This is a genomic window from Oceanimonas sp. AH20CE76 (assembly GCF_039654065.1).
GTDB classification, from domain to species: Bacteria; Pseudomonadota; Gammaproteobacteria; order Enterobacterales; family Aeromonadaceae; genus Oceanimonas; species Oceanimonas smirnovii.
Genome location: NZ_CP155481.1, coordinates 3,027,672 through 3,143,014, shown reverse-complemented (window position 1 = coordinate 3,143,014; position 115,343 = coordinate 3,027,672). Strand labels below are relative to the sequence as shown.

At 55.4% G+C, this 115,343-nt stretch carries 101 protein-coding genes and 5 tRNA genes (2 of these 106 cut by a window edge); 56 read left to right on the top strand and 50 right to left on the bottom strand.

The annotated features are described in order from the left end of the window. From N2M06_RS15295 to N2M06_RS15275, 5 genes are all read right to left on the bottom strand, one after another. Positions 1-1,099 carry the 5' portion of a glycerate kinase gene (locus tag N2M06_RS15295; RefSeq protein WP_317074957.1) on the bottom strand. The gene continues 170 nt to the left of window position 1, outside the view, so only the first 1,099 of its 1,269 coding nucleotides appear in the window; it begins with the start codon at positions 1,097-1,099; the stop codon falls past the left edge of the window. A gap of 184 nt (positions 1,100-1,283) precedes the next feature. Further along, positions 1,284-2,171, bottom strand: a complete 888-nt coding sequence (locus N2M06_RS15290) for a 2-hydroxy-3-oxopropionate reductase (protein ID WP_346351196.1) — start codon at positions 2,169-2,171, stop codon at positions 1,284-1,286. 36 nt (positions 2,172-2,207) lie between these two features. Continuing rightward, positions 2,208-2,990 (bottom strand): hydroxypyruvate isomerase, encoded by a 783-nt coding sequence (gene hyi, locus N2M06_RS15285; RefSeq protein WP_019934548.1) that lies wholly within the window; start codon positions 2,988-2,990, stop codon positions 2,208-2,210. Between the two features lie 61 nt (positions 2,991-3,051). Beyond that, a complete protein-coding gene (gene gcl / locus N2M06_RS15280; RefSeq protein WP_019934547.1) occupies positions 3,052-4,827 on the bottom strand; it encodes a glyoxylate carboligase in 1,776 nt (591 codons plus the stop codon). A gap of 448 nt (positions 4,828-5,275) precedes the next feature. Continuing rightward, complete coding sequence (locus tag N2M06_RS15275) at positions 5,276-5,455, bottom strand: hypothetical protein (RefSeq protein ID WP_019934546.1); 180 nt, start codon at positions 5,453-5,455, stop codon at positions 5,276-5,278. 14 nt (positions 5,456-5,469) lie between these two features. Between N2M06_RS15275 and N2M06_RS15270 the strand changes: the two genes are divergently transcribed. Together N2M06_RS15270 and N2M06_RS15265 are read left to right on the top strand one after the other, a co-directional pair. Further along, positions 5,470-6,108: a phasin family protein gene (locus tag N2M06_RS15270; RefSeq protein ID WP_346351195.1), complete on the top strand. Its 639-nt coding sequence runs from the start codon at positions 5,470-5,472 to the stop codon at positions 6,106-6,108. A 126-nt stretch (positions 6,109-6,234) separates the two neighbouring features. Further along, positions 6,235-6,717 (top strand): peptidylprolyl isomerase, encoded by a 483-nt coding sequence (locus N2M06_RS15265; RefSeq protein ID WP_019934544.1) that lies wholly within the window; start codon positions 6,235-6,237, stop codon positions 6,715-6,717. 171 nt (positions 6,718-6,888) lie between these two features. On the opposite strand, the gene phaR is transcribed toward N2M06_RS15265, so the two are convergent. Next, positions 6,889-7,404, bottom strand: coding sequence for a polyhydroxyalkanoate synthesis repressor PhaR (phaR, locus tag N2M06_RS15260; RefSeq protein WP_019934543.1), 516 nt, complete (start codon positions 7,402-7,404; stop codon positions 6,889-6,891). A 132-nt stretch (positions 7,405-7,536) separates the two neighbouring features. Further along, entirely contained in the window at positions 7,537-8,889 is a 1,353-nt protein-coding gene (gene gorA / locus N2M06_RS15255; protein ID WP_317074955.1) for a glutathione-disulfide reductase, read from the bottom strand. 215 nt (positions 8,890-9,104) lie between these two features. Here gorA and prlC point away from each other — a divergent pair, with 215 nt between their 5' ends. From prlC to N2M06_RS15235, 4 genes are all read left to right on the top strand, one after another. Further along, positions 9,105-11,147: an oligopeptidase A gene (prlC, locus tag N2M06_RS15250; RefSeq protein ID WP_346351194.1), complete on the top strand. Its 2,043-nt coding sequence runs from the start codon at positions 9,105-9,107 to the stop codon at positions 11,145-11,147. 114 nt (positions 11,148-11,261) lie between these two features. After that, a complete protein-coding gene (locus N2M06_RS15245) occupies positions 11,262-13,664 on the top strand; it encodes an EAL domain-containing protein (RefSeq protein ID WP_346351193.1) in 2,403 nt (800 codons plus the stop codon). Next, on the top strand, positions 13,633-14,391 hold the full coding sequence (locus N2M06_RS15240; RefSeq protein ID WP_346351192.1) for a class I SAM-dependent methyltransferase: 759 nt from the start codon (positions 13,633-13,635) through the stop codon (positions 14,389-14,391). Before N2M06_RS15245 ends, N2M06_RS15240 begins: the two co-directional genes overlap by 32 nt. 73 nt (positions 14,392-14,464) lie before the next feature. Next, positions 14,465-15,328, top strand: coding sequence for an MBL fold metallo-hydrolase (locus N2M06_RS15235; protein ID WP_346351191.1), 864 nt, complete (start codon positions 14,465-14,467; stop codon positions 15,326-15,328). Here N2M06_RS15235 and N2M06_RS15230 read toward each other — a convergent pair. The 4 genes from N2M06_RS15230 to N2M06_RS15215 form a co-directional block, all read right to left on the bottom strand. Continuing rightward, positions 15,325-17,238, bottom strand: coding sequence for a methyl-accepting chemotaxis protein (locus N2M06_RS15230; RefSeq protein ID WP_346351190.1), 1,914 nt, complete (start codon positions 17,236-17,238; stop codon positions 15,325-15,327). The genes N2M06_RS15235 and N2M06_RS15230 overlap by 4 nt on opposite strands. 55 nt (positions 17,239-17,293) lie before the next feature. Beyond that, entirely contained in the window at positions 17,294-18,292 is a 999-nt protein-coding gene (locus N2M06_RS15225; RefSeq protein WP_317074944.1) for a GTP-binding protein, read from the bottom strand. 85 nt (positions 18,293-18,377) lie between these two features. After that, positions 18,378-19,352 carry an MDR family oxidoreductase gene (locus N2M06_RS15220; protein WP_346351189.1) on the bottom strand — a complete coding sequence of 325 codons (975 nt, stop codon included), beginning with the start codon at positions 19,350-19,352 and terminating at the stop codon, positions 18,378-18,380. A 101-nt stretch (positions 19,353-19,453) separates the two neighbouring features. After that, positions 19,454-20,320 carry a carboxylate/amino acid/amine transporter gene (locus tag N2M06_RS15215; RefSeq protein ID WP_346351188.1) on the bottom strand — a complete coding sequence of 289 codons (867 nt, stop codon included), beginning with the start codon at positions 20,318-20,320 and terminating at the stop codon, positions 19,454-19,456. 421 nt (positions 20,321-20,741) lie between these two features. On the opposite strand from N2M06_RS15215, the gene N2M06_RS15210 reads away from it, so the two are divergent. Then, positions 20,742-21,650 carry a LysR family transcriptional regulator gene (locus tag N2M06_RS15210; protein ID WP_346351187.1) on the top strand — a complete coding sequence of 303 codons (909 nt, stop codon included), beginning with the start codon at positions 20,742-20,744 and terminating at the stop codon, positions 21,648-21,650. A gap of 13 nt (positions 21,651-21,663) precedes the next feature. Here N2M06_RS15210 and N2M06_RS15205 read toward each other — a convergent pair whose 3' ends face one another. The 3 genes from N2M06_RS15205 to N2M06_RS15195 all read right to left on the bottom strand — a co-directional run bounded on the left by N2M06_RS15205 (position 21,664) and on the right by N2M06_RS15195 (position 24,219). Further along, positions 21,664-22,104, bottom strand: coding sequence for a universal stress protein (locus N2M06_RS15205; protein ID WP_346351186.1), 441 nt, complete (start codon positions 22,102-22,104; stop codon positions 21,664-21,666). 130 nt (positions 22,105-22,234) lie between these two features. Further along, a complete protein-coding gene (locus N2M06_RS15200; RefSeq protein WP_346351185.1) occupies positions 22,235-23,026 on the bottom strand; it encodes an ion transporter in 792 nt (263 codons plus the stop codon). Between the two features lie 20 nt (positions 23,027-23,046). Further along, on the bottom strand, positions 23,047-24,219 hold the full coding sequence (locus N2M06_RS15195) for a methyltransferase (protein WP_346351184.1): 1,173 nt from the start codon (positions 24,217-24,219) through the stop codon (positions 23,047-23,049). Between the two features lie 92 nt (positions 24,220-24,311). Between N2M06_RS15195 and N2M06_RS15190 the strand changes: the two genes are divergently transcribed. Continuing rightward, positions 24,312-25,484 carry an NAD(P)/FAD-dependent oxidoreductase gene (locus N2M06_RS15190; protein WP_346351183.1) on the top strand — a complete coding sequence of 391 codons (1,173 nt, stop codon included), beginning with the start codon at positions 24,312-24,314 and terminating at the stop codon, positions 25,482-25,484. Between the two features lie 58 nt (positions 25,485-25,542). On the opposite strand, the gene N2M06_RS15185 is transcribed toward N2M06_RS15190, so the two are convergent. Next, positions 25,543-26,421: an aldo/keto reductase gene (locus N2M06_RS15185; protein ID WP_346351182.1), complete on the bottom strand. Its 879-nt coding sequence runs from the start codon at positions 26,419-26,421 to the stop codon at positions 25,543-25,545. A 167-nt stretch (positions 26,422-26,588) separates the two neighbouring features. On the opposite strand from N2M06_RS15185, the gene N2M06_RS15180 reads away from it, so the two are divergent. The 3 genes from N2M06_RS15180 (at position 26,589) to N2M06_RS15170 (ending at position 30,581) form a co-directional block, all read left to right on the top strand. Further along, positions 26,589-26,906, top strand: coding sequence for a hypothetical protein (locus N2M06_RS15180; RefSeq protein WP_019934527.1), 318 nt, complete (start codon positions 26,589-26,591; stop codon positions 26,904-26,906). A 97-nt stretch (positions 26,907-27,003) separates the two neighbouring features. Next, on the top strand, positions 27,004-28,020 hold the full coding sequence (gene dctP / locus N2M06_RS15175) for a TRAP transporter substrate-binding protein DctP (protein ID WP_346351181.1): 1,017 nt from the start codon (positions 27,004-27,006) through the stop codon (positions 28,018-28,020). Beyond that, the gene (locus N2M06_RS15170; RefSeq protein WP_346351180.1) at positions 28,020-30,581 is read left to right on the top strand and encodes a PAS domain S-box protein; all 2,562 of its coding nucleotides are present in this window, start codon (positions 28,020-28,022) and stop codon (positions 30,579-30,581) included. Before dctP ends, N2M06_RS15170 begins: the two co-directional genes overlap by 1 nt. Here the strand turns inward: N2M06_RS15170 and murQ are convergent, their stop codons facing one another. The 7 genes from murQ to gmk form a co-directional block, all read right to left on the bottom strand. Next, positions 30,582-31,490, bottom strand: a complete 909-nt coding sequence (gene murQ, locus N2M06_RS15165; RefSeq protein WP_346351179.1) for an N-acetylmuramic acid 6-phosphate etherase — start codon at positions 31,488-31,490, stop codon at positions 30,582-30,584. 10 nt (positions 31,491-31,500) lie between these two features. Beyond that, the gene (locus N2M06_RS15160; RefSeq protein ID WP_346351178.1) at positions 31,501-32,601 is read right to left on the bottom strand and encodes an anhydro-N-acetylmuramic acid kinase; all 1,101 of its coding nucleotides are present in this window, start codon (positions 32,599-32,601) and stop codon (positions 31,501-31,503) included. A gap of 14 nt (positions 32,602-32,615) precedes the next feature. Continuing rightward, positions 32,616-33,410, bottom strand: coding sequence for a Cof-type HAD-IIB family hydrolase (locus N2M06_RS15155; protein WP_019934522.1), 795 nt, complete (start codon positions 33,408-33,410; stop codon positions 32,616-32,618). A gap of 15 nt (positions 33,411-33,425) precedes the next feature. Next, complete coding sequence (locus N2M06_RS15150) at positions 33,426-34,466, bottom strand: alpha/beta fold hydrolase (protein ID WP_346351177.1); 1,041 nt, start codon at positions 34,464-34,466, stop codon at positions 33,426-33,428. 60 nt (positions 34,467-34,526) lie between these two features. Next, positions 34,527-36,635 carry a bifunctional GTP diphosphokinase/guanosine-3',5'-bis pyrophosphate 3'-pyrophosphohydrolase gene (gene spoT / locus N2M06_RS15145; protein WP_019934520.1) on the bottom strand — a complete coding sequence of 703 codons (2,109 nt, stop codon included), beginning with the start codon at positions 36,633-36,635 and terminating at the stop codon, positions 34,527-34,529. A 90-nt stretch (positions 36,636-36,725) separates the two neighbouring features. Beyond that, positions 36,726-37,001, bottom strand: a complete 276-nt coding sequence (rpoZ, locus tag N2M06_RS15140; protein WP_019934519.1) for a DNA-directed RNA polymerase subunit omega — start codon at positions 36,999-37,001, stop codon at positions 36,726-36,728. 49 nt (positions 37,002-37,050) lie between these two features. After that, positions 37,051-37,680, bottom strand: a complete 630-nt coding sequence (gene gmk / locus N2M06_RS15135; RefSeq protein WP_346351176.1) for a guanylate kinase — start codon at positions 37,678-37,680, stop codon at positions 37,051-37,053. A 318-nt stretch (positions 37,681-37,998) separates the two neighbouring features. On the opposite strand from gmk, the gene N2M06_RS15130 reads away from it, so the two are divergent. Together N2M06_RS15130 and N2M06_RS15125 are read left to right on the top strand one after the other, a co-directional pair. After that, positions 37,999-38,301, top strand: a complete 303-nt coding sequence (locus N2M06_RS15130) for a DUF6482 family protein (protein ID WP_346351175.1) — start codon at positions 37,999-38,001, stop codon at positions 38,299-38,301. A 122-nt stretch (positions 38,302-38,423) separates the two neighbouring features. Continuing rightward, entirely contained in the window at positions 38,424-39,557 is a 1,134-nt protein-coding gene (locus N2M06_RS15125) for a cytochrome P450 (RefSeq protein WP_346351174.1), read from the top strand. A 359-nt stretch (positions 39,558-39,916) separates the two neighbouring features. Here N2M06_RS15125 and N2M06_RS15120 read toward each other — a convergent pair whose 3' ends face one another. From N2M06_RS15120 to N2M06_RS15100, 5 genes are all read right to left on the bottom strand, one after another. Then, a complete protein-coding gene (locus tag N2M06_RS15120; protein ID WP_346351173.1) occupies positions 39,917-43,072 on the bottom strand; it encodes a DEAD/DEAH box helicase in 3,156 nt (1,051 codons plus the stop codon). A gap of 86 nt (positions 43,073-43,158) precedes the next feature. Continuing rightward, the gene (locus tag N2M06_RS15115) at positions 43,159-43,965 is read right to left on the bottom strand and encodes a glycosyltransferase (protein WP_346351172.1); all 807 of its coding nucleotides are present in this window, start codon (positions 43,963-43,965) and stop codon (positions 43,159-43,161) included. A gap of 134 nt (positions 43,966-44,099) precedes the next feature. Beyond that, a complete protein-coding gene (locus tag N2M06_RS15110) occupies positions 44,100-45,959 on the bottom strand; it encodes an LTA synthase family protein (RefSeq protein ID WP_346351171.1) in 1,860 nt (619 codons plus the stop codon). A gap of 99 nt (positions 45,960-46,058) precedes the next feature. Next, positions 46,059-47,372, bottom strand: a complete 1,314-nt coding sequence (locus N2M06_RS15105; RefSeq protein ID WP_346351170.1) for an AAA family ATPase — start codon at positions 47,370-47,372, stop codon at positions 46,059-46,061. Between the two features lie 312 nt (positions 47,373-47,684). Further along, complete coding sequence (locus tag N2M06_RS15100) at positions 47,685-48,548, bottom strand: YicC/YloC family endoribonuclease (protein WP_317074924.1); 864 nt, start codon at positions 48,546-48,548, stop codon at positions 47,685-47,687. 153 nt (positions 48,549-48,701) lie between these two features. Between N2M06_RS15100 and rph the strand changes: the two genes are divergently transcribed. Then, entirely contained in the window at positions 48,702-49,424 is a 723-nt protein-coding gene (gene rph, locus N2M06_RS15095) for a ribonuclease PH (RefSeq protein ID WP_019934513.1), read from the top strand. 46 nt (positions 49,425-49,470) lie between these two features. Continuing rightward, a complete protein-coding gene (gene pyrE, locus N2M06_RS15090; protein WP_317074922.1) occupies positions 49,471-50,112 on the top strand; it encodes an orotate phosphoribosyltransferase in 642 nt (213 codons plus the stop codon). A 52-nt stretch (positions 50,113-50,164) separates the two neighbouring features. On the opposite strand, the gene mscS is transcribed toward pyrE, so the two are convergent. Genes mscS through coaBC form a run of 4 tightly spaced genes read right to left on the bottom strand, consistent with a single transcriptional unit; the run spans position 50,165 to position 53,323 of the window. After that, on the bottom strand, positions 50,165-51,019 hold the full coding sequence (gene mscS / locus N2M06_RS15085; protein WP_317074921.1) for a small-conductance mechanosensitive channel MscS: 855 nt from the start codon (positions 51,017-51,019) through the stop codon (positions 50,165-50,167). A gap of 41 nt (positions 51,020-51,060) precedes the next feature. Further along, positions 51,061-51,660 (bottom strand): nucleoid occlusion factor SlmA, encoded by a 600-nt coding sequence (slmA, locus tag N2M06_RS15080; protein ID WP_019934510.1) that lies wholly within the window; start codon positions 51,658-51,660, stop codon positions 51,061-51,063. 12 nt (positions 51,661-51,672) lie between these two features. After that, complete coding sequence (gene dut, locus N2M06_RS15075) at positions 51,673-52,128, bottom strand: dUTP diphosphatase (RefSeq protein WP_019934509.1); 456 nt, start codon at positions 52,126-52,128, stop codon at positions 51,673-51,675. Further along, positions 52,115-53,323 carry a bifunctional phosphopantothenoylcysteine decarboxylase/phosphopantothenate--cysteine ligase CoaBC gene (gene coaBC, locus N2M06_RS15070; protein WP_346351169.1) on the bottom strand — a complete coding sequence of 403 codons (1,209 nt, stop codon included), beginning with the start codon at positions 53,321-53,323 and terminating at the stop codon, positions 52,115-52,117. The genes dut and coaBC overlap by 14 nt, the downstream gene beginning before the upstream one ends. Positions 53,324-53,439: 116 nt before the next feature. Between coaBC and radC the strand changes: the two genes are divergently transcribed. The 4 genes from radC (at position 53,440) to mutM (ending at position 55,570) form a co-directional block, all read left to right on the top strand. Further along, a complete protein-coding gene (radC, locus tag N2M06_RS15065) occupies positions 53,440-54,114 on the top strand; it encodes a DNA repair protein RadC (protein WP_317074919.1) in 675 nt (224 codons plus the stop codon). 131 nt (positions 54,115-54,245) lie between these two features. Further along, positions 54,246-54,482: a 50S ribosomal protein L28 gene (gene rpmB, locus N2M06_RS15060; protein ID WP_014291125.1), complete on the top strand. Its 237-nt coding sequence runs from the start codon at positions 54,246-54,248 to the stop codon at positions 54,480-54,482. An 11-nt stretch (positions 54,483-54,493) separates the two neighbouring features. Continuing rightward, positions 54,494-54,664 carry a 50S ribosomal protein L33 gene (gene rpmG / locus N2M06_RS15055; protein ID WP_019934506.1) on the top strand — a complete coding sequence of 57 codons (171 nt, stop codon included), beginning with the start codon at positions 54,494-54,496 and terminating at the stop codon, positions 54,662-54,664. Between the two features lie 93 nt (positions 54,665-54,757). Further along, positions 54,758-55,570, top strand: coding sequence for a bifunctional DNA-formamidopyrimidine glycosylase/DNA-(apurinic or apyrimidinic site) lyase (gene mutM, locus N2M06_RS15050; protein WP_019934505.1), 813 nt, complete (start codon positions 54,758-54,760; stop codon positions 55,568-55,570). Between the two features lie 340 nt (positions 55,571-55,910). Here mutM and coaD read toward each other — a convergent pair whose 3' ends face one another. Further along, a complete protein-coding gene (coaD, locus tag N2M06_RS15045; RefSeq protein WP_346351168.1) occupies positions 55,911-56,396 on the bottom strand; it encodes a pantetheine-phosphate adenylyltransferase in 486 nt (161 codons plus the stop codon). Positions 56,397-56,474: 78 nt separating this feature from the next. Between coaD and N2M06_RS15040 the strand changes: the two genes are divergently transcribed. Further along, on the top strand, positions 56,475-57,494 hold the full coding sequence (locus N2M06_RS15040; RefSeq protein WP_346351167.1) for a glycosyltransferase family 9 protein: 1,020 nt from the start codon (positions 56,475-56,477) through the stop codon (positions 57,492-57,494). Here N2M06_RS15040 and N2M06_RS15035 read toward each other — a convergent pair. Together N2M06_RS15035 and N2M06_RS15030 are read right to left on the bottom strand one after the other, a co-directional pair. Further along, a complete protein-coding gene (locus N2M06_RS15035; RefSeq protein ID WP_346351166.1) occupies positions 57,463-58,239 on the bottom strand; it encodes a glycosyltransferase family 2 protein in 777 nt (258 codons plus the stop codon). The genes N2M06_RS15040 and N2M06_RS15035 overlap by 32 nt on opposite strands. After that, positions 58,236-59,297, bottom strand: coding sequence for a glycosyltransferase family 9 protein (locus tag N2M06_RS15030; RefSeq protein WP_346351165.1), 1,062 nt, complete (start codon positions 59,295-59,297; stop codon positions 58,236-58,238). Before N2M06_RS15030 ends, N2M06_RS15035 begins: the two co-directional genes overlap by 4 nt. An 86-nt stretch (positions 59,298-59,383) precedes the next feature. On the opposite strand from N2M06_RS15030, the gene N2M06_RS15025 reads away from it, so the two are divergent. After that, positions 59,384-60,094: a 3-deoxy-D-manno-octulosonic acid kinase gene (locus N2M06_RS15025; protein ID WP_019934500.1), complete on the top strand. Its 711-nt coding sequence runs from the start codon at positions 59,384-59,386 to the stop codon at positions 60,092-60,094. On the opposite strand, the gene waaA is transcribed toward N2M06_RS15025, so the two are convergent. Together waaA and waaF are read right to left on the bottom strand one after the other, a co-directional pair. Next, complete coding sequence (gene waaA / locus N2M06_RS15020) at positions 60,079-61,344, bottom strand: lipid IV(A) 3-deoxy-D-manno-octulosonic acid transferase (protein ID WP_346351164.1); 1,266 nt, start codon at positions 61,342-61,344, stop codon at positions 60,079-60,081. The genes N2M06_RS15025 and waaA overlap by 16 nt on opposite strands. A gap of 2 nt (positions 61,345-61,346) precedes the next feature. Beyond that, positions 61,347-62,378, bottom strand: coding sequence for a lipopolysaccharide heptosyltransferase II (gene waaF, locus N2M06_RS15015; protein ID WP_346351163.1), 1,032 nt, complete (start codon positions 62,376-62,378; stop codon positions 61,347-61,349). A gap of 117 nt (positions 62,379-62,495) precedes the next feature. Here waaF and N2M06_RS15010 point away from each other — a divergent pair, with 117 nt between their 5' ends. The 10 genes from N2M06_RS15010 to pseI all read left to right on the top strand — a co-directional run bounded on the left by N2M06_RS15010 (position 62,496) and on the right by pseI (position 72,457). Beyond that, entirely contained in the window at positions 62,496-63,467 is a 972-nt protein-coding gene (locus N2M06_RS15010; protein WP_346351162.1) for a hypothetical protein, read from the top strand. A 377-nt stretch (positions 63,468-63,844) separates the two neighbouring features. Then, positions 63,845-64,009 carry a hypothetical protein gene (locus N2M06_RS15005; RefSeq protein ID WP_346351161.1) on the top strand — a complete coding sequence of 55 codons (165 nt, stop codon included), beginning with the start codon at positions 63,845-63,847 and terminating at the stop codon, positions 64,007-64,009. A gap of 187 nt (positions 64,010-64,196) precedes the next feature. Continuing rightward, positions 64,197-64,649: a hypothetical protein gene (locus N2M06_RS15000; RefSeq protein ID WP_346351160.1), complete on the top strand. Its 453-nt coding sequence runs from the start codon at positions 64,197-64,199 to the stop codon at positions 64,647-64,649. An 11-nt stretch (positions 64,650-64,660) separates the two neighbouring features. Further along, positions 64,661-65,659, top strand: a complete 999-nt coding sequence (pseB, locus tag N2M06_RS14995) for a UDP-N-acetylglucosamine 4,6-dehydratase (inverting) (protein WP_346351159.1) — start codon at positions 64,661-64,663, stop codon at positions 65,657-65,659. Further along, the gene (gene pseC, locus N2M06_RS14990) at positions 65,659-66,822 is read left to right on the top strand and encodes a UDP-4-amino-4,6-dideoxy-N-acetyl-beta-L-altrosamine transaminase (RefSeq protein ID WP_346351158.1); all 1,164 of its coding nucleotides are present in this window, start codon (positions 65,659-65,661) and stop codon (positions 66,820-66,822) included. Before pseB ends, pseC begins: the two co-directional genes overlap by 1 nt. Next, complete coding sequence (locus N2M06_RS14985; protein WP_346351157.1) at positions 66,812-67,693, top strand: aldo/keto reductase; 882 nt, start codon at positions 66,812-66,814, stop codon at positions 67,691-67,693. Before pseC ends, N2M06_RS14985 begins: the two co-directional genes overlap by 11 nt. Next, entirely contained in the window at positions 67,690-69,717 is a 2,028-nt protein-coding gene (locus N2M06_RS14980) for an aminotransferase class III-fold pyridoxal phosphate-dependent enzyme (RefSeq protein WP_346351156.1), read from the top strand. Before N2M06_RS14985 ends, N2M06_RS14980 begins: the two co-directional genes overlap by 4 nt. Next, positions 69,717-70,820, top strand: a complete 1,104-nt coding sequence (pseG, locus tag N2M06_RS14975) for a UDP-2,4-diacetamido-2,4,6-trideoxy-beta-L-altropyranose hydrolase (protein WP_346351155.1) — start codon at positions 69,717-69,719, stop codon at positions 70,818-70,820. The genes N2M06_RS14980 and pseG overlap by 1 nt, the downstream gene beginning before the upstream one ends. Positions 70,821-70,833: 13 nt before the next feature. Next, positions 70,834-71,391, top strand: coding sequence for a UDP-4-amino-4,6-dideoxy-N-acetyl-beta-L-altrosamine N-acetyltransferase (pseH, locus tag N2M06_RS14970; RefSeq protein ID WP_346351154.1), 558 nt, complete (start codon positions 70,834-70,836; stop codon positions 71,389-71,391). 10 nt (positions 71,392-71,401) lie between these two features. Beyond that, positions 71,402-72,457, top strand: a complete 1,056-nt coding sequence (pseI, locus tag N2M06_RS14965; protein ID WP_346351153.1) for a pseudaminic acid synthase — start codon at positions 71,402-71,404, stop codon at positions 72,455-72,457. A gap of 45 nt (positions 72,458-72,502) precedes the next feature. On the opposite strand, the gene N2M06_RS14960 is transcribed toward pseI, so the two are convergent. Continuing rightward, positions 72,503-73,528, bottom strand: a complete 1,026-nt coding sequence (locus N2M06_RS14960) for a hypothetical protein (protein WP_346351152.1) — start codon at positions 73,526-73,528, stop codon at positions 72,503-72,505. A gap of 98 nt (positions 73,529-73,626) precedes the next feature. After that, positions 73,627-74,580: an ADP-glyceromanno-heptose 6-epimerase gene (gene rfaD / locus N2M06_RS14955; protein WP_346351151.1), complete on the bottom strand. Its 954-nt coding sequence runs from the start codon at positions 74,578-74,580 to the stop codon at positions 73,627-73,629. A 350-nt stretch (positions 74,581-74,930) separates the two neighbouring features. Between rfaD and N2M06_RS14950 the strand changes: the two genes are divergently transcribed. Both N2M06_RS14950 and tdh read left to right on the top strand, forming a co-directional pair. Further along, positions 74,931-76,136, top strand: coding sequence for a glycine C-acetyltransferase (locus N2M06_RS14950; RefSeq protein WP_346351150.1), 1,206 nt, complete (start codon positions 74,931-74,933; stop codon positions 76,134-76,136). Then, positions 76,133-77,158, top strand: a complete 1,026-nt coding sequence (gene tdh, locus N2M06_RS14945) for an L-threonine 3-dehydrogenase (RefSeq protein WP_019934491.1) — start codon at positions 76,133-76,135, stop codon at positions 77,156-77,158. Before N2M06_RS14950 ends, tdh begins: the two co-directional genes overlap by 4 nt. Before the next feature lie 478 nt (positions 77,159-77,636). Here the strand turns inward: tdh and N2M06_RS14940 are convergent, their stop codons facing one another. The 3 genes from N2M06_RS14940 to N2M06_RS14930 all read right to left on the bottom strand — a co-directional run bounded on the left by N2M06_RS14940 (position 77,637) and on the right by N2M06_RS14930 (position 81,932). Then, a complete protein-coding gene (locus N2M06_RS14940) occupies positions 77,637-78,650 on the bottom strand; it encodes an IS110 family transposase (RefSeq protein ID WP_346350953.1) in 1,014 nt (337 codons plus the stop codon). A gap of 199 nt (positions 78,651-78,849) precedes the next feature. Beyond that, on the bottom strand, positions 78,850-79,326 hold the full coding sequence (locus N2M06_RS14935) for an Lrp/AsnC family transcriptional regulator (protein WP_026344760.1): 477 nt from the start codon (positions 79,324-79,326) through the stop codon (positions 78,850-78,852). A 314-nt stretch (positions 79,327-79,640) separates the two neighbouring features. After that, entirely contained in the window at positions 79,641-81,932 is a 2,292-nt protein-coding gene (locus N2M06_RS14930) for an FdhF/YdeP family oxidoreductase (RefSeq protein WP_346351149.1), read from the bottom strand. A 143-nt stretch (positions 81,933-82,075) separates the two neighbouring features. Here N2M06_RS14930 and N2M06_RS14925 point away from each other — a divergent pair, with 143 nt between their 5' ends. Then, positions 82,076-82,978: a LysR family transcriptional regulator gene (locus tag N2M06_RS14925; RefSeq protein ID WP_346351148.1), complete on the top strand. Its 903-nt coding sequence runs from the start codon at positions 82,076-82,078 to the stop codon at positions 82,976-82,978. Positions 82,979-83,036: 58 nt separating this feature from the next. After that, positions 83,037-84,890, top strand: a complete 1,854-nt coding sequence (locus N2M06_RS14920) for a diguanylate cyclase (RefSeq protein WP_346351147.1) — start codon at positions 83,037-83,039, stop codon at positions 84,888-84,890. On the opposite strand, the gene N2M06_RS14915 is transcribed toward N2M06_RS14920, so the two are convergent. Continuing rightward, a protein-coding gene (locus N2M06_RS14915) for an IS3 family transposase (protein ID WP_346351146.1) occupies positions 84,860-86,016 on the bottom strand; the annotation gives its coding sequence in 2 pieces (ribosomal slippage) (positions 84,860-85,749 and positions 85,749-86,016; 1,158 coding nt in all). The genes N2M06_RS14920 and N2M06_RS14915 overlap by 31 nt on opposite strands. A gap of 76 nt (positions 86,017-86,092) precedes the next feature. On the opposite strand from N2M06_RS14915, the gene N2M06_RS14910 reads away from it, so the two are divergent. Continuing rightward, on the top strand, positions 86,093-86,785 hold the full coding sequence (locus tag N2M06_RS14910; protein WP_346351145.1) for an EAL domain-containing protein: 693 nt from the start codon (positions 86,093-86,095) through the stop codon (positions 86,783-86,785). Between the two features lie 58 nt (positions 86,786-86,843). On the opposite strand, the gene pckA is transcribed toward N2M06_RS14910, so the two are convergent. From pckA to hslR, 3 genes are all read right to left on the bottom strand, one after another. Beyond that, entirely contained in the window at positions 86,844-88,457 is a 1,614-nt protein-coding gene (gene pckA, locus N2M06_RS14905) for a phosphoenolpyruvate carboxykinase (ATP) (protein WP_346351144.1), read from the bottom strand. A gap of 303 nt (positions 88,458-88,760) precedes the next feature. After that, positions 88,761-89,624, bottom strand: coding sequence for an Hsp33 family molecular chaperone HslO (gene hslO, locus N2M06_RS14900; RefSeq protein WP_019934485.1), 864 nt, complete (start codon positions 89,622-89,624; stop codon positions 88,761-88,763). Between the two features lie 21 nt (positions 89,625-89,645). Beyond that, positions 89,646-90,038: a ribosome-associated heat shock protein Hsp15 gene (gene hslR, locus N2M06_RS14895; protein WP_019934484.1), complete on the bottom strand. Its 393-nt coding sequence runs from the start codon at positions 90,036-90,038 to the stop codon at positions 89,646-89,648. A gap of 158 nt (positions 90,039-90,196) precedes the next feature. On the opposite strand from hslR, the gene nudE reads away from it, so the two are divergent. Both nudE and cysQ read left to right on the top strand, forming a co-directional pair. Beyond that, on the top strand, positions 90,197-90,754 hold the full coding sequence (nudE, locus tag N2M06_RS14890; RefSeq protein WP_346351143.1) for an ADP compounds hydrolase NudE: 558 nt from the start codon (positions 90,197-90,199) through the stop codon (positions 90,752-90,754). Between the two features lie 2 nt (positions 90,755-90,756). Beyond that, positions 90,757-91,569 carry a 3'(2'),5'-bisphosphate nucleotidase CysQ gene (cysQ, locus tag N2M06_RS14885; RefSeq protein ID WP_019934482.1) on the top strand — a complete coding sequence of 271 codons (813 nt, stop codon included), beginning with the start codon at positions 90,757-90,759 and terminating at the stop codon, positions 91,567-91,569. 132 nt (positions 91,570-91,701) lie between these two features. On the opposite strand, the gene metJ is transcribed toward cysQ, so the two are convergent. Continuing rightward, positions 91,702-92,028 carry a met regulon transcriptional regulator MetJ gene (gene metJ / locus N2M06_RS14880; RefSeq protein ID WP_019934481.1) on the bottom strand — a complete coding sequence of 109 codons (327 nt, stop codon included), beginning with the start codon at positions 92,026-92,028 and terminating at the stop codon, positions 91,702-91,704. 175 nt (positions 92,029-92,203) lie between these two features. On the opposite strand from metJ, the gene metB reads away from it, so the two are divergent. Together metB and metL are read left to right on the top strand one after the other, a co-directional pair. Then, on the top strand, positions 92,204-93,364 hold the full coding sequence (metB, locus tag N2M06_RS14875) for a cystathionine gamma-synthase (protein WP_019934480.1): 1,161 nt from the start codon (positions 92,204-92,206) through the stop codon (positions 93,362-93,364). After that, positions 93,365-95,797, top strand: coding sequence for a bifunctional aspartate kinase/homoserine dehydrogenase II (gene metL / locus N2M06_RS14870; RefSeq protein ID WP_346351142.1), 2,433 nt, complete (start codon positions 93,365-93,367; stop codon positions 95,795-95,797). It abuts the gene before it with no gap. A 61-nt stretch (positions 95,798-95,858) separates the two neighbouring features. Here the strand turns inward: metL and N2M06_RS14865 are convergent, their stop codons facing one another. From N2M06_RS14865 to coaA, 4 genes are all read right to left on the bottom strand, one after another. After that, entirely contained in the window at positions 95,859-97,292 is a 1,434-nt protein-coding gene (locus tag N2M06_RS14865; RefSeq protein WP_019934478.1) for an aspartate ammonia-lyase, read from the bottom strand. Between the two features lie 258 nt (positions 97,293-97,550). After that, on the bottom strand, positions 97,551-97,952 hold the full coding sequence (locus tag N2M06_RS14860; RefSeq protein ID WP_019934477.1) for an NUDIX hydrolase: 402 nt from the start codon (positions 97,950-97,952) through the stop codon (positions 97,551-97,553). Positions 97,953-98,030: 78 nt separating this feature from the next. Beyond that, complete coding sequence (locus N2M06_RS14855) at positions 98,031-98,282, bottom strand: GlsB/YeaQ/YmgE family stress response membrane protein (protein ID WP_019934476.1); 252 nt, start codon at positions 98,280-98,282, stop codon at positions 98,031-98,033. Positions 98,283-98,367: 85 nt separating this feature from the next. After that, on the bottom strand, positions 98,368-99,309 hold the full coding sequence (coaA, locus tag N2M06_RS14850; protein ID WP_019934475.1) for a type I pantothenate kinase: 942 nt from the start codon (positions 99,307-99,309) through the stop codon (positions 98,368-98,370). A 125-nt stretch (positions 99,310-99,434) separates the two neighbouring features. Here coaA and N2M06_RS14845 point away from each other — a divergent pair, with 125 nt between their 5' ends. The 16 genes from N2M06_RS14845 to N2M06_RS14770 form a co-directional block, all read left to right on the top strand. Next, positions 99,435-100,580 carry an RNA-guided endonuclease TnpB family protein gene (locus tag N2M06_RS14845; RefSeq protein WP_346351141.1) on the top strand — a complete coding sequence of 382 codons (1,146 nt, stop codon included), beginning with the start codon at positions 99,435-99,437 and terminating at the stop codon, positions 100,578-100,580. Positions 100,581-100,862: 282 nt separating this feature from the next. Further along, a tRNA-Thr gene (locus tag N2M06_RS14840) sits at positions 100,863-100,938 on the top strand. 10 nt (positions 100,939-100,948) lie between these two features. After that, a tRNA-Tyr gene (locus N2M06_RS14835) sits at positions 100,949-101,033 on the top strand. A gap of 66 nt (positions 101,034-101,099) precedes the next feature. Beyond that, positions 101,100-101,174, top strand: a tRNA-Gly gene (locus tag N2M06_RS14830). A gap of 2 nt (positions 101,175-101,176) precedes the next feature. Then, a tRNA-Thr gene (locus N2M06_RS14825) sits at positions 101,177-101,252 on the top strand. A gap of 98 nt (positions 101,253-101,350) precedes the next feature. Continuing rightward, positions 101,351-102,535 (top strand): elongation factor Tu, encoded by a 1,185-nt coding sequence (gene tuf, locus N2M06_RS14820; protein WP_346351140.1) that lies wholly within the window; start codon positions 101,351-101,353, stop codon positions 102,533-102,535. Positions 102,536-102,587: 52 nt separating this feature from the next. Further along, positions 102,588-102,664 (top strand) — tRNA-Trp (locus N2M06_RS14815). A gap of 65 nt (positions 102,665-102,729) precedes the next feature. Next, complete coding sequence (gene secE / locus N2M06_RS14810; RefSeq protein WP_019934473.1) at positions 102,730-103,101, top strand: preprotein translocase subunit SecE; 372 nt, start codon at positions 102,730-102,732, stop codon at positions 103,099-103,101. Positions 103,102-103,110: 9 nt separating this feature from the next. Beyond that, a complete protein-coding gene (gene nusG, locus N2M06_RS14805; RefSeq protein WP_019934472.1) occupies positions 103,111-103,653 on the top strand; it encodes a transcription termination/antitermination protein NusG in 543 nt (180 codons plus the stop codon). A gap of 129 nt (positions 103,654-103,782) precedes the next feature. Next, positions 103,783-104,211, top strand: coding sequence for a 50S ribosomal protein L11 (gene rplK / locus N2M06_RS14800; protein WP_019934471.1), 429 nt, complete (start codon positions 103,783-103,785; stop codon positions 104,209-104,211). A 4-nt stretch (positions 104,212-104,215) separates the two neighbouring features. Next, positions 104,216-104,911, top strand: coding sequence for a 50S ribosomal protein L1 (rplA, locus tag N2M06_RS14795; protein ID WP_019934470.1), 696 nt, complete (start codon positions 104,216-104,218; stop codon positions 104,909-104,911). 245 nt (positions 104,912-105,156) lie between these two features. Next, a complete protein-coding gene (rplJ, locus tag N2M06_RS14790) occupies positions 105,157-105,660 on the top strand; it encodes a 50S ribosomal protein L10 (protein ID WP_346351139.1) in 504 nt (167 codons plus the stop codon). 54 nt (positions 105,661-105,714) lie between these two features. Further along, on the top strand, positions 105,715-106,083 hold the full coding sequence (gene rplL / locus N2M06_RS14785) for a 50S ribosomal protein L7/L12 (RefSeq protein ID WP_019934468.1): 369 nt from the start codon (positions 105,715-105,717) through the stop codon (positions 106,081-106,083). Positions 106,084-106,306: 223 nt separating this feature from the next. Continuing rightward, positions 106,307-110,335, top strand: coding sequence for a DNA-directed RNA polymerase subunit beta (rpoB, locus tag N2M06_RS14780; protein ID WP_019934467.1), 4,029 nt, complete (start codon positions 106,307-106,309; stop codon positions 110,333-110,335). A gap of 86 nt (positions 110,336-110,421) precedes the next feature. Further along, the gene (gene rpoC, locus N2M06_RS14775; RefSeq protein ID WP_346351138.1) at positions 110,422-114,630 is read left to right on the top strand and encodes a DNA-directed RNA polymerase subunit beta'; all 4,209 of its coding nucleotides are present in this window, start codon (positions 110,422-110,424) and stop codon (positions 114,628-114,630) included. A gap of 170 nt (positions 114,631-114,800) precedes the next feature. Then, positions 114,801-115,343, top strand: partial view of an assimilatory sulfite reductase (NADPH) flavoprotein subunit gene (locus tag N2M06_RS14770; RefSeq protein ID WP_346351137.1) — the 5' portion only. The gene runs 1,263 nt beyond the window's last position; only the first 543 of its 1,806 coding nucleotides appear in the window; the start codon lies at positions 114,801-114,803; its stop codon lies off the right edge, out of view.

Below are 115,343 nucleotides of genomic sequence, written 5' to 3'. Positions count from 1 at the left end.
TCATGGCACCGGCGTTATCTTCCACGCCGTCAATGCCGTCGGTGTCGGCCGCTAGGGCATAGACGCCTGCCTGACCCTTGAGCTCGTTGAACAGGCTCAGCATAAACTCGCTGTTACGACCGCCACGGCCGTTACCCTTGATGGTAACCGTGGTTTCACCGCCGGACAGGATTACACAGGGTGCCTGCAGCGGCTGACCGCACTTGAGGATCTGCTTGGCGATGGCGGCGTGCACCTTGGCCACTTCCCGGGACTCACCTTCAATGCAGTCACCCAGCACCAGCGGTGCCAGACCCTTGGAGCGGGCCAGGTGCGCGGCGGCGTCCAGGGCGTCTTGCGGGGTGGCAATCATGTGGAACTCGGCCTTGCTCAGGCGCTCGTCACCGGGCTTGACGGTTTCGGACTCAGGGCTTTCCAGCCAGGCGCGCACATGAGCACCCACTTCGATGCCGTAGCTGTCGAGAATGGCCAGGGCCTGAGCGGAGGTGGTCGGATCCGCCACGGTGGGGCCGGAAGCGATTACTGTGGGCTCGTCGCCGGGCACGTCTGAGATGCCCAGGGCAATCAGGCGGGCCGGGTAGGCGGCAGCAGCCAGACGGCCACCCTTGATACCGGACAGGTGCTTGCGCACGCAGTTCATTTCATCAATGGCGGCACCGGACTTGAGCAGGGCCTTGTTGATGGCCTGCTTGTCGGACAGGGTCAGACCCGGGGCCGGCAGGCTCAGCAGCGAGGAGCCACCACCGGACAGCAGGCAGATCACCAGATCGTCTTCGCCCAGGCCTTCCACCAGCTCCAGAATGCGGCGGCCCACGCGCTCGCCGGCATCATCCGGCACCGGGTGGGCGGCTTCAATCACTTCAATGCGCTCACAGGGCGCACCGTGGTCGTAGCGGGTCACCACCACGCCGGACAGTTCACCTTCCCAGATAGCGTCGAGCTCGGCGGCCATGGAAGCGGCGGCCTTGCCGGCACCGATGACAACGGCTTTTTGACGAGTATCCTTCGGCAGGTATTCGGCCAGGTTGCCTTTGGGCAGGGCGGCGGCCACGGCGCTGTCGAATAACTGCTGTAACAACTCCTTGGGTTGGATATCCATTGCAATACTCCTGAAAAAACGGCTGTCTTCTTGCGGTTGTTGATTCATTAACAGGGTGGGGCAAACATTCAGCGACCAGTGTCTAACACAAAGCCCCCTGAGTGAAAGTCAGCTTGTCGCCAACGCTTGCCCCGAGGTCTACCAAAGGGCGGCTGAAGCCTCAGGCCGCCCTTTGGTTCAGGACTTATTCGCCCCGAATGTTGTGGTTGGCCAGGTGCTCAAGCGCCTTAACCAGACCGGAGTGATCCCAGCCGGAACCGCCCAGAGCGTTACAGGTGTTGAACAGCTCTTGTGCACCGGCGGTGTTGGGCAGAGAAACACCCAGCTCGCGGGCACCGGACAGGGCCAGGTTCAGGTCTTTCTGGTGCAGGGCAATACGGAAGCCCGGGTCGAAAGTACCTTTAACCATACGCTCGCCGTGCACTTCCAGAATCTTGGAAGAAGCAAAGCCGCCCATCAGGGCCTCACGTACCTTGGCCGGATCGGCACCTGCCTTGGAGGCAAATACCAGGGCTTCGGCAACGGCTTCAATGTTCAGCGCCACGATGATCTGGTTGGCTACCTTGGTGGTCTGACCGTCACCGTTACCGCCTACCAGGGTGATGTTCTTGCCCATGATTTCAAACAGCGGCTTGATCTTGTCGAACACGGCCTGGTCGCCGCCCACCATGATGGTCAGGGTAGCGTTGATGGCGCCCACTTCACCGCCGGATACGGGCGCGTCCAGGAAGTCAGCGCCGGTTTCTTTAACGCGCTTGGCAATTTCCTTGGTGGCGATGGGAGAGATGGAAGACATGTCTACCACTACCTTGCCGGCGGACAGGCCTTCGGCCACACCGTTGGCAGAAAACAGCACGTCTTCTACCTGAGGGGTATCGGGCACCATGGTGATGATCACTTCGGCGGCTTCGGCAACGGCCTTGGGGTTAGGCAGGGCTATACCGTTGTCACCCAGCAGGTCGGCCGGGGCCTTGTTGTAGTGCTCGGAGAAATACAGGGTGTGACCGGCGTTCTGCAGGTTCTGAGCCATGGGCTTGCCCATGATACCGGTACCAATGAAACCAATTTTCATGTTCATCATCCTTTTATCTGAATTAAGTAAAAAACCTTAAACCACGCCGTGAGTTTTCAACCAGCCCAGGCCTTCTTCGGTGGTGGTGGCCGGCTTGTACTCGGCACCAATCCAGCCGTCGTAGCCGGCTTTGTCCAGGAAGGCGAAGATATTGTGGTAGTTCAGTTCGCCGGTGCCCGGCTCGTGACGACCCGGGTTATCAGCCAGCTGAATGTGGTTGATGATGCCCAGGTTCTTCTCCATGGTCGGAATGATGTCACCTTCCATGATCTGCATGTGGTAGATGTCATACTGGAAAGCCAGGTTGTCGGAACCCACTTTCTCGATGATATCCAGCGCCTGCTGCGTGTTGTTCAGGAAAAAACCGGGAATGTCACGGGTGTTGATGGCTTCGGCAATCAGCTTGATGCCGGCCGCTTTCAGTTTTTCGGCAGCGTACTTGAGGTTGGCAACGAAGGTGGCTTCCGCTTCTTCGTAAGCCACACCGGCAGGCTGAATACCGGCCAGGCAGTTCACCTGGGTGTTACCCAGTACCTTGGCGTATTCAATGGCCTTGTCTACGCCGGCCTTGAATTCTTCAACCCGATCCGGGTGACAGGCGATACCGCGCTCGCCACCGTTCCAGTCACCGGCGGGCAGGTTGAACAGTACCTGGGTCAGGCCGTTGGCATCGAGCTTGGCCTTGATTTCATCAGCAGAGAAATCATAAGGGAACAGGTATTCAACACCCTTGAAACCGGCCTTGGCGGCGGCGTCAAAACGATCCAGGAAGTCGACTTCAGTAAACAGCATCGACAGGTTGGCAGCTAATTTCGGCATTGCGATGTCCTTTATTCAGTTGGGGGCAACGTCAGTATGGGGCCCGCAGGCCCCATCACTATCAGTCCAGCAGAGAGATGGCGGTCGGGGCGTCTTCACCCTTCTCAGCCAGCTCTTCGAACTCGTTTACAGCGTCGATTTCAACACCCATGGAGATGTTGGTCACGCGCTCCAGAATCACTTCAACCACGACCGGTACAGAGAACTCGGCCATCAGCTTCTTGGCTTCTTCCAGCGCGGGAGCGATGTCTTCCGGCTTGAATACGCGAATGGCTTTACAGCCCAGACCTTCTACCACGGCTTTGTGGTCCACACCGTACTCGCCCAGTTCCGGCGCGTTGATGTTTTCAAAGGCCAGCTGTACGCAGTAGTCCATGTCGAAGCCGCGCTGAGACTGACGGATCAGACCCAGGTAGGAGTTGTTTACCAGCACGTGAATGTAGGGCAGCTTGAACTGAGCACCTACCGCCAGTTCTTCAATCATGAACTGGAAGTCATAGTCACCGGACAGGGCAACCACGTTGCGGGCCGGATCGGCGGCACACACACCCAGAGCAGCCGGAATGGTCCAGCCCAGAGGACCGGCCTGACCGCAGTTGATCCAGTTACGATCTTTGTACACGTGCAGGAACTGGGCAGCAGCGATCTGAGACAGACCAATGGTAGACACGTAAGTGGTGTCGCGGCCGAAGACCTTGTTCATTTCTTCGTATACACGCTGCGGCTTCACCGGGGTGTTGTCGAAGTGGGTCTTGCGCTGCAGGGTGCGCTTGCGCTCCTGACACTCGGCAACCCAGGCGCTGCGGTCTTTCAGTTTGCCGGCCGCTTTCCACTCTTTGGCGACCTCAACGAACAGCTCGAGAGCGACTTTGGCGTCGGATACGATGCCCAGATCCGGACCGAATACGCGGCCGATCTGAGTGGGTTCGATGTCTACGTGAACGAATTTACGACCCTTGGTGTACACGTCTACAGAGCCGGTGTGACGGTTGGCCCAGCGGTTACCTACACCCAGTACAAAGTCGGACGCCAGCAGGTTGGCGTTACCGTAGCGGTGAGAGGTCTGCAGACCGCACATACCCGCCATCAGCGCGTGGTCGTCGGGAATGGTGCCCCAGCCCATCAGGGTCGGGATAACCGGCACGTTCAGCACTTCGGCGAATTCGGTCAGCAGGGCAGCAGCGTCGGCGTTGATCACACCACCACCGGAAACCAGCAGCGGCTTGTCGGCGTCGTTCAGCATGGTCAGGGCTTTTTCAACCTGAATGCGGGTAGCAGCCGGCTTGTAGGGAGTCATCGGCTGGTAGGCTTCCGGATCGAATTCAATCTCGGCCATCTGCACGTCGAAGGGCAGGTCGATCAGCACGGGACCCGGACGGCCGGAGCGCATGATGTGGAAGGCCTGCTGGAATACACCGGGAACCTGACCCGGCTCCAGCACGGTAACCGCCCACTTGGTAACGGGCTTGGCGATAGACTCGATGTCTACAGCCTGGAAGTCTTCTTTGTGCATGCGTGCACGGGGTGCCTGACCGGTGATGCACAGAATCGGAATGGAGTCGGCAGAAGCAGAGTACAGACCGGTGATCATGTCGGTGCCGGCAGGGCCGGAAGTACCCACACACACACCAATGTTGCCAGCGTTGGCACGGGTGTAACCCTCAGCCATGTGAGAGGCACCTTCAACGTGACGGGCCAGTACGTGATCGATGGAGCCGAGACCCTTCAGAGCGGCGTAGAAGGGGTTGATGGCGGCACCGGGAACGCCAAAGGCTTTATTAACACCTTCCAGCTCCAGGATTTTGGCGGCCGCTTCGATTGCTTTCATTTTAGCCATGATGTGTATCCATTCATCAGAGGTGCTCTCGGCACCATGTTGTTGTAAGTCACTAATACAGTGGTGCACAGACAGGCCTGGTGAGGACCTTAACATCTGCGCAACCCATACCCTGATGATACGAAAAAAAATGTGACGATCAACAAGTTTTGGAAATCATTTTTATAATGTGGAAACGCAAAACGGGAATAAAGATGGGTATCAGACTACAAAAGGCAGGGCAAAGTGTTGTTTTGCTTGTATTAGTACAGAGCGGAAAAGTGCTTTGTTAAGCTGTTGCAAGGACCTCTCAGTTTGTGGAAAAGAGTTTCTTTTCTTTTTATATAGGTTCCCGACGCTGGAGCCGGTCGCGCGGAGCACCCGGATATGCAGCAAGTATAGTACAAAAATGTTGTCACATTGTATTCATTTAGCCTGAACAAATCAGTGATACCTTTGCGCTGCCAAATTATTCTTTATCGCCACTCAGGGTATCCTCAAACAGAAGCATAAATGCACTTTTTTGCGTTGCACAAAAAGAAGCCTTGAAAAATTTTTTGTGCAGTGCAATATTGATGGTGCGCGCCAAATCCGGCCAGAGGTAAAGGGTTTTGCAGGCGTGCGGGCCAAGCAGCCCTTTTTCATTCATCAGGAGACGCCACTATGTCATGGTTTGATTTTGCAAAACTGCAGAAAGCGCAACAGGATAATCTTGCTCTGGTTCAGGAACTGAGCAGCAGCCTGCTGGCGAGTGCCGAAAAGCTGGGCCAGCTGCAGCTGAAAGCCGTTACCGAACTCAGTGCAGCCCAGTTTGACTATGCCGGTAAATTGCTGGCAGTTCGTGACCTCAAGGGTCTGGCCGAGCTGAACCAGGCCACCTTCAGCCCCAGCGGCCTGCTGGATCGTCAGCTGGAAACCAACCGCGAAGTGTTTGGTGTGGTCGCCGGTGCTCAGCAGCAGCTGAATGCTTACGGTGAGCAGCAGTGGGCTGCCGGCAGCCAGCAGGTAGACGAGTGGGTAGAGCAGTTTGCCGCCCACGCTCCGGCCGGCTCTGAAAACACAGTGACTGCCATCAAGCAGGCAGTGAGTCAGGCCAATGAAGCCCGTGAAGGTGCCCAGAAAGCCGCCAAAGACGCTGCCGACATTGCCGATAAGGTGATAAAGCAGGCTGCCGAGCAGTCTGAAAAGGCCGCTCGTCAGGTCGCCGAAGCCACTGAAAAAGGCATCAGTGCCGTTACCGCCGCTGCTGCCAATAATAACAATGCCGCCAAGAACGGCCGTGGTGCTGCCAAGGCAAACTGAAACCAAGAATAAAAACAGAGCTGAAATCTGGACGGCCGGGGTAACCCTGCCGTCTTTTTCTGTTTTATGGGCTTGCAGCGGCTTCTGGTATTATGCGGCGGTTTTTATTTCTTAACAGGACGGACAATGCAAATTGTAAAAGACACGGTAGTGCAGTTTAACTACACCCTGAAGGATGAGCAGGGTGAAGTGATGGACACCAACGAAGGCAAGGCACCGCTGGCGTACCTGCACGGTAACGACAATATGCTGGAAGGGCTGGAAAAAGCGCTGGACGGCAAGAACGAAGGCGACCGTTTCAGTGTGACCCTGCCGCCGGCCGATGCCTATGGTGAGCGGGACGAGAGCCTGATCCAGCGGGTATCCATTCGTCACCTGCAGGGTGCCAAGCGCTGGGAGCCGGGCATGGTGGCCATGGTGCACACCGAGAATGGTCCTCGTCAGGTAGTGGTGGTAAAAGTGGGTCGTTTTATGGCGGATGTGGATTTGAACCATCTGCTGGCCGGCCGCACTCTGACGTTTGATCTTGAGGTTGTTTCGGTGCGCGCCGCCACCGCAGAAGAGCTGGAGCACGGCCACGCTCACGGCGAAGGCGGCCATCAGCACTGAGCTGTATGCGCAGCAGCGCGGTTGCGCTCCGCCGACACGGTCGGCTCCGGCAATCCCAACTGCTGCTTCGTGCAGCTTTCGTATTGTCTGCAGGGTCGTAGGTTGCTGATGAGCGAAGCGAATCGCAACATCAGGCCGGCGACGGAATGTTGAAAGAGAGGCGGCGGGGAATTACTTCTCGCCGTCTTTTTTATCCTTGTCGTGCTGCGCCGGGGAGCCACCAAACAGACCGAACATATTCTGAGTGTTGAAATACAACTGTTGCGACTGCTCTACATACTGGCGCATCATTTCCTGCAGCATGGGCACCTGACCCTGCATAAACTCGCTCCAGGCCTGAGTTGACTGCATGCCGGCCCTGGCCTGCACCTCTATCATTGACTGGATGCTTTCATCCAGATAACTGCCGAGCACGCCCTGAAAGGGACCGTAGAAACGAATGATGTTTCTCAGCATGTCGCTGGAAAAGATGGGGTCGCCGCCGCTTTCCGCTTCCTGAATAATCTGCAGCAAAATACTGCGGGTAATGTCTTCGCCGGTTTTGGCGTCCACCACCTGAAAGGGCTCTTCATCCTGCACCAGCCGGCGAATATCGGCCAGAGTCACGTGGCTGCTGGTGTGGCTGTCATACAGGCGGCGGTTGGGGTATTTCTTGATGGTGCGAATACTGTCCTGGGATTTTGACATGCGACACTGGCCCTGAAAAAAGAATAACGGTCAGTGTATCCCAATCGGGCAGGCCGCTCAATTTGGCGACGATTATGAGCAACAGACGAAAAAAACCGCCTTGCGGCGGTTTTTTATACGCAAGAAAATTCATTACCGCATGGTAACAAACTCCTCGGCAGCTGTTGGGTGAATGGCCACACAGGCGTCAAAGTCGGCCTTGGTGGCACCCATTTTCACTGCTACTGCAAAGCCTTGCAGGATTTCGTCCATGCCAAAGCCGATGCCGTGAATGCCCACTACTTTTTCATCATCGCCGGCGCACACCAGCTTCATTTTACAGGGCTGGCGGTGCTGGGTAACGGCGGTATACATGGCGGTAAAGGAAGAGGTGTATACCTTGACCTTGTCGTCGCCGAAGCGCTCGCGGGCTTGTGGCTCGGTCAGGCCCATGGTGCCGATGGGCGGATGACTGAACACCACTGTGGGCACCAGCTCATAGTCCATTTTGGCGTCGGGCTTGTTGTTGAACAGCCGCTCGGACAGCTGACGGCCGGCTTTTACCGCCACCGGGGTCAGCTCCACATAGCCGATGTTGTCACCCACGGCGTACACGCCCGGGGCTGAGGTGTTCTGGTATTCGTCGACCTTGATGTAACCCTTGTCGTCCAGCTCAACGCCGGCACTTTCAAGGTTGAGGCTGCCGGTGAGCGGACGGCGGCCGATGGCCCAGATCAGGCAGTCGACGGTCAGTGACTCACCGTTCTCCAGCGTCAGGGTCAGGCTGCCGTCACTGTGCTTCTCTACGCTCTGAGGCACGGAGTGAGTGTGCAGTGTGGGGCCGTCTGCCGCCATCACTTCTACCAGGGTGTCGGTGAGCAGCGGATCGAAGTTACGCAGCGGCGCGTGTTTGCGCACCAGCAGATGAGTTTCGCTGCCCAGGCCGTGCAGCACGCCGGCCAGTTCAACGGCAATATAGCCGGCACCCACCACGGCGACGCGTTTGGGCTGCTCAGTCAGCTCAAAAAAGCCGTTGGAATCAATGCCATGCTCGGCACCGGGAATGTGCGGGATAATGGGCTCGCCGCCGGTGGCGATCAGAATATGGTCGGCGGTATATTCCTCGCCGTTCACTTCCACCGTGTTGGCATTTTTGAAGCGGGCAAAGCCCTTGATCACCGTTACCTTGTTGTTGCCCAGCACCCGGTCGTAAGACTGATGAATGCGGCCAATGTAGGCCTGACGGCTTTCTACCAGGGTGCTCCAGCTGTGGCCCTTGAGCTCCACATCAAAGCCGTAATCGGCGGCATACAGTTTAATGGCCTCGGCCACCTGAGCGCCGTGCCACATCACCTTTTTGGGCACACAGCCCACGTTAACGCAGGTTCCGCCCAGATCTTTTGCTTCAATCAGGGCGACCTTTTTGCCATGCATGGCCGCCCGGTTGGCGGAGGCAATACCGCCACTGCCGCCGCCAATGGCGATATAGTCAAAATGCTGTGCCATAAGTTTGCTCCGTGTATGAAGGTTCATTCAAAGCCGTTGGCCGATTGTACCTCAAGTAAGAGTGAGTGCCATGGTCAATAAAACAGCAGTCCGGCGGTCAACTGTCGGACACGAGCAGTAAAGGCTTGAACATTATCGCCATTATCACCATGTTAGAGGGTATTCCCTCGGCTGCCATGGCAGCGCGATGGCCATAACGATAAGAGGTACAGGACATGACAAACCCGCTTCTCACCATGGACGGCCTGCCGCCGTTCAGTCAGATAAAGCCGGAACACGTAAAGCCGGCGGTAGAGCACGCCATTGCCGATTGTAAAAAGCGTGTAGAGGCGGTGCTGTCCCGGGATGAAGCATTCACCTGGGACAACCTGGTGGCCCCGCTGGAAGAGGTCAATGATCACCTCAGCCGCATCTGGTCGCCAGTGAGCCACCTTAACAGCGTGATGAACAACGAGGAGCTGCGTCAGGCCTATGAATCGTGCCTGCCGCTGCTGTCGGAATATCATACCTGGATGGGGCAGCATCAGGGCTTGTTTGAGGCCTACCAGAGCCTGGCCGCGCGCGATAACTTCAAAAAACTGAGCCTGGCCCAGCAAAAGGAAGTGAACAATACCCTGCGTGATTTTCGCCTGTCGGGCATCGCCCTGGAAGCGGAGCAGAAACGCCGCTTCGGCGAAATTCAGTCGCGCCTGTCGGAGCTGTCATCCACCTTTGCCAACCGGGTGCTGGACGCTACTCAGGCCTGGCACAAGCAGGTAACCGACCAGGCCGAGCTGGCGGGCCTGCCCGAGTCGGCACTGGCCGCCGCCGAGGCTCAGGCCAAAGCCCGGGAGCTGGACGGCTGGGTGTTTACCCTCGATATTCCGTCTTATCTGCCGGTCATGATGTATGCCGACAACGCTGCCCTGCGTGAAGAAATGTATTTTGCCTTTACCACCCGGGCGTCGGATCAGGGCCCCAATGCCGGTGAGTTTGATAACACCGCCATCATAGAAGAAACCCTGGCGCTGAAGCAGGAGCTGGCCGAACTGCTGGGCTTTGACAACTACGCTCAGGTGTCACTGGCCACCAAAATGGCAGAAAGTGAGCAGCAGGTGCTGGATTTTCTTGAGCAGCTGGCGGATCGCAGCCATCCGCAGGGCAAGGCCGAACTGGCCGAGTTGCGTGAATTTGCCGAAGCACAATACGGTGTGACCGAACTTAATGCCTGGGATCTCAGCTACTACGGCGAAAAGCTCAAACAGCACAAATACACCATCTCCGATGAAGAGCTGCGCCCTTATTTTCCGGAAAATCGCGTCATTCACGGTTTGTTTGAAACCGTAAAGCGCCTGTTCGGCATCAAGGTAGTGGAGCGCTTCGGCGTGGAAGTGTGGCATGAAGATGTGCGCTTCTTTGATATCTTCGACGACACCGGCGAGCTGCGCGGCAGCTTTTATCTTGACCTTTATGCCCGGGCTAAAAAGCGCGGCGGTGCCTGGATGGACGACTGCATCGGCCGGCGCTACCGGGAAGACGGCACCCTGCAAAAGCCGGTGGCCTACCTCACCTGTAACTTTAACGGCCCGGTAGGGGACAAACCGGCGCTGTTTACTCACAACGAAGTGCTGACCCTGTTCCACGAGTTTGGTCACGGTATTCATCATATGCTGACCAAGGTGGACGTGGCCGGCGTGGCCGGAATTAACGGCGTGGCCTGGGACGCAGTGGAGCTGCCCAGCCAGTTTCTGGAAAACTGGTGCTGGCAGCCCGAGGCGCTGGCCTTTATCTCGGGTCATTACGAAACTCACGAGCCGCTGCCGGCAGACTTGCTGGAGCGCATGCTGGCAGCCCGTAACTACCATTCCGCGCTGATGATGCTGCGTCAGCTGGAGTTCGCCCTGTTCGACTTCCGTTTGCATATGGATAAGAACGCTGCCGGGCCGGGCCGGGTACAGCAAGTGCTGGATGAGGTACGCAGCCAGGTAGCAGTGCTGACGCCACCGGCCTTTAACCGCTTTCAGCATGGTTTTTCCCATATTTTTGCCGGCGGCTATGCGGCGGGCTACTACAGTTACAAGTGGGCTGAAGTGCTGTCGAGCGATGCCTTTTCCCGCTTTGAGGAAGAAGGGGTGTTCTCGGCCAAAACCGGCCGTGATTTTCTGCATGCCGTGCTGGAGCAGGGAGGCTCAAAAGAGCCGATGGAGCTGTTTAAACAGTTCCGCGGCCGCGAGCCCAACATAGACGCCCTGCTGCGTCACTCGGGCATTGCTGCCTGAGCCTGTGACTGACAAGGTGGCTTCGGCCACCTTTTTTATTAATGGCACGGGTGTGGAGCCAACACAGATACAAAGGCAAAATAAACCGAGAACTTTTTACATGAGAATAACGCGATGGAGCATGGGGTTACCTCCTGGTTCAGTCTTTGGTGCATCAGCCAGCTGGTAGAGCAGCGTCTGGCCGATGGTGTGCTGCTGTGCCAACGCCATGGCAGGCACTGGCAGCCGCTGCTGGCGGCCGGAGTCTCCTTGCCGGATGTGTCCCTGTCTGTCTCCGGCAAGCGCCCCTTTCAGCGTCTGAGTTACCCCTTTTGTCGTCAGTTGGGTATGGGGTCCGGACAGTTTCTGTCGCTGTCAGCCCAGTATGATGGTTATGCGCTGTTTCTGCTGCAGCGCCGGCGTCATGTCCGTTTATCCAAAACGGCCTGGCTGGGCTTTTTTGCTTCCGTGTTTACTTATGCCGACCGTGCCAGGCAGGCGGTATCATTGCTGCCGTTATTTGAATATTTTCCGTTGCCTTTGGTGCGGGCCACACCTGATGGCGTGGTGGAATGGACCAACCGGGCGGTAAGGCGTATTGCCGGTGAAAGTACAGATAATATGACGGGCCGCTCGTTGCGGGCGTTCAGCCTGGGGGCCGACTGGCCCGAAACCCGGCGTTTGTATCAGCGGCTGGCAAATGAGCCGGAGCTCGGTATGGCGGTAATGGAAAAGCATTATCTGCATCCCAAGGGTCATCTTTTGCTGGGAGAAACCCAGCTCACTCTGGTGCGCACTGCCGACAATCAGCCGCTGTGCCTGATGGGCACCCTGGCCAGCCTGCGACCCAGAGCAACACCATCCCGCGGCATGAACCTGCGCTTTATTCCTGCGCCGGAGCAGCCGGAAGGGGTCATGATCTGCGATGCCGGTAGTCGTATTGATCAGGTCAGTCCGGCCTTTGAACAGGTCACCGGTTACCAGGAAAAAGACGTGAGAGGCAGCCATCCGTCACTGTTGCGCTCAGGATTGCACAGCCGGGCGTTTTATCGGCAGATGAATCAGGCGTTGCATGAGCAGGGACGCTGGCAGGGGGAAGTGTGGAACCGCCGGCGCTGTGGCCAGATTTACCCCGAGCGGCTCAGCATCAGCGCTCTGCATGGTCCTGAAGGTCCGGCTCACCTTGTGGTGGTATTCAGCGAAATCAAACAGCCTGATGCCACCGAGCAAAATACCCCACCGGAAGACAAGGACACGCTCACCGGCCTGGCCAACCGCGCCAGTTTTCAGCAGCGGCTGGCCCGGTATTGCCGGCTGAATGAGCCGTTTGCGCTGATGATTCTGGATATCAATAATTTCCGTCTGTTCAACAACGCCATTAATCACAGAGTGGGGGACAGAGTGCTGCAGGAAGTGGCTGCACGGCTGCGGGACCGGCTGCGCAGCGGCGACGATCTGGCGCGCATTGGCAATGATGAATTTGCGCTGCTGGTGCCGGGCATAGTACATCCGCGCCAGGCGCGTATTTTTGGCCGTCACTTGCTGAATGCCCTGGCCCGGCCGCTGGCCATGGCCGAGCAACAGCTCTATGTGGACGCCACCATGGGCGGTGCCCTCTGGCCCGGCCTGAACGAGAAAGACGCTGAAAGCCTGCTTCAGCATGCCGAGCAGGCATTGTTTGGTGCCAAGCAAAAACGCGAACCGCTGGCGTTATATGACGACAAGCTTAACCGCAGCCAGAGCCGCCGAATCCGGTTGCAGCACGATCTGACCGAGGCCATACGCCGGGGCGGGCTGCGCCTGCATTATCAGCCGATCGTAGATACCGCCAGCGGCACGGTAACCAAGCTGGAAGCGCTGGTGCGCTGGCATCATGCCGAGCTTGGCCCTATCTCACCCATGGAGTTTGTGCCGGTGGCGGAAGAGTGCGGCATGGTGCAGGCGCTGGGAGACTGGGTGCTGAACCGGGCCTGTGCCGATTTGCACCGCCTTAAACTGGCCGGCCATTCCCTGCATATGGCCATTAACCGTTCCAGCCTGGAGTTTCAGAGTCTGGGGCTGGATGGGGAAGAATGGTTATCCATTATCGAGCGCCACGGTCTGGATCCTCAGCAGATGATTTTTGAAATCACCGAGTCGCTGTTTATGCAGGGCAATGAGCATCATCTGGAGCGTATCGATGCCTTGCGCAAGGCGGGCTGCCGCATTGCCATTGACGACTTCGGCACCGGCTTTTCAGCGCTGAATTATCTGCGTGCCTTTCCCATTGATCTGGTCAAAATCGACAAGAGTTTTATTGACCACCTGCCCGGGAATCGCAAAGATGGCTTGCTGCTGGAAGGGATTTTGCGCATTATCGGCGATCTTGGCATGCAAGTGGTGATTGAAGGCATGGAAACACCGGCTCAGGCCGCCTACCTTTCCACTCAGCCCTGCCATTTTTTGCAGGGCTATCTGATTGCCAGACCCATGCCCCTGCGCGAGCTGCTGACTTTTCTGGAAACCTATGCCGGACACACAATACCCGTTGCAGATTGAACTGCAGGATCCCGCCCTTGAGCCTCAGGCTGCCATGCTGCGTACCCGTTTAAGTGATGTGACCGCTGCCGCTCCCTTTGCCCTGGTGCTGACCGATGGCCGGCTGGAGCTGCGCAAGCTGGACGAGCCCAGACTGGGTGCGGTGTTTGTGGACTTTGTTGAGGGCGCTGCGGCACACAGGCGTAAATTCGGCGGTGGCCGGGGTCAGAGTATTGCCAAGGCGGTGGGGCTCAAGCATGGCCATAACCCGCAAGTGGTAGACGGCACCGCCGGCCTGGGCCGGGATGCCTTTGTGCTGGCCTCCCTGGGCTGCACTCTAACCTTATGCGAGCGCCACCCTGTAGTGCATGCATTACTGGAAGACGGTTTGCGCCGGGCGGCCGCCGATGCCGGCATTGGCCACTGGGTGCGGGAGCGGCTGCAGCTGCTGCCCTTTGGCTGTACGCTTGCCGACATTCAGCAGCAGCCTGATGTGGTCTACCTCGACCCCATGTTTCCTCACAAGAAAAAAGCGGCACTGGTCAAGAAAGAAATGCGAGTGTTTCACTCTCTGGTGGGGGCCGACGAAGACGCCGACAGTCTGCTGACTCCGGCGCTGGCGCTGGCCCGTGCCCGAGTAGTAGTCAAGCGGCCCGATTATGCCGGCTTTCTTGACGAAATGGCCCCTTCTGCGCAAATCAGCAGCAAGAACAACCGCTTTGATTTGTATGTAAAAGCGGCGCTGTGATCATGCAACTGGTGTAATGCTGCACGCTCCTATATATTAGATTTATCTAATTATTTATCGTCAGGAGAACACCATGTCTCAGCCTTGTGTACGTGCTTTTCTGGATCAGGACAGCGAAACCTTCAGCTATGTGATCTATGACCGCAGCGGTGGCCGGGCTGCGGTTATCGATCCTGTGCTCGACTTTAATTATCACTCCGGCCGCACCGCCACCACCACGGCACAGCAGCTGGTGGATTTTGTGCGTGAGCAGAGCCTGACCCTGGAGTGGATTCTGGAAACCCATGCTCATGCGGATCATTTATCGGCAGCGCCGTTTATTCAGCAGCAGCTGGGCGGGCGCATTGCCATTGGTGAGCACATTCGCGACGTGCAGGGCATTTTTCAGCGAGTATTCGGGCTGGAAAAAGAGCTGCTGCCCGACGGCAGCCAGTTTGATTATCTGTTTCATGACGGCGAACAATTCAGTGTGGGTGAGCTGACGGTGCGGGTGATGCATGTGCCCGGGCACACTCCGGCGGACGTAGCTTATGTGGTGAATGAGCAGGCGGTATTTGTGGGCGATACCCTGTTTATGCCCGATGTGGGGACCGCCCGCTGTGACTTTCCCGGCGGCAGCGCAGAGCGCCTGTACCAGTCCGTTCAGCAGCTGCTGGCGCTGCCGGACGGCACCGATATTTATGTGTGTCACGACTATCCCAAGGGCAGGGAGCATGAGTGCCGCACCACGGTAGCACAGCAGAAACAGCACAATATTCATGTGCACGACGGCATCAGTCAGGACGCGTTTGTAACCATGCGCAATGAGCGTGATGCCACCCTGGCGGTGCCCCGGCTGATTGTACCGTCCATTCAGGTGAATATTCGCGCCGGTCATTTGCCCGATCCCGATGAACAGGGCCGCCGTTATCTCAAGGTGCCGCTGAACCGGCTTTAAGCCGGCTCCAGCAGCCGGGTAATGGTTTGTGCCTGATGGCGAATATGGCCGGTTACCTGTTCGGCTCTGTCTGATACAGCCGCTGAGCGGGTTTTCAGCTCATCCATGAGTGCCATAAAGCGGCCCAGCTCGGCAGCCTGGCTGTCGGCATGTTTTGCACCCTGCTCTGCTACCGACGTGGTGGCGCGTGAGGTGTCACTGACCTGCTCGGTTACCTCCAGCAGCGTCTGGGTTTGCCGGTGCTGATCTTCCGCCGCCTGCATCATGCGGTCTATGGTGTTGTTTAATGCTGTGCTGGAATCGCCCAGCCGCTCCATAATGCCGGCAATTTCTTCCAGTGAGCCCTGAGTATGTCCTGATAATTTGCGGACCTCGTCGGCCACCACCGCAAAACCCCGGCCCTGCTCGCCTGCTCTGGCGGCTTCAATGGCCGCATTCAGGGCCAGCAGATTGGTCTGCTCGGCAATCTGGCGAATCACGCCGATAATGGTGGCGGCATCGTCTACCGAGCGGCTCAGGCTGATCAGCGCTTCACGGCCGGTGAGGGCAGCCTGGCGGCTTTCGGCAGCACTGTGAGCCAGCTGCTCAGTTTGCCGGCGGCTGATGCTCATGGCTTCCAGGTTATTGTGGGCGGTATGGGCAATATCGTCGCTGGCACTGCGCATCTGTGCGGCCAGATGGTTAAGTTCATTTACCATGGTCAGACTGCCCTGCAGGGTGCCGTCATTGCTGTGTGCCTGCTGCTGAATATCCTGTACTTCGGCCACCATCCCTTCCAGCGCCGCCGACACCCGCTGCAGCTGGCCGGCCCGCTCCTGCTGCTGATGCTGCAGCAGTGCCTGCAGTCCGTTAACGCTCTGAGCAATCTGGCCCAGTTCGCTGTTGGGATGAGTCACCGGCAGGGGCGTAAGCTCACCCTTGTTCAGCAGCTGAGCAAAGGCATTGCGCAGTTCATTAAGCCGGCGTACCACCAGGCCGCGCTGAAACAGATAGCTGAGCAGGGCAAACAGCAGCAAGGCGGCGCACAGTCCGAGCAATATCAGACTGAGCTGCTGATAGGTCTGCAGGCGTTCTGCTTCACGCGCAGCCACCAGGGTGTCAAGCTGGCTTTCAATCTCGCTCAGGCCGGCACTCAGGGCGGCGGCGGCATCAGCACCCTGCTGCTGACCATCTTGTGTGGTGGCCAGCTCACCGGCATAGCGCTGCAGCAGGCTGTTCAGCTCTCTTTTCGGGCCTTCGCCCATTTCTTCCGGTTCAGGCTGGCGCAGTGCAAATTCGTCTGCTTGCGGAGTGTGATAAATCCCCAGCAAAGGCAGGTCCTGCAATTGTTTATTAAGGTTTTTCAGCTCGTTTAGCTGAAAATCGATACTTTTTCTCAGCTGTTCGTCACCTGTGCTGATATAGCTCTGACGCTGGTGTATCAGGCGGGGCAGGGTTGCCAGCATCTCGGCAATCAAGCCTTGATAGCGGTCAGACAGGCTGTGTGCTGCGCCGGCGTAACGGGCAAGGGCGCGCAGTTGATCGGCCATTTCCTGCTCGGCATGCAGCAGCAGCTGCTGGCTGTTGCCCGCCAGCTTGCCTGCTTCGCGAAAATCCAGAGTAAGTTGCCGTGACAGTGATTGCACTGCCTGATAAGCCGGTTCGCCCGCAGGCAGCCCGGACAAAGCACTGGCCAGGTGATTCAGCTGCTGCTCTGCGGTTGTCAGCAGACTGGCGTCTCCGGTGTTCAGATAAGCAGAAATAGTACGGTATAAATCGATATTGGCATGACGGCGCAATTGCTCCAGACTGCTGCGAGTATTGTTATCCCGAGTAAGCTGGCGGTCGCCCATATAAAAGGAACCCGCCAGCAACAAGGCCAGGACCATCAGTCCCAGGGATGATAATAATGAAAACAGCGAAACTTTCATGCGGACCTTCCTTTGTCAGTCAAGGCCGGCAGAATAAGTCACCGGAGTGACAGTTTTATGAAGCTGGCAGATAGACCACGGCTTTCATCAGCTGCTGGTGTAAATCGTGCATGGCCAGCGGCGAGGCGTCTATCAGCTCAAGCCGGCTTTCCTTTTGCGGAGCCAGCCGGTACATGCTGAGCTGATCGGTCTGGTTAAAGGCCCACCAGCCATCCCGGGTATGCAGCACGGCCTTGAGCCGGGCCACCGGCAGAGCTTCACAGAAGGCTTTGGCTGCGTCCGGATCAAACAGCACATCCGTATGGAAACGCCAGCCCACGGTAAAGTGATCATCTCCCTGGCTGGCGTAACGCCGCCAGGGCTGGCCCCGGGTGAGTTTGGGCTCTGGGGCCGCCACCAGCGGCCGTTGTGCTTTACCGGCATGAGCCTGCGGATGAGCCGCCCGGCGCTCAGTGGCATGAGGCTGCGCCAGCCAGTGCAGATCGATTTGCCCCTGCACTGTTTCCACCAGTGCCTGTGCGGGCCCGGGGCTCTGCTCAATATCCCGGCGCAGCTGTTCCAGCCCGGCCTTGCTGCACAGGTCGGTTTTATTGGCCACCACCACATCGGCCAGAGCCAGTTGATCCTGATAGGTTTCATGGTCGCGGTAACGGGGATCCTGCCACTGACGCGGGTCTATCAGACAAAAGGCCGCCTGCAGGCTGAGCACGTTGCGGTAATGCTCGTTGGTCAGTATGTCCATTACCCGGCTGGGATGGCCCAGGCCGGTGGGCTCAATAAACAGCCGGTCTGGCCTGGCCTTGTGCAGCAGGGCGTTCAGCCCAATCTGAAACGGCAGCCCGGCCACACAGCACAGGCAGCCACCGGGAATTTCCTTAATCATGGCACCCTGCTCCGTCAGCAGAGCACCGTCTATGCCTACCTCACCAAACTCATTCACCAGCACCGCCCAGCGCTCCTGCTTGGGTTTGTTGGCCAGCAGGTGGCGCAGCAGGGTGGTTTTACCGGTGCCGAGAAAGCCCATAATCAGGTGAGTAGGAACAGAAACGGTCATTGCATCATCCATATAGCCTATTTTGTTATATTGTAACAAAAAAGAGCCCAAAGGGCTCTTTAGTATGGCGATGGAAAAACAGGCCTCAGGGCTGGATCACCACCCGGCCGGTGAGCTTGCCCGCCATCATGTCGTGGGCAGCATCGATGGCCTGCTCCAGGGTCAGCTCCGTGACGTCATTCTCGTAATTGACCGGCAGGCTTTCATGCACCCGCTGCCAGGCGGCGATGCGTTTTTCTTTGGGAATATGTACCGAGTTGATGCCAAGCAGCTGTACCCCCCGCAGAATAAAGGGCATGACGGTGGTGTTGAGGGCCACGCCACCGGTCAGGCCGCAGGCGGCCACGGCACCGTACATTTTGGTCTGGCTGAGAATGCGCGCCAGGGTGCGTCCACCCACGGCGTCGATGGCGCCGGCCCAGTGCTGAGACTCCAGCGCCGCCGGCTCCTGATCGAGCTGAATGCGGTCAATAATCTCGTGGGCACCCAGGCTTTTCAGCCAGTCGCTGTGCTCGGGGCGGCCGGTAGAGGCATGCACTTCATAGCCGGCCTTGGCCAGCAGTCGCACCGCAACAGAGCCCACACCGCCGGTGGCACCGGTGACCAGAACAGGACCCTGGTCCGGTTTTACGCCGGCCTGCTCCAGTGCCATCACCGCCAGCATGGCGGTAAAACCGGCGGTGCCGATGGCCATGGCGCGTTTGGCGGTCATTTCTGCCGGCAAGTGAATCAGCCAGTCAGCGTTAACGCTGGCTTTTTCTGCCAGGCCACCCCAGGTTTGTTCGCCCACGCCCCAGCCGGTGAGCAACACTTCCTCACCAATGCGATAGGCCGGGTTGTCGGATGCCAGCACGGTGCCGGCAAAGTCGATGCCGGGCACCATGGGCCAGTTGCGTACGATTTTGCCCTTGCCGGTAATGGCCAGCGCATCTTTATAGTTAAGGGTGGAGTAGTCCACCTTTACCAGCACGTCGCCGGTGGTCAGTTGCTGCTCATTCAGGCGTTGCAGGCTGGCGTGAGTCTGCTTGCCGGATTCTTCCAGTAAAATGCCCTTGAACATGATGCTCTCCTCGCACGTTTTTATGGCTTTGAGTGTAAAGAGACTTTTCATAAAAGCCATGGCCCGGCCGACGCCGGATGCCGGTTTTGTGACCGAAGGCGTTACCTGTCAGAAGCGGGTCTGGAAACCTTGATCAAGGCCTCATTCAACCACAGAGAGGCAAGAATGAGGGCTCCGCCCAAGGCCAGCCGGAGCAGATCGGCATCCCGGTTCCAGATAAGCAGATTGACCAGCAGACCCGCAGGTACCAGCGCATTATTCATGATGGCCAGGGCACCGGCATTGACCAGAGTGGCCCCCTTGTTCCACAGAAAATAGCCCAGCCCGGAGGCACCCAGCCCCAGCCACAGCAAAATGCTCCACTGCAGGGAAGTGGCGGGATATTGATCTTGCCCCAGTCCCAGCCAGGCGGGAGTGACCACCAGCAGGGCTCCCAGATAAAAATAGCCAAAGCGGTGATGCTGAGGCGCATTGGTGGGATAACGCTCCTGCAGTACCTTATAACCCACCTGACCCAGGGCAAAGCAGAGGTTGGCACCCTGCACCACCACAAAGCCCAGCAGATAGTCGCCGGTCAGGCCGTTAAAGCGAATGATCAGCGCCCCCAGCACTGCCAGCACGGCGGTAAACAGATAGCCGGGACGAAAGCGCCGGTGCAGCAGATCATAAATCAGGGTCACATAGACAGGGGTAAGCACGGTGAAGATAAGCACTTCCGGCACTGTCAGCAGCAAAAATGACTGATAATAAAACAGATACATAATACCCAGTTGCAGGGCTCCGCACAGCATCAGCCCGGCGGCGAGCCGGGCCGGCTGCCGCCAGCGTAAAAAAGGGGCGAACAATAATGCTGCCAGCACAATGCGGCTGAATACCGAGAAGTAACTGTCTACACTGCCGGCCAGATAAACGCCGATTAAACTGAAGGAAAAGGCCCACAGCAGGGTAACAAAAACCAGATAAGACATGGGTGAAGTGTGTTCATTGGTAAAGATGGCCGACATGATGGCGTAAACCCGGGCATAAAAAAAGCCGGCGTAATACGCCGGCCCGGGACCAATAGCAGGTTTGTCATAAAGGAGAGAATGACGTCCCCAAACAAAAGTGGTTCAACACCACACGCAGAACTTGCTGGGCTTACTCAGCCCGAAAAGGTTGTCAGCGTGGCAAACAGGATTGTCCGACCATAAACCGTTCGTTTTTCAGGTTACTTGCGTCACCCGAGACAGGCAGTACCCCCCATGATGCCACCATGCCCAAACACTGTTTGATCAAACCGTCTTAAAGACGCTCATCACCACGCCGACGATAAACTTGATGGGCGGCATTCTATGGCCGCTTCGCTTATGGTAAAAATGAATTGTTGTCATAAAGGTATGGTGAATATCGATGGATAATCTGTTTCAGCGGCTGGATCTGAACCTGCTGCGAGTGTTTGATGTGCTGATGCAAACGCGCAACGTCACCCGTACTGCCGAGCGGCTTAATTTGTCCCAGTCTACGGTCAGCCATGCCCTTGGCCGGCTGCGCCAGACCCTGAACGATCCCCTGTTTGTGATGACCCGCAAAGAAATGCGGCCCACTCACCGCGCTCAGGCGCTGGCTGCGCCGGTGCGTCAGGCACTGGCTCTGCTGGAGCAGGGAGTGCGGCAGTCGGCAGGGTTTGATCCGGCAAGCTCTGTCCGGACCTTTCGGCTGGCAGTGCCATCTTCCATTGAGCACGGCGTGGTGCCGCAGCTGGTGGAGTTGCTTTATGCGCGGGCACCGGGCTGCCGGCTGGCGGTCAGCGAGCTGGTGAACTCCGATTATGAAGACACGCTGGCGCGGGCCGATCTTGATCTGGTGGTAAGCTTTGCCGGTGCGGATCATCTGTCGGAGCGGCTGCTGACCGATATCTGGTTTCATAATCCCATGGTGTGTCTGTCGGTTAAAAACAGCGGCCTTGCTGACGCATTGTCACCGGCAGAACTGGTGAGCTGGAGCCATGTGTCTACCTCCAACTGGGGGCATAATCAGACCCTGGTAGAAAGCTGGCTGAGTGAAAAGGGGCTGGCACGGCATATTGGTGTTTGGGTGCCGAGCTTTGAAGCACTGCCCCGGCTGCTGGCCACCGGCCGCTATCTGGCCATGGTGCCGGAGCTGATAGGGCGGGATCTCTGTTATTACTATCCGTTGCAGGCACATAACTTAAGCGAACCCTTGCACAGCACCTATGTGCTGGCCCAGCATCCGCTCACCGAGTTTGATCCGGCGCTGGTGTGGTTCAGGGGGCTGTTAAAGGAAGCGGGCGGCCAGTAGCCGCCCGGCAAGATTAATTTTTGGGCAGGGGGACCACCAGCAGATCACAGGGCACTGTGTTCATCAGCTGGCGGGCAGAGGAGGTGAGCAGACTCCAGAAGCTTTGCTCATGGCCACAGATCAGCAAGTCCACGCCGTGCTGCTCTACGGCTTCGTTTACTTTCAGTGTGAGGTCACCGCATATCACCAACTTTTTCTCGATGGGATAATCAATGGCACCCAGGTACTCTTCCAGCCGCTGCTTGGCATCGGCCACCACCTGATCCTGAATGTTATCGATGTCGATATCGATCATCTCGGTGTAGAGATCCTTGAGGTCTACGTCTACATGAATGACCGACAGCTTGGCGTTATTGGCGCGGGCGCGGTCAACTGCCTTGGCAATCACCTTGCGGTTGCTTTCGGTCATATCAACCGCAGCAAGAATGTGTTTGTACTGATACGGCTCAGTCATGACAAATCTCCTTTTTTATCAACTCTATCAATCCGTTAGTTAACAAACCGTGAGCTGCACGAAAGTTTTGCAACCCAGCCAGCATAGGTTATTCAAGCCCGTCTGTACAAGTACCATAAAGTCTAGGGTATCAGGGCTTTGAGCGGCTTTCTGCCAGCAGGGTTTTAAGCTGATGAATTTCTTCCCGCAGTGACGTCACTTCCGTATGCAGGTCTCCCAGCTGGCGGCTGAGCTGCTCACCTTTCTGCCGGTTTGTGTCTGTGGCTTTCTGCTGCTCATCAGCTCTGGGAGACAGCACAGCGGAAGCAACCAGGCCGGAAATGCCCGCGAACAGAGACACGCCGGCAAAAATCACCACAGAGGAAATAATGCGACCGGCGGTGGTCACCGGATAGTGATCTCCGTAGCCCACGGTAGAAATGGTGACCAGTGCCCACCAGATGGCATCTTCGGCGGTTTCAATATTGGAGTCGGGGTGGCCTGCCTCTGTCATCAGAATGGCAATGGCGCTGCCGCTGATCACGACCACCAGCACCAGCAGCATGGAAGCCATCATGGTACTGCCGCTGTTTTTCAGCAGATGACGAATGACCTGGTTGGCCACCCGCAGCATACGCAGCACTCGCAGCACCTGAAAAATACGGCCGTAGCGCAATACATCAATGGCCGGAATGGAAGAGATAAAATCGATCCAGTGTACTTTTAAAAAGCGTTTTTTATTGGGTGCCTGAAACAGGCCGTAGAAGAAATGACTGAGCAAAATCATACAGATGCTGGTATCGAGATAAAGCAGCAGCTGCTTTTCATCGGCGGTGAAAGGGCCAAACTGATGCAGAATAATGGCCACCAGCGAGACAATGGACAGCACCATCATCAGCAGTTCAAAGGCGCTGGGCGGAATAAAACGTACCGGGGATGGCATAAAGCGTCTCCTGTCCTTGGTCACTCACGCCAGGCCTGAATAAGATAGCGACGTGGTGTGTTATGAATATCAGTAAAGGTACCGAGCCTTACCCGGTAACCCTGTTCAGTGAGGAACAGCACTCTGTCCAGCAGCAGCCAGAGTTCCAGCGGATAACGATAGCAATGACGCACCAGCTCAATCTGCTTCACCAGCAGCCGGCGGTCATCAGCAGCAGCAAGCCAATGCTCACTGTGCAGGCTGGCGGGTACTGCCAGCCCCTTCTTGTCGCAGGCCCAGCTCACAAAGTCCGCAAAATCGCCGCTCAGCAATTGTTTGGGAAAGGCCGGCAGCGGCAGATAATCCCGGCCGCCGGTCAGCTCCCGTTGCAGCTCATCAAAGGCCAGCCGCCAGGTCAGCTCAAGATGACGCAGCCGGCGCACCCGCTCACCGCCGGTAACCTGCTGCTGCAGCGGCAGGCGCAGGTCGTGCCGGCTTAACCCCAGATCATGCCGGCGACCGGCGTTCGACAGGGGCACATAACGGTTGCCCTCAATTAAATGATAACAACAGGGTGAAAGCGCCAGAGCGCGCGTGCCGGCCCGGGCTGCATGACGTAAAAAGCGTAAGTGCAGCTCGCCACAGGCGTGCAGGGCCACTGCCTGCTGTTTCGGCTTAAACAGGGCTGCCGCCTCGGGGGCCAGGGCATCGCCACAGTGAAAGTGGTGCTGCAGTGTCAGCTTGTTGGCCAGTGTTTCACCCTGGCGGCACAAGTTCTGATCCCACTCCAGGCTGGTGACCGGCTGCTGCTGCTCTATCGCCAGCAAGCGGCCCAGATGCCCCTTACCGGCGCACCACTCAAGAATGGCGTGTTCTGCTGTGATATTGGCGGCAAAATCTTTTATCTGCGCCCATTTGCGGCCAGGAATGCCATTGCTCCAGCGGGGTGTGGCATAGTCGGCAGCGCGGGCCAGCTCGGGAGCGGTAAAGGCATGCAATGCGGACAGTTCAGGCCGCCATGGTGCCAGCAGCTCAAGCGCTTGCTGCGGATTGCTTTCCAGTTGATCCAGCTGGTCTTCATCAAGGCGCTCAAGCACAGCGGCCAGCTCCGGCCAGGGCAGGGTGCGGCAGCCAAAAGGCATCAGCTGCCAGTCGCCGCTGTGGCGGGCAAGCTGTGTGCTCAGCTGATTAAAAAGGGGGGCGACGTCGCTCATCCGGCAATTATACCCACAGCGCTGCGGGCCGGCATAGCCGTGCGGCAGCACGGCAGGTAAAATGCGGCTTTTGCCAACAATGAGGAAACGCCATGCAGGCCTGGGATGTAATTGTGATCGGTGCTGGTGCCGCCGGCCTGATGTGTGCTGCCGAGGCCGGCAAGCGGGGCCGCCGGGTGCTGGTGCTGGACCATGGCAAGCGCATCGGCCGCAAAATTCTGATGTCGGGCGGTGGCCGCTGCAACTTCACCAACTATTACACTGAGCCGACGGCCTACCTGTGTGACAATCCTCATTTTGTTAAATCGGCCCTGGCCCGCTATACCCAATGGGATTTTATTGCCCTGGTGGAAAAGCACGGTATTGCCTATCACGAAAAAACCTTAGGGCAGCTGTTTTGTGATGACTCGGCGCAGAACATAGTCGACATGCTGGTAGCCGAATGCGATGCCGCCGGTGTGACCATACGGCTGCGTGCCGAGGTGCTGAATGTAGAGCCAATGGGGGAAGGCTTTGCGGTGACCACTGCCGGTGAACCTTACCGCTGCCAGTCTCTGGTGGTGGCCACCGGGGGGCTGTCCATGCCCAAGATAGGAGCCTCTCCGTTTGGCTACCGGCTGGCGGAGCAGTTTGGCCTTAAGGTGCTGCCCACCCGCGCCGGCCTGGTGCCTTTTACTCTGCAGCCGGAAGACAAACAAACGCTTGAGGGCCTGTCCGGCGTCAGTTTACCTGTGGTGGCAAAAAGTGAGTGCGGTGCCCGCTTTGCCGAAAACCTGCTGTTTACTCACAGAGGCGTGTCCGGTCCGGCGGTGTTACAGATTTCTTCTTACTGGCAGCCCGGCCAGCGGGTGTGTTTTGAGCTGCTGGCCGAAGGCAGCCTGACCGGAGCGGTGGCCGAGAGTCCCAATCAGGAGCTGAAAACCTGGCTGGCCCGTTATCTGCCCAAACGACTGGTGGATGCTCTGCTGGCACGGGGCGAGCTGGTCAGTAAACCGCTCAAGCAATATACCCACAAAGAGCTTGCTGCCATTGAACAGCATCTGGCTGCCTGGCCGTTACAGCCCGGCGGCACCGAGGGCTATCGTACCGCCGAAGTGACCCTGGGCGGGGTAGATACCAACGAGCTGTCATCCAAAACCATGGAAGCCAAGAAAGTCCCCAACCTTTACTTTATCGGTGAGGTAATGGACGTGACCGGCTGGCTAGGGGGCTATAACTTTCAGTGGGCGTGGAGCTCCGGTTGGGTCTGCGGGCAGGTGGTGTAACTGTGCACTGACAATAAAGTTTGTACATTCAGCCGGCGGTGACGCCGGCTGTTGTTGGTTACACAATATCCAGCGGGGTTTTACGGTTGGGGGCCGGAAAGGCGTTATTCAGCCGGGACAGTATCTCATCGCTCAGGGTCAGTGTCAGAGCATCGGCGTTTTGCTGTACATGCGCTGGTTGCACCGCCTTGGGAATGGCAATGACATCCCGCTGGCCGTTTACCGGGCGAATGGCCCAGGCCAGCAGCAGCTGCGGCACCGTAACGCCCAGATCGCCGGCGATGATGTTCAGTTCGGCGTTGCCGAATAATTCCCGGCGCAGCCGGCCGCCCTGGGCCAGCGGGCAATAAGCCATGGTGGGTATGCTGTGCTCCCGCTGCCAGGGCAGCAAAGCATGCTCAATACCACGTGAGCCCAGATGATAAAGCACCTGGTTTACCGCGCACTGGTCGCCGCCTTCTGTCCAGGCCAGCTCCTGCATTTCGCCCAGGTCACAGTTGGATACGCCAAAGCGTTTGATCTTGCCGTCTGCCTGCAGCTTTTCAAAGGCCTCCAGGGTTTCTTCCAGCGGAATGCTGCCGGGCCAGTGCAGCAGATAAAGGTCGAGATAATCGGTGCCCAGACGCTTCAGGCTGGCTTCGCAGGCGGCAATGGCGCTGCGGCGACCGGCGTTCCACGGATATACCTTTGACACCAGAAAGGCATCATCCCGGCGGCCTTCAAGGGCCTTTCCTACCACTTTTTCGGCTTCGCCGTCACCGTACATCTCGGCGGTATCAATGAGTGTCAGCCCAAGATCCAGCCCCTGCTGCAACGCCTTGACTTCTGCGGCGCGGGGATTGAGGCCTTCGCCCATATACCAGGTGCCCTGACCAATGGCGGGCAGAGAAACGGCGGGCAGGCCATTAGTGGCTTTCAGTGTGACGCTGGTGTCCATACTTGCCTCTCAGTTATTATGGAAACGGTTTCCATAATATGGTGAAACAGCCGGGCTCGCATTGCAATCGCATTGCAATATCGGGGCAATGTTGTAAAGCTTGTCTTTGTTCACGTTTTACTCTTTACTCGGTCTGAGTCGAAGAGCATCACGCAAAGGAGCGGCACATGTCGTTAAATGCGCAAATTGACGAACGGGCCCTGGTGCGGCGTCATCTCAAGCTGGATCATCTCAATCAGCTGCAAATCGAGAAAATGGCCGATGCCTTTTCCGTTGAACCCGGTGTGGCCAAGGTGGTAGTGCGCAAGCAATGGCTGGATATTGATTATGATGCCGGCGTGCTCACTCTGGATCGGGTGATAGCTCTGCTGGAAGCCTATGGTGGTGAGCTGTCGGACGACTGGTGGACAGCGTTCAAGGCCCACTGGTACCGCAAACGGGAAGAAAAACTTCGTGCCCGTCTGGCCCGGGAAGAAGACAGCTGACAAGTCCGTCGTGGCGGTGCCAAACCCAATCTGTATCAAGGTTTTCTACGGGCCTCGGGAGTAACCTTGCCAGTCTATTCCCTGTTCAGGCGTGTTAATGGATTATCTCTCCTCGCTGTTTCAAAAGGCCGCCATGGCCGTGCTGTGGTTATGTGCTGCTGGTGTGGTTCAGGCCCAGGTGCCCGTGCTGCGCATTTCTGCAGAAAACACCGTCGACCATGTTCAGACAAAAGCTATAGCCCGTTTTGCCGCGCAACTGGAGCAGGCCAGCAACGGCCGTCTTAAGGTGCGTTTCTATCACGGTGCTAAGCTGTTCCGTGACCGGGACGTGATTGCCGCCCTCACTACCGGTAAGGTGGACATGGCGGTACCCGGCATGTGGCAGCTGGATCGCTATGTGCCTGATGCCGGCCTTTATATGCTGCCGCTGTTTTATGGCCGCCCGCCCGAGGTGCACTACCGGGTGCGGGACGGTGCCATAGGCCGGGAAATAAACCGCCGCATTGAAAACAACCTGAATGTGGTTGTGCCCGGGCGCTGGCTTGATCTGGGCTATGCCCACCTTTATTTTACCGAACAGCGGATCAGCGAACACAAACAGCTGACCGGGCTGCGTGTGCGCGTGCCCGGGGGTGCTGCCAACCGCAGCCGGCTGGATGCCTTCAGGGCCGATCCTGTGGTGATTCCCTGGCCCGATGTGCCCAATGCTTTGGCGCGGGGCAGGGTTCAGGGTTTGCTGTCTACTCACGAAACCGTGCGCAGCGCCGCCCTGTGGACCCGGGGTATTCGTTATGGTTTTGAAGACCATGAATATTTTGCCCAGTATGTACCCATGATAAGCCGGGATTTCTGGCAGTCCCTGCCGGCAGATTTACAACAGCAGGTGCGCCACAGCTGGGAGCAGATAGTGGATGATCAACGCACGGCCGCCGCGTCAGCCCAGCAGCAGGCCCGGCAGGCATTGCTGCAAAACGGCATTGAAATTGTCACTCCCGATGCTGATACCCTGGCGGAATGGCGACGTATTGCCCGCCGGCTGGAGCCGGCCATTATCAAGGAGATGAATATCGATACTGAACTGGTGCAGCAGGCACAGCAGGCGGTGACAGACTAATGCTGCACCGCCCCTTTCACTTTTCCGTTTCCAGCGGGCCGCGGAGCACCCGGCTCGGTCGTACCATTATGCTGAGTGTGGTGCTCTTGCTGGCGCTGATGGCCGCTATTCTTGGTCAGGGGCTGTATCTGGATCATCGTAATATACTGCGCAGCGCAGGGGAGCGGTTACAAACTCAGCTGCGCGCTTTTGGCAGTGCCACCGACATTGCATTGCTGTCGGCAGAGCATGCTCTGAGCCGAAGCAGCCATGAGCTGGAGCAACATTCTGGCCAGCCATTATCCGGCCTGGAACTGCGCCGGCTGCTGTTGCACAACCTGGCCCGGGCTCCGGCACTGAGCCGGCTGGCATTGTTCGATGATAAGGGCAATCTGGTGGCAACCGCCGGAGAGGATGCGGGCACGGCTGATATGCCGCCCTGGGTTGCTGCCGGACTGCAGGCAGGCAGCCGCTCTTTTTCCGGTATTGCTCAGGGGCAGCTGGGGGTGGCGCTGCGGGTGTCGGCCCCGGGTGCCGGCGGCGTGCTGCTTGCTCTGTTGGATCAGGAGCGGATTACTGCCGAGCTGGAAAGCGGAGACGGCTTTGAGGGGCAGCACCTTATGCTGCTTGATATGCAGAACCGGTCTGTGCTGCTGGCGGGGGCCGGACCGCATCAGCAAACATTGCTGCGCCAGTTGCAGGAGCAGCAGGCACCGGGAGAGTTTTCCGGCTTTGGCACTCAGCTGGTGCAGGGGCAGGACTATTTATTTGCCATTCGCCAGCTCAGTCAGCAGCCGGTGCGGGCCTTCAGCGCCATTGAACGCAGCCGGGTGCTGCACGGCTGGTATCTCAGGGTGGCGATTAGTGCGGGCGTTTTGCTGCTGGTTCTGGTGCTAACGGCGTTATTTTTGCGCCAGTGGCGTAACAGCAGCCGGCGTGAACGGCAGATAATGAATGATCTTGCGCACCTGCATCAGGCCATTGAGCAAATGCCATCTCCCATTGTGATCACTGACCTCAACAGATGCATTGTGTATGTAAATCAGGCTTTTCTGGCACATACCGGTTACTCCAGTGACGAAGTGCTAGGTATGAAGCCCAATATGCTGTCATCGGGGCGTACACCGCCGGCCACTTACCGGGCGCTATGGCGGGAGCTGAAGCGGGAGCAACCCTGGCAGGGAGAGTTTATCAACCGTATGCGCGACGGCAGCGAGCGTATTGAAAGCGTGATGATAACGCCGGTGCGGGATCTGGACGGGCGCATTGCCAGCTATTTTGCCATCAGCCAGGATGTGACCGGGCAGCATGAAGCCGCAGCCCGTCTGGTGCGCTACAAGGAAATAGTGAATGCTGCCGACGAACTGATGGCATTGGTGAGCCCTGATTATCATTATCTGCAGGTCAATAATCGCTATCTTGAATATCACCACAGAGAGCGCAACCAGATTGAAGGCCACAGCATGCAGGAGCTGTATGGCGAGACTGAGTTCAATCAGCAGATAAAACCCTTGTTTGATGGTGCCGTGGCAGGCCGCCCTTTTGTTATTGAGCAATGGCTGACCTTTGCCGGCAAGGGCCGGCGTTTTTGCCGGATAAGCGGTCATCCGGTTGCCGATACCCACCAGAATACCGAAAGTGTGGCCATTAATATTGCCGACTTTACCGAGCGCAAATTAATGGAAGAAGCGCTGCGTACCAGTGAGCGGCGCTTTCGGGTGCTGTCGGAATTTTCTCCCATGGGCATATTTGAGGCCGATGCCGAAGGCCATAATATTTATTCCAACCGTTATTACAGCGATGTGTTGGGGCAAACCACAGAGCAGCTGATGGGGGATGGCTGGACCCATGCGCTGCATCCGGATGATAAAGAAAAAATACTGAACAGCTGGCATGCCGCCGTGGCCGGACAAAAATCCGAGTGGCGCAGTGAAGGGCGTTTTCTGGACGCCGAGGGCAGACCCCGCTGGTTTCGCTTTGCGGCCCGGCGGGTGGAAGGCACCAGTTTTGAGGAGGTGCGCTACATCGGCATGGCGGTGGATATTACCGAGCAGGTACAGCACAGAGAAATTCTGGAGCAGAAAAACCGGGAGCTGGAGCGGCTGTCTACCACAGACGCGCTGACCGGGCTGATTAACCGGGGCCGCACCGAGCAGATGCTGGCTGAGGAAATTCACCGGTATCACCGTTATGGCACCAGTTTTGGTCTGATTATGCTGGACGTGGATCACTTCAAGCAGGTAAACGATACCTGCGGCCATGAAGTGGGCGATCAGGTGCTGTGCCGGCTGGCGAAGCTGATGCAGGAGCATACCCGGCTAAGTGACTGCCCGGGCCGCTGGGGCGGTGAAGAGTTTCTGATCCTCTGCCCCAACACCGATCTCAAGGGGGTGCAGCAACTGGCAGAAGCCCTGCGGGAGCGCATTGCGAACGAAGACTTTCCGGTTATTGGTCAGCGCACCTGCAGCTTTGGGGTGACCGTGATTGGTCCGGGCGACAATGCCAAAGCGCTGCTGGTACGGGCCGATGAGGCGTTATATAGGGCCAAGAGTGGTGGCCGTAACCGGGTGGAAGTGTCCTGATCACAGCGCACGGCGCAGCACGCCATTATACTGCAGCAGCCGCTGGCGGGCCTCATCGGCACTCAGGCCGGTGAGCAACATTAAAATGGCGGGTTTTACCTCGTTGCCGGCATTTGCCAGGGCTTGTGCTGCTGTGCTTTCATTCTCGCCGGTGGCCTGCATTACAATACGAATGGCGCGGGCCTCCAGTTTTTTATTGCTGGCGTGCACATCCACCATCAGGTTCTGATAGACCTTGCCCAGCCGCACCATGGCGGCGGTGCTGAGCATGTTCAGCACCAGTTTCTGAGCGGTGCCGGCCTTCAGCCGGGTGGAGCCGGTGATCACTTCCGGGCCCACCTGCGGCTCTATGGCAATGGCGGCTTCGCGGCCAATGGCTGAGCCGGCGTTGCAGGCCAGTGCCACAGTGCCGGCACCCAGGCTGCTGGCATAGCGCAGGCCGCCCATCACATACGGCGTGCGGCCTGAGGCGGCAATGCCCACCACCACATCTTTTTTGGTCAGGCCAAGGTCGCGCAGATCCTGCTCGCCCTGCTGCTCGCTGTCTTCGGCCCCTTCCTGAGCCCGGAACATGGCCGCCTCGCCGCCGGCAATCAGGCCGGTGATCATGCCATGAGGCACACTGAAGGTGGGCGGGCACTCGGCCGCATCCAGCACTCCCAGCCGGCCGCTGGTGCCGGCACCGGTATAAATTAACCGGCCACCGCGGCGCAGGGCGGTTTCAATCAGTTCAACGGCGTCGGCGATGGCCGGCAGCACGGCGGCAATGGCCGCGGGCACGGTCTGATCCTGCTGGTTCATCAGGGTCACGATTTCCAGCGCGCTTTTGGTGTCTATGTCCAGGGTGGCGGGGTTGCGGCCTTCAGAGGTCAGCCGGGCCAGATCCTGCAGCAGCGGGTTGTTGGGCATAAGTGTCTCGTCAGTCGGGAAAGTGAATGGCACCCAGCACGGCGGGGCGGCTGGCACCGGTGGCTGCGGGCAGGTTGCCCGGCAGGCTGTGCAGGGTCTGATAAGCCAGCCAGGCAAAGGCCATGGCTTCCATGGCGTCCATATTCACCCCGGCCTCTGTGGTGGTGGCAACCCGCCAGCGGGGCAGCAGGGCGGTCAGCCGCGCCATTAACAGCGGGTTATGGCCGCCGCCGCCGCACACCAGCAGCTCGCCCGCGGGCAGGGCGCTCAGCTGCTGCACCAGCGCGGTGGCAGTCAACTCTGCCAGGGTGGCCTGCACATCGGCCACGGCTTCCTCTCCGGTAAGATGCGTGTTCAGCCAGGCCTCGTTAAACAGCTCACGGCCGGTGCTTTTGGGGGCCGGCAGTGCCAGCCAGGGCTCGCTCAGCAGGCTGTTCAGCAGGGCGGGCAGCACCTTGCCCCGGCGGCCAAGGGCAGCGTCTTTGTCAAAGGGGGCACCGGTATGCCGGCGGCACCAGGCGTCCATCAGCATATTGCCCGGGCCCACGTCGTAACCCAGCACCGGACGGCCCGGCATCAGCACACTGATATTGGCAATGCCGCCGATATTTGCCACTACCCGCAGCCGCTGGGGGTGGCTCAGCACTTGCTGATGAAAGGCCGGTACCAGCGGCGCACCCTGACCGCCCAGGGCCATGTCTTTGCGGCGAAAATCGGTAATGGTGGTAATGCCGGTCAGGGCGGCAAGGCGATTGCCGTCGCCAAGCTGCAGGGAAAAGGGCAGTGCGGCATCGGGCTGGTGCCACACTGTCTGGCCATGGCAGCCAATGGCGCAGACATCGCCGGCAGTCATGCCGGTTTCATCCAGCAGCTGCAGAGTTACTTCTGCATAGGCCTGCCCCAGCGCCACATCCAGCTCGCCCCACTCGCGGGCGGTCACGGCATCGCCGCTGGCGAGGGCTAGCAGCCGCTCCCGCAATGCGGGCTCAATGGGTGCGCTGGTGCTGGCCTTCAGCGTGATTTCACGGCCATTGGTAGCCACCAGTACGGCGTCTATGCCGTCCAGACTGGTACCGGACATAATGCCGATATAATGTTCCATGTGCTGCATTGAAAGTATCCGGATCAAAGCTGATAGAGGCGCGCCAGATAGCGGGCTACGCCGTCTTCATCGGCGCTGAGGGTGCGATCATGGTGGGGCAGGGCGTCCTGCAGCCGGGTGTGGGCATTAGCCATGACTACGCCCTTGCCGGCACGGCGCAGCATTTCATAATCGTTCATGCCGTCACCAAAGGCGATCACCCGTTCCAGCGGTGTGTTGCGCTGCTTTGCCAGCGAGGCCATGGCCGAACCCTTGTTCACCTCGCCGTGCATCACTTCCAGGCAAATGGGCAGCGAAAACGTGATATTGAGCCGGTCGCCGAAGTGGGCCAGCAGCATGTCTTCCACCTTTACCAGCTGATCGTGATCGCCGGCGAAGAACACCTTGTCAATGCCCTCCATGCTCAGGCGGCGCAGGTCGGTAACCCGATAGCGAAAGGCACTGTCGGGACTGAAGTCGAGCAGTACCGGCAGCGGCTCTTCCACCAGCCAGTGATCGCCCTGATAAAGGTTAAGGTGCACCTCGGGCAGGCGAAAACGAAACAGCAGATCTTCCACCATCTCCGGCGGTATGCTGCGGTTATGCAGCAGCTTATCTTGTGCATCGTGAATGCGGGCCCCGTTGCTGGTGACCAGAGTGACGTTTAATCCGAGCTGATCACGAATGGCGCGCACATCCACATGATGGCGGCCGGTGGCCACAATAAATTCCACGCCCCGGCGGGTCAGCTCGTGCAGCACCTCACGGGTATAGCCGGAAATACGGTGCTGGCTGTTGAGCAGGGTACCGTCCAGATCCGAGACGATAACGTCATACATATCAGGCTCCTGAGGTTATGGATGGCGTTCAAAGAAGTCGAGAATGGCGTTCAGGGCCTGCTGGCGCTGGCGGTCCTGCTCAATAAACAGCTCATGAGATGCTTTGTCTATGATCAGCGGGCCGCCGCCGGCACAGTGCCCCAGCGCCCGGCAGAAGCGGCTCTGGGCGCTGTTGTCTACCACCACGTCCTGGCTGGCCTGCAGCACCAGCACAGGGGCGGCAATGCGTCCGGCATCGGCGATGGCCTGGTCACCGGCGGCCAGCCCCTGTGCCAGCCACTGCAGGCTGACGCCGCCCAGCTGCAGCTCAGGGCGCTGCCGGTACAGCTCCCGGAACAGCCGGTAGCGCACTTCACTGTGAGTCAGCTCGTTGTCGGCAAAGGGCGTTTCTTCATAGCCGCCCTGACCGGGCGCATAACAGGCTTCGTGGCCCAGCCAGCGGCAGCCGGTGCCGAGCACAGTCACCAGCCCATCCGCCAGCAAGCGGGGCAGAGGGCCGAGATAAATGCCCATCATGGGTGAAGACAGCGCCGCCGCCTGCACCCGCACTTGGGTTTGCGCCAGCCACTGCGCCGATATGGTGCCGCCCATGGAATGGGCCAGTAAATACAGCGGCTGCGGGCCGGCGGGCCGCACCACCTGCTGCACAAACTGCTCCAGATCCTGCACATAGTCATTAAAGTCGGTGATGTGCCCCATAATGGGATCGGCGGTAAGACGCTGAGCCAGGCCCTGGCCGCGATGATCGTAAAGGTAAACGTTATAGCCGTTTTCAAACAGATCCCGGGCCAGCTCCTGATATTTGAGATAAGACTCGGTGCGTCCGTTCACGATAACCAGGGTGCGTTCATGTTCGGGGTGAGTGAGCGCGGCCCAGGGCAGGCTGATGTTCTGATGGCCGGAAAACTGGCTTTCGGTGGCGTGGGTCTGCCAGTATTGCTGCAGACCATCAAGACCGAGGCCGGTCAGTTCGGCCTCGGTGGTAAAGGTTCTGGTCTGAGCAATGGCAGTATTCATGGCAAGGCAGACCCCAAGCAGAAACAGGCGGGCAAGCATGGCGGCTCCGGACGGTTCTTGAATGATAAGAATGCTTCCAGTGTAGCCCTCTTACCTGTGTTACTTACGCTGGCGATACACCTTGAGCACGTTGGGCGTAACCCGAATCTTGCGCATGATATTGGCCAGATGAATGCGACTCTTGGTAGTGATCAGCAAATCCACCACATAAACACGGCCGTCTTTTTCTTCGGTGGCGATGCTGTGAATATTGGCACCGGTGGCGGCAATCACATTGGCCAGCTCTGCCAGAGCACCCTGATGGTTGATGATTTCGATGGCGATTTCGGTTTTGAACTCATAGTCGAAATCCTGCTCCATATCCCACTGTACCGGCAGGTATTTATCGGGCTCTTTGTTATAGCCGCGAATATTCTTGCACGACTCCAGGTGCACCACCAGACCCCGGCCCGGGCTGATGTGCGCCACTATGGGATCACCGGGAATGGGGCGACAGCAGTTGGCAAAGTTCAGCAGCATGTCGTCGGCCCCGCGAATGGGCATTTTCTTGACGGCTTTCGGGCTTTCGGCAGGGGCATCGTCCAGCAGCCGGCGCGCCACCACCACACTCATGGCGTTGCCCAGGCCAATATCGGCCAGCAGATTATGAATGGAGCCGTGTTTGGTGTCCTGCAGCACCCGCTCTACCCGCTCTACCGGAATGTCTTCCAGGTTTTTGGCACCCAGTGCGTGGTTAAGCAGGCGCTTGCCCAGCAGTACCGATTCTTCGGTGCGCAGGTTTTTGAGGAACTGACGAATTTTGGTGCGGGCGCGGGAGGTCACCACAAAGTTGAGCCAGGCGGCGTTGGGCCGGGCGCTGGGAGCGGTAATGACTTCTATGGTCTGGCCCGAGTGCAGCGGCTGGCTGAGCGGATAAGGCTGACGATCCACCCGGGCACCCACGCAGGCATGGCCAATGTCGGTGTGCACCGCATAGGCAAAGTCGACCGCGGTGGCACCGCTTGGCAGCTCAAGAATACGGCCTTCCGGGGTGAACACATAAATTTCATCGGGGAACAGATCGGTTTTGACCCCTTCGATAAACTCAAAGGAAGAACCGGCGCTCTGCTGCAGCTCCAGCAGGCTTTGCATCCAGCGCTGGGCCCGCACCTGTGCCGTGGTGCCCGAGGCTTCACTGTCCTGTTTATAGGCCCAGTGTGCCGCCACCCCTTTGTCGGCCATCTGATCCATGTATTCGGTACGGATCTGCACTTCCACCGGCACCCCATGCGGACCCACCAGAGAAGTGTGCAACGACTGATAGCCGTTGGTTTTGGGAATGGCAATATAGTCCTTGAACCGGCCCGGCCGCGGCTTGAACAGAGTGTGCATCTGGCCCAGCACCCGGTAGCAGGTGTCTATGTCTTTTACGATCACGCGAAAGGCATAGATGTCCATTACTTCGTGAAACTGCAGCTCTTTTTTCACCATCTTGTTATAGATGGAGAACAGGTTCTTTTCCCGGCCCTTTACCTGTGCCTCTATATGAGCGTCGTCCAGCCGGCCTTTTATCTCCGCCAGAATGGACTCGATAATTTCACGGCGGTTACCCCGGGCCCGGCGCACCGACTCCCGCAGCACACGGGTGCGCATGGGGTAGAGGGCTTCCAGGCCCAGCTCTTCCAGCTCGTTCTTGATGCTGTGAATGCCCAGCCGGTTGGCAATGGGGGCGTAGATTTCCAGGGTTTCCCGGGCAATGCGGCGGCGTTTGTCGGGACGCAGAGACCCCAGCGTACGCATATTATGGGTGCGGTCGGCCAGCTTGATCAGAATGACCCGAATATCCTGGGTCATGGCCAGCACCATTTTGCGGAAGTTCTCGGTCTGGGCTTCTTTGCGATCCCGGAACTTGAGCTTGTCGAGTTTGGAGACGCCTTCCACCAGTTCGGCCACATCGGCACCAAACTGCTGCTCGAGCATTTCCCAGGTGACCGGCGTGTCTTCTATGGTGTCATGCAGCAGCGCGGCCATCAGGGTTTCCTGATCCAGGTGCATTTCACACAAAATGCGGGCCACGGCAACGGGATGGGTAATATAGGGTTCACCACTGGAGCGGGTTTGCCCCTGGTGAGCATCGCGGGCAACGATGTAGGCAGCTTTGAGCTGCTCCATCTGCTCGGGCGGCAGATAGGTGACGGCGATTTCTTTCAGTGGTTCAAACAGATACAAGAGAATACCCCGACAAACAAGGCCGTTGACACGCGCTGCAGCAACAAGGGGCCCGCATGGCGCGGGCCCGTCAACAAGGCAATGGCGGTGTTAGCCGCGGCCTTCGGTAATGGCAGCCACAGCTGCCAGCTCGGCGGCTTCCATTTCCTGCTGTTCCTGACGGTCCTGAGCGTCCATAACGGCGTGGTTAACCAGACCTTCTTCAATTTCGCGCAGGGCAATAACGGTGGGCTTGTCGTTTTCTTCTTCTACCAGCGCATCTTTGCCCTGAGTAGCCAGCTGACGGGCACGACGGGCTGCAACCAGCACCAGATCAAAACGGTTGCCAACCTGTTCTACGGCATCTTCAACAGTAACGCGGGCCATAACAGACTCCAATGATTAAAAAAGGTGCAAAATTCTAATGGATATTAGCTTATTCCGCCAGTAGCCGGGAAAGCAAGCCCTGGTAACGGGCGGCCTGCTTGCCGGTGTTGGCGCGCTCAGCCTGAACAATGGCGCTGAGCTGATTGAGCGCATGCTCAAAATCGTCGTTCACCAGTAAATAGTCATATTCGTGATAGTGAGACATTTCCGATACTGCCTTGGCCATACGGCCCTTGATTACGTCGGCGCTGTCTTGCTGGCGGGCGTTCAGCCGGCGCTCCAGCTCTTCGCGGCTGGGGGGCAGAATAAAAATGGACTTGGCCCCGGGCGACTGCTCCCGAATCTGACGGGCACCCTGCCAGTCGATGTCGAGCAGAATATCAATGCCTTCTGCCAGCTGCTGATCAATCCATTCACGGGAGGTGCCATAATAGTTGCCGAACACTTCGGCCCATTCATAAAAGGCACCCCGGTCGATCAGGGTTTTAAAATCAGACTTGTCGGTAAAGTGATAGTGCACACCGTTTTCTTCACCCGGGCGAGGGGCGCGGGTGGTGTGCGATACCGATACCTGCAACCTGCCATCGGTGCTGGGGCGGTCGAGCAGAGCCCGGATCAGGCTGGATTTGCCCGCACCGCTGGGGGAAGAAATAATAAAAAGGGTACCGATGTGCGCCATAGTATTTGCCCGTTCGTGATACGTATCCAGCCACCGGCTGGGATCAGGGGCGGCCAATCCTACCAGAAAGACCGGCATAAAAAAATGGCCGCTGCAAAGGCAACGGCCAATTAAAAAGTAACTATAGCTTGCTGCGGAAGTGCCCTCCACGCAGATTTCATTATGATCAGCACGTCGGTTCGGCTCTATCAGTTTTTTCCTGCCGAAAACTTCGTAATTTCCGAGTTATTTTTTTCTGTTAAATGATCGGTAAGTCCTTTCTTGGGTCTCCGGTCTGTTGAAAAAAGTCTGCTTTTATTAACCAAAAAGGAGTTTGTTATGTGGGAACTGAACACGCTGCTGACCCGGGGCATGAACATAGACACCCTGTTTGTGCATTCTCATGATATGAGCCTTTATACCCTTGAGGCCCAGCTGGGTGAGGATCGCCGGCCGCTGGCAGAAAACGGCCGTGTGCTGTCGTTTCGCAGCATAGAGCATGCCCGCCAGCACCTGAGTACACTCAAGGTGGCCCGCTGTATGCTGGTGCAGGCCTCGGCCTATCAGGAAATGTGCGGTCAGGCCCCCGCTGCGCCGCCCATGGAGCTGGAAATGAGCTGGCCCGGCTGGCAGGCTCAGTAATAAGCTGCATTTTAAATGTTACTTTAAGTGTGATCAGGATCAAATAATTTTTGCACATTTTGTGCGGCAATGGCACTTTGCTGAAGCGGCCGGTGTTGCCGGCCCGATAATAAGGAGCTGCCATGAGTGCCGAACTGCATGCCTGGAAACCTGCCGGTGAGCAGGACTTAATAGATGTTTGCGATAAAACGCGGCCCCGCTGCCCGCTGGCTCATAACGAGCAGCTGCACTGGGCCGTGTTGCGCCAGCAGGAAGCGCGGCAAGTGCTCAGTGATCACAGCACTTTCAGTAATAAGGTATCCCGGCACGTGTCGGTGCCCAATGGCATGGACCCACCCCGGCACGGCGATTATCGCCGGATTATTGAGCCTTATTTTAGCCCCGAGCCCATGGCTGAATTCCGGCCCCGCTGCCAGGCCGTGATTAATCAGCTGAGCCAGCGGTTGAGCGGCGAGGTGGAGCTGATCACGCAGTTTGCCGAGCCGCTGTCTTTGCAGCTGCAATGCGCCTTTATGGGCTGGCCCGACTCATTGCACGGCCCCCTGCGTGACTGGACTGCTCGGCAGCATGCAGCCACCCGCAACAGGGACAGTATCGCGCTCAAGGCCCTGGCCGAGACCTTTGACGGCTATATTGGTGAGCAGCTGACCCGGCGCAGGCAGCAAGGCAAAGACGCCCCCAACGATGTAACCACCCGGCTGCTGGCCGAGCGCATAAACGGCCGTGCACTTACCCATGAAGAGCTGGTCAGCCTTATTCGTAACTGGACAGTGGGCGAGCTGGGCACCATTACCGCCTGTGTGGCCATAGTGGCGCATTATCTGGCGGCCCATCCGCATATTCAGCAGCAGTTAAAGCAGGATCCTGGCCTGCGGCCGGCTGCCATTGACGAGATATTACGCATTCATCCGCCCCTGCTCAGTAACCGGCGCATAACAACCAAAGAGGTTAAGCTGGGCGATACTCTGCTGCCCGCCGGCAGCCGTTTAACGCTGCTCTGGGCCTCGATAAACCGGGATGAAGCCATCTTTGGCAACCCAAATACGTTTCGTCCCCTTGAAAACCGGCCCCACAACCTGCTTTATGGTGCCGGTATTCACGTTTGCCCCGGCGCACCCTTGGCCCGCATGGAGCTGGAGCTGACCCTGGATGCTCTGCTGAACGCCGGCATGCTTGGCCTGATATCCGGCAAAACACCGGTAAAAGCACAGTATCCCGCCGGTGGCTTCAGTGAGCTGTGGGTCAGGGTGGAGTAACGAATTGAAAGGCTATACGCCTGAAAAATGCACATTCAAACCTGATTGTGCTCCTGAACTGCCATTGCTAGCATGAAGCCCTGTATATAGAGGCATACAGCTGTTGGTGACTGCAGAAGGCTTTTCAGCACCCGCTGCTTGTGATCTCCACGCGAAACAGCAGTGCGGTTGCGCTCCGCCGACACGCTTCGGGCCCATCCATGGGACGCTCGTCAAATGTCATCCCTGACATTTGACGGTCGGCTGCGGCAATCCCCACTGCTGCTTCGTGTAAGATCGGCGTTGCTTGTGAAAATAGCTCTTCAGCTTCGAGCGTCTCGATGAGGGTACAACGTTTGGCATCGTTTGGATTTAGCAGTTTAACGCAGCAGCGCCAGCAGACTGTCGGCATCGGCGGGCAGTGTCTGGCTGCCGGTTTCGCTGAACAGGGCATCGGCCAGGGCCTGTTTTTGCTGCTGCATTTGCTGAATGCGCTCTTCCACCGTGTCGGCGGCCACCAGCCGGTACACAAACACGGGCTTGTTCTGGCCAATGCGGTGAGCTCGGTCGGTGGCCTGATTTTCCACCGCCGGGTTCCACCAGGGGTCTACATGTATCACCACGTCGGCGGCGGTCAGGTTGAGGCCGCTGCCACCGGCCTTGAGGCTGATTAAAAACACCCGCACGTCGCCCTGCTGAAAACTGTCTATGGCTTGCTGGCGGTGGCGGGTCTGGCCGGTGAGCTTGCTGTAGCCAATGCTCTGGCGGTTCAGATCTGCTTCAATTAACCCCAGCACTCGGGTGAACTGGGAAAACACCAGAATGTTGCGGCCTTCTTCCAGCAGACGCGGAATGGTTTCGCTCAGCCAGTCCAGCTTGGCATGCTCCTTTACCGCGGCGGCCTGCTCCAGCTTGACCAGGCGCGGATCAATACAGGCTTGGCGCAATTTGAGCAGGGCATCGAGAAATTCAATATGACTGCGGGCCAGCCCCTGACGCTGAAACAGCTCACGAATGCGCTGCTCCATGCTCACTCGAATACTTTCATACAGGGCCCGCTGTTTGCCCTGCAGCTCCACATATTGAACTATTTCGGTTTTCTCCGGCAGCTCTGTTACCACTTCCGCCTTGGTGCGGCGCAACATAAAGGGCGTCAGCTTGCGGCTGAGCAACAGATGGGCACCATGATCGCCATGGTTTTCAATGGGCTGGCGAAAGGCCTTGTTAAAGGTGCTGCGTCCGCCCAGTAGCCCGGGCAGGGCAAAGTCCATCAGTGCCCACAGCTCACCCAAATGATTTTCCAGCGGGGTACCGCTCAGGCACAATCGCAGGCCTGCCTTCAGCTCGCGCACTCGCTGGGCCGCCTTGGTCACGGGGTTTTTGATGGCCTGGGCTTCATCCAGCGCCAGCACGCTGAAATGTTGCCTCGCATAATGTTCATGATCCCGCAACAGCAGCGGATAGGTGGTCAGCACCAGATCCGCCTCGTCCAGCTGTGCCAGTGCGCTTGCTCGTTTAGGGCCGTGCACGGTGATTACCTTGAGTGCCGGCGCAAAGCGGGCAGCTTCGTGCTGCCAGTTGCCCATCAGGCTGGTGGGGGCCACTATCATGGCGGGCTGTTGCAGCTTGTTGTTTTCCTTGAGGTGCTGCAGCAGCGCCAGCGTTTGCAGGGTTTTGCCCAGGCCCATGTCGTCGGCGAGAATACCGCCAAAGCCGTAGCGGTGCAGAAAGTCCAGCCAGTTCAGGCCCTGCTGCTGATAGGGGCGCAGCTCGGCCTGCAAACCGGCGGGGGCGGGCACGGTTTGCAGACCAGTAAAGTGTTGCAGTTGTGCCATCATGGCGGCGGTGGCCGGTGCCTGACGCGTATCGAGGTTGGGCAGCTCACCCAGCAGGGCGGCCTCAAAGGGAGGCAGTGAGACGGCATCGTTCAGCTGGTTGCCGTTATACAGCTCCAGCAGCAGGCTGCCGATGGTGGTGAGCGGCTGCGTATTCAGTCGCAGCCAGTTGCCGTTTACGGGCAGCAGCAGCTCGTCCGGCATGCCCGCCTGCAGCCAAGCACCCACCAGCTCTGTGGTATCGAGTTTGGTGTTACCCAGCTGCACCCCCAGAGAGAAGTCGAACCAGCCCTGCTCGCCGTCCTGCAGTGCCATTTCAAAGGTGGCATCCTCAATATCGAGCCGATAGTCCGGATCGTAGCGAATGTGCCAGCCTTCTTGCTCCAGCTCGGGAAAGTCGTATTCAATATGCTGCTGCCACTGGTCGAGCATCATCTTGCTGTTGCAGTCATCCGGGGTCCACAGGTGGTCAAGCTCGGTGTTCAGATAAAGGTTGAGTCCAAACAGCCAGTCACAGGCGTCTTTTTCTGCTTGGTAGTCTCGTTTTACCAGATATTGACGGCCTTGATGTTCGTAAATGGCTGAAGGCTCGGGGTTAACCACATCATAGGCGGGGGGCAGTATGATATCGGCATACTCAAAGTACAGTCGTCCGCCCGGCCTCGAAGCCCCTGAGGGAGTGTGCACCACCGTTAATAACAGATGCGGGATGGGTGTGTCAGCAGTCACAAAATCCGGCTCTCGGGCCAGTGGCAGCTGCTCTGTGGTAAAGGCCCGGCGCAGCTGTACCGCCGCCATGGCCATTTGCTCGTCCGGCACCGGCGGCATGGCACACAGATGAGCCAGCCGCTCTGTATCAAGCGGGGTAATAACGTCACCAATGGTGGCGTTTTTGGCATCAAGGTAGCAGGGCGGCTCAGTGGCAAGCAGTTTCCAGCCCGACAGCCCCTCCAGTTTGGCGTTCAGCTGATGGCCCTTGGCAGACGCTTGCCATTTCCAGCTTAGAGTGCGGGGCTTACCCTGCTGTATGGGCCTGCTGCCTTTTGCTGTGAACAGACGTTGAGTCAAGAACAGCCGGGTAAGGGCTTCATGGCCGTCTTCGCCGCGCAGTATCAGGGTGTCGTTATAAAAGGGAGAGGAGGCAGGCAGCAGCCTGAAAATTTTAATGTCTTCTGGCAGATAAAAACCCGGCGCTCTGTCGGTGAGATCATACATACTGGCCAGGTGGGGTTTTTGCTGGCCCCAGCTGCCGTTCTTTTTCAGATAGGCTTTGTACAGTGCCAGCTCAAACCGGCCTTTGCGCTGTTCCAGCCGGTACAGCAGATAATGCCGGCCGGGTTGCAGTTCACCGATGTTAGCCTCGGGTTCTGTTTCCGGAGGCAGGGTAGCCAGCCATTGCTCCAGCTTACTTATCGCAGGCTCGGCGGCTTGCTTGTTTGGTTTGCCCAGCCACTGCAGCGCCGCGGCCACTCCGTGCTTACAGTTGAACTGCACCGGGCAGCTGCAGTCCGACACCAGCATGTCGTCTTCCCAGAACACATACACCTCGTAAGGCTCGGTGCCCTGTACACCGGCAATTAATTGCTCATGCACCTCATCCAGTCTGACCGAGAATACCCTGTGCTGGCGAAAGTAGCGCTCGCCCCGGTCAAAGGTCGCGGCATCGGTCATGTGTTGAATGTCGTAAAGAGTAAAGTGCATAAGCTACGGCCGTAAAAGTGAATGGGCGTGATGACTGTAATGATGGATCAGGGTGCAGGCAAACGGTGTGACGTTACCGATAAGGCTCAGTCGTTGCCGGGTTTTTCTTTTGCTGGTGGATTCTGCCGCACCACATCGACCTTGTGTTGCTCCTTGGTCCATTTGCCCTGAGGCTTGTCGATGTACTGGAAATATTCGTTGGTAAAGCTGCCCTGGCTGCAGGTGTGGCGATACCAGGTGGTGGGCACTTGTTGGTAGTTGAGCACGCTGTTGAATACGCCCGGGCCGGTCATGTCATATACGCCCTGAATGGTGTTTTCCCGAATATTGGTGAGCATCTGCTCAATCAGTTTCTGCAGATTGGGGTTATTCGGTTTGCTGGCAATAAAGTAATTGGTGAGTTCGTTGTTTTTGCGAATGATGTACAGCTCTTCATGCTCAGGGCGAATGGTGTAACCCAGCGGCCACACGGCATGCGCATCAATATCCAGATACACTCCGCCGTACTTTTGCAGCACCAGAATACGCCAGAAATCGGCCTGAGAAGCCCCAATTTGCAGCCGGGAGTAAGCTTCAAAAATCTCCGGAGAGTAGTTTGCCTGAATGAACTCGGCCCTGGCCTCGGTGATCATGAAGCGGTACTCAAAGGTGGGCGACATAATGCGGTTGAACAGGTAGTTAAGATAAACCGGCAGGGTGGCTTTATCGGTGTAATTGGTCTGCCAGATGATGCGGGGGATGGCCCTGTCCGCGCCTTTAATCAGCGCCCCGGAGCGCGCCGGCAGGGTAAAACGCTTGTCTGGAAAAAAGTAATGAAAAGCATAGCTCAGCACCTTGGTGATGTTGGCAGCAAGCTTGATGAGTCGGTTGGCAATAACAATGTGCGCCTTCACGGGGGCTCCTAGCGTGTAAAAAGTCTAAGATGGCTACTTTAGCACGGCAGGGCCCCGTTTTTAGGTTGCGATAAAGATAAAAAGCAGCAACATTGGTGTGCTTGTGAACTTTATTCAATCTTGCGTCTGTGCTGTTACTTACTGAGCAGCTGTCTGGCAAAGTCTTGGGTTTTGCCGGCAAACAGCAGTGACTGGGTATAGCGGGTATAGGCTCTGGCCCGGCTCAGCATGTCTGAGTAAGGAGTGCTTTCGCAGTTGTCAGCCTGCAAATCCAGCCCGTTTTCTTCAATGGCAAAGCACTCGGCCCGGTCGTCAGCGGTCACGTCAAAGCGCACCAGACGGCCATTTTCAATGCGGCTTACGCTCTGGCCGGAAGAGTAATGAGCAAACCCGTGATAGTTGTTCGCCAGCAGTGACTGGCCGGTAAACCAGGGCACATTACCGCCCAGCCAGTCAATAATGGTGGGGGCGACATCCAGCTGGCCGGCCTGCACCGGCAATTGCCTGGCAGGCAGGGTGCCGTCGGTTGCCAGCATCAGAAAGGGAATGGCGTTACGTTGCAAGCCTTCCGGTGCAATGCTGGCGGTATGATCTGCCAGCAATACTATCAGGGTGGGCGCTCTCAGTACGCCGGGCAGGGCATCCATAAAGCGCTGCAGCGCGCCATCGGCATGATGAATAACATTACGCCGCAGGGCCGTGCGGTCATCTTTACCAAAGACATAATCACTTTCCTTTGGCAAAAAGGTGTCGTGAGTGGTGCCGGTATTAATGGCCATCAGATAAGGCGCAGAAAGACTACCGAGTTTGTTCAGGGCAAATTGATAGATATCGTCATCCATATAGCCCCAGTAATTTTCTGTGCCCTCAAAGGTATAATCCGACTTGCCATAGGAATGGGTAAAACCCAGAGTCTGCGCAAAGGCACCCACAATGCCCTTGCCGCTGCCCTGAACAAAGTGAGTGTCCCAGCCCTGCTCTTTCAGCAGGCGGGGCAGGCAGGCGTAGTCGGCACCCTGCAGCTGAGTGCCGGCCACACCGCCGCCTATGGGGTTGGGAAAAGAGCAAAAGGTGGCAAACATGCCTTCAACGGTACGGTAGCCGTCGGCATACATGGCCTGAGTAGTCAGGCTGTTGGCTCTCAGGTGATCAAAGTGGGGGGCAGCATCCACTTGCTGTGCATAGCTGTACAGATCGGCGGCGGTCCAGCTTTCCAGCAGCACCATCAGCACATTGGCCCGTTTGGCAGGAGCGATAAATTCAGCACTGGCATCATACTGGCGGGCCAGAATGCGAAGATCCCGTTCAGAAGGGGGCGGGGTTAATTGCTGTGCTGCCCGCTTTTCTCCCTTGGAAAGATAATATGTAATGGCATAGGGCGCATTCCAGGCCAGACCAGCCTGTTGTGGGTCGCCAATTTTATAGGCGCTCATGGGAGACTGAGGCGCATCGGACCAGCCGCCACGAATGGCGGTAGCCGCCACCACCAGCCAGGCCATGAGCAGGGCTGTGTTGTATGCCCATGCTGGCTTGCGGCCGGCAGACGGCACTAACGCCAAACGCCAGATAAAGAAGGCAGCAGCCACCGTCAGGCCCGTCGCTGCCAGTACCTGGGGCAGATAGGTAGTGAAAGCCGTTGCCAGCAGGCCCTGCTCCAGCCCTTTGCCGGTAAATACCTCAAAGGTGACATGCCGGCCGGCTTCCAGCATATAAATGGCATCGCCTGTGGTGGTTAAAATAAGCCAGACCGCAGCCAGAAACAGCAGCGGCTTGATAATGCCGGCGCGTGCTCCCGCCAGCAACAGCAAGACAAGGGGCGTGGCCAGGGCGGCAGCGGCGGTCAGGTCGAGGCGCAGCCCCCACCACAAGCTGTAAAGCCCTTCCACACTAAATAGCAGTGGCAATTGGTAAGGATTGAGTGCGGTTAAGGTGATTTTGCTGACAGTGCCGGTAAGCAGCAGCAGCAGCAAGATGCGGAGCAGATTAAAAAACACTGTGTGATCCTGTGGTGTATGAACAGCCCCTGAGCGGGAGCGCTGTTATGGAATAGAATTAGGTTTAAGGTCATTTGCGTGAGTTAAGGCCACACGCTTTTACCATCTCTGTGGTAAATACTGGGTGAAATACAAAGGCATTACTATGTTGGTTTTTTCTAACGCTGATGAGCCTTGTGTGCCAGTTAACTTAAAGGTTTTACTGGGTGCACATTTTTCAACGTAGGATGCCAACGATTTTGCTTTTGTACGCTTACCACTTTTGACTTCAACAGGAATGATATCGCCTTTGTCGGTTGCCAAAATGAATTCAATTTCGGCACGAGCATCATTCCATGAGTAATTTGGATCAATGCCAATAGCGGTGAGTTCTTGTTGCACAAAATTTTCAGCCACATAGCCTTTGTATTCATAGTTTTGTTGCTTAATCTCTTTATAACTGCTGCCCAGTATATGATTGAGCAGGCCCACATCAAACAGAAACAGTTTCACCATATTTTCTTTTTTATAGGCCGCCAACGGAGATTTCGGTAATCCTTCAATAGGGTAGTTTGGCAAGGCTAGGCGGCAGCGGTTAAGCCAATGGATCGCGGTTTCAAAATCACTATAACGAGATTTACGCTCATGCACATGCTTAAATTTAAAGCGTTTAACCGACTCATCGCTCACAAGTGACAGTTGTGCCGGAATGCTATTAAATACCGACTCAATCAATGTGGCATCGACTTTGCCCGCGTACTTACCAAAATCTCGACGATAACCTTCAACTAAATCGGCATGAATTTTTGTGACTTTTTCAACACGCTCTAAAATGCTTGAATCTTTAAAATGATACCAGGCAGAAACGGCTTCCGGCATACCACCGGTAAAAAAATAGTCGGTTAGTTTATCCATCAATTTAGTGTGCGCTGCCGGTGTGCTTGCCTGACTATTAAACGCTTTGATCAGCGCTTGCTCGTTTGATGCATAAATAAACTCCTGAAAAGTCAGTGGTCGTAAATTGTATTGCTCTACCTTGCCTACAGGGAAGGTGTTGAGCAAACCAATGTTTGAGCCGCTGGCTGCGACAAAATAGGACGGTGTTTTTTCAGCAAAATACTTAAGCGAAGTAACGGCACGTTCACATTCGCCAATTTCATCTAATATCAGCAAGTCGGTTTCTGGGTTGAATGCCTGATTGGTCAAAAGTTCAATGTTCATGAGTAGCTCGTCTGGTGACAGAGAGCCATCGAACGCCTCTTTGTAGGCGGGGTTTTCAAGAAAGTCGATACGAAGGATGTTGGCAAAGGTGTTACCAAACAGCTCTTGCAGCAGATAGGTTTTACCCGTTTGCCTTGCACCATCGATCAACAATGGCTTGCGCACAGGTTGTTTTTTCCATGCTATTAGGGCGTTAAGTAAGTTGCGCTGCATTGCTAGTTCCTGCCAGTCAAGATTGTTAACGGCTTAAACTATAACTCATCTTACTTTTTTATGCGCATAAAAGTGATGAGTGTTACATTTTTACGCGCATAAAAGTGTGGTTGAGCATGACTTTCCCTTTTTGAGAGGGCTTCTGGCACTTACCCACACCATGTTTGTGCATACGGCCCACCACTTAAACAGCAACCGGTAACGGACATCTGCAAACCGATTTGGACGGGGGAAATAAAAAAGCCCTGTATTTACAAGGCTCTTTACCAGGCAATACAGGACATTTAAGACATGCTTGGACGGGTAAAAAAACTATTCGATGTTCTGGATCTGCTCGCGCATCTGCTCAATCAGCACTTTCAGCTCCACGGCGCTGGCGGTGATGTCGGCATTGATGGACTTGGATCCAAGCGTGTTCGACTCCCGGTTGAATTCCTGCATCATAAAGTCGAGACGCCGGCCGCAGGGGCCGCCTTTTTTCAGGATCTTGCGGGTTTCGGTGATGTGAGCGGTGAGCCGGTCGAGCTCTTCGGCCACGTCTACCTTCTGGGCCAGCAACACCATTTCCTGCTCCAGCCGCTGAGCGTCCAGCTCAATTTTGGCTTCTTCAAAACGGTCCCGCAGGCGCTGGCGCTGCCATTCCATAATGGCGGGCATATTGGCGCTCACTTTGGCCACTTCCTGCTCAATGCCGGCCAGGCGCTGTTCTATCAGGGCCTTGAGTTTGTCGCCTTCGCTGGCCCGGGCAGCCAGAAAGTCGTTAATAACGGTGTCCAGCCCGTCCAGCAGGGCCTTGCCGATGGCGTCCATGTCCTGCGCCTGGGTTTCCATTACGCCGGGCCAGCGCAGAATATCTACCGGATTCAGAGAGCCCTGGCCGGCCTTGTCCATGACCCAGGTGGCCCCTTCAATCAGCTGCTCGGCCAGCGCCCTGTTAATGTGCAGCTCGCCCTGGCTGGCCTGATTGCTTTCAAAACGCAGGGCGCATTCCACTTTGCCCCGCTGCAGTCTGGCGCGCAGTTTTTCCCGCACCATGGGCTCCAGGCCACGAAACTGCTCAGGCAGCCGAGTGTAGGTTTCCAGATAGCGCTGGTTTACCGAGCGAAGCTCCCATACGGCGGTGCCCCAGTCCTGTTTGAACTCCTGCCGGGCAAAGGCGGTCATGCTGTGGATCATGTGATTCCTGCTGTGTGTTAAAAGGTAATCATGAAGTGTGACACAGCCGGGCGCGGTCGCCAATGTCGGGCCGCATGCATTGGGCCGGTGCTTTCTTTATAATGCCACGGTTTGCCCGCCGGGCAGCACCACTCAGACCAACAGGAGAACACCATGACCGAACGAGCGTCAGGACGAGCGGCAGACGAAATTCGCCCCGTTACCATTACCCCTAACTATACCTGTCATGCAGAAGGCTCTGTGCTGGTGGAATTTGGTCACACCAAGGTACTGTGTACCGCCTCGGTAGAGAAAGGCGTGCCGCGCTTTTTGCGCGGCAAGGGCCAGGGCTGGGTGACCGCCGAATACGGCATGCTGCCGCGCTCCACCCACAGCCGTATGGACCGGGAAGCCGCCCGGGGCAAGCAGGGTGGCCGCACCATGGAAATTCAGCGGCTGATTGGCCGCTCGCTGCGCGCCGCCATGGATCTGGACAAGCTGGGTGAATACACCATTACCGTGGACTGCGACGTAATCCAGGCCGACGGGGGCACCCGCACCGCCGCCATTACCGGTGCCTGTGTGGCTCTGGCCCATGCTCTGAACTGGATGAAGGCCGAGGGCATGATAGTGCACAATCCGCTCAAAACTTTGGTGGCCGCCATTTCGGTGGGTATTGTGGACGGCCAGCCGGTGGCGGATCTGGAATACACCGAAGATTCCAAAGCCGACACCGACATGAACGTGGTAATGACCGCCGAAGGCCACATGATTGAGGTGCAGGGCACCGCCGAAGCGGCCCCTTTCAGCCACGACGAGCTGCTGGCCATGCTGGCGCTGGCGCGCAAGGCGGTAAATGAGCTGGTGGAGTATCAGCGCCAGATGATTGCCGGCTGAACACGGCCAGCCTCTTAACTTATTGAATGACATTGCGGAGAGCAGAATGAAAGCCTACCAGCGAGAGTTTATTGAATTCGCCATGAGCAAGCAGGTGCTGAAATTTGGCGAATTTACCTTGAAGTCGGGGCGCAAGAGCCCTTATTTCTTTAATGCCGGCCTGTTTAACAGCGGCCGGGATCTGGCCCGTCTGGGTCGTTTCTATGCTGCTGCTCTGGTAGATGCGGGCGTTCAGTATGACGTGCTGTTTGGCCCGGCTTACAAGGGGATTCCCATTGCCAGTGCCACCGCAGTGCAGCTGGCGGAAGTGTACGATCAGGACGTGCCTTACTGCTTTAACCGCAAGGAAGCCAAGGACCACGGCGAAGGCGGCAATCTGGTGGGCAGCCCTCTGGCTGGTCGCATTATGCTGGTAGACGATGTGATCACCGCCGGCACCGCCATTCGTGAGTCCATGGACATTATTCAGGCCAACGGTGCCGAACTGGCCGGTGTGCTGATTGCGCTGGACCGGCAGGAAAAGGGCAAGGGCGAGCTGTCTGCCATTCAGGAAGTGGAGCGGGATTACAACGCGGAAGTGACTGCCATTATTACTCTTGGCGATTTGATCGAATATCTGAGCGAGCAGCCGGAGATGAGCGAGCACCTGGAGCGGGTGCAGGCCTACCGGGAACAGTACGGTATTTAACAAACAATAAAAAAGCCGCTGAAAGCGGCTTTTTTGTAAACTGACCTTATGTTCAGGCCTTGTCCTGCTTGAACAGATGCACATCCATCTGCGGAAAGGGTATACCGATATTATTGGCATCCAGCTCATTCTTTATTTTTTCCAGCAGATCGAACTTCAGATTCCAGTAGTCTTCCGCCTTCACCCAGGGGCGCACGATAAAGTCCACCGAAGATGCGCCCAGCTCACTTACCGCAATGCGGCAGGCCGGCTCTTTCAGCACGCGGGGCTCTTCTTCAATAATACGGGTGAGCACCTCTTTGGTGAGCTGAAGATCAGCACTGTAAGATACGCCAATTACCAGGTCCAGCCGGCGGGTGCTCTCTTTGGAATAGTTGACGATTCTGTCATTAAGAATTTTGGAGTTGGGTACCACTATCATGCGGTTATCCGGGGTCATCAGAATAGTGGTAAAAATCTGTACCGAGTGCACTGTGCCGGCAGTGCCGGCGGCCTCAATGTAGTCGCCGGCCTTGAAGAAGCGAAAGCCAATCAGCAGCACGCCGGCGGCAAAGTTGGACAGCGACCCCTGCAGCGCCAGACCAATGGCCAGACCGGCAGCACCCACCACGGCCACAAAAGACGCGGTTTGCACTCCTACCCGGCTGAGGGCGGCAATAATCACAAAGGCCAGCAGGCCATATTTGAGCAGGCTGGTCACAAAGTCGGAAATAGTGCTGTCAACATTGCGTGCCTTGAGCACCTTGTTCATGCCCCCGGTCAGCATGCCCACAGCAATAAAGCCAATGATCAGAGTGATTAACGCAGCAGCAATATTGACGGTATAACGAATAATCAGCTCCTGATTGTTCACTATCCAGCTTTGCGCATCCTGTAAAAAAGCGGCATTAAGTAGTTCGGTTTCCATTCTGTCGTGCCTCGTTGTTATTGAAATAAAGGAAAGCGTGGTTACACCGCTGCCAGCTGCCGGTGCAGCAGTTGCCAGTGGCTGTCGAAATGTTCTGTGGGCTTTTTACGAAACTGGCTGCGCACATACTGGTTAATGCGGCCTTCCATATAAGCCAGCAGCAAAGTGGCCAGCACGGTTTCGCTTTCGGCATAGCCCTCGCCCTGATACAGGCGGCGTTCCCGCATAATTTGCTTGAGCTGAGTTTCCAGCCGTTCAAACAATTGGTTGATGCGGGCCAGCAGGCGTTCGTGTTCGCCCTGCAGCGCATCACCGTTCAGCAGCCGGGTAATGCCCGGGTTGCGTTCACAAAATCCCAGCACCAGCTGCAGCAGGTAGCATAGCCGCAGATTGCTGTCTTTTTCATCCTGCATGATCAGATTAATGCGGGAGAACAGCGCCTCTTCAATAAAGTCGATCAGCCCTTCAAACATACGGGCCTTGCTGGGAAAATGCCGGTAAAGCGCGGCTTCCGACACGCCTACTTCTGCTGCCAGCTTGGCGGTGGTAATGCGCTGCCCCGGGCTGGTTTCCAGCATGTGCGCCAGTGCCTGCAGAATTTGCTCCCGCCGGTTTTTCTTATTTGCAGTGGTATTGGCCATGAAACTGTCCGGTTAGTGGCGGCCGGAAGAGCCGAAACCGCCTTCTCCGCGCTCGCTTTGATCAAAGTCGTTCACCAGCGTGAATTGCGCCTGTACCACCGGCAGAATAACCAGCTGAGCAATACGCTCTCCGGGGGCAATGGTGAAACTGTCTTTACCACGGTTCCAGCAGGATACCATCAGCTGGCCCTGATAGTCGGAGTCAATCAATCCCACCAGGTTGCCCAGCACAATGCCATGTTTATGGCCCAGACCGGAGCGGGGCAAAATGGTGGCGCACAGCCCCGGATCCTGAATGTGAATGGCAAGGCCGGTGGGCAGCAGCTGAGTGTCGCCGGGGGCCAGAGTGAGCGGCTCATCCAGACAGGCACGCAAATCCATGCCGGCGGAGCCAGGGGTGGCGTAGGCGGGCAGGGGAAAGTCGGTGCCTACTCTGGGGTCTAGAATTTTCAGTTCAATGGATGTCATGGTATCGCTTCGCAATCAGTGTCAGTAGTTGTTCGGCCAGCGCGGTTTTATCGGCCAGCGGCAGACGATGCTGCCCGCCGGGCCAGAACAGGGTTAATGCATTTTGGTCGCTGTTAAAGCCACGATCGCTGCCGGATACGTCATTAGCGGCGATCATGTCGAGATTTTTGCGCGTGAGTTTATCAAGGGCGTATTTCTCCACCTCCTGAGTTTCCGCAGCAAACCCTATGGTAAAGGGCTTTTGTGGCAGAGCCGCGACCGTGGCCACTATGTCGGGATTTTTGGCCAGCTCCACTACCATATTATCGGCATGAGTCTTCTTGATCTTGTGCGACGCCACCATCTTGGGGGAATAATCGGCCACGGCGGCGCAGGCAATGAAGATATTCTGCTCAGCAATGCCGGCCATCACGGCGTCAAACATGTCTTGTGCGCTTTCCACATCAATGCGATGCACGCCGGCGGGGGGGGCAAGGTGAACCGGGCCGCTGACCAGCGTAACCTCGGCACCCAATGCCCGGGCGGCAGCAGCCAGGGCAAAGCCCATTTTGCCCGAACTGTGGTTAGAGATATAGCGCACCGGATCCAGGGCTTCACGGGTGGGGCCGGCGGTCAGCATGAGTTTTACGCCGGCCAGGGGCTGTGCTTTGGGGGCAAAGTGCTGCTCCACGTTTGCCACCAGCGCCATGGGCTCCAGCATGCGCCCCGGGCCCACATCGCCGCACGCCTGCTCTCCCTGTGCCGGGCCCCAGATATAAGCGCCCCTGTCCTGCAGGGTAGCCAGGTTGGCCTGAGTGGCAGCATGACGATACATTTGCTGATTCATGGCCGGAGCCACCGCCAGCGGGGCCGCGGTGGCCAGTGCGACGGTCGTGAGCAAATCGTCCGCCATGCCGGCAGCCAGCCGGGCAAGTGTATTGGCACTGGCAGGGGCAATCAGCAGCAGGTCGGCCCATTTGGCCAGCTCAATATGGCCCATGCCGGCTTCGGCTGCCGGGTCGAGTAACGTATCGGATACCGGCTCACCGGACACAGCCTGCAGGGTAAGCGGCGTAATAAATGCCTCTGCTGAAGCCGTCATGATGACTTTGATCTCGGCTCCCCGCTCTTTCAGCCGGCGCACCAGCTCGGGCACCTTATAGGCAGCAATGCCGCCGCTCATGCCGATAACAATGCGTTTTCCTGCAACAGACATAACGGTGTTCTCCTTAAATCTTGCCGGCAAGATTATCACAATCACTGACGGCTGTGGTCTTTGGACTAGGCTTAAGCTTCAGATTCAAATGTGTTGGTTCTGACAGGAGAAACAGCATGAGCATCAGAAACTGGCCGGAAGACGAACGCCCGCGGGAAAAACTGCTGAGCCGGGGAGCGGCCAGCTTGTCGGATGCGGAATTACTGGCCATTTTTTTGCGTATTGGCACCAGGGGCATGGACGCCGTGACTCTGGCTCGCGTATTGCTGGAGCAGTTTGGCTCGTTGCGAGCGCTGTTGCAGGCAGATATACACCAGTTCTGTGAAGGGCCTGGGCTGGGGCCGGCCAAGTTTGTGCAGTTGCAGGCCTGCATGGAGCTGATGCGCCGTTTTCTGGATGAACGGTTAAAGCGGGAGCACGCCCTGACCAGCCCCGATTTAACCCGGGAGTTTCTGCAGCTCAAGCTGAGAGATCAGCCCCGGGAAGTGTTTGCGCTGCTGTTGCTGGATAATCAGCACAGAGTGATTGAATTTAACGAGTTATTTTATGGCACGCTGGATGCCGCGGCAGTCTATCCGCGAGAAATCGTCGCCCTGGCGCTGAAACGGGGTGCTGCCGCTGTGATTTTGGTGCATAATCACCCGTCCGGAGTGGCCGAGCCCAGCCGGGCGGATCGCATGATCACCGAGCGTATACAGGCCGCCCTGGGGCTGCTGGATATTCGCGTGCTGGACCATTTGGTCGTCGGCGATGGCGAAACCGTATCTTTTGCCGAACGTGGCTGGCTTTAATTGCCGCGCGTTTGGCTTGTTGTTGATCTCGAGCTGAATTTGCTGTATAAATTGCCGCCTTATTTTGCCCCGAAAGACGGCCAATCGGGGTATCATTGCTCGAGCAAAAGTAAGTTTTGGAGAAGACTGACATGTCTAAAGTATGCCAAGTAACTGGTAAGCGGCCAGCTGTTGGTAACAACCGCTCTCACGCGAATAACGCCACCAAGCGTCGCTTCCTGCCCAACCTGCAAACTCACCGTTTCTGGGTTGAGAGCGAAAAGCGTTTTGTAAAACTGCGCATCACCACCAAGGGTATGCGTATTATCGACAAGAAAGGTATCGACAGTGTCCTGGCTGACCTGCGTGCCCGTGGCGAAAAGGTCTAAGGAGATAACTCATGGCTGCTAAAGGTATTCGCGAGAAAATCCGCCTGAACTCCAGCGCTGGTACTGGTCACTTCTATACCACTACCAAGAACAAGCGCAACATGCCCGAAAAAATGGAAATCAAAAAGTTTGATCCCGTTGTTCGCCAGCATGTGATCTACAAAGAAGGCAAAATCAAGTAAGATTTTACCCTCTTAAAAACCCGGCTCCGGCCGGGTTTTTTTATGCCCGCAGCACCGGCTATACTGCCGCCGGGATACCTGAAGGAGACAGTGATGCCGGAGTTACCGGAAGTGGAAGTGAGTCGTCTGGGCATTACCCCGCATCTGCTGGGGGAGTCTGTGATGCGGGTGGTGGTGCGTAATGCCAGCCTGCGCTGGCCGGTGCCGGCAGAGATACAGGAACTGGCCGGTCTTACCGTGACCGGCATACGCCGCCGGGCTAAATATTTGTTGCTGGAAACCGACTGGGGCACCGCCATTCTGCATCTGGGCATGTCCGGCAACCTGCGGGTGCTGCCCCATGGCACCCCAGCGGGAAAGCACGATCATGTCGATATTGAGTTTGCCAACGGCAAGCTGCTGCGGCTGAACGACCCGCGTCGCTTTGGCTGCCTGTTGTGGACCCGCGAGCCTGCAGAGCAGCACCCCTTGCTGGCCAAACTGGGCCCGGAGCCGCTCACCGATGATTTTAACCATGATCATTTGTTTACCCGCAGCCGGGGCCGAAAAACGGCCGTTAAGCAGTTTATTATGGATAACCATACTGTGGTGGGGGTGGGCAATATCTATGCTAACGAGTCATTGTTTGCGGCGGGAATACATCCTCAGCGGGAAGCGGGCAGTATCAGCCGGGCACGTTATGTGAAACTGACGGAAGAAATTAAAACCGTACTGGCGCGCGCCATCGGCCAGGGCGGCACCACGTTAAAAGACTTTACCGGCAGTGACGGCAAGCCCGGCTATTTTGTGCAGGAGCTGCAGGTATACGGCCGGGCTGAGCAGCCCTGCGTGCACTGCGGCAGCCTGCTCAAAGAAATCCGCATGAATGGCCGCAGCACTGTGTTTTGCGGGCGCTGCCAGCGTTGAAAAAACCGCCGTTTGTCATAAAGCGCATACTCGTCGGCCAAAGTGCACTACTTCGCCGGCACGCCGTAAACCCATCCGTGGGGGCTCCGCTGCGCCTTCCCTGGCGCAGAGGGCGCGGCGAAGCAGACACCCTTTGTCCTCCTCAGGTGAGCAAGGAGCTGACGGTTAGCATTCGACAGTCAGCACAGATGCTTCTCAAAGCGGCAGCGGGGATTGCCGGAGCCGACCATAAAATGCCACGGATGGCATTTTCGAGCGTTACATGGAAGTACTTGTAGCGTGTCGGCGGAGTGCAACCGCGCTGCCGCTTTGCGTTGCGGGTTCGCACAAAAGCGAGCGTTTACCCCAGCTTTTGCGCGATGGCCTTGCGCACGGCGTCGGGCACGAACTGGCTGATGTCGCCGCCATGAATGGCCACTTCCTTTACCAGGGTGGAGGAGATAAAGGAATTTTCTTCGGCCGGGGTGAGAAACACGCTTTCCAGTTCCGGCATCAGCCGCCGGTTCATGTTGGCCAGCTGAAATTCATATTCAAAGTCCGATACTGCCCGCAGGCCCCGCACCAGCACGGTGGCGTTATGATCTCTGGCAAAGTCCACCAGCAGGCCTGAGAAGCCCACCACGGTCACATTGCTCAGCTGTGCATGGGCAATCACCTCCTGCACCAGCGCCACCCGTTCGTCCAGCTCAAACATGGGCCGTTTGCTGGGGCTGAAGGCAACACCCACAATCACTTCGTCAAACAGCTGGGAAGCGCGCCCGATCAGGTCCAGATGGCCGTTGGTAATGGGATCGAAAGTGCCGGGGTAAATGACCCTGATGCTCATGTCGGTTCCTTATAAACAAAAACAGAGAAAAAACTTTAAGGTAGAATACCCCAGCAAATGAGCAAGCGGGAGCGCGGAATGAAACGAATACTGGTGGTACGTAATGACAAGATCGGCGACTTTATGCTGGCCTGGCCGGCGTTTGCCATGCTGAAGGCGTCCCTCGACTGCCATATTACTGCTCTGGTGCCGGGCTATACTCAGCCGCTGGCCGCACTCTGCCCCAGTATTGATGATGTGCTGATTGATCCGGGCAAGGGTGGTGATGCCAGTGCACAGAGCATTCTGCTCAAGCAGCTTAAAACCGGTAATTTCGACGCTGTTATCTGTCTTTTTTCTAATTTTCGCAACGCCAGGCTGATGTGGCAGGCGGGCATTGCTCAGCGCTGGGCACCGGCCACCAAGCTGGCCCAGCTGCTGTATAACCACAGGGTAAAACAGCGTCGCTCCGAGTCGGCCAAACCGGAGTATGAATACAATCTGGATCTGGTGCGCGCCTTTCTGGCTAAAAATGGCATTGCGCCGGTGGAGCCGGTCGCCCCTTATCTGAGCTTTGACGCTGCTGATCTGGCCGGTTTTCGTAAGCAGCAGGCTGAGCGCCTTGGCATTAACGCTGAGCAGCCCTGGCTGCTGGTGCATGCCGGCAGCGGCGGCTCGGCCAACAACCTGAGTGCGGCGCAGTATGCCGAGCTTATCAAACAGTTAAAGGTGCAATATCCGCAAGCCGTGCCGGTGCTGACCGCAGGGCCCAGGGAAGAAGCGCTGGCCCGAGAGGTGGCCGGCATGGCGAGTGAGGGAGCTGTGGTAGCCAGTGACCTGCCGCTGCCTGATTTTTGCCGGCTGCTGGCCTGTGGCCAGCTGTTTGTGGCCGGCAGTACCGGACCGTTGCATATTGCCGCTGCGCTGGATGTGCCTACGGTGGGCTTCTTTCCCCTGCGCCGCTCTGCCACACCACTGCGCTGGCGGCCGCTGAACAGCGAGGGCCGCCATCTGGCCTTTCATCCGCCGGCAGGGGCCGAAGCGGAAGACATGAGCAGTGTGAATGTGAACGCCGTGGCTGAAAAGGTTACTCCCTGGGCGGCGTCGTTTCTGTCCTGATCCACAGATCGGCGTATTTCACAAAGGTGGAATGCGCCGACAGCAGGCATAGCAGCAGGCCCTGCCTGCCATCAAGAAAACCCGCCTTCACCACATACATTTTCATAAAGCAGCCAATGCCGTGCAGCAGGCCCTGAGTGAGTGAACTTTTTTTGCCCCGCTGCTGGCGTTGCTCGGCCCAGGCGGCAGCATAACCGGCGGATTTCACCAGATAATGCTGTAAATCACGGTAGGTGTAATGCAGCAGATCACCGGTCAGCGGCACTGTGTGTATGCCCGGGCCAGTCTCCACCTTTTCATGCACCAGAGCGTCGTTATAGCCGGTCAGCGCCTTGGGGTAGAGCCGCAGCACTCTGTCGGGATACCAGCCGCAGTGACGAATATAACGGCCAAACACCCAGGACAGCCGCGGAATGGAATAAACCGTATTGCTGGAAGGGTTATTCAGCACTGCCTCTATACTTTGGCGCAGCTCAGGCGTGACCCGCTCGTCCGCATCTATCCACAGCACCCAGTCGGAATTCACCTTGCTCTGAGCCAGCCGGCGCTGAGGGCCAAAGCCCGGCCACTGCTCATTCACAAAAAAGCGGGCACCGGCAGCCTCTGCCACCGCCTGAGTATTGTCTGTGCTGCCCGAGTCCATCACCACTATCTCATCCACCCAGCTGAGAGTGGCAAGGCAGTCGGCCAGGTTGTTGGCCTCGTTTTTAACGATCAGCACGGCGGCGAGGGTAGGACGGTTCATGACGGCTCCTGTAACAGATTAAAGTCGTGGCAGATGCGGTCAAACTGTGCGGTGACCTGCTCAATGGTAATGCGCTGCATGGCATTTTCGTCCTTTACCCGGGTTCGCCAGGGCAGCTCGGCGGGCGTTTTACCGGTTTCTGCCAGCAGGGCTTCTTTGTACACACTAACCACATAATCCCGGCAATAATAAGGGCCAGTACGGGCCGGGTTATGATGGGCATAGAGCCCCAGCACAGGTGTGCCGGTAAGGGTGGCCATGTGGGCGGGGCCGGTATCCGGTGCCACCACCAGGCTGGCGCTGTTAATCAGTGCCATCAACTCGGGCAGGCTGGTTTGGCCAACCAGATTTTCGTCGATATTTGCCGTTAGTTGCTGAATGTTCGCTGCCAGATCCTGCTCCATTCTGGCCGGGCTGCCAATCAGTATGACCTTCATCCCTTTGTGATGAGCATGATCGGCCAGCGCGGCATAGCCCTCAGCGGTCCAGTTCTTGTAGGCCTTGCTGGCAGCGGGGCAAATCAGCAGTAATGGGCGCTGATCCCGGTGTTTAGCAGCCAGTGCTTGTGCTTCAGGGGCAATGGGCCAGCTCCACCGGGGCCTGGTATCCGTTACTCCCAGCGCCTTGCCAAAGCTCATAAAGCCGTCGGCCACATGCTCTCCTTCAGCCGCTACCTTCAGATTGGTAAACAGCCACTGACCATCTTTGGCCCGCTCCCGCTCAAACCCGAGCCGGTAGCGGGCGCGAATGCCCATGCTGGCAATGCTGGCTCGTATGGCTGCCTGCATATGCAGCAGGGCATCAAAGCGGCGGCCGCGCAGTTGTTGCCACAGGGTGGTATAGGCCCGCCAGCCGTCACTTTTGTTGAAAGTAATAATTTCAACATTATGCAGCTGACTTAACAGCCGGGCTTCCACCTTGCCGGTCACCCAGGTAATGCGGGTCTGGGGCCACTGGCGCTGAATGGCCTGCACCAGCGCAACCGCATGACAGCAGTCGCCAATGGCGGATAAACGCAGCAAACACAAGGATTCGGGTGCCGAGGTAAACACTGCCATAAAGAAACTCTTGTAGATTCCGGACCGAGCATTATGCAAAGCCTTTTCAGCCATGTAAAATTCAGCTTTTCGCTGGGGGGATGGTAATGGAACGCATTGAGCATGGCTCCGAAATTATCTGGTACGATCCGGAATGTTTTGGTGATTTTCATCGTGATTTCTTTGAAATTGACTACTGGCGTGAACAAAACGCCATTCGTGGCAAGTCGGTAGGGCGCAACACCACCTGGTTTGTGGAAGATGAAGTGGGCCAAAAGGTGCTGCGCCATTACTATCGCGGCGGCATGATTGGCCGGGTAATGGAAGATACCTTTTTGCATGTGGCCGAGTCCAAAAGCCGGGCCATGGCGGAATTTACCGTGCTGGCCAAACTGCATCGCAAAGGGCTGCCGGTGCCGCAGCCCTGTGCTGCACGCATGATCCGCTCTAACTTTGTTTACCGTGCCGATATTATTCTTACCCGCATTGAAGGGGCGCAGGACTTGGTTGCCATTCTTAAAGAGCGGGAACTCAGTACAGAGCAGTGGCAGGGCATTGGTTATACCATCCGGCGCTTTCACAATGCCGGCCTGTATCATGCGGATCTTAACAGCCATAACATACTGCTGGATGATAATGACAAAAGCTGGCTGATTGATTTTGACAAATGCCATTTCCGCCAGCCCGGCAGCTGGGCCAAAGAAAATATGGAGCGGCTGCTGCGTTCGTTCCGGAAAGAGCAGGGCCTGCACCAGGAGTTTCATTGGGACGAGCAGGACTGGAAAGCCCTGCTGAAGGGGTATTACAAGGGTATCTGAGTGCGGATAACAGACAGAGTGCGCGTCAGCGCACCCTGATTGGCTCTGACCACCTTCAGGGCTGCGTTACCCATGCTACTGCATTGTGGTTCATGCTCAAACAACTGAGCCAGTGCATTAGCCAGCTCCTGGCTGTCGCTCACGATACTGACGCCCTTTGCCTGTAACAGCTCACGGGTAATATCTGCAAAGTTAAAGGTAGAAGGCCCCGTCAGCACCGGCTTGCCCAGCGCTGCCGGCTCCAGCAAATTATGACCACCGCGCTCGATTAAGCTGCCGCCCACAAAAGCGATATCGGCGGCGGCCAGCATCATTGGCAATTCGCCCATGGTATCGCCCAGATAGACTTGAGGGTTTGTTTCCGGCATTTTCTGAGTGCGGCGATGCAGCCTGAAACCCTGCTGTTGCACCAGCGCAGCCACCTTTTCAAAGCGCTGCGGATGGCGGGGCACCAGTATCAACAGAGCATCAGGATGAGACTGCAGTAATGCTTGATGAGCATTCAGCAGCTGCTCGTCTTCTCCTTCATGGGTGGAAGCGGCAATCCATACCAGACGCTGTGCTCCCAGCTGTGCCCGCAGCATTTTGCCCTGTTCCCGCACATTATCGTCGTAGCTGATATCAAACTTAATGGAGCCGGTGGTGCTGAGCCTGTTTTGCGGCATGCCCAGTCCGGCAAAGCGATCGGCATCGGCTTGGTACTGGCAGGCAATGTGAGTGATGTTTTTTGACAAAAGCCGGAAAATACCATGAAAACGCCGGTATCTTGCCGCAGATCTCTCAGAAAGCCGTGCATTGAGCACCATGACCGGCAGTTTGTGTCTGCCGCAGGCGGTCAGCCAGTTGGGCCAAAGCTCGGTTTCCATAATCAGCAGTGCTCTGGGCTTTATTCGCCGTAAAAACAGCGCTATCGCCCAGGGGAAATCCAGCGGTGCATAGCGGTGTTCGATGAGATCGCCCAGTTTGGCGGCCTGATCGGCCCCGGTGCGAGTGGTAGTGGTCACCAGTATTGGCAATTCCGGGTGTTCAGCCTTAAGTTGCCGAATAAGCGGCGTAGCCGCGACCATTTCACCCACACTGACCGCATGCAGCCATACCGGCCGGTGGCAGCTGGCCAGTGCTACCAGCCCCAGATGTTCCGGCCAGCGCCGGCCAAAGCCGGGCTTGCCTTTCTTCGGCCAGTACAGCAACGCCAGCAGCAGCGGGCTGAGCAGGTGAATAAGCAGGTTGTAGAGCAGGCGATAAAGCATGATTAATCGTCTTTAAGCTTGGCAAGGGCATCAATTACCCGCTGGGGTGGCAGCTCTTTCAGGCATTTTAAATGACCCAGCGGGCATTCCCGTTTAAAACAGGGCCGGCATTCAATATCCGTATGCACTACCGCTACTTTTTCTGCCAGTGGCGGCGTGTATTGGGGAGAAGTAGAGCCATACACGCCTACCAGTGGTCGCTGCAGGGCGGCTGCGATATGCATCAGGCCCGAGTCATTGGACACCACGGCAGTACTCAGCGCCATTAAATCAATGGCCTGATGCAGTGAGGTTTTACCGGCCAGTACATGACAATGCTGCTGAAGCTCGGGCGGCAGGCTGTGCTTGATGACTTCTGCCACCGGCACATCTTTGGCTGAACCAAAAATCCACACTTGCCGGCCCTGCGCAATCTGCTGTTTGGCTACTTCAGCATAATATTGTTCCGGCCAGCGCTTGGCAGGACCAAATTCGGCACCGGGGCACAGGCTGAGTATTGGTCTGTCGATGCTCAGATCCAGCTCGTTGAGTGCCGCTTGCTGATTACGTTCATCTACGCTAAAAGCCGGCCAGGGCAGCTCAGGGATATCCTGATGGCTGTTCATTTGAGCTTTGGGATAGGCCAGAGCATTATAACGCTCCACCATCAGCGGAAAGTCACGCTTGTTGCTGCGCAGATCATTGAGCAGGCCGTAGCGGGATTCGCCTTTCCAGCCGGTGCGCCTTTTGATGCCGGCAAACAACGGGATCAGCGCCGACTTGAGCGAATTGGGCTGAATAATGGCCCAGTTATAGCCTTCTTTGGCAAGCGCTCGGCCAAGTCGAAAGCGCTCAGCCAGTTTAAAGTCGCCATGCCCCAGAGGCATAACGATGGCCTTGTCGACCTCAGGCATACGTTCCAGCAGTGCGCAGCACCAGGCCGGTGCCATCACATGTAGCTCGGCCCCGGGATGCTGTTTTTTCAGGGTGATGTAAAGACTTTGGGACATCACCATGTCTCCGACCCATGACGGGCCTATGACTAGCAGTTTCATTATTAATTTTATATCTTTGATAATGAGTGTATTGTATGATAATAGATGGCTAGTGTGGTAGCAATAATAATCTATTAACTACTTGTTAAGTTTTTATCCTCCGGGCTGGATTTATTTATGAATTTGTTTTTTGTGACAACTCCACTCCAGTATATTTGTGCCAAAGAAGCTAAAATGTACTACCAGACTTTAGGGAATATACTTGTCGTCAAGGTTAGTAACAATGAGAGTGAGAGGGTCGGTAGTCAGCAGTTAATTGACCTTATAGATGATAGCGACTGGGATGAGGTTATTTATATAAGGCGCTCACTTACAATTCCCTTTGTTATTAATAAGATTAGAAAAAATTATCCAGTGGTTGATGGTTTCTTTGTTTCTGACTATGTTGGTTGGTATGCCTCAGTTTTTTTGAAAAACCTATCGTTTAACCGTTATATATACATTGATGATGGGGTTATGACAGTTTTTCAATATAATAGTCATATCAAAAATCAGTTGATGGAAGTAAAGGAAAAAAAACTATACAACTTATGGTTGAGAGTGAATGGCTTAAAAAGTATTAAATTCGTTGGCGGGCATGGAAATGTTGAGATTTTTACTATGTTTGACATCGATAGTAATATCCACACTGTAAATAGGAATCGATTTTCTATTTTGAGGGGGATGATGAGTCATAATATATATGATGGTTCAGCACCTGTTGCATTTATTGGCGACGGTGGTGTTTCTGATGCCACTATACCTGAGTCAGAGTACATGGATGCTTTAAATGAATTGTCTGCTAATAATAAGGGTATAGTTTATTTTCCCCATAGAACGGAAAGCGCATCTTTAACAGAAAAGGTTTTAAGTGTAAATAATCTCTCTTATTATACTCCAAGCAGTCCAATTGAGATGGAGGTCATAAAAAAATCCTTAAAATTTTCCAAGGTGTTAGGTTTTGGTTCTACAGCATTGTACACTTTGTCAATACTAGACGAAGCGTTACCTGTGGAGTTTATAAAAATAAATGCGGAAAATTACTATACAAAGCGACTGGCTGAACTTAAGCTTCATTTTGAAAGGCAGTTTAATTCGGATGCTAATTAATTTGGTAAGATATTATTACTTTCTGGCTAAATAAGTTAGCCTAGACATTATTACATCATTTTATCCGTTTAAATAGTTTTCCGAATAGTAGATCATTTAAGGAAGAGAACTCAGTCCAGTTTTCGCGATTTGATCAGTCACCAAAAAAACAAAACGACACTCGAAGGACTGAGTTCATGCTGATCCTATCATTCCTGTCTTGCTCAGAGCGACACCGAATAAATAAGATTATTCAGACCACGCGCAAGCTGCTCGCCCCTCGAGTCATGGCCATCCAGCTGCGTTACGAAGACTGTGCGTTCTTCAAGAAAATTCGGCATCTCCCACTCAACACTAGGCCGTTGGCTGCCGCGTGAAGGTATTGTTGGCGTCGCGTTATGCTGATATTGCTCATCAAGGACCCGGACTATGGCGTCAAAATTGAGCAAGAAAAACAGGTGCTTGCAGACTGCTGCCAGGATAATCCCGTGCTTTACGCCGACGAGGTTGAGATCGATCTGGATCCCAAGCTGGGAGCGGACTGGAGTCATCCTTCAGGGTGACACCAATTTGTTGACCTACAAGGTGAGCTAGCTTTACCAGAGCATCAGCTTACACAGAGCACTTCGGAGTGTATTTTAGTCGTGGTAACATAAGTGAAGAGTAGAGTGTAGTGGTCGAATGCTCCCGTTGGTGCTATCGCCTGCAGCAAAATCACTATCTGTGATGCCCTCTCAAACGGTAGGTAGTATGATCATTGGCGAATACAATAGAAGTGCGGTAAGGTGTTGTGCTCATCACTCTACCGAGTATAGCAGCTGGTCGCTGCTGGCAGGCGAAGAAATGCTGTGGGTGCTTCTGAAAAATAACCAAGTTACTATGGCAGACAGTGAGGTCGAGCAAGCTTTTTGGCTGAGGCATAAAGGCATCGCGGGTTATGGTTACACTAGTGCAGGTAATTGTAACAGAGTAACTTTTCGCTTGTGGAAACCGCAGTTTGCATTGAGCGAATGGTTTGGTTTTTTCATCCAAGCCTGTATTGCAAAGGTGGAGCGCCTTACTTCACTTCAATTGATATGTATCCACCAAGTTTTTTTCAAATTAAATCTTCTCATCATTAGTTTTAAAGAAAAACAACTAATTTTAATTTTTTATCAAAGAAATATATTAAGTCCCGGTTGCACTACATTGTATAACACTTAAAGGATAATCGAATGTTAAAGAATTCCACAGTTTTAATCACCGGCGGTACAGGCTCATTTGGGAATACTTTTGTTCCGATGACGCTTGAGAAATACAATCCCAAAAAAATCATTATCTTCTCTCGTGATGAAATGAAGCAGTGGGATATGGCTAAAAAGTATCAAGATGATCCTCGAGTACGCTTTTTTATTGGTGACGTACGTGATCGTGAGCGCCTATATAGAGCCCTGGACGGCGTAGATTATGTTGTACATGCCGCAGCTACTAAAATTGTTCCTACTGCCGAATACAACCCGTTTGAGTGTGTGAAAACCAATATCGACGGTGCTATGAATCTGATAGATGCCTGTATTGATAAAAAAGTGAAAGGTGTGGTTGCTCTATCTACTGATAAGGCTTGCAGCCCAGTCAATCTCTACGGTGCTACTAAGTTGGCGTCTGACAAGTTGTTTGTTGCTGGCAACCACTATGCTGGTGGAGAAGGGACTCGTTTTTCAGTTGTGCGTTACGGTAATGTAATGGGCTCTCGTGGTTCTGTAATTCCTTTCTTTATGTCTATTAAAGACACGGGAATTTTACCTATTACCGATGATCGTATGACCCGTTTTATGATCTCACTTGAGCAGGGTGTAGAGCTTGTATGGCATGCTTTTGAAGATATGGAAGGTGGCGAAATTTATGTGAAGAAGATTCCATCAATGAAAGTAACCGATTTGGCTCGAGTTGTGGCACCAGAAGCCAAACAGGAAATTGTTGGTATTCGTCCTGGTGAGAAACTGCATGAGCAGATGATTGGTGCCGAGGATGCACACTACACTTATGAGTATCCTGAACATTATAAGATCCTGCCACAGATTAATAATTGGGATAAAGATGTTAATAGAATTAAAGATGGTAAAAGGGTTCCTGAAGGTTTTGTTTACGCTAGCGATAACAACGCTGAATGGATGAGTGATGAAGAGCTGCAGTCTTGGATTGAAACTAATCGTGAGAAAATTGGGAGTATCTAATGATCCCTTACGGCAAACAGGACATCACTCAAACAGACATTGATACCGTGGTTGAAGTATTGAAGTCTGACTTTCTGACTCAAGGGCCAAAAGTGCCCCTGTTTGAACAGACTGTCGCGAACAAGGTAGGTACCAAACACGCACTGGCTGTGAACAGTGCCACCAGCGCGTTACATATTGCCTGCCTGGCACTGGAGCTTGGTAAAGACGACTGGCTCTGGACCACGCCGGTTACCTTTGTCGCATCTGCCAACTGTGGCCTCTATTGTGGCGCACAGGTAGACTTTGTGGACATTGACCCGCGTACTTATAACCTGTGCCCTCAGGCACTGGAAGCCAAACTGATTTTGGCAGAGCAAGAAGGCAAACTGCCCAAGGTGCTGGTAGCAGTGCATTTGTGCGGTCAGCCTTGTGATATGCAGGTAATCCATGCGCTCTCTCAGCGTTTTGGTTTCAAGGTAATTGAAGATGCCTCTCACGCCATAGGCGGCAAATATCAGGGCGAGTACATCGGCAATGGTCGCTACAGCGACATTACCGTGTTCAGCTTTCATCCGGTAAAAATCATCACCACTGCCGAAGGCGGCATGGCGCTGACCAATGACGATGCGCTGGCCGAGAGAATGAACCTGTATCGCAGCCATGGCGTTACGCGTGATCAGAACCTGATGACTCATGAACCGGACGGCCCTTGGTACTATCAGCAGGTTGAGCTCGGTTATAACTACCGTATGACCGAACTGCAGGCCGCGTTGGGCATTAGTCAGATGGAACGGCTGGATGCGTTTATTGCCCGCCGTCATGAACTGGCAAAACGGTATGATGCATTGCTGCAAAATCTGCCGGTCATCACCCCCTGGCAACATCCCGACAGTTACTCCGGTTTACACCTGTATGTGATTCGCCTGGAGCTGGACAAGATCGGTAAAAGCCATCGTCAGGTGTTTGAAGACTTGCGCGAACAGGGTATTGGCGTAAACCTGCATTATATTCCGGTGCATACTCAGCCTTACTATCGTGAGATGGGATTCCAGCCTGTCGACTTCCCTGAAGCAATGCGTTATTACAGTGAAGCTATCAGTCTTCCAATGTATCAGGGGTTGACGAATAAGCAACAGAATGAAGTTATTAAAGTGCTGGGAAAAGCTTTAAATGATAACTAATGCATCTAAGTTAGCCTTAGGGACAGTACAGTTTGGTATTCCTTATGGTATCGCTAACTTGACTGGACAAGTGGAAAGTAGCGAAGTTACTCGTATCTTGAATCTGGCTAAAACTGAGAGTATTTTTACCTTAGATACTGCTATTGCCTATGGCGAAAGTGAATCAGCACTTGGGCAACATGACTTAAGTGAGTTCTCGGTTATAACCAAGCTTCCAGAGGTTCCATATGGTTCCTTGGATATAGCTGAGTGGGTAAACTGGCAACTAGAAGGTTCTGTTTCTCGGCTCAAGGTTTCAACTTTGGATGCCTTACTCCTCCATCGCCCTTCCCAATTATTGGAATCATTTGGTGACACACTATATCAAAAGTTACAAGGCTTGAAGCAACAGGGAATTGTTCAACGAATAGGCATTTCAATTTATGAGCCGAAAGAGCTTGATCTGCTTTGTGAGCACTTCCATTTTGATGTAATTCAGGCTCCCTTCAGTATTATTGATAATCGTCTTTCCGACTCTGGCTGGCTTCAAAGACTAAAGGGGATGGGGACATCACTTCATGTGCGGTCAGTGTTTATGCAAGGGTTGTTACTAATGTCAAGGCAACAACGGCCTGAAAAATTCTCCCGCTGGAATGATCTCTGGATTAAATGGGAGCAGTGGTTGGAAGATACAGGGCAATCTGCTTTACAGGCCTGTTTGCGGCACGCCTTATCTATTCCTGAAATAGAAAAGGTTGTGGTAGGTGTGGACTCAGCAGCTCAGTTTAAGCAAGTTATACATGCCTCAAAGGGATCTTGTCTTTCTTTGCCAGCTGAACTATCAATGACAGACAGTAAGTTATTGAACCCCTCATATTGGAATGATTTATGAAAACTGTAGCTATTGTTCAGGCTCGTATGGGATCCACCCGTCTACCGGGTAAAGTGATGAAGCCCGTTGCTGGTCTGCCTATGATCGAAATTCTTCTTAAGCGCCTTTCTCGTGCGAAAAGTCTTGATCAAATAATGATCGCCACCTCGGATGATATTCGCAATAATACTTTGGTTGAGCATGTGAGAAGTCTGGGATACGACTGTATTCAGGGAAGTGAAGATGATGTATTGGGGCGTTTCTTGCAGGCCGCTGAGTTTAGTGAAGCAGATATTATTGTACGCATTACCGGTGACTGCCCTCTGGTTGATCCTGCTTTGGTTGATAAAGCAGTAAACGAGTTCAAGATCGCAGGTGTTGATTATTATACTAACTGTGATCCAGTGACTTATCCTGATGGTCTTGATATAGAAGTCTTTACTCACAGCGCTCTGATACAGTCTGCAGCGATGACTCAATCAGCATATGATCATGAGCATGTGACACCTTACTTGAGAGAGTCCGGTCATTTCAAAAAGGCGTCATTTCGTAACGATGAAGACTTATCTGACTGGCGTTGGACAGTTGATGAAGCCGCCGACCTTGAAGTAATAAGAAGTGTATTTACACATTTCCATCCAAATCTGCATTTTCGATGGCAGGATGTCGCAACATTACAACGTACACGAACTGATATTTTCTTAGCTAATCAGATATTACAAAGAAATGAAGGAGCCAATATGGGTAAGGGACAAAAACTATGGAAGCGTGCAAAAAGCATTATTCCGGGTGGTAATATGTTGCTATCCAAGCGACCTGAAATGTTTCTGCCTGAGCAATGGCCGTCTTATTTTAGCAAGGCAAAAGGTTGTACTGTCTGGGATCTCGATGATCGTGCTTATACAGATATGAGTATTATGGGTATAGGTACCAACACCTTGGGTTATGGGCACCCAGAAGTTGATGCAGCTGTGATGCAGGCTGTTAAATCTGGTAACATGTCTACTTTTAATGCTCCAGAAGAAGTCTATCTTGCTGAAAAACTGATTGAGCTACACCCTTGGGCAGACATGGCTCGTTTTGCTCGTTCAGGTGGGGAAGCCAATGCTATTGCTATACGTATTGCGCGCGCTGCAAGCGGTAAAGATAAAGTTGCTGTGTGCGGATATCATGGTTGGCATGATTGGTATTTGTCTGCCAATCTAGGCGATGATGAAAACTTAGCTGGTCATCTGTTACCTGGATTAGAACCCAATGGCGTTCCCGGTAATTTAAAAGGAACTGTGTATCCCTTTAATTATAATGACTTTGAAGGCCTTCAAGCGTTAGTTAGCCGGCATGATATCGGTGTTATCAAAATGGAAGTGGTTCGCAATATGGGGCCAGAAAATGACTTCCTGCATAAGGTTCGTGAGCTGGCTACCCAGAAAGGCATTGTATTGATTTTCGATGAGTGTACTTCTGGTTTTCGTGAAACCTTTGGTGGCTTGCATAAGAAATATGGGGTTGAACCAGACATGGCTATGTTTGGTAAGGCCCTGGGTAATGGTTATGCAGTGACGGCGACGATAGGCCGACGAGAAGTAATGGAAGCAGCACAAACTAGCTTTATCAGTAGTACTTTCTGGACTGAAAGAATTGGTTCTGTTGCCGCCTTAAAAACACTGGAAATTATGGAGCGGGAGCAGTCTTGGAATAAAATCACGAAAACAGGACTGGCAATCAGATCTGGCTGGCAGAGTCTGGCGGATAAATATGCGCTTAAGATTAATCACTGGGGTCTTCCAGCACTGACGGGTTTCACTTTTGTAAGTGAAAACGCATTAAAATACAAAACACTCATCACTCAGGAAATGTTGGCTAAAGGTTATCTCGCTAGTAATTCCGTTTATGTTTGCACTGAACATACAGAAATAGTTGTAAATGAATTCTTTGAACAGCTTGATTCTGTTTTCGCTTTGGTTAAAGAGTGTGAAGAAGGCCGGTCAATTGATGAGTTGCTTAAAGGACCTGTTTGTCATAGCGGCTTTAAGCGGCTGAACTAATGGCTATGCGAATAGTCTTCCGTGCCGATGCTTCCATTCAAATTGGCACCGGCCATGTCATGCGTTGCTTAACACTGGCTGAAGCGCTGAAACAACAAGGCCATGAGTGTCTGTTTATTTGTCGTGAGCACAAAGGGCATTTGGGAGAGCTCATTGCCGCGAGAGGCTTTGCATTGCACCTGCTGCCAGTCACTGATGACAAAGAACATGTAGCAGCCGCGCTGAACTGGAATAATCATGCCAGCTGGCTGGGTGTGACGTGGCAGCAGGATGCCAAACAGACTTGCGCCATTCTCAGCAATCAGCCTGTAGACTGGCTGGTGGTTGATCACTATGCACTGGATGCCCGCTGGGAGCAGCAGGCATCCCGACATGCAGCGAGCATCATGGTGATTGATGATCTGGCTGATCGAGAGCACCAGTGCAATCTGTTGCTGGACCAGACTTTTGGCCGAAATACAGCAGACTATCGCCCCTTGGTGCCGGATAGCTGTGAGCTGCTATGTGGCTCACAGTATGCGCTGCTTCGGCCGGAGTTTGCCGAACTGCGCCCATACAGCCTGCAGCGCCGCCGCCAACCGGCACTGCGCCAGTTGCTGATCACCATGGGCGGAGTGGATAAAGACAATGTCACCGGGCAAGTGCTGGACGCACTGCGTGACTGCGAACTCCCGGCCGATTGCAACATTGTGGTAGTGATGGGCGCAACGGCTCCCTGGCTGGAAGCGATAAAGCAGCAAGCTGACAGTTTGCCATGGCAAACAGAGGTTAAGGTTGGCGTCAGCAATATGGCACAGCTGATGGCCGATAGTGATTTAGCTATTGGCGCAGCAGGAGCTACTTCGTGGGAGCGGTGTTGCCTCGGAGTGCCAACGATTATGGTGGTATTGGCTGATAATCAGCGTTATGCAGCCCATCTATTGACAAAAGCAGGTGCAGTCAGAGAGCTGTTACTAGAAGATGATTTAAGTCATGACCTAGAAATTTTCATAAAAGAATTTTCTGCAGTAGAAAAAAAACTGGGAAGTACTGTAGAGCACGCCAGTAATATTACTGATGGAAAAGGCTGCGAACGGGTAGTTAGCAAAATATCAACTCAGTAGAAAAGGGAAGAACATGTCTCTTAAAGCAATTGGACAATTACGAACTATTGAACCGAGTGAGCTAGAAATTATGCTCTCTTGGCGGAATTCGCCTAGTGTTAGAGCCAACATGTATACCCGCCACGAAATTAGTCTTACTGAACATTTGGCTTGGTGGGAACGTATCCAAGAAGATAACAACCAACTGTATTTTATGTACGAATTTCAAGGTGTTCCTCTCGGGGTGGTTGCATTTACTGGGATTAATATTGCTAGTCACAACGCATCATGGGCATTTTATGCCTCTCCTGAAGCTCCTAAAGGAACGGGTAGCAAAATGGAGTTCTTGGCACTAGAACATGCATTCAATGATATGAAGCTAAATAAGCTTTGTTGTGAAGTGCTAGCGTTCAACACTCCTGTTATTAAGCTCCACCAGAAGTTTGGCTTCAAAATTGAAGGTATACTTAGGGAGCAACATTATATAGAGCGCTCACCTGTTGATGTGTATTGCTTAGGCATTCTATCTTCTGAATGGCATGAGCAGAAAGATGCTATGCGGGAAAAAATCTTGAAACTGAGTAAAGTATAAGGCTTATTCTATGTCAGCTGAAATTTCAATTAACGGCCGAAAGATTGGTTTAAGTAATCAGCCGTACATTATTGCCGAGCTGTCTGCCAACCATAACGGTAAGCTGGAAACTGCACTTCGTATTATCGAAGAGGCAAAAAAGGCAGGTGCGGATGCTGTTAAATTACAAACCTATACTGCCGACACGATTACACTAAACAGTAATAGTGAAGAGTTTCAGATAAAAGGTGGCCTGTGGGATGGCAGAACACTTTACGATCTGTATGAACAAGCGCATATGCCTTGGGAGTGGCATAAGCCGCTTTTTGAGCACGCTCGTAAACTTGGTATTACTATCTTCAGCTCACCGTTTGATAATACTGCAGTAGATCTGCTGGAAGAACTGAATGCTCCAGCTTATAAAATTGCCTCTTTTGAAGCAGTTGATCTGCCGCTTATCAAATACGTTGCCAGCACCGGCAAGCCGATGATTATTTCTACCGGCATGGCGGATGCCGAAGAAATTCAGGAAGCCATAGAAGCGGCACGAGAAGGTGGCTGCAAGGAGCTGGCCATTCTTCACTGTGTAAGCGGTTATCCGGCACCAGCAGAAGATTATAACCTGCGCACCATTCCCGACATGATTGAACGCTTTGGGCTGGTTACCGGGTTATCCGATCATACCTTGGATAACACCACAGCCATTGCCAGTGTAGTGATGGGCGCTTCTATTATTGAAAAGCACTTCACTCTTGACCGTAATGGTGGCGGACCGGACGATAGCTTCTCTCTGGAGCCCGTAGAGCTGGCTGCACTGTGCCGGGACAGCAAAACAGCCTGGCAGGCATTGGGTAAAGTAGACTACGGCCGAAAATCCAGTGAGCAAAGCAATATTAAATTTCGCCGTTCACTGTATTTTGTGAAAGACATGAAAGCAGGTGATATTATCACGCCAGATTGTGTGCGCAGTGTAAGGCCCGGATTTGGAATTGAACCAAAGTATTTAGGTGAGATAGTTGGCAAAAGGGTGAGTGTTGATATTAAAGTCAATCAAGCAGTCAGTTGGAGTAATATAGATAACTACTGATGATATTATCATGGATGCGATAACATTAGCATCCATGATAAATTTCTATATGTACTTTATATTGCTTTTCGAATAGTATTCTTCTAACTCTTCATAAGCTTTTAGAAGTCTATCAGTGTTTTTATAATAAGAGCAGTCATCCTGATGCATGCTATATATAGGCATGTCATTATGTATTAAAGATAGCGTGTACAGTGCCGTAGATGAAACTCCTGCAATGCTAGATAACTTTATTTTTTTCTTGGATATCTCAATTTCTATCGGCCATTCGCTATCATGAAAAGTAATAAAAGGTAGTTTTTCTACTTCACTTCTTACCGCTTTCGACTCAGACCGATGCGGGAAATAAATGATTTCTTTTTTAGTGTGCTGGTGATATTTTTTTAGTAATTTAAAGTAACTTGCTAATGTCATGCCACTATTGCCATCAAAGCTAACCTCTCCTTGACCAAGGAAACCAGCAGGAGCATCAATAGAATAGCAGTCTGTGCTATTGAGCTTTGATTTAATGTAGCTTAATTTGTTTAGCTTTTTGGCGTAAGGGAAATTATCAAACTGATAAATACTAAACAAATCAAAGTTTTCTCTGAAAGACATTTTTCTTGGTGGTGAAATGCCTTGCATTATTAAAAGTAAATCTTTAAAACCCTTACGGTTGTCAGTGCTTTTTTTATTTTTTAAATATTGATTGTAATCGTTAATTGTTGCGGTGCCATCATCAAACATGATTTCATGCTTGTATTTTATGTTCTTTATAATTGTTTTGGTTCTCCAAGCTGCGTATTCTCCATGCAGGATGTTATTAATTTCTTTATTTTTTGTTTCTTTTCTGATCTTTCTTATGAAAGCGGGGATTTTAAAGGTTTTGTTTTTTATAGGTAGTTCTAGTATTTTATCCCACTCATCTTCATTAAGAAGAGCCTTTATTTGCTGCTGCCCCTTGCTGTGGACTTGTTTTGTGATTGCTAATATATTTCTTTCTAGCTTGTATTCGCGAATTGCTTCCATGGCGCAAATAAGTTGAAATGGAGATGTGACTAAAAACAGGTTTACATCTTCTTCTTGGTTCATGATGCCCCTTCAAAAGTAAAATGTTATCTTTCTTCCATTATTGAATAACTGACATTGACAAAAGTAGTTATTTTCTGTCAATGTCAGCGCAACATAATTTACTTATTCAACCAGCTCATATACTCAGCCACGCCTTCGGCCACGGTTTTGAACTCGTGGGGGTAGCCGGCGGCGCGCAGTTTGGTCAGGTCGGCCTCGGTAAAGCTCTGGTAGCGGCCCTTCAGGTGGTCGGGAAAGGGAATGTATTCGATTTCACCCTTGCCGTGGTGTTTGATTACCGCCTCGGCCACGTTTTGGAAGGGTTCGGCGCGGCCGGTGCCGCAGTTGAAGATGCCGGACACGTCCGGGTTCTGCCAGAACCAGAGGTTCACCTTGCACACGTCGCCCACATAGATGAAGTCGCGCATCTGGCCGCCGTTGCCAAAGCCGTCGCAGCCTTCAAACAGCTTGGGGTTTTCTCCCTTGTGCAACTGAGTGTTGAGGTGAAAGGCCACGCTCGACATGCTGCCCTTGTGTTGCTCACGGGGGCCGTACACGTTGAAGTATTTGAGGCCCACTACCTGAGAGTTAATCTCGGGCATCAGGCGGCGCACATACTGGTCGAACAGCTGCTTGGAGTAGCCGTACACGTTGAGCGGCTGCTCGTATTGCGGCTCTTCAATGAAGTTGTCGTTGCGGCCGCCGTAGGTGGCCGCGGAAGAGGCATAGATAAACGGAATTTCCCGCTCCAGGCAGTAGTGCAGCAAATCCTTGGAGTACTCGTAGTTGTTCTCCATCATGAACTTGCCGTCCCACTCGGTAGTGGCGGAGCAGGCGCCTTCGTGGAAGATCACTTCAATACCGCCCCATTCCTCGAATTCATCGCCGGACACAATGCGGTGCAGAAACTCGTCCTTGTCCAGGTAGTCGGCAATGGTCAGATCAACCAGGTTGACGAACTTGGTACCGTTGGTGAGGTCGTCGATCACCACCACGTCGGTGCGGCCTTGCTCATTCAGGGTTTTTACCAGGTTGCTGCCAATAAAGCCGGCACCGCCAGTTACAATGATCATGCTTGTTTGCCTCTTGCTGGCCGGAGTGGGTGTCCGGCAATTCGAAGAAATTTTGCCGCAAGTTTATCACGCCTGAGCTGCGAAAAACTAACAGTGGGCCTGTGTTACTATTTAGTTATCACTCACAGAGGCGGCAAAGGCGTTATCAGTGTGCCTCTGGTGCCTCCTTCCGGTGATCCCTTTCACGCGGCAGGACATTGCCGTCTAGCTGTAGGAATCCCCTTCCTTTAGGGAGGGGAGGATGTCAAAAATAGTGCTTTTGAGCAGGATAAGTTATGAGTATGCTACACGGAGGTAGTAAAATGGTCTGAGTTAAACCCAGATAGCCACATGGAAAACGGGAGTTTGTTATGTCGTCGGCATTTTATGCTTATTTAGCTGAGCAGCTGGAAAACATTAAGGCAGAAGGTCTCTACAAGCAGGAGCGGGTGATCAGTTCCCCCCAGAGTGCTGCCATTCACGTGGGTGAGCAGGAGGTTATCAACTTCTGTGCCAACAACTATCTGGGTCTGGCTAACCATTCTGCCCTGGTTCAAGCCGCACAGCAGGGGCTGAGCAGCCATGGTTTTGGCATGGCGTCGGTACGTTTTATCTGCGGCACTCAGGATCTGCACAAACAGCTGGAAAGCGAGTTGTCGTCTTTTCTCGGTATGGAAGACACCATTCTTTATACCTCCTGCTTTGATGCCAACGCTGGCCTGTTTGAAACTCTTCTTGGCCCGGAAGACGCCATTATTTCCGATGCGCTGAACCACGCTTCCATTATCGACGGTGTGCGTCTGTGCAAGGCCAAACGCTATCGCTACGCCAACAACAATATGGCCGAGCTGGAAAGCCGCCTGCAACAGGCCGAGGCCGATGGTGCCCGCTTCAAGCTGATTGCCACTGATGGTGTTTTCTCCATGGACGGCGTGATTGCCAACCTGAGCGCCATTTGCGATCTGGCCGACAAATACAATGCGCTGGTGATGGTGGACGACTCCCACGCTGTGGGTTTTGTGGGTGAACAGGGCCGGGGCACTCATGAGTTCTGTGGAGTGATGGACCGCGTCGATATTATTACCGGTACTCTTGGCAAGGCATTGGGTGGTGCCTCAGGCGGCTATACCTCGGGCAAAAAGGAAGTGATCGACTGGCTGCGTCAGCGCTCCCGGCCTTATCTGTTTTCCAACTCGGTGGCACCGGCGATTGTAGCGGCCTCCATCAAGGTGCTGGAGATGCTGAAAAACGGTGACGATCTGCGGCAAAAAGTGAGAGAAAACAGCGCTTATTTCAGAGAGCAAATGACCGCCGCCGGCTTTACCCTGGCCGGCAAGGATCACGCCATTATTCCGGTAATGCTGGGCGATGCGGCGCTGGCTTCACAAATGGCCGACAAGCTGCTGGAAAAAGGCATTTACGTTATTGGCTTTTCCTTTCCGGTGGTGCCCAAAGGCCAGGCCCGTATTCGCACCCAGATGTCGGCGGCCCACACCCGCGAGCAGCTGGACAAGGCCATTGCGGCCTTTACCGACGTTGGCCGTGAACTGGGCGTGATTGAAGGAGAAAAAGCATGAAAGCACTGGCAAAACTGAAGGCCGAGCCCGGCATCTGGATGACCGACGTACCCGAGCCCGAGCTGGGTCATAACGATCTGCTGATCAAAATTCGTAAAACCGCCATCTGCGGCACCGATATTCATATCTACAACTGGGATGAATGGTCACAAAATACCATTCCGGTGCCCATGGTTACCGGCCACGAATATGTGGGCGAAGTGGTGGCCATTGGCCAGGAAGTGCGTGGCTTTGCTATTGGCGACAGAGTATCAGGCGAGGGGCACATTACCTGCGGCCATTGCCGCAACTGCCGTGCCGGTCGCACGCACCTGTGCCGTAATACTTCGGGCGTGGGTGTAAACCGTGACGGTGCCTTTGCGGAATATCTGGTTATTCCGGCTTTTAATGCCTTCAAACTGCCCGATGAAGTGTCTGACGATCTGGCCGCCATTTTCGACCCCTTTGGCAATGCGGTGCACACAGCGCTGTCGTTCGATCTGGTGGGTGAAGATGTGCTGATCACCGGTGCCGGCCCCATTGGCATTATGGCCGCTGCCGTAGCCCGCCATGTGGGTGCCCGCCATGTGGTGATCACCGATGTAAACGAATATCGCCTTGAGCTGGCCCGCAAGATGGGAGTAACCCGGGCGGTAAACGTGGCCACCGAAAAGCTGAGTGATGTGATGACCGAGCTGGGCATGACCGAAGGCTTTGATGTGGGCCTGGAAATGTCCGGTGTGCCGGTGGCGTTTCAGGATATGCTGGACAAGATGAATCATGGCGGCAAGGTGGCCATGCTGGGTATACCGCCGTCTGATATGGCCATTGACTGGACTCAGGTTATTTTTAAAGGCCTGGTGCTCAAGGGTATTTATGGCCGCGAAATGTTTGAAACCTGGTACAAAATGGCCAGCTTAATCCAGTCCGGCCTGGATCTCAGCCCCATCATCACTCACCATTTCAAGGTGGATGATTTCCAGCAGGGCTTTGACATTATGCGCTCCGGCCAGTCCGGCAAGGTAATCCTCGACTGGCAGTAAGCTTCAAGTTGTCTGATATGCCGCAATAAGCCGGCCAAAGGGTGCTATTTCTCGACACGCTTCGTTGGGTGCCACTCACTAAAAAGTCTGCTGCGAACATAATTAATGTTCGATCAGGCTTTTTACTTCGTCACGGCGAGCAAGCTCGCCCCATGAGCGCTCGGCAAATGCCATATATGGACACCTCGCTTTTCGCCAGTGGGGTTTCCGTGTTTTTTGGCGACCAGGATTAACTGCACCCGTATATTCGGCCTGTGTTGATGAGTGAGTCTTTGGCTCACTCTGGCCCTAATGAGAACCGCGCCCTTGCTGCCTATCGTCCCTACGGAGTTCAGACTCCTGACATTTGCCCGGCGTTTGCAAGGGCCGGTTTAACCTGTTGCCTCATTCACGTTTTCCACATCGCGTTTCGTCGGGGTGATAACCTCTTGTTTTCCTTCCTGCTAAACGGGGGTTAATTCGGTTTCTTCATGTCAGCTCAGGCTGCCCGATAGTGCTCCTGCCTGAACAGCATGACCCAGATAATCCGTGCCAGCTTGTTGGCCGTGGCGACCGCAGCGCGCTGCTTGCCTCGACGCTCGACCAGCTGTTTGACCCACAGTGAGAACCGGTCTGTCGCCTTATTCAGATGCCGGATAATTGACCAAGCACCTTGTATCAACAGCTTGCGTAAGTACCCATTGCCACGCTTGGTAATGCTGCCCAGCTTTTGCTTACCACCGCTGGAGTGCTCTTTCGGCACCAGCCCGAGGTTGGCGGAGAAGTGCCGGGCATTGCGGTACTGACTGCCGTTACCGACAAAGGCGACCATGGCGGTTGCAGTTACCGCGCCTACACCTCGAATGTCGGTGAGTCGGGCGCAGGCCTCGTTATCGCGACATTGCTGTTCGATGTCTTTATCCAAGCGCCGGATAGCCTCATCCAGCTGCCGCCATTCTTCCATCATATCCTGACAGCAGGCTCGCGCCCGTGGCGTCAGTTCGTTACTGGCATCCTCCAGCAGCAAGGGCATGGCCTGCTTCAGGTTTTCTTTACCGCCGGCCAAGACAATGCCGTATTCATTGAGCAAGCCCCGTAACTGGTTAATCAACCGGGTTCGCTCCCCAACACGGCGCTCTCGCAGCCGGTGCGCCAGGCTGATGTCGGTCTGCTCCAGCGTGCGAGGCTGGACAAACGTCATATTGGGGCGCCGTGCCGCCTCACAGATGGCAAAGGCATCATTACGGTCGTTCTTATTGCCTTTGACGAAGGGTTTCACATGTTGAGGTGGCAGCAACATCACTGGGTGACCCCGCTGTTGCAGGGTGCGCCCCCAGTAATTGGAGCCGCTGCAGGCTTCCATCGCAATGGGTACCTGAGGGTACTGACTAAGCAGCTCTAATACCTTATGCCGGGTCACCTTGCGATTGAATATCGCCTTGCCAGCTTGATTGACGCCACAAACCTGAATCACATTTTTTGCCAAATCGAGACCAATGAGTGTAATGTTCATATCGGACACCTTTTGTGGTTATTTGAGCTTCAACCCAAATATGGCGCATTACGACGCCGCTTACCCAAGAGGTGTCCATCTCATCATCCCTGGCATTTGATCGGTCGCGAAATAGCCCCCTTTAACCTCTTTGTATGCATACTCGTTGCCTGCAATTGTTTTACACCATTCCCTGGTCCCTATTCACCAGTCCCCGACTTCAAGCCAGATGATCCAGCGGCAGCGCTGTATCGTGCTTGATGCGCCTGAGCACAAAGCTGGAGCGTACGCCGGTCACTCCTTCCAGCCGGGTCAGCTTGCCCAGCAAAAACTGCTGATAATGCTCCATATCGCGCACTATTACCTTGAGCTGATAGTCGGCTTCTGTACCGGTGATCAGGTCACATTCCAGCACTTCAGGAAAGCCCAGCACGGCCGCATCAAAGGCCTCAAAACGCTCCGGCGTGTGCCGGTCGAGGGAGATATGAATATAGGCCTGCAGGGTCAGCCCCAGTTTGGCGGCGTTGAGCAGGGTGACATGATCGGCAATCAGGCCAGCGTCTTCCAGCGCCTTTACCCGGCGTGAGCAGGGCGAAGGCGATAATCCAACCCGCTCGGCCAGCTCCAGATTGCTGATGCGACCATGGCGTTGCATCAGGTCGAGAATGCGCCTGTCGGTGCGATCCAGTTGTATCAGTTTGCTCACATTCACACTCCATAACAACAACTATTCAATTAATAGTTTATATGGGGTGAATGATTGCGAAAAGGATGATTTTAAAGGGTGACTTCGCAACCACTCACTCACGGCTTGGGGTTACTATGTTTACACCTTAACGGGAACAGCAGGCCGGCATCACCGGACCCTGTCGCAAGCCGGATTATCAGTTCGGGGCGCACCACAAGCGCGGCACTTTAAACAGAAGGGCAACAGCGCAGAGAAACGAACCACAAGTTCGTAAAGGGCACAAAAAGCCAGCCACTCGGGGCTGGCTTTGGTGTTTCTTGTGCTCAGACAATTCGCTGGCTGGCCTGGCGGCGGATCAATACTGCGATGGACTTGGAAGTGGGGGTATGGCTGTCGTCACCGGTGCTGTGCAGGGGCACCAAAGGGTTGGTCTCCGGATAATAGGCAGCGACGTTGCCATCGGGAATATCATAGGCCACCACTTTAAAGCCGCCCACTCTGCGCTCGGCCCCGTCGTGCCAGAGGGAGATGATTTCCACCTCATCCCCTTCGTGCAGGCTACGCCGGCGCATTTCGTCCGTGTGCATAAACAGCACCATGCGCTGGCCATACACGCCACGATAGCGGTCATTCATGCCATAGATGGTGGTGTTGTACTGATCGTGGGAGCGCAGAGTTTGCAGCACAGATACCGGCTCGCCCTCAGCGCTGGCGGGCAGCAGCTGCTCGGGCAGCGCCTCTGCCGAGAAATTGGCCTTGCCGCTGGCAGTTTGCCAGTGGTAGTCGGCGGCGCTGTTGCCCAGATAAAAGCCGCCGGGCTGCTGCAGCCGTTCATTAACATTCTCAAAGCCGGGAAGGGTAGCGGCAATATGCTCGCGAATGCGGTTATAGTCGTCGGCCAGGTCCAGCCAGTTAACCGGCTTATCGCCAAGGGTTGCCTGAGCCATGCCGGCGATAATGGCGGTTTCCGAGCGCTGGTGCGGGCTGTTGGGTTTGCCCACTCCCTGTGAGGCATGCACCATACTGAAGGAATCTTCCACGGTAATAAACTGCGGCCCTCCGGCCTGCACATCCGCCTCGGTGCGGCCCAGGCAGGGTAAAATCAGCGCCTCACGGCCCGCCATTAAATGACTGCGGTTAAGCTTGGTGCTGATCTGCACGGTAAGATCACAATTGGCCAGCGCCTCGGCGGTCACATGAGTGTCGGGCGCAGCGGCGGCAATATTACCGCCAAGGGCAATAAACACTTTTGATTTACCGTCCAGCATGGCCTGAATGGCGGCCACAGCATTATGGCCGGGCTGGCGGGGCATGGGCGTCTTGAAGTGGGCTTCAAGCCTGTCAATAAACTCACTGGAAGGCTGTTCATTAATGCCCACGGTGCGGTTGCCCTGCACATTGCTGTGGCCGCGCACCGGACACAGGCCGGCACCGGGTTTGCCAAGCTGGCCCCGCAGCAGCTGCAGATTAGTGATTTCGCGAATAGTGGCCACCGAGTGCTTGTGCTGAGTAATGCCCATGGCCCAGGTGCAGATCACCCGCCCGGCGCTGGCGTACACTTTGGCTGCCTGCTCTATCTCATTTCGACTCAGCCCCGATTGCTGCTCTATTTGTTGCCATGGGGTGGCGGCCACGATGGCGATGTAGTCTTCCAGGCCTTGCGTGTGCTCGGCAATAAATGCCCGATCCAGCAGGCCGGGCTCATTACGCCTTGTCGCCTCGGCATCCCACTCCAGCAACAGCTTCACCATGCCCCGCACCAGTGCCATGTCGCCGCCCAGACGCGGGCACAGATACAGGCTGGAGATGGTCGAATCTTTAGTGGTGAGCATTTCTGCCGGGCTTTGCGGATCGGCAAAGCGCTCCAGACCCCGTTCTTTCAGGTTGTTCACACTGACAATGGCGGCTCCCCGGCGGGACGCATTGCGCAGGCTGTGCAGCATGCGCGGATGATTGGTGCCCGGATTCTGACCAAACACAAAAATGGCATCGGCCCGGTCAAAGTCCTGCAGGGTGACAGTGCCCTTGCCCACGCCAATGGCGCGGCTCAGCGCCACACCGCTGGCTTCGTGGCACAGGTTGGAGCAGTCGGGAAAGTTATTGGTGCCAACACTGCGGCCAAACAGCTGATAGAGATAGGCGGCTTCGTTGCTGGCGCGGCCGGAAGTGTACAGCTCCAGCTGATCCGGGTGTTCCAGCCGGTTCAGGTGTTGGCTGATCAGGGCAAAGGCGTCGTGCCAGGAAATGGGTTCATAGTGGTCGGTTTCCCGGTTCAGATACATGGGCTGCTCAATGCGGCCCTGATACTCCAGAAAGTAGTCACTTTGCTGGCGCAACTGGCTTACCGGGTGCTGCCGAAAAAATGCCGGCGTGACTTGGTGGCGGGTGGCCTCCCAGCTGATGGCCTTGGCCCCGTTTTCACAAAAGGAAAAATGCTTGCCCTGCTCATCCCCCCAGGCGCAGCCCGGGCAGTCAAAGCCCTTCACCTGATTCGCCCGCAGGAGGTTGCGAATGTTGGCGGCGGGCTTTTTGCTGCCCAGCACAAAGCGGGTAGTGGAAGCCAGGGCACCCCAGCCACCGGCCGCTCCCTGATAAGGTTTGATCTTTTTACTCATCACGGCTGTCCGAATAACGAATATGTTTCTCAGTGTAGGGAGCGGGCTTTTGTCTTTCTAATTGAAAGGCTTGATACTGCAATAGAAAAAATTGATTACAGATAGACTTTTCAATTTTAAATTGTGATGAAAGGCACGGTCTGATGGACATTAAACAATTGCATTATTTATGTGCGCTGGCGGAGCACCGGCACTTTGGCCGGGCCGCTCAGGCCTGCTGTGTCACTCAGCCAACCCTGTCGATGCGGTTGCGCCAGCTGGAGCAGGATCTGGGTGTGGCACTGGTGCGCCGTGGCAAACAGTTTGAAGGTTTTACGCCCGAAGGGGAGATGGTACTGGCCCGGGCGCGCGTGTTATTGGGTCAGTATCAGAACCTGCGGCTGGAAGTTGACGCCATGAAGGGGCGGCTTACGGGCACGGTGCGTCTGGGGCTGGTGCCGCTGAGCTGCATGGACTTGAGCCCGGTGCTGGCGCGAATGCGGCAGCAGCATCAAGGTGTCAGCTTTGAAATGAATGATATGACCGCCGACGACATACTGGCCGGTCTGGAGCAAAATACCCTGGATATTGGCGGTGGTTTTTTTGAGCCCGAGGTGCTGAGCCGTTTTCGTAGCCTGGCTCTGCCCGAGCAGGGTGTGGTGCTGGCTTATGGCGTAGGCTGGGGTGAACGGCTGCCGAGCCAGCTCACGCCCCGCAGTCTGACAGGGCTGCCGTTGTGCTTGCCCAAAACCGGTATGTACTTTCGCCATTATCTGGATACCCGGTTCGGGCAGGCAGGGGTGCCGCTGCAGCCGGTGCTGACCTCCAATTCGGTATACCGGCTGATGCGCTGGGTGCATGCGGGGCTGGGCTGCGCTTTGGTGCCAGCGGGCAGCGTGCTGTTCAGTGAGCTGCCCGGGGTGCAATGCCGGCCTCTCGCGCTGCCTGCCATGTCGCGGCTTGGCGCATTGGTGATGGGCAATGATGGCCGGGCCAGTCTGCTCGCCAAAGGTTTTTTTGAGGTGGCTGCTGAGCTGTGGCAGCGGCCTGAGTCGCGCGTATTCTGAGCACATGCTCTATGCTTGAACGTTAGCGAATGCCGAAAACGATCAGGACAGCCATTACATGCGAGCGCAGAATAAAAAGGAAGCTATCTTCGGCAAGGCAGCCGATGCGCACAACACTGATATCTGGCTTCACTTGTGTAAAAGCGCGGCTGACAGGGCGGGGGCCAGCCGGGCCTGCTTTGTCTTTTTTCTGCACGGCGGAAGTGCAGTTGCGGATGTGATGGGTGATGGCTTCAGAGGCTGGCAGGATCAGCATTACCTTGCAGCCTGGCAACAAGGTGTTTTTTATACCCCGCTGAGTGCAAGTCAGCTGCCCGAGAGTATCACCAGACTTTACTCGGCAGTGCCTCTGAGTCGCAAGCAGGTGTGCGGGCTCTTGCTGCTGGAGTTTGATAAGCCGGTGCCGGAGCTGAATACACAGGCACGGAACCAGCTTGCCCTGCTGGCCGAGCATGGTGCTCTGCTATGGCGGGAGCAGGAACTGGATATCAGACAACATGATCTGAACCTGACATCCGGACGTTTGCTTAACCGGCTGAAAGTGCTGTTTCTGCACGCGCCCATTTTGATCAACGGCTTTAATACTCAGGGCCGCTGTATTTTGTGGAATCAGGAGTGTGAACGGGTCTTTGGCTGGTGCTTTGCAGAGCTGGAGCAGCATGAGGCGCCCATTAGTCTGTTTTATCCTGATCCTAAAGAACAGCAGCAGCTGTGGCATACCTTCAGGGAAGTACATGGCTCAGAGTTCAGAGAATGGCACCCGTTGAACCGCCAGGGAGAGCGGCTGACCACACTCTGGGCCAACATTATGTTGCCCAACGGCGATATGATCTGTGTGGGTCACGACATTACCGAGCAGCGCGCTTTTGAAGTACAACAGCAACTGGCAGCCAGTGTTTTTGAAGCCAGTTACGATGGCATTATGCTGACGGATGCCGATAACCGGGTAATTAAAGTCAATCCTTCCTTTACCCGTATTACCGGTTATACAGCGGAGCAGGTCACCGTCCGGGTCTCAACCCTGTTCGAACATCAGTGTGAAGAAAGACCGGCCCTGCCCGGAAATACCCAGGATCCGGCTCACTGGCAGGGCGAGTGTGTGATTTGTCATCGCGATGGTACCGAGCGCAACCTGTTACTGTCCAAGTCTGTGATTAAAGATGCACAGGATGTGGTGCAAAACCATGTGTTTTTGCTTACTGATATCAGTCATATCAAGCAGCATGAGGCGGAGCTGAGGCAGCAGGCGCTTTACGACTCGTTGACCCGCATTCCTAACCGGCAGTTGTTCAGTGAGTTACTTGAGCGTGCCATGGCCGCGGCCCAGCGTAACAGCACCATGGTAGCCGTGTGTTATCTGGATCTGGATGGATTCAAACAGATAAACGACACCCTGGGTCACGCTGCCGGCGACAGGTTACTGGTAGAAGTGGCTGAGCGAATGACCTTGCTGGTGCGAAGCTGTGATGCGGTGGCCAGGCTTGGCGGAGACGAGTTTGCGCTGATGATCACCGGCCTGCACCATGCGCTGGAATGCACTGATATTCTTGAGCGAATGTTATCCGCCGTTAATGAACCTTTTCATCTGCATGGCCATCAGGTACGGGTGTCTGCCAGCATTGGCATTGCGGTTTATCCTGAAGACGCCAGTCACAGTGAACACTTGCTCGGCCATGCTGATAAGGCCATGTATGAGGCAAAAAAGCAGGGTAAGGGGCGTTATGTGTTTTTTGAGCCAATGCTGCACCTTGAAGATCAACAACGGCACCGGCTTTATGCCGAGTTGCTGCATGCGCTCAGAAATAATGAGTTTTTGCTGCACTACCAGCCTAAAATCGATTTGTTCAGCCGTGATCTGGCAACAGTTTTCCGGACACATTCTCAAGCAACTGCTCGCAGCTCTGATTCATAGTCCAACGGACTCATGTAGTCATTGCTGGAGTGCAGCCGCACCCGGTTATAAAACACTTCGATATACTCGAAGATGGCCTGCTTCGCTTCTTCCCGCGTCGTAAAGTCTTCGTGATAGATCAGCTCGGTCTTCAGCGTGTGGAAGAAACTCTCCGATGGGGCGTTATCCCAACAGTTTCCCTTCCGGCTCATGCTGCATTGGAAGTCATGCTGCTTGAGCAAGCGCTGGAAGCTATCTGAAGCATACTGACTGCCTCGGTCGCTATGAACCAGTAACCCGGCAGCTGGCCTGCGTTTCCAGATCGCCATGCTCAGCGCATCGCTCACCAGAGACGCCGGCATTCGGCTACCCATCGACCAGCCCACCACCGCCCGTGAGCAGAGGTCGATAAAGACCGCCAGATAGAGCCATCCCTCCCGTGTCGGGATATAAGTGATATCCCCCACATAGGCCTGATCCGGCTTTTCTGCCGAGAAGTGTCGCGCCAGAAGGTTCGGCGCGACCGGCTTGTCATGCTTCGAGTTGGTGGTGGCCTTGAACTTCCGCCGCGTCTTGCATGCCAGCCCTTCCTCTTTCATCAGTCGGGCAATCCGATGGCGACTGACGGCTTCATCGTCTCCCGTCAGCTTCTTCTGAATACGCCGCGTTCCATAGGTTGCCCGGCCTTCTTCGTGGTGTTTACGGATCTTCGCCTTCAACGCTTTATCCTGCTGTTTTCGCGGGCTGGGCGGCCTGGACCGCCACTCATAATAGCCACTACGAGACACTTCAAACACGCGGCACATCAGGGCAGTGCTGAACTTACCCTGATTGGCGTCGATGAAGGCATACCTTAGCGAGATTCTTTGGCGAAGAAGGCGGCCGCCTTTTTTAACAGCTCTCGCTCTTCCTTGAGTCGGGCGTTCTCTCGGCGGAGCTGCTTCAACTCATCATAGAGGTGCTGCTCATCCACTTTACCATCGCCCTTGGTGCTCTGCTGGCGGTGGTACTTGGCGATCCAGGTATGTAACGTATTGACGTTAACCTCCAGCTCCCTGGCGGTCTGGTTGACGGATTGCTCGGACTCCACCGCCAGCTTGGCCGCGGCTTCTTTAAACTCAGCTGTATAGGCTTTCTTCTGACTCATGACACACACCTTCTCTGGGCAGGTGATCTTACCTGCGTCTGTGTGTCTGGGGAACTATAGCCACTTCAGCCGCACCATGACCGGGCTTGAAGCGCTGCTGCGCTGGCAGCATCCTGCGCGAGGGCTGCTGACACCGGCAGAGTTTTTACCGGCCGTGCTTGATAGTGATCTGGAGTTTGAACTGGGCCAGTGGGTGATCCGTCACTTGTTAGAGCAAATGACATTATGGCAGCAGGCCGGCCGCGATTATCAGGCCAGCTTTAATGCCAGTGCCGGACAGCTGCTGCATCCGGATTTCTGCAGCAATCTGGAGCACCTGCTGAACCTGTATGCCGCTGTGCCGCCGCAGCGACTTGAGCTTGAGTTTCAGGAGGGGGCGGTGCGCAATGATCTGCCGGCGCTGTCTGCGGTGCTGAACCATTGCCGGCGTTTGGGGCTGACGATTTCTCTTGATAATTTTGGTGCCGAGCATGCGTCACTGGTCAGCCTGAACCGTTTACCGGTAGATGTGATCAAAATAGACAGACGCTTTATTACTGACTTATTAACCAATCCCACCGATGTCAGCATGGTAGAAGGGGTGGTGCAGCTTGCTGCTGCACTGCAAATGCTGGTGGTGGCCGAGGGGATGGAAGCCCCAGAGCTGGGCACCCGGCTGCAGCAGCTGGGCTGCCACTATGTGCAGGGCTATGGTATTTCTCATCCCATGCCGCCCGGAGCCATTGATGAATGGCTGGCGGAGTGGAATCAGCACAGGCCGTTGCAGTAATAAAAAACCCCGGCAAGTGCCGAGGTCTCATTATTATCTTACTTGTGTGGCCGCAGGTTTACAGCTGCGGGCCGGCGGCCACCAGGGCTTTGCCTTCGTCGGTGTCGGTGAACTTCTCGAAGTTGTTCACAAAGCGCTGAGCCAGATCCTGTGCCTTGGCGTCCCATTCGGCCGGGTCGGCATAGGTGTTGCGCGGATCCAGAATAGACACGTCTTCCACGCCGGCCAGGCTGGTGGGAATAGCCACATTGAAGTAGGGCAGCTCAACAAACTCGCTGTTTTCAATGGAGCCGTCGAGAATGGCATTGATGATGGCGCGGGTGGCCTTGATGGAAATCCGCTTGCCGGTGCCGTTCCAGCCGGTATTCACCAGATAGGCTTCAGCACCGACAGCGTCCATACGCTTGGCCAGTACTTCAGCATACTGAGTGGGATGCAGGCTCAGGAAAGCAGCACCAAAACAGCTGGAGAAAGTAGGAGTCGGCTCGGTAATGCCACGCTCGGTACCGGCCAGTTTGGCGGTAAAGCCGGACAGGAAGTGGTACTGAGCCTGGCTGCGGGTCAGTTTGGCTACCGGCGGCAGTACGCCAAAGGCGTCGGCAGTCAGGAAAATCACTTTCTTGGCATGACCCGCCTTGGATATCGGCTTGACGATATTGTCGATGTGGTAAATGGGATAAGAGACACGAGTGTTTTCGGTCTTGGAACCATCGTCAAAGTCAACGGTACCATCTTCACGGACAGTCACGTTTTCCAGCAGCGCATCGCGGCGAATGGCGGCGTAGATTTCCGGCTCGTTTTCCTTACTCAGTTTGATGGTCTTGGCATAGCAGCCACCTTCAAAGTTGAACACACCGTCGTCGTCCCAGCCGTGCTCATCGTCGCCAATCAGCTGACGGTTGGGATCGGTAGACAGGGTGGTTTTACCGGTGCCGGACAGACCAAAGAAGATGGCCACATCGCCGTCTTTGCCCACGTTGGCTGAGCAGTGCATGGAGGCAATGCCTTTCAGCGGCAGCAGGTAGTTCATCATGGAGAACATGCCTTTTTTCATTTCGCCGCCGTACCAGGTGCCGCCAATCAGCTGCACGCGTTCGGTCAGGTTAAAGGCAACAAAGTTCTCGCTGTTAAGACCCTGCTCTTTCCAGTTGGGGTTAGTGCATTTGGCACCGTTCATGACCACAAAGTCAGGCTCGAAGTTTTCCAGCTCGGCGTCACTCGGGCGAATGAACATGTTTTTTACAAAGTGCGCCTGCCAGGCCACTTCAGTAATAAAACGCACGGCCAGGCGGGTATCGGCGTTGGCACCACAGAAAGTATCAACAACAAACAGGCGCTTGCCGGACAGCTGAGTGGTCACCAGCCCCTTGAGCTGCTCCCAGGTTTCCTGCGTCATGGGTTTGTTGTCGTTCTTGCCCTGATCAGCCCACCATACGGTGTCACGGGTGACGTCGTCGCGAACAATGTATTTGTCCTTGGGGGAGCGACCGGTAAAAATGCCGGTATCTACGGCCACGGCACCCAGGCTGGTTTCCACGCCTTTTTCATAGCCTTCCAGGTCGGCACGGGTTTCTTCTGCAAACAGTTGCTCGTAGGAAGGGTTATACAGTACATCGGTAACGTCATTGATACCGTAGCGGGATAAGCCGAGTTGTTGCGCCTTGGGCGTCATTGTTCACTCCTGGATTTGGTACAGAGGGGTTACTTGGTTATTTTGAATTTTTTGAAATGCGAGTTTATCAAGAATTCAGTGTCAAATAGGGGATCTGGTTCAAAATTTATAATTTTGCGACACGAATTAAGAGGATGTAAGTGAAATTTAAGTTTATTATGCTGAGTTGATGTTAATTTACTGTGCCATTATTTTGTTTATTAATGAGTAAATAGCGTAACTTGAGCAGAGAGCGTAAGGCAAACGTTAAAAAATAAACACGGGCCGGCCATTGCCGGCCCGAATAATTCGATGCTATTTTGTTCAGTGCAGTGTCTGGCTGAACAGCGTCTGCACATCGCTGCCATCAAACTGATAATGATGGCCGCAATAGTCGCAGTGCATTTCAATTTTGCCTTTTTCTTCAATCAGCTCCATGGCTTCCTGCTGGCCTACCTGCAGCAGGGCCTGCTCGCACTTTTCTTTTGAGCAGGTGCACTGAAAACTGACCGGCTGCGGATCAAATACGCGCACTGCCTCCTGATGATAGAGCCGGTACAGTACTTCCTGTGCGTCCAGCTGCAGCAGCTCTTCTGCCTTTACCGTGCCGGTCAGTGCCTCCAGATGTTCAAAATCCTGCTGTTGTCCTTCCGCTTCGCTGGGCAGCGACTGCAGCAGCATGCCGGCAGCGGCCTGATGATCGCCCTGCAGGCCGGTAAACAGCCAGATGCGGGTGGCCAGCTGCTCCGACTGAGCAAAGTAGTTCTCCAGGCTGGCGGCCAGTGAGTTTTCGTTCAGCTCGACTATGCCCTGATAACGTTCGCCGTTTTCCGGGGTAATGGTAATGGCGATATAGCCGGTGCCCACCAGATCGGCCAGCCGCTCACTGTCGGGCACTGTGCCCTGCCAGCGGGCCACACCGCGCATTTGCTGGTGATGGTTACCGTTAATCACCGCCAGGCTGACCGGGCCGTCACCCTGCAGCTGCACTGTGATATGGCCTTCAAACTTGAGCGTGGCGGTCAGCAGGCTGGTCGCGGTCAGCAGCTCGCCCAGCAGCCGCTGCACCGGCACCGGATAGGCCTGGCCGGAAAGCACCTGCTGAAAACTTTGCTGCAGCTGCACCAGCTCGCCGCGCACCTGATAATGGTCGAACAGATAACGATGAAGTTGGTCGGGTTTGTTCATCAAAATAGATCCTGTCTGGGCTCAGTGGCCCTGCTTTATTTTGAGCAGGGTGCGTCTTTCTTTTTTGTCGGGCCTGCGCTCCGGGCTTGGGGCAAACTGACTGTTGAGCTTGCGTGCCCTGGCATTATGCTCTCGTTGCGCCAGGCTGGCTTCGGTTTCACGGTACAGCTGCTGGGCCAGCTCTGCCTTGCCGCGCTTGTCTGACAACGCCTGTACGATCACTTCCCGTTCATCGTGGCCCTGACGCAGCCGGATGGTGGCACCGGTTTCCACCTGTTTGCCGGGCTTGGTGCGCTGGCCGTTGTAGTGCACCTTGCCGCCATCGATCATGTCTCGGGCCAGACTGCGGGTTTTGTAAAAGCGCGCGGCCCACAGCCACTTGTCCAGCCGCACGATATCCGTTTTTGCGTTCATGGTGGTTGCCCCGGTCAAAATCGAATATGTAATTATATCAGATGACCCCCTTTGGCATACAAGACAGGACCAATTCACATTTTGTGATCAATCTGCGGCAGACGTTGGCGGTCAGTTGCGATAACCTCATACAAGGGCGATTTTAAACGGGACCGGCCATGACCGACGACAAACAGAAGCCAACCATTTTGCATACCGAGCTGGTGGCAGAAAGCCGCCTTTTTCGGGTTGAATCTGTGCACCTTCGTTTCAGTAACGGCACTGAGCGCATTTATGAAAGAATGCGCGGCGGCGGACGCGGTGCCGTTATGCTGGTGCCCATGCTGGATGACAACACCATTTTACTGATTCGGGAGTACTCTGCCGGGACGCACAGTTATGAACTGGGTTTTCCCAAAGGGCTGATCGACCCCGGAGAAACGGCTCTGGAAGCCGGCAACCGGGAGCTGATGGAAGAAGTGGGCTACGGTGCCCGCACCCTGATACCACTCAAGCAGGTAAGTCTTGCCCCCGGCTATTTTGGCAGCAGTATGGATATTGTGCTGGCCCGGGACTTGTATCCCGAGCAGCGTGAAGGTGATGAGCCGGAGCCGCTGGAAGTCGTTCCCTGGCCTCTGGAACGGCTGGGTGAGCTGATGGCCCGGCCTGACTTTTCGGAAGCCCGCAGCATCTGTGGTCTGTTTTTGTTACAGGACTGGCTTAACAAAGAGGAATAAGCATGGATACCTGTGCCCTGCTACCGGGTGTAAAGGCGGCAGCCCGAGAATCCGGAAGATTAATTCTGTCTATGTATAACAGTGGCCGTTACATCGCTGAAAATAAAGACGACGACAGTCCGGTAACCAGTGCCGATCTGGCGGCTCATGATTATCTGAACCGTGCCTTGCGGGAGCTGGCGGATATTCCGGTGCTGTCGGAAGAGGGCGGAGATATTCCGCTGGCAGAGCGCAATGCCTGGCCCCGTTACTGGCTGGTGGATCCGCTGGACGGCACACAGGAGTTTATTGCCGGCAGTGGTGATTTTTCTACCATGATCGCTCTGGTTGAGCACGGCAGGCCGGTACTGGGGGTGGTGTTCGGGCCTGTGCATGATGTGATGTATTACGCGGTACGGGGGCAGGGTGCCTTTAAAGAAGCCGGCGGCGAAATACGCCAGATTCATGCCCGCCACTACCGGACACAGGTGAACAGCCTTTGTATTACCATCAGCCGGCGGCAAAATGTGGAGTGGGTGCGCTCCCGCCTGACCGATAAGCTGGATTACCGGCTGGTGCCACTGGGCTCCAGTTCGCTCAAATCCTGTCTGGTGGCGGAAGGAAAAGCCGATTTGTATATGCGCATCGGCCCCACCGGTGAATGGGACACAGGGGCTACGCAATGCATAGTGGAAGAAGCCGGCGGCCGTATTCTGGACCTGGGGCTGGAAAAGCTCAGTTATAACCAGCGCGACAGCATGATTAACCCGAACTTTATTACCCTCGGGGATGAAAGCCTGCCCTGGCAGGAGATATTAAAGCCTGAAGCGAACTGAAAGCTGTCAGCTGTAAGTGGTGGTGTTAGTGAACCCTGAGCTGTGCCTGCAAATGACTGTGAATAGGCAGGCACAGCTCGGGGACTTCAGACTGCTCTTGGCTGCTGACAGCTTACCGCTTATGGCTGTGTCTTAGTCGTCCTGCCCGAAGTCTTCAATTTCCAGACCCAGGGCGGTCATGATTTCCCGTGCCTGAGCAGGGATCTGATCGGGTACATCTTTACGCAGGTCGTCGTCCTGAGGCAGGGGCTGGCCGGTGTAGGCATGCAGAAAGGCCTCACACAGCAGCTCGCTGTTGGTGGCATGACGCAGGTTGTTGACCTGGCGGCGGGTACGCTCATCGGTCAGCACTTTCAGCACCTTCAGCGGGATGGAGACGGTGATTTTCTTGACCTGCTCGCTTTTCTTGCCGTGCTCGGCGTAAGGGCTGATGTAGTCGCCGTTCCATTCAGTTTTCATTATGCACCTGCGTTCGGAAATGATTTTCCGGCGAATTGTAACCCCTGCATTTTGTGTTGGCAATCCAACAGCAAAGCCTTATAGATGTCTAGGTGGCTTGACGGCTTATTTTGTTCGAGTTACTGTGCCTTCCTCAGAATTGTGTTTCAGGCTGCCGTGTGCAAAGGAGAAGGACATGCCAAATTACAAGACTCAGACTCACGCCGTTCGTACCGGCCTTGAGAGCGACACGCAGCATGGCGCCGTAGTGCCGCCCATTTATCTGACCAGCACCTTCACCTTTTCCGATTTTAATGAAAAGCGTCAGTTTGATTATGCCCGCTCCGGTAACCCCACCCGCCAGACCCTGATCGACGCCCTGACCCATCTGGAGGAAGGGGGCGGTGCTGCCGTGACTGCCAGCGGTCTGGGGGCCATTAATCTGATTGTTACCTCACAGCTTAAACCCGGAGATCTGCTGGTGGTGCCCCACGACAGCTACGGCGGCAGTCAGCGGTTGTTCAACTCTCTGGCTGCCAAGGGACTGTTTGAACTGGCCTATGTGGATCAGACCGATGCCGCCGCCATGGCTGAAGTAATGGCGCGCAAGCCTCGTATGCTGTGGATTGAAACGCCTTCCAACCCCTTGCTGCGGGTAGTGGATATTCAGGCGCTGTGTGCTGCCGCCAAAGAAGTGGGTGCCCTCACAGTGGTAGACAACACCTTTTTGTCACCGGCGTTGCAGCAGCCGCTCAAGCTGGGTGCCGATTTGGTGCTGCACTCCACCACCAAATACATTAACGGCCACTCCGATGCGATTGGCGGTGCCGTGGTGGCTGCCGACGCCGGCCTGGCAGAAGAGCTGCGCTGGTGGGCCAACTGCCTGGGGCTGACCGGTTCAGCGTTTGATAACTACCTGACCCTGCGCGGCCTGCGTACCCTTGGAGTGCGTATGCGTCAGCACTGCGAGAACGCCGAGGCGCTGGTGGCATTTCTGCAAAGCCAGCCAAAAGTGAAGGCGGTGTATCATCCCAGCCTGCCGGGCAATCCGGGCCATGAAGCCGCCGCCCGCCAGCAAAAAGGCTTTGGTGCCATGCTCAGTTTTGAGCTGGATGCAGACGAAGCCGGCATGAAGGCATTCCTGCATGAGCTGCAGCTGTTCTCCCTGGCCGAGTCGCTGGGCGGCGTAGAAAGCCTGATCAACCATCCTGCCACCATGACCCACGCTGCCATGACCCCGGAAGCTCTGATTGAGGCGGGCATCAGCCAGCAGCTGCTGCGGGTGTCGGTGGGTATTGAGGATAGCAGCGATCTGATCAAGGATCTGGAAAACGCATTTAAGGTACTCAGCAAGTAAATGACTATTCTTGAGCCCGAGCCCGGCGCACACCGACCGGTACACAAGTTTGGCGGCAGCAGCCTGGCCGATGCCGCCTGTTTTCACCGGGTAGCCGGCATTATTCATCAGCTGCAGCAGCCTGACGCCCTGATAGTGGTCTCGGCACCGGGTAAAACCACCAACCGGCTGATTGAGCTGCTCAATCTGTTTGCCAGCGGTGACACCGCCGCGCCCGAAGCCCTGGCCGGCCTGCATGCCTTTCAGCGCCATCTGATAGCAAGCACGCTGCCTGCCGAGGCGGCGGCCCCTTTGCTGGCGGCTCTTGGCGAAGACATTGTCAGCATTGCTTATGTGCTTGAGCATGACCGGCTGGATGACTATCAGCGCGGCTATATTCAGGCCTTTGGTGAGGTCTGGTCATCCCGCCTGCTGGCCACAGTGCTGCAGCAGCAGGGAGTAACTGCACACAGTCTGGATGCCCGGCGTTTTCTGCGGGTATCGGGTACGCCGGTGCAGGTGGAAGAAGACGAGTCCCGCCGCCTGCTGGAACACATTCTGGCCGAGCACCCGCAGCAAATGCAGGTGGTTACGGGCTTTATTGCCGCCGATAAAGAGGGCCGCACCCGGTTGCTGGGGCGCAATGGCTCCGACTTCAGCGCCACTCTGCTGGGCGCGCTGGCCGACAGCTCTCATACCACTATCTGGAGTGATGTGCCCGGTGTGTTCAGTGCCGATCCGCGACGGATTCCCGAAGCTCATCTGCTTAAGCGGCTGGCGCTGGCAGAAGCTGCCGAGCTGGCCCGGTTGGGCTCGCCTGTGCTGCACAGCCGCACCCTCGGTCCGGTGGCGGCCAGCCGCCAGCAACTGATGCTGCGCTGCAGTTATCACCCTGATGACGGCCACACCCGCATCGAGCGCCGCCCGCGCCGGGAGCAGGGTGCGCGCATTGTGACCGCAGTGGACGATACCGTGCTGGTGGAAATGACCATTTCCGACCGTTATCAGGAGCGGGTGGATGCCCTCACTGACTGGCTGGGCAAGCGTGGTCTGGCACCGCTGGCCTGCAAGCGCCGGCCCGACCGTAAACTGTGGCAGATTGCCTATACCCGTGAGCAGGCGGAGCAGGCCTTTCTGGTGTTGCGGGATCATCAGCCGGCGGGTGGCTTTGAAGGGCTGCAGCAGCGTGAAGGCTTTTCGCTGGTGGCGCTGGTAGGCAAAAATGTGACCAGCCAGGCCGAGCAGTGCCTGCAATTTTATCATGCCCTGAACGAACAACCGCTGGAGTTTATTCAGCCGGCTAAAAATGGCCTGAGTCTGGTGGGTGTGGTGCGCAAAACCGCCCTGGATCCTCTGTTGCTGCGGTTGCACCAGAGTCTGTTCAGCCGGCCCCGCCGGGTGGGAGTGCTGTTGTTTGGCCGGGGCAATATCGGCAAGGCCTGGCTGCGGCTTTACAAAGAGCAGAAGGCACGGCTGGAGCAGGAGCTGAACCTGCGCCTGACCCTCTACGGCGTGTTTGATACCAAAGGGGCCATGCTGGCCAGCCAGGGTGTGGAAGCAGACACAGCGCTGAATAACTTTCAGCCCCAGACGCTGGTATGGCCCGACTGGCTGGAAGATCTGGAAGAGCACGGCTTTGATACCATGGTGGCACTGGACTGCACCGCATCAGAGAGTCTGGTGCAGTATTATCCGGCCATGGTGCAGCAACGCATTCACCTGATTGCGGCCAACAAGCAGGCCGGCGCTGCCGACTCGGGCTTTTATGCCACCCTTAAACAGGCGCTGACCGAGCACAGGGTCAAGTTTCTCAGCAACGCCACTGTAGGTGCTGGCCTGCCGGTGCAAAGCAGCCTGCATCAGCTGCGCCAGTCGGGCGAGCAGATTCGTGCCATCAGCGGCGTGTTTTCCGGCACCTTAAGCTGGTTGTTTCAGCATTTTGACGGCAGTCAGCCGTTTTCCGAGCTGCTGCTGCAGGCCTGGCAACAGGGCCTGACCGAGCCGGATCCCAGAGACGATCTCAATGGCCAGGACGTCAAGCGCAAGCTGGTGATACTGGCCCGGGAAGCAGGCTTTGAGCTGGATCCCTCTCAGGTGAACGTCACCAGCCTGGTGCCTGATGAGCTGGCGGCGCTGAGCAAGGAAAGCGCCCTTGAGTGCCTGCATCAGCTTGATGACCTGCTGGCCGAGCGGCTGGCAGAGGCCCAGTACCGGGGGGGAGTACTGCGTCATGTGGCCCGCTTTAATGCCGAAACACAAGCAGCCAGCGTAGGACTGGAAGTGGTACCTGCCAATCATCCTTTTGTGCCTCTGCGCCCAGGGGATAATGTGTTTGCCATTGAAACCCGCCACTACCGGCAGAACCCCATGGTCATTCAGGGCCCGGGAGCCGGCCGGGAAGTGACCGCCGCCGCCGTACAGGCGGATCTGTGGCAGCTGCTGGCTGCCTTGTAATTCCGTTTACAAAAATGCCGGGCTTTGCCCGGCATTATCACGCTTGGTTCACACAGGCTGTTCAGCCCTGCTGGCGCACCATATTTTGCGGTGACAGTATTTCAGCCAGCTGATCGTCGCTCAGCAGCTGTTCTTCCTGTACCAGCTCGGCCACGCCCTTGCCGGTGAGCAGGGCCTTGCCGGCAATGCGGCTGGCGTTGTCATAGCCGATATGCGGTACCAGAGCGGTAACAATGCCGATGCTCTGCTGCACGTGGCGATCACACTGTTCGCGGTTGGCGGCAATGCCGCGAATACACAGCTGATCCAGCATGCGAATGGATTTGCTCAGAATCCGGCAGTTATTGAGCAGGTTGTAGATGATCAGCGGTTCCATGGCATTGAGCTGAAGCTGACCGGCCTCGGCTGCCAGGGTAATGGTGGTGTCGGTGCCAATCACCTGAAAGGCGGTCTGAGTCATGGCCTCGGGGATCACCGGGTTGACCTTGCCGGGCATAATGGAAGAGCCGGGCTGCATGGCGGGCAGATCAATTTCATTAAAGCCGGTGCGCGGGCCGCTGGACAGCAGACGCAAATCGTTACTGAGCTTGGACAGTTTTACTGCCAGGCGCTTGAGCGTGCTGGAGAAGGTAACAAAAGCCCCCATGTCGTAACTGGCTTCCATCAGGTTGCCCGCCTGACTGACAGGCAGACCGCTGATGTCGGCCAGTTCGGTCACGGCAATCTCGCCATAGCCGGCGGGAGCATTAATGCCGGTGCCAATGGCGGTACCGCCCAGGTTCACTTCGCACAACAAAGCACAGGCGGCGTTGATGCGGGCTTCTTCTTCCCCCAGATTATAGGCAAAAGCGTCAAACTCCTGACCCAGAGTCATGGGCACGGCGTCCTGCATCTGAGTGCGGCCCATTTTGAGCACATCGGCAAACTCTGCGCCTTTGGCGGCCAGGCTGTGCTGCAGCTCTTTTACCGCCAGCTTCAGGCCCTGAGCGGCTTCTACAATGGCCAGGCGGGATGCAGTAGGGTAAACGTCGTTGGTGGACTGGGAGCGGTTTACATCGTTATTGGGATGCAGGTGCTGATAGTCGCCTTTGTCAAAACCCAGTCTGGCCAGGCCCAGATTGGCGATGACCTCGTTGGCGTTCATGTTGGTTGAGGTGCCGGCACCTCCCTGAATAAGGTCAACAATAAAGGCATCGTGATGCTCGCCCCGCAGCAGCTGGGAGCAGGCGGCCTGAATGGCATCGGCTTTTTCGTTGCTGAGCAGGCCCAGACGATGGTTGGCACGGGCGGCGGCGGCCTTGACCATGGCCAGCGCGCGGATGAGTTCGGGAAAGTGGCTGATGGGGACGCCGGTGATATCAAAGTTCTGTTTGGCGCGTTGGGTCTGGGCACCATACCAGGCATTTACCGGAACCCGCTGTTCTCCAAGAGAATCCTTTTCAATGCGAATTCCTTCTGTGTCATTCTCCAGCTTAAGGTTGGTATTTTCGCTCATTATTTCCTCTGTATCTAATGGGTACTACAACTAAAAGTACCGACACGCCTGCTTGGCAAGACTGTGCCGATGATTGCGTTTGTCATGGCGCAAAGAGAGCTGCACGCCGGTGTGCCGTAACGGCAACCAGCCAGTGTGGTTGTCACAAAGCCGGCCGGCGTTATCTCGGAAAAGTACCGGGCCGGACCCCGGCGAAGGCAGGCGCTCAATCATAGAGCAGCAACAGGGCTTGTTAAAGGCAACAACCATGATTAATGCTCAGGCTTTTTGTGAGCGGGTGATGATTTCTGCAAGGTTGGGACATAGAGGAGAGGGCAGGGCGTTGGGGCTGAACCAGGCCACGGCCTCGGCGTCGTCATCGGCCACCGGAGTACCGCTCTGATAGTGGCCGCGCACTGCCACCATCACATAATGATGAGCCAGTTCACCGGCTTCTTCGGCCAGCACGTCGTAGCAGGCGAAGGGCGCGTCCATGCGGGCGATGACACCGGTTTCTTCCTGTAATTCACGGGCGGCCCCTGCGCTCATGGTTTCACCCCATTCCAGTTTGCCGCCGGGAAAACCCCAGTGGCCGGCATGGGGCGCGTGTTTACGTTGCACCAGCAGTACCTGCTGCTGATGCCAGACTACGGCGATAACGCCGACTTTGGGTGCCTGCATGACTGATTTCCTGGCTGAACAAATGAAAAGAGATTGTGCCAAACCCAGAGCGGCTTCGGCGAATTTAATGTACAGGCATCAGGAGCGGCTGATCAGCCGGTAGACAAACAGCAAAAACAGCGCACCGATAACGGCGGTAATAATACTTCCCGGGTTAAAGCCGGTCACGCTGCCAAAGCCCAGCTGTACACCGATCCAGCCACCAACAAATGCGCCCGCCACTCCCAGCAGCGTGGTCATGATAAAGCCGCCACCGTCCCGGCCCGGCATTATCCATTTGGCCAGAAAGCCGGTAATTAACCCGAAGATAATCCAGCTTAAGAACCCCATAAAAACCCCTTTGGTTGTTTTTTATACTGTCTGAAGCATAGCTCAGTGCGGCATGCGGCTTGGGTGAAAAGCGCAGGCTGACTCATTACTTTTTGAGTCTTATCTGTTCTATCTGGTGATGATGCCCTTTGGTCAGGATCAGCTCGGCTCTGTCCCGGGTGGGTAATATATTCTGCTTGAGGTTCTTGTAGTTGATCTCCTGCCAGATACGGCTGGCGGTAGCTACCGCTTCTTCTTCGCTGAGACGGGCATAGTGATGAAAGTAAGAGTCGGGATCGGCAAAGGCACCGGATCGCAGCTTGAGAAAACGCTCCACATACCAGGTTTTCAGCAGCCGCTCGTCGGCATCCACATAAACGGAGAAATCGACAAAGTCCGAAACAAACACGCGGTGGGGATCATGGGGGTAATCCATGCCGCTTTGCAGCACATTCAGGCCTTCAAGAATCACAATGTCGGCCTGTTCTACGGCCACGGTTTCACCGGGCACTATGTCGTAGGACAGGTGAGAATAGACGGGAGCCCGTACATCCTGCTTGCCGGATTTGATATCCGATACAAATTGTACCAGCCGGCGCATATCGTAAGACTGGGGAAAGCCCTTTTTTTTCATCAGCCCGCGTCGTTCCAGCTCGGCATTAGGGTAAAGAAAGCCGTCCGTGGTGACCAGCGTCACCCGCGGATGCTGGGGCCAGCGTTCCAGCAGGGCCTGCAGAATACGGGAAGTAGTACTTTTGCCCACCGCCACCGAACCCGCCACACTGATGATATAAGGTGCGCGCTGGTGTTCATTGCCCAGAAACTGATCCAGTACCTTGCAGCGACGCTGCTTTGCTTTTATATACAGATTAAGCAGGCGTGACAGCGGCAGATAAATGTCTCTGACCTCAGCCAGTGAAATACGATCGTTCATGCTGCGCAGACGCATCAGTTCATCTTCGCTTAACGGCTGTTGCACGGACTCGCGCAGTTCTGACCAGGTTTGGCGGGAAAAGGTCAGGTATGGAGAATGGGTATCTGTCTTCATCAATTTTGCGCGGGAAACCTCGTCCTTTCAGGGCGGGGAGGGATAGCACGGCGGCGTCAGCCGCCCCTGTTCCCGCCTCTCCTTTTAAACTGGCTATTTATACAGTGGTTCACTAAACTAAGCGCATGACGAAACGCGCTTATAAATATCGGTTTTACCCAACTCCCGAACAGGCTGAGCTGCTGGCGCAGACCTTCGGCTGTGTGCGTTTTGTCTATAACGCCATACTGCGCTGGCGTACCGATGCTTTTTATCAGCGTCAGGAAAAAATCGGCTACGTTGGTGCTAACGCCCGACTGACCGAACTCAAGAAAGATCCTGAGCTGGCGTTTCTGTCTGAGGTGTCGTGTGTGCCCTTGCAGCAATGCCTGCGCCACCAGCAAACCGCCTTCAAAAACTTCTTTGAAGGCCGCGCCAAGTACCCGGTATTTAAGCACAAGCGGCACCGCCAGTCGGCGGAGTTCACCCGCTCTGCCTTCAAATACCGAGGTGGTAAGTTGTACCTGGCCAAGAGCAAAACCCCGCTGAATATTCGCTGGAGCCGTGAACTGTCCGGCGAGCCCAGTACCGTCACCGTTTCCAAGGACTCGGCAGGCCGTTACTTTGTGAGCTGCCTGTGTGAGTTCGCGCCCAGCAAACTGCCGGTGACTCCCAACATGACCGGCATTGACCTGGGCCTGACAGATCTGTTTATCACCGCCCAGGGTGAACGGGTCGGCAATCCCCGCCATACCGCGAAATACGCCGCCAGGCTGGCCAAGGCACAGCGCCGGCTGAGCAAGAAAAAGCTCGGCTCGGCCAATCGCGCCAAGGCCCGCCAGAAGGTGGCGACACTTCACGCTAAAATCTCCGATTGCCGACAGGACAGCTTGCACAAGCTGTCCCGCAGACTGATTAACGAGAACCAAGTAGTCTGCGTTGAATCCCTGACAGTGAAAAACATGATCCGCAACCCGACACTCAGCAAGGCCATTGCTGATGCAGGATGGGGCGAGTTCGTGCGCCAGTTGGCGTACAAGGCGGAATGGGCCGGGCGCTCACTGGTCGCTATTGACCAGTGGTTCCCCAGCTCCAAACGTTGTTCGGGTTGCGGGCACACGTTATCGTCGCTGCCGTTGTCGGTCAGAAAATGGGACTGCCCCGAATGTGGTGCACACCATGACCGCGACATCAACGCCGCGACCAACATAAAAGCCGCCGGGCTGGCGGTGTTAGCCCTTGGAGAGAATGTAAGCGGCATGGGGCCAGTCTCCGTGTCCGGTTCTCGGTGAATTGGGAATCCCCTTCCTTTAGGGAGGGGAGCAGTCAACAAGGGTTGTCCTGTGAGTCGCCGCTCGACCATACACCAAAGCTATCGGGTACAACAAGGCAACAACGAGTCCGTTGGTGATGGTTATGTGCACCCGCTCTCATTAACGCGGATATAACAGATGGGCAGTGAAAGCGCAGCTTCTGATGTTTTTTTGCCCGAACGGTTCCGGCCCTTATAAAAACTTTGCAAAAGGGTATTGCATACAGGCATGGCCATGCCCTATAGTTCGTCCCGCTCGTGTGCCGGCATAGCTCAGTTGGTAGAGCAACTGACTTGTAATCAGTAGGTCGAGGGTTCGACTCCTTCTGCCGGCACCATTTAAAATCTGGAGGGGTTCCCGAGTGGCCAAAGGGATCAGACTGTAAATCTGACGGCTCCGCCTTCGCTGGTTCGAATCCAGCTCCCTCCACCAAGTTCCAGTGTTCGTCCCGAGACGGGCATTAAAAAGCGGTTTGAGGTCGTTCAAGTAAAGACCCCCGCGGGCATCGTATAATGGCTATTACCTCAGCCTTCCAAGCTGATGATGCGGGTTCGATTCCCGCTGCCCGCTCCAGTGCTGATATAGCTCAGATGGTAGAGCGCACCCTTGGTAAGGGTGAGGTCCCCAGTTCGATTCTGGGTATCAGCACCACTTCTTTACTACAACACCCTCAAGCCTTTTTTGTTATATACTTCCTGCTTGTGATTCGCGTGGTATAGCTCACCACCCAACCAGTTAGAGGGACGAGCATGTCTAAAGAAAAATTTGAACGTACGAAACCGCACGTTAACGTTGGTACCATCGGCCACGTTGACCACGGTAAAACCACTCTGACCGCTGCCATTACTACTGTTCTGGCCAAAAAAATGGGTGGCTCTGCCCGTGGTTACGATCAGATCGATAACGCACCGGAAGAAAAGGCCCGTGGTATCACCATCGCCGCTTCTCACGTTGAGTACGACACCGAAGCTCGTCACTACGCTCACGTTGACTGCCCCGGTCACGCTGACTACGTGAAAAACATGATCACCGGTGCTGCTCAGATGGACGGCGCTATCCTGGTAGTAGCTGCTACCGACGGCCCCATGCCGCAAACCCGTGAGCACATCCTGCTGGCCCGCCAGGTAGGTGTACCTTACATCGTTGTATTCATGAACAAGTGTGACATGGTTGACGATGAAGAGCTGCTCGAGCTGGTAGAAATGGAAGTGCGTGAGCTGCTGTCCGAGTATGAATTCCCGGGCGACGACACGCCGGTTATTCAGGGCTCCGCTCTGAAAGGCCTGGAAGGTGATCCTCAGTGGGAAGAAAAAATTCTGGAACTGGCCGACGCCCTGGATTCTTACATTCCGGATCCTGAACGTGCTGTTGACGGTGCTTTCCTGCTGCCGATTGAAGACGTATTCTCCATCCAGGGTCGTGGTACCGTGGTTACCGGCCGTGTAGAGCGCGGTATCGTTAAGGTTGGTGAAGAAATCGAAATCGTTGGTATCAAAGATACCACCAAGACCACCTGTACCGGTGTTGAAATGTTCCGCAAACTGCTGGACGAAGGCCGTGCCGGTGAGAACGTAGGTGTTCTGCTGCGTGGTACCAAGCGTGAAGACGTTGAGCGTGGTCAGGTACTGGCCAAGCCGGGCTCCATCACTCCGCACACTCGTTTTGAGTCCGAAGTGTATGTACTGTCCAAAGATGAAGGCGGCCGTCACACTCCGTTCTTCAAAGGCTACCGTCCTCAGTTCTACTTCCGTACTACTGACGTGACCGGTACCATTGAACTGCCGGAAGGCGTTGAAATGGTCATGCCCGGCGACAACATCAAGATGGACGTAAACCTGATTGCTCCCATCGCGATGGAAGAAGGTCTGCGTTTCGCTATCCGTGAAGGTGGCCGTACCGTTGGTGCTGGTGTAGTAGCCAAAATCATCGAGTAATAGCGCTTACAATCGCGTCACAAAGCCCCTATAATAGGGGCTTTGTTGTATTAGGGGCGTAGTTCCAATTGGTAGAACGGCGGTCTCCAAAACCGACGGTTGGGGGTTCGAGTCCCTCCGCCCCTGCCACTTACCTCGCCGTCGGCGGGGTTTTTGCGTCTGTAACAGACTCGGAATATTTAGACAGGTAGCTTATGAGTGCAAATACCGAGAGCCAGGGCGGGGCAAAAGATACCCTGCTGTGGGGTCTGGTTTTCATTATTCTGATTGCGGCCGTGGTCGGCAATTATTACTACAGTGAGCAGGCGGTCTATATTCGTGCTGCCGGTGTGGTGGTGGCTGTTGGTATTGCCGGTCTGCTGGCATACCAGACCAAAAAGGGCCAGAGCAGTTTTGCCTTTGCCCGTGAGTCGCGCCTTGAAATGCGCAAGGTTGTCTGGCCCACCCGCCAGGAAGGCATTCAGACCACACTTATTGTACTGGCCGTGACCGCTTTGGTGGGCCTGTTTCTGTTTTTGCTGGATGGCCTGCTGGTATGGCTGGTCAACCTGGTTACCGGAGTATAAGGATTCACCATGTCAGAACAAAGAATGCGTTGGTATGTGGTCCAGGCGTTTTCCGGATATGAAGGCCGTGTAGCCAAGTCGCTGCGTGAACATATCAAGATGCACGGCATGGAAGATCAGTTTGGCGAAGTGCTGGTGCCCACTGAAGAAGTAGTGGAAATCCGTGCCGGCCAGAAGCGCAAGAGTGAGCGCAAATTCTTTCCCGGTTATGTGCTGGTGCAGATGCAGATGAATGATGGCACCTGGCACCTGGTGCGCAGCATTCCTCGTGTTATGGGCTTTATCGGCGGCACGCCCGAGCGTCCGGCGCCGATTTCCGACAAGGAAGCCGATGCTATCCTGAACCGTTTGCAGGATGCGGTAGACAAGCCGAAACCGAAAACCCTGTTCGAGCCCGGCGAAGTGGTGCGGGTGTCCGACGGTCCCTTTGCCGATTTCAACGGCGTGGTGGAAGAAGTGGATTACGAAAAAAGCCGCCTGAAAGTGTCTGTGCTTATTTTTGGCCGCTCTACCCCGGTGGATCTGGAGTTCGGTCAGGTCGAAAAAACCTGAGCATAATTCGAGCGAAGCTCTTGAGAAGGGCGGCAAATTGCACTACAATTTGCCGCCCTTTTATTGTTGGGGAGCCGTTAGAGGAGTATTGCTCCGAGGCGCTAACACCCATTTTTGAGGTAATTATCAATGGCTAAAAAAGTACAAGCGTACATCAAGCTGCAGGTTGCAGCTGGTGCAGCTAACCCGAGCCCGCCCGTAGGTCCTGCTCTGGGTCAGCACGGTGTTAACATCATGGAATTCTGTAAAGCGTTCAACGCCCGTACAGAAAGCCTGGAAAAGGGTTCTCCGATCCCGGTTGTTATCACCGTATACAGCGACCGTTCCTTCACCTTTGAAACCAAGACTCCTCCTGCTGCCTTCCTGCTGAAGAAAGCTGCTGGTGTTAAATCCGGTTCCGGTGAACCGAACAAGAACAAGGTTGGTACTCTGACCCGCGCTCAGCTGGAAGAAATTGCCGGCATCAAAGCGCCGGACATGACCGGTGCTGACGTTGACGCCCGCGTGCGTTGCCTCGAAGGTTCTGCCCGTTCCATGGGCCTGGTAGTGGAGGGCTGAGACAATGGCTAAACTGACCAAGCGTATGCGTACCATCCGTGAGCGTGTAGATGCCACTCGCGAGTACGAAATCAATGAAGCCATCGCTCTGCTGAAAGAACTGGCCACTGCCAAGTTTGTTGAAAGCATCGACGTTGCCGTTAACCTGGGCATCGACGCTCGTAAATCCGACCAGAACGTTCGTGGCGCCACTGTACTGCCCCACGGCACCGGTCGTGACGTACGCGTTGCCGTGTTCACTCAGGGTGCCAACGCCGAGGCCGCCAAGGCTGCCGGTGCTGACCTGGTGGGCATGGAAGACCTGGCCGAGCAAGTTAAAGCCGGTGAGCTGAACTTCGACGTGGTTATCGCGTCTCCCGACGCCATGCGCGTTGTGGGTATGCTGGGCCAGATCCTTGGTCCGCGCGGCCTGATGCCTAACCCCAAGGTTGGCACAGTAACCCCGAACGTTGCCGAAGCCGTGCAAAATGCCAAGGCGGGTCAGGTGCGCTACCGTAACGACAAGAACGGTATCATCCATACCACCATCGGCAAGGCTGACTTTGACGCTGAACAGCTGAAAGGCAACCTGGAAGCCCTGCTGGGTGCGCTGAAGCGTGCCAAGCCGGCCTCTTCCAAAGGCCAGTACATCAAGAAAGTCAGCCTGTCCACCACCATGGGTGCAGGCCTGACTGTTGATCAGGCTGGTCTTGACGCTTAATTAAGCATTTACAAGGCGCGGGGTTTTTCGTAAGATCTTGCGCCTTGTTATTTGGTTGGGGGCTTCGACTCCCGTCCAAGACCGCTGGAGCCGTAAGGCTTAATGTTCCAGCGTAGATGGTGCCGGGACCCAGTTAGAAAGCAGAAAAATTTTCCTTTCTTCTGGAATTCGCCACCTTGGTGCCTCTGAACAGAGGCGTGTGTTTAATCTGGGAATTTCCCAGGTGGAATCCAGGAGTTTAGCCAATGGCATTAAGACTCGACGACAAAAAAGCAATTGTTGCTGAAGTCAACGAAGCTGCCAAGGGCGCCCTGTCTGCAGTTGTTGCCGATTCTCGCGGCGTAACTGTGGCTGCCATGACCACTCTGCGCAAGCAAGCCCGTGAAAACGGTATCTACCTTAAGGTAGTCCGTAACACTCTGGCTCGCCTGGCAGTGGAAGAGACCAGCTACGAATGTCTGAAAGACGTATTCGTTGGTCCTACTTTGATCGCATTCTCTAACGAGCATCCCGGTGCGGCTGCTCGTCTGTTCAAAGATTTTGCTAAAGAACAGAAAGAGTTTGAGGTGAAAGGTCTGGCTTTCGAGGGCGAATTTATCCCTGCGGCCGACATTGACCGCCTCGCCACGCTGCCGACTTACGACGAAGCAATTGCGAAGCTGATGGCGACCATAAAAGAAGCCTCCGCTGGCAAGCTGGTTCGTACCTTTGCTGCCCTGCGCGACAAGAAAGAAGCCGAAGCCGCCTAAGGCGCGTTTGGCTGCTTGATTACCGTATACTTCAGAACATTAGGAATTTGAGTCATGTCTATCACTAAAGACCAAATCATCGAAGCCGTTGCAGAAATGTCTGTAATGCAGGTTGTTGAACTGATCGAAGCTATGGAAGAGAAGTTCGGCGTTTCTGCCGCTGCTGCTGTTGCTGTAGCTGGCGACGCCGGTGCTGCTGCTGCTGAAGAGCAGACCGAGTTCGACGTAATCCTGACCGGTGCCGGCGCTAACAAAGTTGCCGTTATCAAAGCCGTTCGTGGCGCTACCGGCCTGGGCCTGAAAGAAGCCAAAGGTCTGGTTGAGTCCGCCCCGGCTGCGATCAAAGAAGCTCTGAGCAAAGGCGAAGCCGAAGCTCTGAAGAAAGAACTCGAAGAAGCCGGTGCTTCTGTTGAGCTCAAATAAGCTAGACTATAGCTTAGCGGCCTGAGCAATCGGGCTAGGGCTGGTGAATCTTTATTCACCGGCCCTTTTGCGCTGTGGGATGAGAGGAATTTTCACCTCGTTTTAGCCTCTCGTTGTTCCAGCCACCGAGTGTTGTCGAGACATTCGGCCAATAAGAAACGATGTTATCAGAGCTGTCCCATTTGGGCAGAGTGGGTCACTTATCAGCGAGCTGAGGAACCCTATGGTTTACTCTTATACAGAGAAAAAACGCATTCGTAAGGACTTCGGTAAGCGTGACCAGGTCTTGGACACGCCTTACCTGCTGTCAATCCAGCTTGACTCCTTCAAACAGTTTATTGAAGCAGATCCTCAGGGCGAGTACGGTCTGGAAGCGGCTTTCCGCAGCGTTTTCCCTATCACTAGCTATTCTGGCACTGCCGAGCTGCAGTATGTCAGCTATCGTCTGGGTGAGCCCGTATTTGACGTGCAGGAATGTCAAATCCGTGGCGTGACCTACTCGGCGCCGTTGCGCGTCAAGTTGCGTATGGTCCTGTACGACAGAGAGGCTGCGGCCGGTACTGTCAAGGACATCAAAGAGCAAGAAGTCTACATGGGCGAAATCCCGCTCATGACTGAGAACGGTACCTTTGTTATTAACGGTACCGAGCGGGTAATCGTCTCCCAGCTGCACCGCAGCCCGGGTGTGTTTTTCGATCACGATCGCGGCAAGACCCACTCCTCCGGTAAGGTCCTGTATAACGCCCGCGTGATCCCTTACCGTGGTTCCTGGCTTGATTTTGAATTCGATCCTAAAGACAACCTGTTTGTCCGGATTGACCGTCGCCGCAAGCTGCCGGCGTCTATTATTCTGCGTGCCCTGGACTTCACCACTGAAGACATACTGTCGACCTTCTTTGAAACTACCCGTTTTGAAGTGATCGACGGCAAGCTGATGATGGAGCTTAAGCCCGAGCGTCTGCGGGGCGATACGGCTTCCTTTGACATTATGGTTGACGGCGAAGTACTGGTGGAAACCGGTCGTCGCATTACCGCACGCCATATTCGTCAGCTGGAAAAAGCCGGCGTTGAGCAGCTGGAAGTACCGGTTGAATATGCCGTTGGTAAAGTGGCCGCCAAGGATTACATCAACGCCGATACCGGCGAAGTGATTGTGGCTGCCAACAGCGAGCTTAGCCTGGAAACCATGGCCAATCTCTCTGTGGCCGGCATCAAGCAGTTCGAGACCCTGTTCACCAACGAACTGGATCACGGCGCTTACATGTCCGAGACCCTGCGCATTGATTCCGCCACCAACCGCCTTGAAGCGCTGGTGGAAATCTATCGCATGATGCGTCCGGGCGAGCCGCCCACCCGCGAAGCCGCCGAGACCCTGTTCGAAAACCTGTTCTTCAGCGATGATCGTTATGATCTGTCTACCGTTGGCCGCATGAAGTTCAACCGTCGTTTGCTGCGTGAAGAGCTGAATGGTCCGGGTACCCTGACCAAGTCCGACATTGTCGACGTCATGAAGCAGCTGATCGCCATCCGTAACGGTAACGACGAAGTCGACGATATCGATCACCTGGGTAACCGCCGCATTCGCTCCGTGGGCGAAATGGCTGAAAACCAGTTCCGTGTAGGTCTGGTTCGTGTTGAGCGCGCAGTGAAAGAGCGCCTGTCTCTGGGCGATTTGGATACCCTGATGCCGCAGGATCTGATCAACGCCAAGCCGATCAGCGCCGCGGTGAAGGAATTCTTCGGTTCCAGCCAGTTGTCCCAGTTTATGGATCAGAACAACCCGCTGTCCGAAGTGACTCACAAGCGTCGTATTTCGGCTCTGGGCCCGGGCGGTCTGACCCGTGAGCGCGCCGGCTTTGAGGTGCGGGACGTACACCCGACCCACTATGGTCGTCTGTGCCCCATCGAGACTCCAGAAGGCCCGAACATCGGTCTGATCAACTCGCTGTCCTGCTACTCCCGCACCAACGAGTACGGTTTCCTCGAGACTCCGTACCGCCGGGTAGTGGATGGTCGAATCACCGATGAAGTGGATTACCTGTCTGCCATCGAGGAAGGTCACTTCGTGATCGCCCAGGCCAACGCCGCCATCGATGAAGAAGGTCGTCTGCTTGATGAGCTGGTACCGTCCCGTCACAAGGGCGAAGCCACTTACATGAACGCCGATCAGGTTCAGTATATGGACGTGAGCCCGCAGCAGATTGTGTCTGTGGCTGCTTCACTGATCCCGTTCCTGGAGCACGATGACGCCAACCGGGCACTGATGGGCTCGAACATGCAACGTCAGGCCGTGCCGACCCTGAAGGCGGACAAGCCGCTGGTAGGTACCGGTATTGAGCGCGCCGTGGCCGTTGACTCCGGCGTAACCGCCGTGGCCAAGCGTGGCGGTGTGGTTGACTACGTTGACGCGTCCCGCATCGTGGTGAAGGTGAACGAGGAAGAGATGCTGCCCGGCGAAGCCGGTATCGACATCTACAACCTGACCAAGTACACCCGTTCCAACCAGAACACCTGTATTAACCAGCGTCCCTGCGTGATGCCGGGTGAGCGGGTGATCAGCGGTGACGTACTGGCCGACGGCCCGTCTACCGACCTGGGTGAACTGGCGCTGGGTCAGAACCTGCGCGTGGCCTTTATGCCTTGGAACGGCTACAACTTCGAAGACTCCATTCTGCTCAGCGAGCGGGTGGTGATGGAAGATCGCCTGACCACCATTCATGTGCAGGAACTGTCCTGTATCTCCCGCGACACCAAACTGGGTCCGGAAGAGATCACTGCCGACATTCCCAACGTGGGTGAAGCCGCCCTGAACAAGCTGGATGAGTCCGGTATTGTGTATGTGGGTGCGGAAGTGAAGCCCGGTGACATTCTGGTAGGTAAGGTAACGCCCAAGGGCGAAACCCAGCTGACCCCGGAAGAGAAACTGTTGCGTGCCATCTTCGGTGAGAAGGCGTCTGACGTTAAAGACTCTTCCCTGCGCGTGCCCAACTCTGTGTACGGTACCGTGATCGACGTTCAGGTCTTTACCCGTGACGGCGTCGAGAAGGACAAGCGTGCTCAGGACATTGAGCACATGCAGCTCAAGCAGGCCAAGAAAGATCTGACCGAAGAATTCAGCATTCTGGAAGACGGCATTTTCGCCCGTGCCCGCTCTGTGCTGACTGCGGCCGGCATGAGTGCCGACAAGGTCGCCAAACTGGCCCGGGAAAAACTGCTGGAGCAGGCCCTGGACGACGAAGGCAAGCAGATTGAGCTGGAGCAGATCGCCGAGCAGTACGCCGAGCTGAAGGCCGACTTCGACAAGAAGTTCGAGAACAAGCGTCGCAAGATCACTCAGGGCGACGATCTGGCACCCGGCGTGCTGAAGATCGTTAAAGTGTACCTGGCCGTTAAGCGTCGCATTCAGCCCGGTGACAAGATGGCTGGTCGTCACGGTAACAAGGGTGTGGTATCCACCATTGTCCCGGTTGAAGACATGCCTCACGACGAGCAGGGCCGTCCGGTCGATATCGTGCTCAACCCGCTGGGTGTACCCTCGCGGATGAACATCGGTCAGATTCTGGAAACCCACCTGGGCCTCGCTGCCAAGGGTATCGGTGAAAAGATTGACCGCATGATCAAGGAGCAGCAGGAGCTGGCCCGTCTGCGCGAATTCATTCAGGAAGTCTACAATCTGGGTGACGGTGTTCGTCAGAAAGTGGATCTGTCTACCTTCTCCGACGACGAAGTGCGCGTACTGGCCAATAACCTGCGCAACGGCATGCCCATTGCCACGCCGGCGTTTGACGGTGCCCGCGAGCATGAAATCAAGCGTCTGCTGAAGCTGGCTGACCTGCCCGAGTCCGGTCAGATCCGCCTGTTCGACGGCCGTACCGGTAACGCCTTTGAGCGTCCGGTGACCGTGGGCTATATGTACATGCTGAAGCTGAACCACCTGGTGGACGACAAGATGCACGCTCGTTCTACCGGTTCCTACAGTCTGGTCACCCAGCAGCCGCTGGGCGGTAAGGCCCAGTTTGGTGGTCAGCGCTTCGGTGAGATGGAAGTGTGGGCACTGGAAGCTTACGGTGCCGCCTATACCTTGCAGGAAATGCTGACCGTCAAGTCGGACGATGTAAATGGCCGTACCAAGATGTACAAGAACATAGTGGACGGCGATCACCGCATGGAGCCGGGCATGCCCGAGTCCTTCAACGTACTGCTGAAGGAAATCCGCTCCCTGGGTATCAACATCGAGCTGGAAGAAAATTAAGGCATCAGACTGCCTCGGAAATAACGGTGCCCCTCGCTTGTTAACAGGGTGGGGCACCCAGGTAGAACTCCTCACAGGAGACTAACGTGAAAGACTTGCTTAAGTTTTTGAAAGCGCAGAACAAGACTGAAGAGTTTGACGGTATCAAAATCGGTCTGGCCTCGCCCGACATGATCCGCTCTTGGTCCTTTGGCGAAGTCAAAAAGCCTGAGACCATCAACTACCGTACCTTCAAGCCGGAGCGTGACGGCCTTTTCTGCGCCCGGATCTTTGGTCCGGTCAAGGACTATGAGTGTTTGTGCGGCAAGTACAAGCGTCTCAAGCACCGTGGCGTGATCTGTGAAAAGTGCGGCGTTGAAGTGACCCAGACCAAGGTGCGCCGTGAGCGCATGGGCCACATTGAGCTGGCCAGCCCGGTTGCCCACATCTGGTTCCTGAAGTCGCTGCCGAGCCGTATCGGCCTGCTGCTGGACATGACCCTGCGCGATATCGAGCGGGTGCTGTATTTTGAGTCCTATGTAGTGATCGAGCCGGGCATGACCAGCCTGGAGCGTGGTCAGATGCTGTCTGAAGAACAGTATCTGGACTCGCTGGAAGAGTGGGGTGACGAATTCGACGCCAAGATGGGCGCCGAAGCCGTGCTGTCTTTGCTGCGTGATATTGATCTTGAAGGCGAGATCAACACCATGCGCGAAGAGCTGGATCAGACCAACTCCGAAACCAAGCGCAAGAAGATCACCAAGCGCCTCAAGCTGATGGAAGCTTTCCATTTCTCCGGCAACAAGCCCGAGTGGATGGTGATGACAGTGCTGCCGGTGCTGCCGCCGGATCTGCGTCCGCTGGTACCCCTGGACGGTGGCCGCTTTGCGACCTCCGATCTGAATGATCTGTACCGCCGGGTGATCAACCGGAACAACCGTCTGAAGCGCCTGCTGGATCTGGCCGCGCCCGACATTATCGTGCGCAACGAAAAGCGCATGCTGCAGGAGTCCGTGGACGCTCTGCTGGACAACGGTCGTCGTGGCCGCGCCATCACTGGCTCCAACAAGCGTCCGCTGAAGTCCCTGGCTGACATGATCAAGGGGAAACAGGGTCGTTTCCGTCAGAACCTGCTGGGTAAGCGGGTTGACTACTCCGGTCGTTCCGTTATTACCGTGGGTCCGACCCTGCGTCTGCATCAGTGCGGTCTGCCCAAGAAGATGGCGCTGGAGCTGTTCAAGCCCTTCATCTACGGCAAGCTGGAAACCCGCGGCCTGGCCACCACCATCAAGGCGGCCAAGAAAATGGTTGAGCGGGAAGAGGCTGTGGTGTGGGATATCCTCGATGAGGTGATCCGTGAGCATCCGGTACTGCTGAACCGTGCGCCTACCCTGCACCGTCTGGGTATTCAGGCGTTTGAGCCGGTACTGATCGAAGGTAAGGCCATTCAGCTGCACCCCCTGGTGTGTGCGGCCTATAACGCCGACTTCGACGGTGACCAGATGGCGGTACACGTGCCGCTGACCCTGGAAGCCCAGCTCGAAGCCCGTGCGCTGATGATGTCTACCAACAACATTCTGTCTCCCGCCAACGGCGAGCCGATCATTGTTCCGTCTCAGGACGTGGTACTGGGTCTGTATTACATGACTCGCGACAAGATCAACGCCAAGGGCGAAGGTATGCTGCTGACCAGTGCCAAGGAAGCCGAAAAGGTTTACCGTGCCGGTCACGCCGAGCTGCATGCCCGGGTCAAGGTGCGCATTACCGACTTTGAAAAAATGGAAGACGGTACCCTGGTAGAAAAAACGGCGATTCGCGATACCACTATTGGTCGGGCCATTTTGAGTCTGATCGTGCCCAAAGGTATGCCTTTCAGCATGATCGATCAGGCCATGGGCAAGAAGCAGATCTCTCGTCTGCTGAACGGCTGCTATCGTATGCTGGGTCTGAAAGACTCTGTTATTTTCGCCGACCAGCTTATGTATACCGGTTTCCACTACGCCACTCTGTCTGGTGTGTCTGTCGGCATTAACGACATGGTGATTCCGGATGCCAAGAAGCACATCATTGATGAAGCCGAAGCCGAAGTAACCGAGATTCAGGATCAGTTCCAGTCTGGTCTGGTCACCGCCGGTGAGCGTTACAACAAGGTTATCGATATCTGGGCCAGTGCCAACGAGCGCGTGTCCAAGGCGATGATGGAAAACCTGTCGAAAGATGCCGTTATTAACCGTGACGGTGAAGAAGAGCTGCAGGACTCCTTTAACAGTATCTTTATGATGGCCGACTCCGGTGCCCGGGGTAGTGCTGCCCAGATCCGTCAGCTGGCGGGTATGCGTGGTCTGATGGCCAAGCCGGATGGCTCCATCATTGAAACGCCGATTATTGCGAACTTCCGTGAAGGTCTGAACGTACTGCAGTACTTCATCTCGACTCACGGTGCCCGTAAGGGTCTGGCCGATACCGCACTGAAAACCGCCAACTCCGGTTACCTGACCCGTCGTCTGGTCGACGTGGCCCAGGATCTGGTGATCACTACCGACGATTGTGGTACCCACGAAGGTCTGTGGATGATGCCGCTGATTGAAGGTGGTGACGTGGTTGAGCCCCTGCGTGAGCGGGTGCTGGGCCGGGTGGTTGCGGAAGACGTGATCAAGCCTGCCTCTGACGGCGAAATTCTGGTAGCCCGCAACACGCTGCTCGACGAGAAACTGTGTGACCTGCTGGAAAACAGCTCGGTAGACCGTGTGAAAGTACGCTCCGTTATTACCTGTGATAACGATCACGGCGTCTGTGCTCACTGTTACGGTCGTGACCTGGCTCGTGGCCATCTGGTTAACCAGGGCGAAGCAGTCGGTGTTATCGCTGCCCAGTCCATCGGTGAGCCGGGTACCCAGCTGACCATGCGTACCTTCCACATTGGTGGTGCGGCATCGCGGGCAGCGGCGGAAAGCAGCATTCAGATCAAGCACAGCGGTACCGTCAAGCTGCAGAATGCTCAGACCGTTACCAATATGGACGGCAAGACCGTTATCGTGTCCCGCTCTTCCGAGCTGACCATTATCGACGAGATGGGTCAGACCCGGGAAAACCACAAGGTACCTTACGGTGCCCTGCTGGAGCAGCCGGACGGCGGTCAGGTGCAGGCTGGTCAGGTGGTAGCCAACTGGGATCCGCACACTCATCCCATCATTACCGAAGTGGCGGGCCGGGTTAAGTTTATCGACATGATCGACGGCGTGACCATCAGCCGTCAGACCGATGAACTGACCGGTCTGTCCAGCATCGTCGTGATGGACGTGAACGAGCGTCCCAGCTCCGGTAAAGAGCTGCGCCCCACTGTGAAACTGGTGGACGACGCCGGCAAGGACGTGTTTATTCCCGACACCGACCTGTCTGCCATGTACTTCCTGCCCGGCCGCGCCATCGTGAGCCTGGAAGACGGTGCTCAGGTAAACGTGGGTGATGCGGTGGCCCGTATTCCGCAGGAATCCGGCGGTACCAAGGACATCACCGGTGGTCTGCCGCGGGTTGCAGATCTGTTCGAAGCCCGTCAGCCGAAAGAGCCGGCCATTCTGGCCGAAGTCTCCGGTACCATTTCCTTCGGCAAGGAAACCAAGGGCAAGCGCCGTCTGGTGATCACGCCGCTGGAAGGAGGCGATGCCTACGAAGAGATGATTCCGAAGTGGCGTCACCTGAACGTGTTTGAAGGTGAAAAGGTTGAGAAGGGCGAAGTACTGGCTGACGGTCCTGAGTCTCCGCACGATATTCTGCGTCTGCGTGGCATCAGCCCGGTGGCGAACTATATCGTTAACGAGGTGCAGGAGGTTTACCGTCTGCAGGGCGTTAAGATCAACGACAAGCACATTGAAACCGTGGTTCGTCAGATGTTGCGTCGTGCCGAGATCATGGACGCCGGTGATTCCGACTTTATCACTGGTGAACAGGCCGAAGTGGTTCGCATCCGTCAGGCTAACCGTGCTCTGGAAGCCGAAGGCAAGCGTACCATTGCTTACCGTCATGTCCTGATGGGTATTACCAAGGCGTCGTTGAGCACCGAGTCCTTTATCTCGGCGGCGTCCTTCCAGGAAACCACCCGCGTACTGACCGAAGCGGCCGTGGCCGGCAAGGTAGACGATCTGCGTGGTCTGAAAGAGAACGTGATTGTGGGTCGTCTGGTACCGGCTGGTACCGGTTTTGCCTACCATCAGAAGCGTCAGGCCCGCCGTCAGCCAGAGCAGCCGGTGAAAATCTCTGCCGATGAAGCAGAGCAGAGCCTGGCCGATCTGCTGAACGCCGGTAACACTGGTGAATAAGCAGTAACTAACTCGCTGATAAGACAAGGGCTTCCGCAAGGAAGCCCTTTTTTATTGGTAAGCATATTTGGATATTCTTTTAATGCATAAAAAATCACCCTTTATTCTTTATTGTTAAGTATAAATATGGCTTAAGCTGTATCCACTCTGGAAAAGTGGAAGGCAATGTCATGCTTTTAAAAGAACTTGCGGCGGCCGCCAGCCCGCTGAACGAACAACAGGTGCACAAGCTCACTCAGGTGGCGGCCGAGCTCAACGCCACTCAGCTGGCCTGGGTCAGCGGTTATTTTTACGGCATCAGCCAGCACGGCCAGACCATTGCGGCTGCTCCCACTGCCGCTGTGGCGGCTCAGCCCGCAGGCAAGCTGACGATTCTCTACGCCTCGCAAACCGGCAACGCCAAAGGGGTGGCCGAGACCCTCAAGGCCCAGGCTGATGCCAGCGGCATTGCCGCCGAGCTGTATAATGTTGCCGACTACAAAATCAAGCAGCTCAAGAAAGAAACCCATGTGATCATTGTGGCCAGCACCAACGGTGAGGGCGAAGCGCCCGATGATGCCATTGAATTCCACAAGCAGCTGAAGTCCGGCAAGGCCGGCAAGCTGGATGGCCTGAGCTACGGCGTGATTGGCCTGGGTGATTCTTCTTATGAATTCTTCTGCCAGACCGGCAAGGACTTTGATGAATATCTCAGCAAGGCCGGTGCCAAGCCG

Bases quoted from the DNA above. Each gene is read 5' to 3' on its own strand.
- metL (WP_346351142.1), top strand. From the start codon at position 93,365: ATGACTATTCTTGAGCCCGAGCCCGGCGCACACCGACCGGTACACAAG.
- pckA (WP_346351144.1), bottom strand. From the start codon at position 88,457: ATGACGCCCAAGGCGCAACAACTCGGCTTATCCCGCTACGGTATCAAT.
- coaD (WP_346351168.1), bottom strand. From the start codon at position 56,396: ATGAGCATCAGGGTCATTTACCCCGGCACTTTCGATCCCATTACCAAC.
- mutM (WP_019934505.1), top strand. From the start codon at position 54,758: ATGCCGGAGTTACCGGAAGTGGAAGTGAGTCGTCTGGGCATTACCCCG.
- N2M06_RS15105 (WP_346351170.1), bottom strand. From the start codon at position 47,372: ATGCAGCGCAACTTACTTAACGCCCTAATAGCATGGAAAAAACAACCT.
- N2M06_RS15235 (WP_346351191.1), top strand. From the start codon at position 14,465: ATGTCTCAGCCTTGTGTACGTGCTTTTCTGGATCAGGACAGCGAAACC.
- nudE (WP_346351143.1), top strand. From the start codon at position 90,197: ATGACCGACGACAAACAGAAGCCAACCATTTTGCATACCGAGCTGGTG.
- N2M06_RS15030 (WP_346351165.1), bottom strand. From the start codon at position 59,297: ATGGCAGTGTTTACCTCGGCACCCGAATCCTTGTGTTTGCTGCGTTTA.
- N2M06_RS14860 (WP_019934477.1), bottom strand. From the start codon at position 97,952: ATGCAGGCACCCAAAGTCGGCGTTATCGCCGTAGTCTGGCATCAGCAG.
- cysQ (WP_019934482.1), top strand. From the start codon at position 90,757: ATGGATACCTGTGCCCTGCTACCGGGTGTAAAGGCGGCAGCCCGAGAA.
- pseH (WP_346351154.1), top strand. From the start codon at position 70,834: ATGTCTCTTAAAGCAATTGGACAATTACGAACTATTGAACCGAGTGAG.
- rplL (WP_019934468.1), top strand. From the start codon at position 105,715: ATGTCTATCACTAAAGACCAAATCATCGAAGCCGTTGCAGAAATGTCT.
- N2M06_RS15205 (WP_346351186.1), bottom strand. From the start codon at position 22,104: ATGACTGAGCCGTATCAGTACAAACACATTCTTGCTGCGGTTGATATG.
- N2M06_RS14910 (WP_346351145.1), top strand. From the start codon at position 86,093: ATGACCGGGCTTGAAGCGCTGCTGCGCTGGCAGCATCCTGCGCGAGGG.
- N2M06_RS14950 (WP_346351150.1), top strand. From the start codon at position 74,931: ATGTCGTCGGCATTTTATGCTTATTTAGCTGAGCAGCTGGAAAACATT.
- N2M06_RS15180 (WP_019934527.1), top strand. From the start codon at position 26,589: ATGTCGTTAAATGCGCAAATTGACGAACGGGCCCTGGTGCGGCGTCAT.
- N2M06_RS15245 (WP_346351193.1), top strand. From the start codon at position 11,262: ATGGAGCATGGGGTTACCTCCTGGTTCAGTCTTTGGTGCATCAGCCAG.
- N2M06_RS14940 (WP_346350953.1), bottom strand. From the start codon at position 78,650: ATGAACATTACACTCATTGGTCTCGATTTGGCAAAAAATGTGATTCAG.
- pseG (WP_346351155.1), top strand. From the start codon at position 69,717: ATGGCTATGCGAATAGTCTTCCGTGCCGATGCTTCCATTCAAATTGGC.
- N2M06_RS15120 (WP_346351173.1), bottom strand. From the start codon at position 43,072: ATGCACTTTACTCTTTACGACATTCAACACATGACCGATGCCGCGACC.
- N2M06_RS15270 (WP_346351195.1), top strand. From the start codon at position 5,470: ATGTCATGGTTTGATTTTGCAAAACTGCAGAAAGCGCAACAGGATAAT.
- N2M06_RS15040 (WP_346351167.1), top strand. From the start codon at position 56,475: ATGAAACGAATACTGGTGGTACGTAATGACAAGATCGGCGACTTTATG.
- pyrE (WP_317074922.1), top strand. From the start codon at position 49,471: ATGAAAGCCTACCAGCGAGAGTTTATTGAATTCGCCATGAGCAAGCAG.
- N2M06_RS15215 (WP_346351188.1), bottom strand. From the start codon at position 20,320: ATGTCTTATCTGGTTTTTGTTACCCTGCTGTGGGCCTTTTCCTTCAGT.
- murQ (WP_346351179.1), bottom strand. From the start codon at position 31,490: ATGCCCAACAACCCGCTGCTGCAGGATCTGGCCCGGCTGACCTCTGAA.
- N2M06_RS14985 (WP_346351157.1), top strand. From the start codon at position 66,812: ATGATAACTAATGCATCTAAGTTAGCCTTAGGGACAGTACAGTTTGGT.
- N2M06_RS15185 (WP_346351182.1), bottom strand. From the start codon at position 26,421: ATGGACACCAGCGTCACACTGAAAGCCACTAATGGCCTGCCCGCCGTT.
- radC (WP_317074919.1), top strand. From the start codon at position 53,440: ATGAGCATCAGAAACTGGCCGGAAGACGAACGCCCGCGGGAAAAACTG.
- rplA (WP_019934470.1), top strand. From the start codon at position 104,216: ATGGCTAAACTGACCAAGCGTATGCGTACCATCCGTGAGCGTGTAGAT.
- rplK (WP_019934471.1), top strand. From the start codon at position 103,783: ATGGCTAAAAAAGTACAAGCGTACATCAAGCTGCAGGTTGCAGCTGGT.
- N2M06_RS15160 (WP_346351178.1), bottom strand. From the start codon at position 32,601: ATGCAGCACATGGAACATTATATCGGCATTATGTCCGGTACCAGTCTG.
- rpoB (WP_019934467.1), top strand. From the start codon at position 106,307: ATGGTTTACTCTTATACAGAGAAAAAACGCATTCGTAAGGACTTCGGT.
- pseB (WP_346351159.1), top strand. From the start codon at position 64,661: ATGTTAAAGAATTCCACAGTTTTAATCACCGGCGGTACAGGCTCATTT.
- N2M06_RS15035 (WP_346351166.1), bottom strand. From the start codon at position 58,239: ATGAACCGTCCTACCCTCGCCGCCGTGCTGATCGTTAAAAACGAGGCC.
- gorA (WP_317074955.1), bottom strand. From the start codon at position 8,889: ATGGCACAGCATTTTGACTATATCGCCATTGGCGGCGGCAGTGGCGGT.
- rph (WP_019934513.1), top strand. From the start codon at position 48,702: ATGACCGAACGAGCGTCAGGACGAGCGGCAGACGAAATTCGCCCCGTT.
- N2M06_RS15100 (WP_317074924.1), bottom strand. From the start codon at position 48,548: ATGATCCACAGCATGACCGCCTTTGCCCGGCAGGAGTTCAAACAGGAC.
- coaBC (WP_346351169.1), bottom strand. From the start codon at position 53,323: ATGTCTGTTGCAGGAAAACGCATTGTTATCGGCATGAGCGGCGGCATT.
- secE (WP_019934473.1), top strand. From the start codon at position 102,730: ATGAGTGCAAATACCGAGAGCCAGGGCGGGGCAAAAGATACCCTGCTG.
- N2M06_RS15230 (WP_346351190.1), bottom strand. From the start codon at position 17,238: ATGAAAGTTTCGCTGTTTTCATTATTATCATCCCTGGGACTGATGGTC.
- N2M06_RS15195 (WP_346351184.1), bottom strand. From the start codon at position 24,219: ATGAGCGACGTCGCCCCCCTTTTTAATCAGCTGAGCACACAGCTTGCC.
- pseI (WP_346351153.1), top strand. From the start codon at position 71,402: ATGTCAGCTGAAATTTCAATTAACGGCCGAAAGATTGGTTTAAGTAAT.
- N2M06_RS15125 (WP_346351174.1), top strand. From the start codon at position 38,424: ATGAGTGCCGAACTGCATGCCTGGAAACCTGCCGGTGAGCAGGACTTA.
- pseC (WP_346351158.1), top strand. From the start codon at position 65,659: ATGATCCCTTACGGCAAACAGGACATCACTCAAACAGACATTGATACC.
- hslR (WP_019934484.1), bottom strand. From the start codon at position 90,038: ATGAACGCAAAAACGGATATCGTGCGGCTGGACAAGTGGCTGTGGGCC.
- dut (WP_019934509.1), bottom strand. From the start codon at position 52,128: ATGACATCCATTGAACTGAAAATTCTAGACCCCAGAGTAGGCACCGAC.
- rpoZ (WP_019934519.1), bottom strand. From the start codon at position 37,001: ATGGCCCGCGTTACTGTTGAAGATGCCGTAGAACAGGTTGGCAACCGT.
- waaA (WP_346351164.1), bottom strand. From the start codon at position 61,344: ATGCTTTATCGCCTGCTCTACAACCTGCTTATTCACCTGCTCAGCCCG.
- N2M06_RS15265 (WP_019934544.1), top strand. From the start codon at position 6,235: ATGCAAATTGTAAAAGACACGGTAGTGCAGTTTAACTACACCCTGAAG.
- phaR (WP_019934543.1), bottom strand. From the start codon at position 7,404: ATGTCAAAATCCCAGGACAGTATTCGCACCATCAAGAAATACCCCAAC.
- coaA (WP_019934475.1), bottom strand. From the start codon at position 99,309: ATGAAGACAGATACCCATTCTCCATACCTGACCTTTTCCCGCCAAACC.
- gcl (WP_019934547.1), bottom strand. From the start codon at position 4,827: ATGGCTAAAATGAAAGCAATCGAAGCGGCCGCCAAAATCCTGGAGCTG.
- N2M06_RS14865 (WP_019934478.1), bottom strand. From the start codon at position 97,292: ATGAGCGAAAATACCAACCTTAAGCTGGAGAATGACACAGAAGGAATT.
- N2M06_RS15190 (WP_346351183.1), top strand. From the start codon at position 24,312: ATGCAGGCCTGGGATGTAATTGTGATCGGTGCTGGTGCCGCCGGCCTG.
- mscS (WP_317074921.1), bottom strand. From the start codon at position 51,019: ATGGAAACCGAACTACTTAATGCCGCTTTTTTACAGGATGCGCAAAGC.
- N2M06_RS14960 (WP_346351152.1), bottom strand. From the start codon at position 73,528: ATGAACCAAGAAGAAGATGTAAACCTGTTTTTAGTCACATCTCCATTT.
- metB (WP_019934480.1), top strand. From the start codon at position 92,204: ATGCCAAATTACAAGACTCAGACTCACGCCGTTCGTACCGGCCTTGAG.
- N2M06_RS15170 (WP_346351180.1), top strand. From the start codon at position 28,020: ATGCTGCACCGCCCCTTTCACTTTTCCGTTTCCAGCGGGCCGCGGAGC.
- metJ (WP_019934481.1), bottom strand. From the start codon at position 92,028: ATGAAAACTGAATGGAACGGCGACTACATCAGCCCTTACGCCGAGCAC.
- N2M06_RS15000 (WP_346351160.1), top strand. From the start codon at position 64,197: ATGATCATTGGCGAATACAATAGAAGTGCGGTAAGGTGTTGTGCTCAT.
- N2M06_RS15225 (WP_317074944.1), bottom strand. From the start codon at position 18,292: ATGACCGTTTCTGTTCCTACTCACCTGATTATGGGCTTTCTCGGCACC.
- hyi (WP_019934548.1), bottom strand. From the start codon at position 2,990: ATGCCGAAATTAGCTGCCAACCTGTCGATGCTGTTTACTGAAGTCGAC.
- N2M06_RS15290 (WP_346351196.1), bottom strand. From the start codon at position 2,171: ATGAAAATTGGTTTCATTGGTACCGGTATCATGGGCAAGCCCATGGCT.
- N2M06_RS15220 (WP_346351189.1), bottom strand. From the start codon at position 19,352: ATGTTCAAGGGCATTTTACTGGAAGAATCCGGCAAGCAGACTCACGCC.
- N2M06_RS15200 (WP_346351185.1), bottom strand. From the start codon at position 23,026: ATGCCATCCCCGGTACGTTTTATTCCGCCCAGCGCCTTTGAACTGCTG.
- N2M06_RS15150 (WP_346351177.1), bottom strand. From the start codon at position 34,466: ATGCTTGCCCGCCTGTTTCTGCTTGGGGTCTGCCTTGCCATGAATACT.
- rpmB (WP_014291125.1), top strand. From the start codon at position 54,246: ATGTCTAAAGTATGCCAAGTAACTGGTAAGCGGCCAGCTGTTGGTAAC.
- N2M06_RS14920 (WP_346351147.1), top strand. From the start codon at position 83,037: ATGCGAGCGCAGAATAAAAAGGAAGCTATCTTCGGCAAGGCAGCCGAT.
- N2M06_RS14980 (WP_346351156.1), top strand. From the start codon at position 67,690: ATGAAAACTGTAGCTATTGTTCAGGCTCGTATGGGATCCACCCGTCTA.
- nusG (WP_019934472.1), top strand. From the start codon at position 103,111: ATGTCAGAACAAAGAATGCGTTGGTATGTGGTCCAGGCGTTTTCCGGA.
- gmk (WP_346351176.1), bottom strand. From the start codon at position 37,680: ATGGCGCACATCGGTACCCTTTTTATTATTTCTTCCCCCAGCGGTGCG.
- prlC (WP_346351194.1), top strand. From the start codon at position 9,105: ATGACAAACCCGCTTCTCACCATGGACGGCCTGCCGCCGTTCAGTCAG.
- rplJ (WP_346351139.1), top strand. From the start codon at position 105,157: ATGGCATTAAGACTCGACGACAAAAAAGCAATTGTTGCTGAAGTCAAC.
- N2M06_RS14845 (WP_346351141.1), top strand. From the start codon at position 99,435: ATGACGAAACGCGCTTATAAATATCGGTTTTACCCAACTCCCGAACAG.
- N2M06_RS15210 (WP_346351187.1), top strand. From the start codon at position 20,742: ATGGATAATCTGTTTCAGCGGCTGGATCTGAACCTGCTGCGAGTGTTT.
- N2M06_RS15275 (WP_019934546.1), bottom strand. From the start codon at position 5,455: ATGAATGAAAAAGGGCTGCTTGGCCCGCACGCCTGCAAAACCCTTTAC.
- N2M06_RS14930 (WP_346351149.1), bottom strand. From the start codon at position 81,932: ATGAGTAAAAAGATCAAACCTTATCAGGGAGCGGCCGGTGGCTGGGGT.
- hslO (WP_019934485.1), bottom strand. From the start codon at position 89,624: ATGAACAAACCCGACCAACTTCATCGTTATCTGTTCGACCATTATCAG.
- tuf (WP_346351140.1), top strand. From the start codon at position 101,351: ATGTCTAAAGAAAAATTTGAACGTACGAAACCGCACGTTAACGTTGGT.
- N2M06_RS15010 (WP_346351162.1), top strand. From the start codon at position 62,496: ATGAATTTGTTTTTTGTGACAACTCCACTCCAGTATATTTGTGCCAAA.
- N2M06_RS14925 (WP_346351148.1), top strand. From the start codon at position 82,076: ATGGACATTAAACAATTGCATTATTTATGTGCGCTGGCGGAGCACCGG.
- N2M06_RS14855 (WP_019934476.1), bottom strand. From the start codon at position 98,282: ATGGGGTTCTTAAGCTGGATTATCTTCGGGTTAATTACCGGCTTTCTG.
- rfaD (WP_346351151.1), bottom strand. From the start codon at position 74,580: ATGATCATTGTAACTGGCGGTGCCGGCTTTATTGGCAGCAACCTGGTA.
- N2M06_RS15025 (WP_019934500.1), top strand. From the start codon at position 59,384: ATGGAACGCATTGAGCATGGCTCCGAAATTATCTGGTACGATCCGGAA.
- N2M06_RS15240 (WP_346351192.1), top strand. From the start codon at position 13,633: ATGCCGGACACACAATACCCGTTGCAGATTGAACTGCAGGATCCCGCC.
- rpmG (WP_019934506.1), top strand. From the start codon at position 54,494: ATGGCTGCTAAAGGTATTCGCGAGAAAATCCGCCTGAACTCCAGCGCT.
- slmA (WP_019934510.1), bottom strand. From the start codon at position 51,660: ATGGCCAATACCACTGCAAATAAGAAAAACCGGCGGGAGCAAATTCTG.
- N2M06_RS15130 (WP_346351175.1), top strand. From the start codon at position 37,999: ATGTGGGAACTGAACACGCTGCTGACCCGGGGCATGAACATAGACACC.
- waaF (WP_346351163.1), bottom strand. From the start codon at position 62,378: ATGAAACTGCTAGTCATAGGCCCGTCATGGGTCGGAGACATGGTGATG.
- dctP (WP_346351181.1), top strand. From the start codon at position 27,004: ATGGATTATCTCTCCTCGCTGTTTCAAAAGGCCGCCATGGCCGTGCTG.
- tdh (WP_019934491.1), top strand. From the start codon at position 76,133: ATGAAAGCACTGGCAAAACTGAAGGCCGAGCCCGGCATCTGGATGACC.
- N2M06_RS15005 (WP_346351161.1), top strand. From the start codon at position 63,845: ATGCTGATATTGCTCATCAAGGACCCGGACTATGGCGTCAAAATTGAG.
- N2M06_RS15155 (WP_019934522.1), bottom strand. From the start codon at position 33,410: ATGTATGACGTTATCGTCTCGGATCTGGACGGTACCCTGCTCAACAGC.